The sequence below is a fragment of the Anabaena sp. CCY 0017 genome (genome assembly GCF_963920885.1).
Classification (GTDB): Bacteria; Cyanobacteriota; Cyanobacteriia; order Cyanobacteriales; family Nostocaceae; genus Nodularia.
Window position 1 is genome coordinate 1 of sequence record NZ_CAWUDG010000002.1, and the last position, 115,343, is coordinate 115,343.

Consider the following 115,343-nt stretch of genomic DNA (forward strand, 5'->3'; position numbering starts at 1 on the left):
GATGCCTTCGGCGAGCGCAGCTATCGCACCAACCTCACAAAATCGCGTTGCTCCCTTCGCCATCTACCAGTGGTAGATCACAAAAATCATGTAATAGGATATATCACACCTGAAGCAATTCGTCAAGTAATCCAACCAGCAAATTTATTGAGGCTACGCACCGTATCAGAAGTAACTGTCAATCAAGATATTTATGCCCCGTTGACTGCCAAATTACTTGATATTGCCGAGCTGATGAATGATCAAAACATCAGTTGTGTCGTCATAGCAGAACCTGATGCGACAGGACGCATTATCCCCCAGGGAATCATCACTGAACGGGATATTGTGCAGTTTCAAGTCTTAGGGCTGGATTTTACCCAAATTCAAGCTCAAACTGTGATGAGTACACCTTTATTTTGTGTCTGTTCTCAAGATTCCTTGTGGTTTGCTAATCAAGAAATGCAACGGCGACAATTGCGGCGATTAGTTGTCACCAGTGAAACTGGGGAATTTCTAGGAATTGTCACTCAAACCAGCTTTTTGCAATTGTTTGACCCCTTAGAAATGGCTAGCGTAATTGCGGCTTTACAGCAACAGGTTACAGCGCAGGGACAAGAACTCAAACAGACTAACCAGCAATTGCAACAGGAAATCATACAACGCCGGCAGACAGAAGACAAACTGCATCAAGCTTATACAACTTTAGAACAACAAGTTGCACAACGAACCGCCGAACTATCCCAAGCCAATGCACTGTTACAGCAAGAAATCGAGGAACGCCAGCAAACAGAAGTAGCACTCAGGAACAGCGAAGCCCAGGCTTGGCAACAATTGGCAGAAATTGAAAGCATCTATGCTTCTGTACCCATTGGACTGAGCTTTATGGACACCAACTTGAGATTTGTCCGCATCAATGAACATTTAGCCCAGATTAATAACGTGCCAGTGGCGGAGCATATTGGGCGAACCCTGCGGGAAGTATTACCAAATCTCAGTGACAAATTAGAGCCGCTTTATCAACAAGTCATTCAGTCCGGCTTACCCATCATTAACCGCAAAGTTCGTGGTACTACCCCTGCCCAACCAGGTATTGAACGTCACTGGCTAATTAACTACTACCCACTTAAAGGGCATGATGGTGAAATGCTTGGTGTTAACTCAGTAGTACAGGATGTTACCGAACGCCAAAGCACAGAAGAAAAGCTACGGTATCAAGCACAAATTATCAACCAAATCCATGATTCGGTAATTGCCACTGATCTTAAAGGTTATATTACCAGTTGGAATCACGGTGCAGAAATCTTAACAGGTTACGCAGCTACCGAAGTGATGGGTCAACATATCTCGCTGCTATATCCAGGTGAACTGGATGATGTACTAGAAAATCAGGTGATTGCTCCTCTCTTAGAAACAGGAGAGCATGAAATTGAAGTGATCATGCAAAATAAGTTTGGCAAAAGATTTGATGCTCTTTTGTCACTGTCGTTATTACGTAGTCCTAATCAGACTCCTATCGGCATGATTGGCTACTCTATAGATATCACAAAGCGCAAACGAGCCGAAGAGAAAATCCGCGAACAAGCAGCCCTGATTGATATTGCCTCAGACGCAATTTTTGTTTGCAATCTGGAAAGGCGGATCTTATTTTGGAATCAAGCTGCTGAGGGTATTTATGAATGGTCAGCAGCCGAAGTCCTGGGCAAGAATGCCAATGAAGTTCTATTTAAAAAAGCTTCACCGCAACTAGAAGCCGCTCGTTTAAGTGTTTTAAAAGATAATTCCTGGCAAGGAGAGTTACATCAAGTCACTAAACATGGCAAAAAAATCATTGTGCAGAGTCGATGGACACTAGTACGTGATGAATTTGGGAAGCCAAAATCAATCTTAATTGTTAATACCGAAATTACCGAGAAGAAACAACTAGAAGCTCAATTTCTGCGGACTCAACGGTTAGAAAATCTTGGTATCCTAGCCAGTGGGATTGCCCATGATTTAAACAACATTCTCACACCGATTCTGACCAGTACTCAACTGCTACCCGTGAGACTAGGCAATGTGGATGAGCAAAGTCGCCAACTCCTAAAAATGCAGCAAGACAGTGCCAAACGTGGTGCAGAGTTAATTAAGCAAATTTTGTCCTTTTCTCAGGGAGTCGAGGGAAAGCACTTTCCGTTACAAGTTAGACATTTATTAAGAGAAATTGAGCAGCTTGTTAAAAGTACATTTCCCAAATCAATTGAAGTTCAAACTTATATACCAAATACAATTACTTCGATCATAGTTGCTGATCCTACTCAAATTCATCAGGTGCTAATGAACCTGTGTGTCAATGCTCGTGATGCCATGCCTAATGGCGGTACTCTACGTTTAGAAGCAGATAATTTCTTCGTTGATGAACATTATGCCCAGATGAATCCAGAAGCCAAGGTTGGCAGCTACATTGTGATTACTGTATCAGATACAGGATGTGGCATACCACGAGAGCTATTAAAACGAATTTTTGAACCCTTTTTCACTACTAAGGAATTCAGTAAAGGCACAGGCTTAGGACTTTCAACAATTATTGGTATTCTCAAAAACCACGGCGGTTTTATTAATGTTGACAGCACGGTAGACTTAGGTAGTAATTTTAAAGTTTATTTGCCAGTCTCTGACCAAATAGTCACAGAGGAAACTTATAAAAGTGAGATACCCCAAGGCAATGGTGAATTAATTTTGATTGTCGATGATGAAGACAGTATTCGAGCGACTAACAAAGCTACTCTAGAAAGTTACAATTACAAAGTTATCACTGCTAATGATGGTATAGAGGCTGTTTCAGTTTACGCCCAACATAAAGATGAAATTAGTTTGGTATTAATGGATATAGAAATGCCATCAATGGATGGTATACGAGCTATTCAAGTTTTATGCAAACTTAATTCAGCTATTAAGATTGTCGCTATGAGTGGGTTAGTATCGAATCGCGAGCGCATCAAAGAAATTGGGGCTTGTGTGCCAGCATTTTTGTCAAAACCATACACTATTAAGGAATTAATAGAAACCGTGCAATTTGTTTTAAATAATCATTCTTAGTCATTTCTCGGTCGCCGCCGTCGGCGAGAAGTAATGGGGATGAGAATTTGGTTCAGACTACGTAATTGTTCAGATGTCCCCATGCAAATCAGGGTATCTCCTGGTAATAAAACAGTATCGCCAGTGGGACCACCAATGAGATGACCATCAGCACGACGAATGGCTATTACTAATGCCCCGGATTGCGATCGCAATCTCGCTTGTCTTAAAGTATGCCCCACAAAAGGATAAACCGCAGGGTCAAGTAAAAATTCTTCCATGTAAAACTGGCGGTCTGTACCGGAGATGAAACCATCGACAAAATCCAAAACCTGCGGTCTGAGAGCAGCAGCAGCCATGCGCTTACCACCAGTAATATAGGGTGAAACTACGGTATCAGCCCCACCACGTTGTAATTTTTTGACAGATTCTTCTGTACTTGCTCGTGCGATCGCGCGAATTTTCGGATTCAGTGTTTTTGCTGTTAAAACTGTATATAAATTTTCAGCATCTGAAGGCAATGCAGCCACTATACAAATCGCTCGTTCTACACCAACTTTCAATAACGTTTCATCCAGAGTCACATCACCTTGGTATGTTATGTAGTTTTGTGCTTGTGCATCTTCCACAGATTCCAGATTTGCATCAACCACCACAAAAGGTACGCCCTCCGCCTGAAATTCCTTGGCAATTTGACGACCCGTGCGACTAAATCCACAGATGATGTAATGTTTTGTCAGCGATTCCATTAGCCTTCTCTGTTGCCGTAGTCTCATTCCTTCTTGAAAGTAGCCTTGAATTACTGCTTCTGTAAATCTGTTGACCATGTAACCGATAGTGACTACACCCAACAAAATCAAGGCAATTGTAAATAATCGTCCTCGGCTACTCAAAGGATTAGTCTCGCCAAAACCCACGGTGGTTAAGGTGATCACTGTCATGTAAGCCGCTTCTTCCCATGACCAACCTTCTACGAACTTGTACCACAAAGTGCCAGTCAGGACAACGCCAGCCAGAGAAATCGCCCCCACTGTTAGCTCTTTTTGCAGTCGTCGGTATTTTTTCTCAAGTACAGAATACAAAGTTTTTTCACCGATACCATTTTTTTGCAGGATATTTAACAGTTAGCCTACAAAAAAGTATCAGATTTGTGAAATAAAATGTAATTTTTAAGATTTTCTAGCAAACTAGTAAGTGAGTATTAAAATTAAAGACTTATCAGGAGGCGCGATCGTGAGCATAGAAACTCTCATTGAGCAAGCTACCATCCCCCCAACATCAGGTTCTATGTCATCTAGCCCTTTTGACGCTAATAGCTTCGATGAAGCAGTCATGTCAACTTATGGCCGGTTTCCCCTAGCTTTAGACCGGGGTTCTGGCTGTCGCGTTTGGGATACCCAGGGACGGGAATATCTGGACTTTGTAGCCGGAATTGCCACTTGCACCCTCGGACACGCCCACCCAGCTATGGTGGAAGCGGTGACACGCCAAATCCAAAAGCTGCATCATGTTTCTAATTTGTACTATATTCCCGAACAAGGTGAATTAGCCAAATGGTTAGTTGAACATTCCTGTGCTGATAGTGTATTTTTCTGCAACTCTGGGGCTGAGGCTAACGAAGCTGCTATTAAACTGGCGCGGAAATATGCCCACACAGTTCAAGAAATTGACAAACCGATTATTTTAACAGCCAATGCTAGTTTCCACGGTCGGACTTTGGCGACTATTACCGCTACCGGACAACCGAAGTATCAAAAACATTTTCAGCCTTTAGTTCCTGGTTTTGAATATGTGCCTTATAACGATATTAACGCTATAGAGGTAGCAATTAGTGAATTAGATGAAGGAGATTATCGTGTAGCGGCCATTTTAATTGAACCGTTGCAAGGAGAAGGCGGTGTGCGTCCTGGTGATGTAACTTACTTCCAAAAGCTGCGGCAAATTTGTGACGAAACTGGCGTTTTGTTGATATTTGATGAAGTGCAAGTTGGCATGGGACGCAGTGGTAAGTTATGGGGTTATGAACATCTGGGAGTAGAACCAGATATCTTCACCAGTGCTAAAGGTTTGGGTGGCGGTATCCCCATCGGGGCGATGATGAGTAAGAAGTTCTGTGATGTTTTCCAACCAGGAGAACACGCCAGCACTTTTGGCGGGAATCCCTTTGTTTGTGGTGTAGCGCTGGCTGTTTGTCAGACTTTGGAAAAAGAGAATATTTTGCAGAATGTGGAAGACCGGGGTATACAGTTGCGAAATGGCTTAAATGCGATCGCGGCTAAATATCCTCACCATATTTCTGAAGTCCGGGGCTGGGGTTTAATTAATGGGATGGAGTTAAAAGCAGATGTGGCGCTAACTGCCGCTGATATTGTCAAGGCTGCTATAAATCAGGGCGTTTTGCTAGTACCAGCCGGTCCGAAAGTTGTCCGGTTTGTCCCGCCGTTGATTGTGACTGAGGCGGAGGTGAATTTGGCTTTACAAGCTGTGGAACAGGCGATCGCCTCTCTGACAGCTTAAGCCATAATCAGCGAGGATGGGTTTTTCTGCCTGTCTCTCGCTTTTTTTAACGAACCACAGAGGCGCAGAGAACACAGAGGGAGGAGGGACGACGAGATAACTGTTAACTGTCTACCGGATGTTGTCCATAATATGGTAATGCATCGAACCAATGAGGATGTTTACCTTGTTGCCATTCTAAATAAGCTAGTTCTAAAATACTGCTGACTGTTGCCGCTAAACCAGATGTGGCTTTAATTAGTTGATATTCACTCTGCCAATTGGTTAAGGTTTCTTGCCATACTTCTGGTGTAAATACTGTATCTGGTAATAAGGCTGTGATACTCAAGTTGTCAGCAGATATTTGGTACATAGCACCGAAGATTTTACCCCGTTGTGCTGCCATTTCTACGGCTATTACTGCTGGTTTTGATTGATTTTGGCCTTTGTTCGCCCAGGCTACTGCTGCTAAGGTGGAAATGGCAAATACGGGTATATTTAACTGTTGTCCCAAGGTGCGGGCAATGACTACGCCAATTCGAGTCCCTGTAAAACCTCCTGGTCCTTTAGCTACGGCAATAAATGCTACGTCTGCCCAGGTTTGGGGTTGGATAAATTCTCTTAAATATTCATGTACGTAACTAGATAAATCACGCCCCAAATCCCAAGTATCAGCGCGAGTTTCACCAGCAAAATTACTGATAGCCAACCCCAGTTCGGGTGTTGTGGTGTGTAGCGAGATGGCGTATTTTTGGGGTGCAAGGTTTTGTGGTTCTGGGGTCAAGGTTAATTTTAAAATTTATGATTTGTGTGTTTTATTTATTCAATCATATAATCGTTGCTTTATTTAGCTGGATTATCGAACCGCCAAGTCGCCAAGAACGCCAAGGGAAGAATTTTATAGTAAAATATACGACTACTACAGGAATAGCAGTAGCCGCTTTGAATATGCAACAATCGTTTTTCATCACGTCGGTACGAGTTCACCGGGACGCAATTTCGACCATTTACCTGTTTCTCGCTTGAAGCTGAGACAACCAACAACGTCCCATTCCATTTCAATCATTTCCCCGCTTGTGCGGATGTTAACGTTAATTGAGGGTTCATTTGGGTCGAAGGTGGGATTTTCGGTTAAATGGGGCTGTTGGTGCTGTGCTTCTACGGCGTGGTAGGTTTCACAAATGTCTACGTAGTGGCAGTTCACGCAAATACACATAATAGAACTGTCTCCAAAAACCTTTCTTTATTGCTAATGTAACTTAAGCCCAAGTTTTATTCACTATTTGTTGGGTTGATTTTTATGACAATGCCCGATTTGATATATCCTACTCTAGTTCCTGAGAATTGGCCTTTTGGCTTGGAATGGTTGCCGCAACCTGCTTATATTGTCGGTGGTGCGGTACGTGATGCTCTTTTGGGTAGAACTCGTGAATACTTGGATCTGGATTTTATTATACCCTCTGGGGCGGTGGCAGTTGCTCAGGCGATCGCACGTTATTATCAAGCTGGTTTTGTGCTATTAGATCCTCAAAGGCAAATCGCCCGTGTGGTTTTTCCCGAAGCTACAGTTGATTTTGCCCAACAAGAAGGCGATAGTTTAGAGACTGATTTGCATAGAAGAGATTTTACAATTAATGCGATCGCTTACAATCCCCATACCGCAGAAATTATCGATCCCTTACAAGGCCGGGCTGATTTAGAACAGGGTATATTAAGAATGGTATCAGCCGCTAACCTCAAAGACGACCCTCTGCGATTAATGCGGGCATATCGTCAAGCTGCTCAACTTGATTTTACCATTGAGCCAGATACAGAGAAAACTATTGAGAGTTTAGCATCACATATCACAGCAGTCGCATCTGAACGAGTGCGGGTAGAAATTAATTATTTATTAGCAAATTCTCAAGGTACATTTTGGCTGACAAAAGCCGCAGAAAATAATTTACTTACGCGTTTCTTTCCCAATGCTACCCCCGAAAGCTGGGAAAAACTAGCAAAAGTGGACATAGTAGCCGCTTTAATTGCTCAAAATTCGCCCCAACTGAGTAGAGAACTGCAAAAATCTGTCCGTGACACAGTAAAAACAACTTGGTTAGGTATTGCTAAACTAGCTTGTCTGGTTCATCCTCATGCAGAACTTGCAGAAATAGAATTGCAAGAACTCACTTATAGCCGTGCGGAAATTAAAGCTGTTACCACTGCGCTTAAACTGGTTCCGCAGCTAAAATCAGCTAATCTATCTGTGCGAGAACAGTATTTTTTCTTTCAAGAAGCAGGAAATGTATTTGCGGCTACAATAGTTGTAGCCTTAGTAGATGATAATTTGGTATCGGCGATCCCTGGCGACCAGTCGCTACGCGTCTACGCACCATTAATCAGCCGCTACCTGAACCCTGATGATCTGGTTGCTCATCCCACTAAAATAGTCAGTGGGGACGAATTAATCATAGCATTAAATATTTCACCTTCGCCAAAGTTGGGCGAATTATTAACAGAAATTGCTGTAGCCCAAGCTGAGGGTAAAATCTCGACTCCAGAAGAAGCGATCGCCTGGGCGCGGAGTTTACTATTAGACTAGAGACATCACATTTTTACAATTATTGTCATAAATTTTATTGTGGCGTGGGCAAAGATGCCCGCGCAAGTTTGACGGATTTTTATTCGTAATTGACTGAAAACAAGTAATTTTACTCATCATTGCTACTTGTTGTTTATGCTTCTTTGAGATTTGTAACTCTGCTAACTGTGAGCCTAAACTATCTTCACAAAATTTGTATTCTGCGATATCTCGAATATTCTAACAGCTTAAACTCTTGAATCCTCATTTGGTAGAAAAAAATCCTTGTAAATCCCATCAAAATGTCAATAATAAACCTAAAATGTGAAGTATAGAGTTTACACAAAGAAAGAAAGTTTCTAAACATTTAGGCTTGAGTATGGGTTAAAATATGAGTATAAGCGATGCCATTATTCTATAAATTCATTGTATAGTAATCACAGGATAAATAAATTTATATTAAGTTAGATTGTATTACTGCAAAAAATATTTTACCTAAATCAATCCTAGATTTTCCAAAAATTACGTTTAAATCCTGGAATTTGATATAATGCCAAATCAAGAAAATTCCCAGCAGCCAAATATTTCCGAGCTATCATTTCCACAACAAAATACAGAGTTAGCGCAATTAAATGTAGCCACCAATCCTTTAAGGTCAAAAGAAATAAAATTACTAGGAGAAGGTCAAAAACAAGAGTTAGTGATTAACTCTACTCAAGAAGAGGGGATGATCTTTCAGTTAGCTGATACAACTATACAAGCCTGTAATTCTGCTGCCGAGAAAATTTTAGGTTATCCGATGCAGCAAATATTGGGAAAAACGTTTTTTGAACCTCCCTGGCAAATGATTCAGGAAGATGGGTCAGTTGTGACATCAGCAACTCATCCGGCTATAGTTGCACTCCAAACAAGGCAGCTATGTCAAAATATTGTGATTGGTTTTTATAAACCCACTGGTGAATTAGGTTGGTTGTTACTCAATTGCCAACCTTTATTTCCAGCTAATCAAGCTGCTCCCTATGCTGTTGTAACTACATTTATTGATATTACTGAAATTAAAAACCAACAATTTAGTAGTGATGCTGCTATTGAAATAAATCAGGAATTACTTATTAGTGTCTATAAGCCAGAAATCAAACAACAGCTACCACCAGCCTGTATTTTAGCTGAACTAGAAATACTTTACCGTACCCTCATGCGGCATATTCCCAATGGTGCTGTTTACTTATTTGACCACAATTTATGTTACTTGGTGTGTGAAGGTGCTGAGTTAGCAGTGATGGGATTAGCAGCTAATTCTATGATTGGCAAAACCCTTGGGGAAGTTTTTCCTGAAGAAACCTGCCAAGTTATAGAACCTTTATATCATGATGCTTTAGCGGGTAAAACCACCGTGGGCGAAATCACTTATCAAAATCAAATATACGAAACTTATACTGTTCCTGTTCGCAACCAGCAAGGAACAATTTTTGCAGGCATGATGTTACAGCAGAATGTGACTAGTTGTAAGCAAAATGAAGCCCTGTTATCGTTGCAAAATGAAATTTTAGAATTGATTGCGACTGGTGTGCCTCTCCAGGAAGTATTGATAAATTTAGCCCAGTCTATTGAAGCAAAGTTAAATCAAGTTTTTTGCTCGATTATGTTACTAGACGAATCGCAAACGAAATTACATCTGGCTGTCGGTTCCAGCCTACCAGAGAAATATATTCAAGCATTAGCAGATGGTGTGCCTGTGGGTGCAGATATCGGCAGTTGTGGTACAGCTGCTTATACCAAAAAGACTGTGATTGTTTCAGATATTGCTAACGATGTCAAATGGGAAAAATACCGCGATTACGCACTGCTTCATAATCTCAAAGCTTGTTGGTCTGCGCCGATTTTAGATAGCCAAGGCAATGTTTTAGGAACCTTTGCTTTATACTATTCTACACCACGCACTCCGCAACCATCAGAGCAAAAACTGATCGAAAGTGCGTCTCATCTCGCAGGTGTGGCTATAGAGAAACATCGCTCAGAACAGGCGTTGCAACAAAGTGAATATCTCTTGCGGTTGATGACCGAAACTATTCCGCAACAGGTATGGACAGCATTACCTAGTGGTGAATTGGATTACTATAACCAGAGGTGGCGTGATTTTACAGGTAAAACACTGGAACAACTGCAAACTGATGGATGGTGTGATATTGTGCATCCAGAAGATTTAGCACGAGTGGAAAAAGTGTGGAATCACGCTGTGCAAACTGGTAGCGAATACGAGGTAGAGTCTCGCTTGCTTTCTAAGAATGGGGAATATCGTTGGATTTTAGGACAGGCGCTGCCTTTACGTGACCAAGAAGGAAATATAATTAAATGGTACGGTACTAATACTGACATTACAGATCATATCCGAGCTAGGGAAGCTTTCAAAGCCAGCGAATTAAATTTCCGGACTTTGGCAGACACGATGCCGCAAATTGTCTGGACTGCTCGGCCGGATGGCTGGTTAGACTATTATAACCAACGCTGGTTTGATTATACGGGCATGACTTGGGAGGAAGCTCAAGGTTGGGGTTGGGAAGCTGTACTGCACCCCGACGATGTGAAAATAACCGTAGATGCTTGGAATGAATCCATTCGGACAGGTAAGAATTATGATATAGAATACCGCTTCCGTCGTGCTAGTGATGGGCAGTATCGCTGGCATCTTGGTCGAGCTTTTCCTTTACGTAATCACAAAGGGGAGATTATCAAGTGGTTTGGTTCTTCTACTGATGTTGATGATTATAAACGGGTAGAAACATCTCTATGGAGTGCTTTGCAACAACAACAAGCAGCACGTGCAGAAGCAGAAAAAGCCAATCGCATTAAAGATGAGTTTCTTGCAGTCCTTTCTCATGAACTGCGAACGCCACTTAATCCGATAATGGGTTGGGTGCAGCTGTTGAAAACTGGCAGGCTGGATAAGGCTAAGACGGCTCAAGCTATAGAGACTATTGAACGCAATGCTAAATTACAAGTTGACTTGATTGAAGATTTGCTGGATGTTTCTCGCATCCTCCAGGGCAAATTAACTTTAAATGTATCTAGCGTGAATCTAGCCAAGATTATTTCCGCAGCGTTAGATACTGTGAGTTTAGCAACTTCTGCAAAAGAAATTACCATTCACACTATTTTGGAGGAAAATGTCGGAGAAGTTACAGGTGATTCGGCTCGCTTACAACAAATTGTCTGGAATCTTCTATCTAATGCGGTTAAGTTTACCTCTCCTGGCGGAAAAGTAGAAGTACGGTTAGAGGAATGTGGTTCTATGGCTCAAATCCAAGTCAGTGATACAGGCAAAGGTATTAACCCGGAATTTTTGCCATACATATTTGATTGCTTTCGTCAAGAAGATAGTTCAATTACGAGAAAGTTTGGCGGATTAGGTTTAGGACTAGCAATTGTTAGGCAGTTAGTGGAGTTACATGGCGGTACTGTTGAGGCTAGGAGTTTAGGTGAAGGACAGGGAGCAATTTTTACTGTGAAACTACCATTGCGTAAAAGCGTAGAGAATCTTCGCCAGAATTCCCTTGAACCAGATATATCAACAAATAATCCACCGCCAGAAGCAACTTTAGATTTAAATAGGATGAAAATCTTAGTTGTGGATGATGATACTGATTCGCGGGATTTTATCGCCTTTGTGCTGAAGATGTATGGTGCAGAAGTGACGAAAGCCGCATCAGCATGGGAAGCATTTAGAATTATAGTCCAGTCTCAGCCAGATGTTTTAGTCAGCGATATTGGGATGCCCCAGATGGATGGGTATGAATTGTTACGTAAGCTGAGGGTTTTACCGCCGGAAACAGGTGGACAAGTGCCGGCGATCGCTCTCACAGCATTTGCGGGAGAGTTTGATCAACAACAGGCGATCGCCGCAGGTTTTCAAATGCACATTCCTAAGCCAGTTGAACCAGATACTTTAGCCGCCGCCGTTGTGCAATTAGTTAATAATTCGTAATTCGTAATTCGTAATTAGGAGATACAGAACAAAGTTTGCCTTTTCCAGTTAAACTAATTTTAGGGGAAGCATATAACTTCACCAAACAGGTATATAAATTATGGTAAATAGATTCATACTGCCACAAGAAACAATTTCTATCTTTCAAGAACAATTAGCAATACTTGAGAGATGTCTGAATGATGCAAACCCGCAAGATGAAGTCACAGCAGAAATACTTGAATTGGCAAACAGCAGGCAAATCTCTGTGATTCAACTCAGAGAAGAATTTAGACAGTTTCAGGACAAAGTGAATAAGTTGACCAAACTGCACCAAGGGCTAAAGGATAAAACTAAACAAGGTGAATTAGCAAATTTATTTAGTGTTAAACGCTATTTCTTATTCAAGGAAATTGTAGATAAATATTGGTATTTTTTATCGAATCCAGACAAAAAAGAAGCATTTAAAACAATGACTTTGGATTCGATCAATGTCTATAAAGAATCAATAATTGAAGTTGGCTATGAGCTTTATCGACATGAGGATTTATATATTAGATTAGAATCTCTAAAACACATAATACAATCACTAATAAAAGCTAGTGTTAGAGTTAACGCATTATCTGAAGCAGAAATTAATGCACTAGACTTAGGAGACATCACACCCCAAGAATCAGAAACTATGTTGATTTCTTTGGCATCTACTAAAAAATGGGATCAGGTGTATAAGAATCTTGCATAGTCCTAAATTTATTGAAAAACCAGATGTTTTAAGTATACATACTAAGCAGATTAAGCGATATGGTGGCTCATCTGGTATCCGCGATGAAGGCTTACTAGATTCTGCTATTTACCAACCTCAAGCAAGTTTTGGGGGTGAACTTTTACATCCGACAATTGTTGAACAATCCGCAGCATATTTATTTCACATCACTAATAATCATGCTTTTGTAGATGGTAACAAACGAACTGCTTTTGATGTGATGGTGACATTCTTAAATTTAAATGATTACGAACTGGATATGACACCAAAAGAAGCTGAAGAATTAACAATACAGGTTGCCGATAACAAAGTGGATAAAGAAAAGTTAATTGAAATCCTGAAAAACTGCATCATAGAACTCTTCTAAAAACATACCTCATTTCCTCCTCCTCTCTGCGCCTCTGCGCCTCTGCGTGACACCCATCCATATTTAAACCGTCACACCTTCCAACTGTTCATCAGTCAAATCATACAACCGACGCAACTTATCCAGCTTATCTGTATCAGCTTGCCAAATACCCCGCCCATGCGCCTCAATCATTCGGCTTAAAATATTCCGAAAAGCTTCAGGATTTGCCTTGCGTAACTTATCCGCCATCTCTGCATCTAAAGCATAAGTATCAGCCGCTTGGTCATAAACCCAATCATCGTGAAAATCAGCAGTCCCACCCCAACCAATTAACGCCGTCATCCGTTGGGAAATCTCAAACGCGCCACCAGAACCTTGATTCGCCATTGCTTGCGCCCATTTGGGATTGACTAACTTACTGCGGTACTCCATTCTGAGTAAATCATCTAAATTCCGGGGTGTAGTATCCTTCGAGAAACTTTCCACAAAACTGGTAGTCACCTTCTTCCCCCGTTGCATTTCCGCCGCCTTTTTCAAACCGCCAGTATTAGCGTAATATTCTTGAATATCAGTTAAACCATATTCTACAGAATCGATTTCTTGAACAATGCGATCGCTTGTTTTTAATAAAGTATTTAAAATCTCTGGTCTAGCTTCACCCTTATCTCGTCTACCATAGCTAAACACATTGCGACCTTGCCAAGTATTACCTAATTCCTCCCCAGATTCCCAATTACCATCAACCACCTGATCATTTACCAGAGAACCGAAATCACCAGCCGGATTAGAAAACAATCTTGCAGAACTATTCTCTACACCTTGCGACTGCAAAGCCAAAGCGTGCTTTCTAATAAAATTCTGGTCTTCCGGTTCATCAGCATCAGCCGCCCGTTGAAACAAATCATCCAATAACTCAATAATATTCACAAAGCTATCGCGGAAAATCCCCGACAAATTCCCCAAAATATCAATTCTGGGATGTCCTACCTCAGACAACGGCTGCAACTCATAACGAACAATGCGCCCAGTCCCCTCCTTCACAGGTTCAGCCCCCACCAACTCCAAAAGAATCCCCAGAGACTCACCCTTAGTCTTAATAGCATCCAAACCCCATAACATCACCGCCACCGTTTCCGGATAACTCCCATGTTCAGCCAAATGCTGGGCGATAACTTTCCGACCAACCTCCCGCCCCCGTGCAAAAGCCGCCGGAGAAGGCATTCTATAAGGATCTAAAGCGTGAATATTCCTCCCCGTAGGTAACACCCCAGCCCCATCCCGCAACAAATCACCACCAGGCGCAGGCAAAATATACTCCCCATTCAACCCCCGCAACAAACTCCCCAACTCATCAGTACACTGCATCAACAAATCCCTAACTAACCCCTCCTCCTCTTGGCGACCTTGGCGACTTGGCGGTTGGTTCTCTTCTCCAAAATAAGCCTCCAGATAAGAAGCCAACCCCTCCTCATTCGGTGCTTCCCCCAAAATATGCAAACCCGAAGAAAACAAACGATTCTCCAAAACTTGCAGATATTCGTACAACTTCACCAAATAACCATCAAAAGCGCGATCGCTAAACATTCTTACATTCTCAGGACTAAAAGCAATCCCCAAACGTTTAGCATCATCAAAAGGACAATCAGCATCCAAACCAGAATCAACAATCTGCTTACAAATCACCTCCTTCAACAGATAATTCTTTTGCGGGTCCTCACGATACTCCGAAATCAAATCCCGCAAAGACAGCAACTCCTTATATAAACCAGCCCGACCATAAGGCGGGACATTGTGAGAAATCAACACCCCATAACCGCGACGCTTCGCCAACATCGACTCAGAAGGATTATTCGCCGCATATATATAGAGATTAGGCAAATCTCCCAGGAGAATATCCGACCAAGAATAACCAGTATTACCCAACGGTGAACCCGGCAACCATTCTACAGTTCCGTGCATCCCGAAGTGAACCACAGCATCAGCCGCAAAATCATTTTGCAACCATTTATAGAAAGCCGCATATTGAGGATGAGGAGTTAAATCCCGTTCAAACATTAACCGCATCGGGTCGCCTTGTATACCCAAAGGTGGTTGGACACCAATCCAGATATTACCTAACTGCACACCACCAATATGCAATTCCTCCCCATAGGTTTTAATTCCAGTTCCCGTTAAAGACTTCCATTGTTTTTCAATGCGGGAAGTTAGCAGATATCCCAACCATTTTTCTAACTTACGGAAATTCACAGTATTTGCAGATGAGGGAAAAGGTTTATTTTTTTCCCATGTTTCCATTTCTTCATCTGCTGCTTTCACCTGACGAATTAATTCTTCCCCATCTTCAGGAATATCACCAACGTGATAACCTTGGTCTTTGAGGGCGTGGAGAAACTTAACCAAACTCCGGGGAACATTCAATAAAGCCGCAGTCCCTACAGCCCCATATCCAGGGGGAAATCCATATAAAATAATTGCTATTTTGCGTTCTGATGCCGACTTTTGCCGTAAACCAATCCAATTTTTGACTCTACCAATTAAGCGCTGGACTCGTTCGGGAACTAGATAAATCTGTTCCCCTACTAAACCGCCGAGGGGAATGGTATCAATAGCGCCATCCAGTTCAGGTAAAGCATACAATACGACACTTTGCAGTCCGCCCACACCTTGACGCGTCCATGAGTGAATATCTTGAATTAGCAGGGGTGCGGCTACTATATAGGGTACATTCTTGGCAGCAAGGATGCGTTTAGCTACTTCCACCTGTCGCCCTGCTTCCATTGAACCAGCCGGACCACCCACGAGAGGAAAGCCAATGGTAGAAACAATTGCATCTACCTGGACGGCTTGGTCAGAAAGTGAGAGAGTTTCAATATTACCTTTTTGTCTTTGCTGGGTTTCGTAGTCGGTGGTCATCCAATCTCTTACCGCTACGTGTCCTTCTACACCATTAATAAAAATGGGTAAGGGAATTAACCCGGCTGATTCAAAACGGCGAATCAGTTGGGGAATATATGGTTGTTTGGTAATTACGTGCTTACGGTATAGGAGAATCCCGATGACTGGGGAGTGGGAAATTTTGCTGATTCTCTGATTTTTATACCAGGCTAAATATTCACGGGGTGATGTGAAAAATCCTTGATAGTCGGGATGCAGTAACCCCATGTTGGGGGTTTCAATGGGTGGGGGAATATCGCCGACTGTTAAATCTAAGTATTTTTCGGCTAATATCCAAAATAATGCGGCTACGTTTTCTGCACCGCCTGCGTTCCAGTATCCATAGATAATTAACCAGTTGCGTAAGTCTTGGACTTTTTGGACTGGGACGAATTTTAAAAGCTTAGGGCCAATTTTTAAGAAACTAATATAACCAGCGAGTTTGTCTTCTTCGCGTCCGTTGCTGAATTTGTCTAGGATGAATTTAACAGGTTTCGGCATTCCTTTGGGTTGGTCGCCAATGGCAAAAATACCCAACTTGGTTAAACTCATCAGTTCTAAGGCTGACTCGAACACTAGACGGATGGGAATTTGGGCAATGCGATCGCGTAGCCACAAAACCTGGTCATAATCAAATAGCAGACTCCCGAAAAATACATCAGCGCCATCTAGTGCTGTTTCTACTTCGCTGCGCTGAGTGGTAATATTGCGATCGCTTCGCTCGCCAAAGGCATCGCTAAACACCCGAATATCCAAATCCGGACAGCGGGATTTCGCCAACTCAGCCGCTTTCCTGTACAAGTCAGCGTTAAACGATTCAAATCCAGCAATCAAGACAATGCGTTTCATGCCCAAGCTACGACGAAAGATCCCTCTACGATCTTAAAGGTAGTTTCGGTTTCATGACCCATTCCCTAAAATGAATTCGGTAATCTACCAAAAGACTGAAGATTATCGGTTACAAAAACAATTTGGCAATTTGGCATATTCTCTGATGGCTGTGTTGTTATTCTGAAGTTCACGAATATCTTTATGCGACATACCGACTTGCAGAATCCCTCAGTTAGCTGGCTAGCGACTGGGGGGCTTTTTTTTTGAATCAATTCAATGAATCGAAAGTATTAAAATTTAATATTCTGTTCAAATTTGAAATTAATCAATAAATAATATTTTGTTTTGATAACTTTCATCCTAAAAGTAGAGGTAAATATCTCTAGATGAATATACAAAGATTGCCTTAATGAAGGATTTTTGAATAGCAATGTACAATAAAACTAACTGCCAAAGGTTCACCCTTACTTCTACACCACAGCGAAACGGCTTTCACCCAAGTTATTGCGTCTTGTGGTCAACCTATATGCATTAGAAGTAGGTACTGAATAGCATACCTGTAGGCAAAGGAAAGATTGCGTAAAACCTGCCTGGACAAGAGTTTATCAACTCCTTGGGGCGTTATATTTGGGAATCTCTACAATCACTACAATTTGAGTTTGTTTGCGGCTAGTACCACTGTGCGGAAGTCAAAAGTCAGAACTAAAAAGTAAAAAAGCTTAACTCTATAGGCTTTGCATTGATTACTTATGGTTTTGCGATTTACGCCGTGCTGTACTAGGAGAACCAATCCGCCAAAACGACCTATTGACAATTTACCCAAAAGCGTTTCCAGATTTAAAATCTAGAGGAGTCCATGAGTACAACTAATTTTACCAAAGCAGAAAATGTCTATAAACGCCCAGAGGAAGAACCTCATTTACCAAGAAAAAACTTCATAAAAAATGTGACAAAACATGAAAATCCCCAAAAACGGGAGCCTGTATCTAATAGTTCCTCGTTAAAACTAGAAAATCGGGGTCGGGTAGCTATTTTCATTGATGGTGTAAGTCTATTTCATACAGCTTTACAACTCGGTATTGAAATCGACTATCTTAAACTACTTTGCCATTTAACTGGGGGTTCGCGGTTGTTGCGGGCTTTCTTTTATACTGCTGTTGATACTTCACGCCCAAGTTCTGCACGTCCAAGACCGAATGAAAAACAACAAGGTTTTCTTTTTTGGATGCGTCGTAATGGTTATCGTGTAGTTACCAAAGAAGTGCAACTGGCAGACCATACCAAAAAACACAATTTAAATGTAGAAATTGCTGTGGATATGATTACCTTAGCTCCTTACTATGATACAGCAATTTTAGTGAGTGGAGACAGAGATTTAGCTTATGCTGTTAATGCTGTCAGTGCCACAGGTTCTCGCGTTGAAGTTGTGAGTTTGCGGGCGTTGACTAGTGACAGCTTGATTGATGTTGCTGATGAGTTTATTGACCTGGACAGGATTAAACAATACATTCAGAAAGATTCTCATCTCGGCTATAGTTATCGTGTGCTTTCCAATTCCAAGCTGTAAATCTTCATCGTCAATTGGGCGTATTTAACATTGATTGCTGCCTATAGCAAAGTGCTGAATATACAGCCAGTTGCTTTCAGGATTTGAGCTATCAACCCTGTTCTCACTCTGATGAAAACCGCTATATCTACTTGTATGAGATTAATAGAGTAGAATAGCAAATTAGGGAATTACTCTGCGTATTTTTTTATTAAATCCTAATGAGATGGATATTTTAATTGTTGAGGATGAACTGGAAATTTCTCAGTTAATCCAACATTCTTTAAATAAAGAGGGTTTTAACTGTCGTATTAGTCGTGATGGGATTAACGCTTTACAAATGTTTCAAGAACAACCACCAGATTTAATTATCCTCGACTTAATGATTCCGGGGTTGGATGGACTGGAAGTGTGTGCGCGGATTCGCCAAAAACCTGGGGCAAAAGATCCTTATATTTTGATGCTGACAGCTAGGGGTGAGGAAATTGATCGGGTGATTGGCTTATCGACTGGTGCTGATGACTACATGGTTAAACCATTCAGTCCTAGAGAGTTAGTTGCTAGAGTCCGGGCTTTATTGCGGCGTAGTCTCCGCCAAGGGGGGCAAAATCAGGTGAATCGGACTCAACACTTTGTGATTGATTTAGATCAGCACACGGCGATTCGGCAGATAAATTCCCAACCGGCTGAAACCTTGGACTTAACTACTTTAGAATTTAATTTATTAAACACCTTTGTCAGTAATCCTGGTCGAGTTTGGAACCGGACTCAACTAATTGATAAACTTTGGGGCAATGATTTTTTTGGTGATGAACGGGTTGTAGATACTCATGTAGCCCGATTGCGAAAAAAGGTTGAACCAGATCCCGCTAGTCCCACTTTTATTAAAACTGTGGTTGGGGTAGGCTATAAGTTTGAAGATCCCCTGTAGCGTGAGGATAATTGCATGGGCTGGCGTTGGGCAAGGTCTTTGCCTCTGGCATCGCGTCTGTTTTTATCCCACCTCGTAGTGATGATTGTGGGGTTAGCTAGTCTCGTAATCATTAGTGGAATCTCTTCTCCTCGCTTTTTTTTCCTGCATTTGCAAAGGTTAGAAAGTCGAGGGCTGAGATTAATTAATATTCGGACTGAATTGGTGCAAGGATTTGAAACGGCTTGGCGGCGTAGCACGATTTGGTCTGTGATTGTCGGTAGCACTGCGGCGGGAGGATTGAGTTATTGGGTATCCAGACGAATTATGCTGCGGTTGACAGAAATGGAACAAATTACGCAAAAGTTTGCATCTGGTCAGCTAGAGGCGCGATTACCTTTATCTGACATTCCCGAACTGCAACGCTTGGGGAGGAGTTTTAATCAGATGGCGGCTAGTTTAGAAGGGGTGGAAGCACGGCGGCGAGTATTGATTGGGGATATGACTCATGAATTGCGGACACCATTAACGGTTGTGCGGGGTTATTTAGAGGAACTCGCTGATGGAGAAATAGAACCATCTCCTGAGATTTATCGGCGGTTGGCTAAGGAAACTAAGCGTTTAGAGAGATTAGTTAACGATTTACAAGAATTATCCAAGGCAGAAGCTGGTTATCTGCCCATTAATATTCAGCCTGTGAATTTATGGCCTTTATTAGAGTCATTGGTGGAAAAATTTAGTGACCAACTGCTAGAAGATGGCCCGGTTTTAGGTTGGGAATGTCCCCAACCCTTACCTCTGGTATTGGCAGATATTGACCGCACAGAACAGGTGTTAGTCAATTTACTGGGTAATGCTATCTGTCATACTGCCAAAGGTGCAATTACTATTCGTGTTTCCGTTGCAGCGTCTCAACTTTGGATTGCTGTGATGGATACAGGTGTTGGCATTTCCTCCGAGGATTTACCCCATGTATTTGAACGGTTTTGGCGGGCTGACCAATCACGCGATCGCAATTCTGGTGGTACTGGTATCGGTTTAACAATCACCCGCAGGCTAGTAGAACTGCAAAATGGTAAAATTTACGTAGAAAGCGAACTGGGAATTGGCAGTACGTTTCGTTTTTGCTTACCTTTGGCTTGAGTTGTGAATACAAATAATTTACCAAGCTGGTTGCATTTGCTTTAATCAATCCGGCATCATCAATTTTGTATAAATTTTATCAAGGGTTACACCCCTATGACAATCATCATAAATTAATGTAAATTAATTGACTAGAAATGTGTAATCATCGCCACATAACTAATTTTTAGTTTAAATTAAGCATAAACACTGTTTTATGTATTTGCTAGCTGTGTATCATATTTATATAGTTAAAGGATCTGAGGGTTATATCAGAAAAAATAAAATCTACGTTACATACATCTAGATTTTTGGAAATCGAATCATATAATAACAGTATTTAGTTTTGTGGGATTAATTTAGAAGGAGTGTTAAGAATGAATCAGTTACAATTAAGTTTACTGATTAGTTATTTACTGATGAGCTGCTATTTTTTGATCAATTGGCTCAAGTTTTCCTCACATCATCCTATTTCTACTCCAGAAGAGAAATTTTTATCTTTGGTGATGCTTGTGATCACAACTATCTTCTGGCCTATCACTATTATTATGTCTTTATGGAAAATATTCAATAAACGCAAGCTGGAACTTAGCACAATGATCCCAGTCATTTTTGCGATGTTTGCCTTTACTTTTTCGTACTATTTGACTTATCTATATGAACGCGGTTTTTGCTATAACGATTTATTTTGCTCATTTCCATCTTGAACCTTCAAAAAATTGAGCATATACCCTTGCATATTTTTTGGTTTATTACCGTAAAATAACTGTTGCTAGTATATAAATTTCTATCATATCTGGGTACAACCAAATAATCTATATTTAATATTGCATAAACCAAAATTTAAACCTAAAGTGACCTCCATCTTCATCAATTGGAATTTGATGTTCCGGTTGTTGTACTAGCTGTTCACACACCGGAAGTATATTAAAGGCAATTATCTACTTTTGGGCAGTCACTCACACCATTTCAAATTCTAATTGATGACTCTGGAGAAAATCATGAGTAAAATGGTCTACTACATTAGTATCAGCAAGTTCTAAATTATAAAAATCCACAACTTCATGATCAAAATAAGGGCCAGCGTGCCAAGTACCTTCATTTAACTTGATAAAGCAATTTCCTGGTATGCGAAAAGCCGCAATTTCTGCTAATACTGGTTCACTTAAATCATTATGAGGAGGACAAACGGCAATTAACCAATCCTTTCCTGCTAAAGAACCTAAACATTGGGTACATTGCAAATGACGCGTAATTTTATCAAACTTCCGCCCCCGTTTTTCTAACCTCATAATATAAAATCGCGGTGTGCCATTTTTGAGGTTTAATTGGGCATCTTCGACATCAAAGGTTTTACCATCTTCACTAGCAGAAATTACCTGTCCATAACGCTGAAAATTTTCTAGTGTTATCCATTCGGCGTGTAGTTGTTGTACTGTTTGTGATGTACTCATAAATCTGACTGTTAATATTAATGTCGGTGTAATTCTAGGATAATATCTTTTGGAAGTCCACTTGCACCCGCATCTGCTATGAGGTTCATCTATGCCAATCTATGTTTACTGGGGTGAGGATGATTTTGCCATTGAAAAAGCAGTTACAGCATTACGCGATCGCATCCTCGATCCTCTCTGGATAAGTTTTAACTATACATCTTTATCCCCAGACCAAGCCGATGCCGCAATTACGGGTTTAAATGAAGTTATGACACCACCCTTTGGTGCTGGTGGACGATTAGTGTGGCTAATGAATACTACTCTTTGTCAGCAATGCCCAGAGAATATTTTAGCCGAACTCACCCGCACCCTGTCAGTGATTCCTGAAAACTCTTGGTTATTACTTACCAGCCGTAACAAACCAGATGAACGCCTGAAATCTACCAAATTGCTGAAAAAATCCGCCAATGAATTTCGAGAATTTCCTCTCATCCCACCTTGGAAAACAGAATTACTGGTACAGTCTGTGAATCAAGTTGCTCAAACTGTGGGAGTGAAACTGACAAACCGGACTGCGGAAATTTTAGCAGAGGCTGTAGGTAATGATACACGCCTACTGTACAATGAAATGGAAAAGCTACGTCTTTATACCTCTGATAGCGGTAAACCTTTAGACGTAGATACCATTACACAATTAGTTAGAAACACTACGCAAAATAGTTTACAATTAGCAGCAGCTATTAGAATGGGAGAAACAGCTAAAGCTTTAACTATTTTGGCTGACTTGATTAATGCTGCCGAACCAGGACTGAAGGTAGTTGCTACTCTCATAGGTCAATTTCGTACCTGGTTATTGGTCAAGATTGCTATGGAAAGTGGGGAACGCAATCCCCAAGCGATCGCCAAATTAGCCGAGATTAGCAACCCCAAACGAATTTACTTTTTACAGCAAGAAGTTAATGTACTTTCTGTACAGCAACTAGTATCCTGCTTACCACTACTATTAGAGTTAGAAGTGAGTCTCAAGCAAGGATATACTGAAGTTTCTGCGCTTCAGACCAAAGTAATAGAACTTTGTCAAGTCTGCCAACGGGGCAGACTTTAAATATAAAAATTTAACTGGCAAACAGTTCTGTGGAACTTCTCACTCATAAAATAATTCAAAGCCATTAACGCATCCCTACTATACTTCTGTGTCATACTCTTTATGAAAAAAATTACTAATTTATTTTTTCAACCTAGCCTGCAACATCTATTTCCCCGGAATCTATTTTTCGGTATTCTTGCGACTGCTAGTTTAGTTACCGGCAGTATGACCTTCAGTTTGCGCGCCGATGCTCAAACACCTGCGGTTAACAATACTGACGATATTACCAACTACGCCCAAGCTGTGTTAGCAATGGAAACACCACGTCAACAGGCTTTTGATGAAATTAAAAAATTAATTGGGGGCGGAGAAATACCCAAAATTATTTGTAATGATCCTAAAAGCATGAACAGCCTACCACGGCAGGCTCAAGATATCGCGGTGACTTACTGTAATCGCTCCCAAAAAATAGTTGAAGATAGTGGACTGAGTATTGATCGGTTTAACAAAATTACTCTAGAGCTACAAAGTAACAATAACTTAAAACGACAGGTATACAATACATTAATTCGCCTGCAAAAAAAACCATAATCTTGGTTGAATAAATTACTAGGAATACCCCCGGATTAAGCCGAGGGTAAGGATTAGTTATTGACGATGAGCAAGTAATAACTATTCGTTTTCACTCATTAAGTGCTTCACCTCGTCACGAGAAATTTTCACTTTCGTACCATCGAACTTAGTCAAAGTGAAGAAGTTATCTTCATTGTAGGTAAGTGACTGCTCTTGCAGAATTCCAATCGCTATTTGTTCACCTAGTCTAACAGACTCAGTATAGTCAGTGCGCCAGTGAACACCAGCACCATCACGACCAAGTGAAATGTTAGCAGCAACCTTGTTCAATTCACCACCGACAGTTAGCTGTCCGGCATCAGCACCAGTGTATGCAATTAGCTCAGTACCGTCATCATTAGGAACCACTGGATTCGCAATCTGCCAAGATTCATCGAACCAAGCTTTGAGAATTGTCACACAAGCACCAGCTACAGTAGCGTGTCCAGCACCATAGGCGGGATGAGTGGGAGAACCTTCAGGGAATGCCATTGGGATCAAATAATTACCATAGCGGCTGTAGACTTTTTCCAATGCCCCCGAAGCCAAAATCTCCTGATCAATAGGATACTCTGTCTTTCCGATGAGATGGTTGTGAACTAATCCACCAAAGGCTTCTGGACGCAGGCGGCGATGCACAGACCACTTTTGGAACCACACAGCTTTTAGCGCTCTGGTTGCGACTTCAGTCACCAAACTCAGGATATGTGGGCCACCGAAGGTTCCAAACCCGATTTGAGTCTTTGAGTTATTGTAGGGGTTCCCTTCATCCATCGGAGCCTTAATGTCTAACAGAATCAAACAAGCATTCAGGTAAGCTTCGTAGAGAGCATCAACGTGGACGTACTGACCAATATCTCTAATGTTACGAATATAGCGGGGTGTAGAATCGAATTGGTCTGCACTTGTCGCACCACCATTCTGCACATTTAGCCACTCGTCATAATCAGTCAAATAATTGATATTTGGTTGTACAGTTTTTTGTCTTTGGGAAATTGTCAGAGAACCGTAGGGAATATCCTTGAGCAAGAACTGGGAAATGTAAGGGCCTACTAAATCACCAGCATAATTGCCTCGGAAAAGGGTTTCTGGGGTAACGCTTCCGCCAGCTTTCGGCCCATCAAAATCGGAGAACTTTGATAAGTCTGCTGCTGCTTCTTGCACCAAAGACTTTTGGCTAAAATCAGTGAAATTAATATCCCGCAACAACGCCATCCAGTAAACTTCAGCCGCTTCCCCTGAATTTAGTGGCGAGTCAATGCGGGGTGCTGGAGGTATGGCGAGGGCGCGACCGTCGGGGCCTTGGAGGTCAAAACATAGTCCGGCTTGGGGATTAACTAATTTGCGACCTTTGCCCAGGGTGATAGCCTCAAAGTCTTGTGGTTTGCCACTTTTGAGCGCTTTGAGCAAGGTGTTGTAAGCTTTGGGATCTACTTCGCCCAGTTGATTGTGTGGCAAACCTTTAGAGAAGTTAGCAATGTAATTAGGAGACCCATCAGCACCTAAATAATCCTCTTCTTCACCATTATTAACATGATCTTCAATACCTCTGTTAAAGGCAATTTGTGTTGCCTCACGGCGGATTTTGCGAGATGATCTTTGCCGTTGTTTATTGTTTTCGGGGCCAAGTTCTTGAAAATCTGAACGGTCTGGACGGTTTGGACGGTTTGGACGGTCTGGACGTGCTGGACGTTCTGGGCGTTGCTTCTGCATGATGTAAAGTTCCTTGATAAATTTAATACAAAGTAGATATTATTGAGCATCCCGATATGCTCTTATCTGAAAGATAAAAGTACCACCTGGTAGCTAGAGGCTATTTGACAATATCGAGAAAATTGAATGTTCCAATCGGCTGATAACAATTACCAGTTATTCAATCTGGGAAAGCACACACTTTTTCAAGCTTGATTAACTAGCGTTGTTTGAACATACCTATATATACTGATTGCGATCGCAGCATTTCGGAAAACCTGGGAATTTGTTCCTAACAACCGCCCTAAAAGGGACGGATACCACAACTATGACCAAGATTAAAATTTTTTAACATTACGTTACAATAAATTCATAGAGAACAGCGCAAGCAAATCTCTTACAGATGTATTTAAAGGTGTACGGCATGAATGGCACAATTCGCGTTGGTAATCTCTTCGGGATTCCCTTCTATATCCATCCGTCGTGGTTCCTAGTTCTGGGCTTAGTAGCTTGGAGTTATAGCAGTGGACTGACGGCACAATTTCCCTGGTTGTCTGGGGGACTAGCTTTAACACTGGGATTGATGACAGCGTTGTTATTGTTTGCCTCTGTCGTCGCCCATGAATTAGGACATAGTTTTGTCGCAATTCGTCAAGGCATTGATGTTAAATCCATCACATTATTTATATTTGGTGGCTTGGCGAGTTTAGAAAAAGAATCGGAAACCCCAGGTGAAGCATTTTGGGTGGCGATCGCAGGGCCTTTAGTTAGCCTATTGCTCTGTGGTGTATTTACAGCAATCGGTGTCACTACCGCCGCCACAGGTGCAACAGCAGCTATCCTTGGTGTTCTGGCTTCTGTTAACTTGGCATTAGCATTATTTAACCTGATTCCTGGCTTGCCTTTAGACGGTGGTAATATCCTCAAGGCTGCTGTGTGGAAGATTACAGGCAACCCCTACAAAGGTGTAACTTTTGCTAGTCGAGTTGGACAAGTATTTGGTTGGGTAGCGATCGCATCTGGTTTAATTCCCCTATTATTCTTTGGTAGCTTCGCTAACTTTTGGAACTTATTAATCGGTTTCTTCTTGTTGCAAAATGCTGGTAAAACAGCCCAATTTGCGAGAGTACAAGAAAAATTCACAGGTTTGACAGCAGCAGATGCTGTTACCTTTAATAGCCCAATTGTATCTGCCAATACTAGCCTCAGAGAGTTTGCAGACCAACGAATTTTCAACAATCAAGACTGGAAAACATTCTTAGTCACTGATGAAGACGGAAAACTAATCGGTGCAATTAACCTCAACGATTTACGGACTATTCCGACAATACAATGGGCTGAAACTCCAGTCAGCGCAGTGATGAAGTCCATTGAGGAAACTACTACAGTTAAATCAGACCAACCTCTGTTGGAAGTAGTACAGTTACTTGAACAAAAGAAGTTATCTACACTTTCTGTAATTCGTGACAATGGTGTACTGGTAGGGATTTTAGAAAAAACAGCGATTATTCAGCTACTGCAAAATAGAACTCAACCTAATCCTGTATAATTTTCTAGAAAAATTGCATAAGGTCAAAAATCCCTCAGAATTTCTGGGGGTTTTTTGGATCTCACGCAGAGGCGCAACAGAGTTAAAGATGTTTGAGAAACAGCCGGAAGGTCTACAGCAACGGGTGAAACAGTTAGCGACTCAAGCTATAGAAGAGTCTAATCCTACTGCATGGTTTGATATTTTGTATAGTCAGTCTCAGGGTGATGTGACACAAATTCCTTGGGCTAAGTTAACTTGTCATCCTTATTTACAAGATTGGTTGAAGACTCATAACCTTGAAGGTGAGGGATGTTCAGCGTTAGTGATTGGGTGCGGTTTGGGAGATGATGCAGAGGCTTTAGCCGCAAGGGGATTTCAAGTTACGGCTTTTGATATTTCGCCCACGGCTATTGATTGGTGTCAGCAACGATTTCCTGATTCTTCTGTCAACTATGTAGTTGCAGATTTATTGGCGCTTCCTTCACAATGGCATCAGGCTTTTGATTTAGTGGTAGAAATTAGGAATATCCAAGCTTTACCTTTGAGTCTCCGTTCTACTGTCATTGCATCGGTGGCTTCTGTCATCGCAGTTGCAGGAACTTTATTAGTGATTAATCGGTTGCGGGAGACAGAGGTGGAACCTGATGGACCTCCTTGGCCTTTGTCTAATTCTGAATTAGCCCAGTTTACAGAATTGGGTTTGCAAGAAGTTAGCCGGATTCTATTTTATGAGGGTGAACGGGTGGATATTCCACAAGTACGGCTGGAATATCAGAAAATCAGCACTAATTCATGATGTTTGTTCTTTTAGGGACTTCTAAGACATCAATAAACCACAGAGACACAGAGGACACAGAGTCAAGAGGCTTTGAGAGGTTTTTTCGTTAGGTGATTGAGTATTTTTTTTATTTGTTAGTCCCTTACTTCACGTGATTCTAATCTGTCACAATATGAAGAAAGATTAAGACAAGTGGTGTGCAGGAAAATATGACAATGTTCGGTCAGATTAATGGGGTGTTGGTCAATACTGCTTTGCCGTTTGCTGGTTGGGGAATCTTTTCGCTGTTGCTGGCTGAGGTATTAAGAGACAGTTACCATGTTTTGTGTCACGAGGTTAAATGGCTGGCTAAATGGCACAATAAACATCATCAGGTATATCGCCGGGATTTATCTATAGTCTCTGTGCAAGCTTACCAAGATTCCCAGCTTTATCACGATATTGTGGAATCGGTTTTACTGGTTGCGGCTTTAAGCATAATTGCCTTATTAGTACACCAAATAGGGTTATGGCTGGGAGTAATCTATGGCTGTACTTTCTTGTATGGTGCTTCTGTGCGATATTTTCTTGGTAAAATCGATACAGACTACAATCACTTACCCGGCCCTTTACAGATTATTCCCTCTGTTTGGTGGGTAAATCGAACTTACCATTGGCGACATCATTTTGATAATGTCGATGCTTACTATAGTGGTGTCTTTCCTCTAGTGGATAAAATACTGGGTACGGGATTATCTCTGAAAGGTAAAACAGTCGCTTTAACTGGAGCGTCCGGTTCTCTCGGTCAAGCATTGGCGGCTGAACTGCTCAAGCATAATGCTAAGGTGGTAGCCTTAACAACTAATCCTGAAAAGTTAGCACCGCAGACTAATTTTAAGGTGCTTTCCTGGGAGTTAGGTAACGAAGCTGAACTCAAGGACAGTTTAGAGAAAATCGATATTTTGATTATCAATCATGGTGTCAATGTTTACAATAGTCGCACACCGCAGGCGATCGCATCTTCTTATGAGGTGAATACTTTCTCCGCCTTGCGATTGATGGATATATTTTTAACTACTGTTACAGGACCACAAGCTAAGGCGACAAAGGAAATTTGGGTGAATACTTCTGAGGCTGAGGTTTCACCGGCTTTGAGTCCCCTTTATGAACTGAGTAAACGGACATTAGGAAATATTGTGACCCTGAAACGTTTGGATGGGGATTGTGTCATTCGTAAGTTAATTTTGGGGCCTTTTAAGAGTCAACTTAATCCTTATGGAGTCATGTCAGCCCAGCAAGTAGCCCGTGGTATCCTGTTTTTAGCCCGACGCGATTACCGAAATATTATTGTCACCATCAATCCTCTGACATACTTATTTTTTCCGGTGAAGGAAGCTAGTACATGGTTGTACTATCGGATTTTTAGCAAAGCTGCTAAAGAGTAGATAAGACCCCACCCCTAGCCCCTCCCCGCAAGCGAGGCTACGGTGTACACACAAGTGATCTGATCCCCCTAAATCCCCCTAAACCCCTTCGGGGATGCGCCTTCGGCGTAGAAAAAGGGGGACTTTGATTCTAGTTCCCCCCTTATCAAGGGGGGTTAGGGGGGATCGAAACGCTCTTAGGCAACTTGATAAGACTTGTGTGTACACGGTAGGCAAGCGAGGAGGGGAACTGGATTTCCGGTTAAATTCTGTTTTTAGGGCTGGAAACTCGGATGTGGGGTTCTTTGTATGCATCTTTATCTGTGTTAATCTGCGTCCATCTGCGTTCAATTATTCTTGATATTTTATTCCATTTAGTATTACCAAGTAATGCGATCGCTCCATTTTTCTGTCATCTTGGTACTAATACCTGAAACTCTGGTTATATCTTGGAGAGATGTGAATTTTTGCTGCTGACGAGCAATTATAATCTTTTGTGCTAATTTTTTACCTACTCCCGGAAGCGTTATTAATTCTTCTAAATTCGCCGTATTTATATTGACTGGTTGATTTTTTAGATGATCGCTAGATGTTGGACTGATTATTTGAGGACATTGTTTTTTCTCCTCGGCAATTTTTTGTTGCACTGATGGCGGTACACCCAGTTTAGCGTCACCATAAAGACGGTTAAATTCTCTCACATAATGGGCAGCAATGGTTGGATTTTCCACTATTAGCAGTGTTTCATCATTACCATTATTGGCAACTTTCGACCAATTATGAGAACCTGTAATAACTGTTTGTTGATCAATTACACCAAATTTATGATGCAATAAATCACCCTTAGCTAAGATAGGTATACCCACAGTAGTTAAAGGATTTTGCCAAGGATTATTATCTACTTCATATTTACAATCATTACTCAGCAATACTCCCATCATATCTAAACCTTCGCTATAGTAACGATAGGCAAATTGTGAATCAATTAAAGCCCGAATGAAAACATTATTCTGATGACGGGTTTTAAGAATATTAGAAAGACTCTGTTCGGAAAAAACAAATAATGCCATATCAATAGATTTAGTGGCAGAATCTAAAGTTTTTCCAATTAAACCATTACTAGATTTATTCCAAGGTTGGGTGGCAGAAGTAGGCGAAAAATGTATGGTGATTTTGGTTTCACCTAATGTTATAGTTTGAGGCGATCGCATTGGTTTTTGGATGCCAAATTTACTATCTGGCTGACCTCCTGGACCATCACCCCACATAATATTAAATTCTTTGGTAAATAAAATAGCTAATTCTGGGCTATCAATCTGTAAAAAATTATTCGCATTTCCTAAACTGCTAAAATTTGTATAATCACCATGAACATCACTCAGCGTAAAATTAGCCGACGTTGTAATTACCCAACGATTATCAACAATCACAAATTTGTGATGCATCAAATTACTACCGGCTGAACCATCAGCCCGATCATCTATCCAGGGAATTTTGGCATTTTCTAAAATTATTAATGCGTCTCGTTGATTGATTTCTTCAGGACTGAGTTGATTGTCTTGGTTCAAGTCTACAAAATTACGAAATTCTTGATAACGGTCTTGTTCTCTAGGCGTTAACTTCTGCACCTGGGCAGGTGTTAAACTACTCCAAGGAAGACTATAGTTATTTTCCAAAATCACCCTCACCTTCACACCCGCTTTTTGTCTTTCTGCTAGTGCTTGGGAAATTTTAGGTAAACGCAATTCTTGAATAGCTACATCCACGGTGGTTTTAGCTTGAGAAATAGCATCAATAATCTGTTGTTCTAAGTTATCCCCAGGGCGTGTTTGCTGGCGGTAAGGTTCTTTGTATTCTGAAGCTTGGGAATGGTTAAAGTAAACTTGAACTAATGGATCTTGTGGTAAGGCTACTAGAAGCTGATTTTTGGGTTGGGCTTTTTGACAAGCAACTATGGACAAAACCAGAAAAAAAATCAGGAAATATTTTCGTTGCGGAAACATCTGCACGGTAATTTGCTAAAAGTGGATTGGGTATGAACACATTTATATTTCCCAAACTATATCCGCAGATAATCAAATCCACCTCTTAATACAGAAGTCTTTAGCTTTTTTCACACAATTATTGATAATATGCAAATATATTTAGATTACAGCGCCACTACTCCCACTCGCCCAGAAGCGATCGCAGCTATGCAGACAGCCCTGAATCAACAATGGGGCAATCCTTCTAGTTTACATGAGTGGGGACAACGAGCCGCCACAATGGTAGAACAAGCCAGAATCCAAGTTGCAGGTTTAATTAATGCGGCTAATCCAGAATCTCTGATTTTTACGGCTGGTGGTACAGAAGCCAATAATTTAGCCATTATGGGCATTGCCAGATTATACACTGCGCCACAACACATAATTATTTCCCAGGTGGAACATTCGGCTATTTCGGAACCAGCGCGGTTGTTGGAAATGTGGGGTTGGGAAGTGACGCGCTTGGGTGTAGATGCTAAAGGTAGAATTAACCCCCAGGATTTAAAAGCAGCGTTGCAAGATAATACTGTTTTAGTTTCGGTGATTTATGGACAAAGCGAAATTGGTACTATCCAACCAATTACGGAATTAGGAAATATTGCTCAAAAGCATGGTGTTTTATTTCACACAGATGCAGTCCAAGCTGCGGGACGTGTACCCCTAGATGTACATAAATTGCCAGTAGATTTACTCAGTCTTTCCAGTCATAAGATATATGGACCCCAAGGGGCTGGGGCGTTGTATGTGCGTCCTAATATCGAATTAGTACCTCTGCTGGGTGGTGGTGGACAAGAAATGGGATTGCGTTCGGGGACTCAAGCCGTACCTGCGATCGCTGGTTTTGGAATTGCAGCCGAATTAGCTACAGTAGAATTACTGAGTGAAATACCGCGTTTAATCAAGTTGCGCGATCGCTTGTTTGCTAAGTTAGCAGATATTCCGGGTTTAATTCCCACAGGCGATTTTAATCATCGCTTACCTCATCATGTGAGTTTCTGTTTAGAACACGCCGATGGGAAAAAGCTTAGTGGTAAAGCTTTGGTTAGACAAATGAATCTGGCTGGTATTGGTATTAGTGCCGGTTCTGCCTGTCACAGTGGTAAACTTAGCCCTAGTCCTATACTCTTGGCAATGGGTTATCCGGAATCAGCTGCTTTGGGAGGGGTGCGCTTGACTTTGGGGCGTGATACTACGGAGGCTGATGTTGATTGGGTGGCGATGGTGTTTAAGCAAGTTTTGCAGAGGCTGATCTGCTGAGGAAAATATGGATGAGTGTCACGCAGAGGCGCAGAGGCGCACCAGAGGAAGAGTTTGAGAGATGTTATTTCTGGAAAATTTTTAAATGGCTCGCACCCCTACGTTAAAATTTGATCGCGGTACATTAATTTTACATCCACCACCACGGGGTAAGGGTTGGATGGATTATGCTACTTGGGATGATCGGGTGGAAAAGTTTCGCATTCCTGCGATGAGATATCGGGCTTTGGTGGAAGCGTTACAAGCTGAAGATGTTTATTTTGTGGATGAGGCTAAGGAATTTTATCCGGTGGATTTAATTCCGAGTCTGGAAATGGAGCCTTACCCCCATCAAACTGAGGCTTTAGCAGCTTGGAAGTTGGAGGGTAGGCAGGGGGTTGTGGTGCTACCTACGGCGGCGGGAAAGACGTATTTGGCGCAAATGGCGATGCAATCTACACCCCGCACGACTTTAATTGTGGTTCCAACTTTGGATTTAATGCACCAATGGTATGCTCATTTGGTGGCGGCTTTTCCTGATGCTGAGGTGGGTTTGTTGGGTGGTGGTTCACGCGATCGCACTGCAATATTAGTAGCGACTTATGATAGTGCTGCTATTCATGCGGAAACTTTGGGAAATAAGTATGCTTTGCTGGTGTTTGATGAATGTCATCATTTACCTACGGATTTTGGACGGGTAATTGCAGAGTATGCGATCGCGCCTTATCGTTTAGGATTGTCAGCAACACCAGAACGCACTGATGGGAAACACGCAGATTTAAATATTCTCATTGGACCGGAAGTCTATCGCAAACGGGCTGAGGATTTGGCGGGTAGTGCGTTGGCTAACCACGAAATTGTGCAAATTAAGGTGAAGTTATCACAGCATGAGCGAGAAAGATACAATCAATTAATTCAAACTCGCAATGATTTTTTGCGCCAATCAAAGATTTCTTTGGGGAGTATTCAAGGTTGGCAAATGTTTGTGAAAATGAGTGCGCGATCGCCTGCTGGACGTAGGGCTATGTTAGCACACCGGGAAGCGAAAAACATTGCTTTGGGTACTGATGGGAAGTTAAGAATTTTGGCTAATTTGTTGGCTGAACATTTCCCGGAAAGGATTCTGATTTTTACGGCTGATAATGCGACGGTTTATAGTATTTCTGAAAAGTTATTAATTCCGGCGATTACTCATCAAACTCCTGTGAAGGAACGCCATGAAATTTTAACTAAGTTTCGGGAGGGGGAATACAATACTTTGGTGGCTTCTCATGTGTTGAATGAGGGGGTTGATGTTCCTGCTGCTTCTGTGGCGATTATTTTGTCGGGGACTGGTTCGACTAGGGAGTATGTTCAGCGTTTGGGTCGGGTTTTGCGAAGGGGGAATGTGGCTAATAAGCGGGCGATTTTGTATGAGGTGGTGGCTGAGGATACTAGTGAGGAGGGGACTTCGGCGCGACGGAGGGGGGTGGAGAACGAACCGCCAAGCCGCCAAGGTCGCCAAGGGAAGAGGGGGAGTTTACAGGTTGTTTATGGGGGTGGGAAGGGTAGTACTCCTAAGGCTGCGGAACAGTTAGAGATTAAGTATTCAACGGATAAGAAGAATGTTACCGACGGATTTACTGAGTCATCGCCAAAACGGAGAGGAAATAATTCCGAAGAGGTTGAAGATTGATCACAAGAGTATGGAGTTGGGGAATGAGTTGATTGGTTGTTTTGAGGAGGCGAAAGGGAAGTCTCAGGGGGTGTTGGAACGTCAGCTTTTGGATTTGGAGGGTGATGCTACGGATTATCGGGTGAAGCGGGGTTTGGCTTATATTCTCAAGAGTAGTTTTTGTACTTTTGAGGTGGTGAGTCCTTTGGAACCGCCTATGTTACGGGAACGGGTATTTGCTTTGGCGGCGAAGTCGGTTCCTAGTGGGGAATCTACTCAGGTGACTTTGACTAAGATTGCTGATGAGTTGAGTCAGGAGTTGGAACGTGAGGTGTTGTTGGAACAGGTGCGTGATGGTTTATATGCTGATTTGGCTGAAAATAAGATTTTAACTAATTTTGATGCGCCGAGTCCGGTGGATTTATTAAATAGATATAATTTGTCTCAGGTACAGGGAATTTTTTATAAAGCCAGTAAGTTAATTTTAAATGCTCATCGCAATGTTCCTGGGGAATATAAGCTGTTGTTTCGTTATTTGAAGTTGTTTCAATTAATGGCTTATATTGAAGGTGATGCTGACCACGGGTTTACAATTACGGTGGATGGTCCCACGAGTTTATTTAATCCTAGTACAAGATATGGGCTGGCGATCGCCAAATTAATTCCGGCTTTACTTCATGTCACTAAATGGAGTTTAGCAGCGACTTTACAAACTCGTGATCCTTACACCAAAGCATGGAACACGGGCAGATTTACCCTCAATTCTGAATGTGGTTTGGTGTCTCACTATTCCAAGGGTAAGCCTTACGATAGTATGCTAGAGTCATCCTTTGCTGATAAGTGGGATGCACTTAAAACCGACTGGGTATTAGAGCGAGAAGTGGATTTATTACCAGTTCCTGGTAGTGTAATGATTCCCGATTTTCGGTTAGTACATCCTGATGGTCGTGATTATTTATTAGAAATAGTTGGTTATTGGCGACCAGAATATTTACAAAAGAAATTTTATCAAGTGCGGAGTTCTGGATGTGACAATTTAATTTTAGCAATTTCGGAGAGATTAAATTTAGAAAAAGCCGGAGTAAAATTAGATAATGTCCCCGCCAAAATTGTCTGGTTTAAAGATAAATTATTACCAAAAGCCGTATTAGCAGTAATCGAGGAGGATGAATGAAAAGTATAGAAACAATTGCCACAGTCACAAAAGACGGTAAAATTACAGTGCAATTACCACTGGATATCCCAGCAGGTGAGCATCATGTAGTGATAGTAATTGAAGAAAAATATACAGATGAGAAAGTAGAGAGAAAGGAAAAGCGTCCTCCTTTAAACTTTCCTGTTCATAATTGTGGACTTTGGCCTGAAAATCTTTCTTTAAGACGTGAGGATATGTATGGTGATTGGGGACGGTAATCCTGTTTTTTTAGATACAAATATCCTAGTATATGCTAGTCAAATTCAGTCTCCATTTCACATAGCCGCGATATCAGCTATGCAAAGTTTATATGATGTGGGTGTGGACTTGTGGATTAGCCGACAAATATTGCGGGAATATTTAGCTACTCTTACCCGTACTCAACAATTTACCAACCCATTACCCATTGCAACAGTAATAGAGGATGTTCTCTATTTTCAAACCCATTTTCGGGTAGCTGAAGATAGTTCTCTGGTAACAGATAGGTTACTAAATCTCATTGAGCAAATTCCTAGTGGTGGTAAACAAATTCATGATGCCAATATTGTTGCCACCATGCTAGTTTACAATATCCCTCAATTACTGACTCACAACACAAGTGACTTTGCCAGATTTGCTAACTTAATTACTGTCTTGCCTTTGCAGGAGTAACTTTTTAAACTTTTATCATATTGAGTATATCATCTCGTGTTTCTTCAGGCAATTTACCATTTGTATAAACAACGAACTTGGCTAAATCATGATTTGAATGATGCTTCACAAAATGTTCGTTAAAATCAACGCCATTACTCACAATTCCACCATTACGTTCATTGAGAATTTGGATAGACTCTTCTAAATTTGGAGAAGGAAGAATCAACACGACATTTTCATAAGGCGCTAAAACTTTTTGTACTCGTTGGAAAAGTTCATTATCTTCAAAAACAGAATGTCCTGCACCAAAATCAATCACACAATTTTTATGTTCAGAAAGTAATCTTTCCACTGCGTAGGCTTCAAAGGGTTTCCAATAACGATAAATCCCTTCAAATCCTGCTTTTTGTCTTATTTGCTGTGCGAGTTCTGCATCATAATTTATTTCCTGATAATAATCCAATCGGACATCATCCATAGAACACTGTGAAATTCCTAACTTCTGAGCGAGGAGTTTTCCCAGAGTGCTTTTCCCTGTACCAACTGGGCCAATGAGAATAATATCTGAAATCAGATGGCTCATTTTGAATAGAAATAGCAGCTAAACAAATAAATTTAAAGGCTTAATTACTTACAAGTCGAACTGTCCACTCATTCTCTGTTCCAACAACTCCAACAACTCATTGACATCCTTCCCCACCTCCTCAAAACAAACAGGCGCAGGAGGTTCAGGTGCAAACTGAATCAACTTCAGTTCACCCTTACCAATTCCAATCATCACCACCTCCATTTCAGGTTTATGATGATCAACAATACCCAAAATTTCCTGAAGCCGATTATCAACCTTATTATTTAAATCTTCTATCGCTGCTTGGGGACAATAAATAAAATGAGGAGTTGGCTGCAAATCAATCCCAACAGTACCCTGACTATTCCCATTTTCCAACCACAACCCCCAAAAAAGCGCCGCCAAATCGCGCTGATTTTCCTTCACAAACCTATCCAACTGTCCACGCCACTTGCTATTCCCTGATTCCGGCTGAGTACTTCCAAACATGATAAATAATTCGTAATTCGTAGTTCGTAATTCGTAATTGAATGGGTGAGATTTATCTTAAGCCACTTTGGACACGCCAGAGGCTGGCATATACACCGTTTTTATCCAGTAATTGCTCATGGGTTCCTGATTCTATCAATTTCCCATGTTCCATGACATAAATGCAATCAGCATTGCGGATAGTAGAAAGACGATGAGCGATCGCAATTGTAGTCCTATCTACTGTAATCCGTTCGAGCGATCGCTGAATAGCTGCCTCCGTTTCATTATCCACCGCCGAGGTAGCTTCATCTAAAATCAAAATCGGCGGATTCTTGAGTATTGCACGGGCGATCGCAATTCTTTGTCGTTGTCCACCAGATAACTTTTGACCACGCTCCCCCACGATTGTCTCATAACCTTGGGGCAGTTCCATAATAAATTCATGCGCTTCAGCCACCTTCGCCGCCTTCATGATCTCTGAATCTGTAGCCTCAAAGCTGCCATAAGCAATATTCTCAGCTACCGTACCATGAAACAAAAAGACATCCTGACTCACCAAACCAATACAGCGCCGCAAATCCCGTAAGTTTAAATCCTGTAATTCAATCCCATCTACAGTAATTTTCCCAGATTTCACCTCATACAACCGCAATAAAAGTTTAACTAAAGTGCTTTTCCCAGAACCAGTAGAACCCACAATTGCAATTGTATTTCCGGCGGTCACTCGCAAAGACAGATTTTCCATCACTGGTAATCTATCTTGGTAAGCAAAACTAACATTGTGAAACTCTACCTCCCCCCGCACAGCATCCACAGGTAAAGCAATATTTCCGGGATGAATTGCAAAGGGAGTATCCAACAAATTCATCACTCGATTAGTAGAAGCCATCGCCCGTTGATATAAATCAAAGGTATCGCCTAACCGAGTTAAAGGCCAAAGTAAACGCTGAATCAAAAATATTAATACACTGTAAGCACCTACAGACATTCTTCCAGCCACTGCTTCCATCCCCCCAAACAGGAGTAAGGCTGTAAAACTGATTAAAATCAACATCCGAATCAACGGAATAAAAGCCGCAGACAGTGCGATCGCTTTCGAGTTACTTTGTTTATAAGCTATACTTTCTATCTCTAAACGTCCGGCTTCATACTCCTCAGCCGTGAAACTCTTAATCGTAGTAATACCGCTCAGATTATTAGACAAACGGCCATTGAGTAAACCTACCTTTTCGCGGACATCAGCATAACGCGGTGCTAGCAACTTCTGGAAAGCCACCGAACCCCAGAGAATAAACGGCATCGGCAAAATGGCCATCCAAGCTATACTAGGAGCCAAAACAAAAAATGCCCCGCCAATAATTACGACAGTGGTGATTACTTGAATGATGTCATTTGCGCCCACATCTAGAAAACGCTCTAATTGGTTAACATCATCACTGAGGATAGACATTAAACCCCCTGTGCTGCGTTCTTCAAAATAAGCCAATTCCAACTCTTGCAGGTGTTTATATGCATCCAAACGCAAATTATGCTGAACCTTCTGCCCTAAGTTGCGCCATAATAGCTTGTAGCGATATTCAAAAAATGATTCTAAAATCCAAGTAATCACGGTGAGTAGAGACAGAATCAGAAATTGCCCAAAGACATCTTGAACACCAAACTGAGCAATGATCGAATCCTGCTGCTGAACTACTACATCCACTGCAATCCCAATTAGTGCTGGTGGTGCTAAATCAAAAAGTTTATTCAGGATAGAACAAACAATAGCCAGCCAAATTTGTTGCCGATACTCGTGTCCGTAGTCAAGCAAGCGCTGAAGAGGGTGTACTGAATGCCTACGTCTTTTTGATGCCTGAACAGATTTAAATGCTATAGCCACAGTCATTTACGGTTGCGTGACACCGATATTACCACAATAAGAGGCAGGAGACGTGTCACCATAGTATAGGAGTTGCCTAAAGATGCAAAAGGAGATAGAACCTTGAAAAGTCAGCAATTTGGGAATTGGCAAACCACAGTTTTTGGAATTGTGTTAGCACTTATTGTCCTCGTCGGACTAAATTCCTTTGTTATTCTCAACCCAGGACAAGCAGGAGTCATCAGCATCTTAGGTAAAGCTAGAGATGGTGCGCTACTAGAAGGCATTCACATTAAACCACCCCTTGTGTCGGTAGTTGATGTGTATGATTTGACGGTACAAAAATTTGAAGTTCCCGCCGAAAGTTCTACTAAGGACTTGCAAAATTTATCAGCAAGATTTGCCATTAACTTTCGCCTTGACCCCACACAGGTAGTTGAGGTCAGAAGAAAACAAGGAACTTTAGCAAATATTGTTTCAAAAATCATTGCTCCTCAGACACAGGAAGCATTTAAAATTGCGGCTGCTAGAAGAACAGTAGAAGAAGCAATTACCAAAAGGAGTGAATTAAAAGAAGACTTTGATTTAGCTTTGGGCAATCGCTTGGCTAAATATGGGATAATTGTGCTAGATACTAGCGTAGTGGACTTGAATTTCTCGCCAGAATTTGCCAAAGCTGTAGAAGAAAAACAAATAGCTGAACAGCGAGCGCAAAGAGCCGTTTATATAGCCAGGGAAGCGGAACAACAAGCGCAGGCGGATGTGAATCGCGCCAAGGGTAGGGCAGAAGCTCAAAGACTCTTAGCAGAGACTCTCAAAGCCCAAGGTGGGCAGTTAGTTCTGCAAAAAGAAGCAATTGAAGCTTGGAGAAATGGCGGCTCTCAGATGCCTAGAGTCCTCGTTATGGGTGGTGAATCTAAAGGCAGCAGTGTGCCATTCATTTTCAACCTCGGAAATGACCAGAATAAACCGTAATTTGAGTAAATAATGCAAATGGGGTGGGACTAACCCACCTCAGACACCACAGCCAAACCCAGAAAATCATAAATTGATTTATGACGACACCAAATCACCAAAACCTCACCATCTCAGAAGCTACAAAAATCCTGCATAAATTCAACTGCTTAGACATCGCACCCATTCTCAAACCCTCAGAAAAAGCCTTAGTGCGTCGGGCTTTAACTTTGGTAGCGAGTATTTCTGATTACCAGATATTAGGGATTTGTGCTGATACAGCAGAAGATGGGATACTAGCTATGAGGACTTATTCTCATGCTTTTGGCTATGAAGTCCCCACTGATTTAGCCACACCCGAAGGGCCTGTTTATATCAAATTAAATGGCAAGAATGGGTTATGTTATCTCGATGCTTATCCAGGACATCATCGGGGTGTATTAATTTCTTGCCAATCTTATAATGAGGGGGGAATCAACGAAATGTATGGACATTTACCCCTGGATTTATTTGTGTAGAATTTGCCACTGTTGCTGGAAGCATTCCAAATGTGTAAGTTAAATTTACTCACGAGATTGCAACTTACACAGGAGGATAAACCCCTGGAAATGTTCCCATCTTGGTAAAACTAGATGTTCTACAGATACTCACTAATGACCAATGATTTACCCTGAGCGTAGCCGAAGGGCTAACGACTAATTTTTATGAGTATTATTACATTACAATCAGTTAAAAAAGATTTTGGCATCAAAGAACTTTTAAGAGATGCCAGTTTTAGCTTAGATGCTACCGATAAAGTTGGCTTAATTGGGACTAACGGTTCTGGTAAGTCAACTTTATTAAAAATGATTGCCGGACTAGAATCAATTGATAGTGGACAAATTACCTTTAGTTCTGGTGCAAAAGTAATTTATTTACCACAGCAGCCAGATTTAGATGAAAATCACACTGTTTTAGAGCAAATTTTCGCTGACAGTGGCGAACATTTGGCTTTGGTGCGTGAATATGAAGAACTATCTCATAAACTTGTTCATCATCCAGAAGATAGCCAGTTAATGTCCCGCTTGTCAGGGGTAATGCAACGCATGGAAACTGCTGGCGCTTGGGAATTGGAAACCAACGCCAAAATTATCTTGACTAAGTTAGGAATTTGTGATTTTGATGCGGTTATTGGTACTTTGTCAGGAGGCTATCGTAAGCGCATAGCTTTAGCAACAGCTTTACTATCAGAACCAGATGTTTTACTGATGGATGAACCTACAAACCATCTGGATGCGCTGTCTGTGGAATGGCTGCAAAGTTATTTAAATCGCTTTCGGGGCGCACTTTTGCTCATAACTCACGACCGCTATTTTCTCGACCAAGTTACAAACCGAATTATTGAAATCGACCGAGGCGATATTTACACTTATTCTGGTAATTATTCATATTACCTGGAAAAGAAAGCTTTAGCTGAAGAATCGGCAATTAGTAGCCAACGCAAACACAAAGGTATATTACGCCGAGAATTAGAATGGTTAAGCAGAGGACCAAAAGCCAGAAGCACTAAACAAAAAGCCAGAATTCAACGCGTTGAAAGTTTGCGGGAAACTGAGTTTAAACAAGTCCAGGGAAAAGTTGATATTTCCACAGTTAGCCGTCGCATTGGTAAAAAAGTTATTGAATTAAATAACGTCTCTAAAGGCTACGATGGACGGACTTTAATTAAGGATTTTACCTACGAATTTAGTCCTGAAGACCGCATTGGAATTATTGGCGGGAATGGAACTGGTAAATCTACTTTAATGGATATGATTACCAGACGTATTCAACCAGATTCCGGTATTGTGGATATTGGGACGACAATTCACATCGGCTATTTTGACCAGCATTCGGAAGAGTTACTTTCAGCCGTAGACGAAAATCAGCGCGTGATTGACTACATTAAAGAAGAGGGCGAATTTGTCAAAGTCTCTGATGGAACTCAAATTTCTGCTTCTCAAATGTTAGAACGGTTTCTGTTTCCCGGAAACCAGCAATACGCGCCAATTAATAAGTTATCTGGTGGGGAAAAACGTCGTTTGTTTTTACTGCGAATTCTCATTGGTGCGCCCAATGTGTTGATTTTAGATGAACCTACCAATGATTTAGATGTGCAGACATTGGCGGTACTAGAGGATTATTTAGAAGATTTTCCTGGTTGTGTAATTGCAGTTTCTCACGATCGCTACTTTTTAGATCGGACTGTAGATACTATTTTTTCCTTGGAAGAGGGCGGTAATCTCCGAAAATATCCAGGTAATTACTCCATTTATCTAGATTACAAGAAGGCTGAGGAAGAAGAAGCAAAACAGCAACAAGCCGCTAATACGAAGGAAAAACCGCAGGAAGATGTAAAAGTTGCAGCTTCGTCTTCAGACAGCGACAATAAAAAGCGCCGCAGACTATCAAATTGGGAAAAGCGGGAATTTGAGGAGTTAGAAGGAAAAATTGCCAAGTTGGAAACTGAGAAAGCCACAGCTGAAAAAGCTTTGTTAAATGTCTCTGCTGGGAATTACACTCAAGTCCAGAAACTCTATGAACAAGTGGAAACTCTCAAGCACTCGATTGATACGGCGACAGAACGGTGGTTAGAATTAGCAGAGATGGATTCTTAATAAAATCGGTAAGAAAATATATGTCTGTTAAAGTTGGTGATACTGCGCCTGATTTCTCTCTCAGCGCTCAAAATGGTTCCACAGTTAGCCTCAGCGCTTTTCGTGGTCAAAAAGCTGTTGTTTTATACTTTTATCCCAAGGATGATACACCAGGATGTACAGCCGAATCCTGTGCTTTCCGGGATCAATATGAGGTGTTTAAAACTGCTGGTGCTGAGGTGATTGGCGTTAGTGGTGATTCTAATGAATCTCACCAGAAGTTTGCAGAGAAGTACAATTTACCTTTTACTCTTTTGAGTGATAAAGGTAACGAAGTGCGGAAGCAATACGGCGCAACTGCAATGTTTGGTTTTGTACCTGGTCGTGTGACTTATGTGATTGACAAGGAGGGCGTTGTGCAGTATGTGTTTGATTCAATGTTGAATTTTAAGGGTCACGTTGAGGAAGCGCTGAAGACTTTGCAACAGTTGGCTGTGTAAAAGAACCTCACCCCCAGCCCCTCTCCTTGTTAAGGAGAGGGGAGTTAGAGAGGGGAGTTAGAGCTTGGTTTGGGCTTACTTATGGGAGTGGGCTTTTTCGGGGACAGCTTGGGCTGAATTGCCGTTTTTGCCGTTGGTGTGTCCGTTATTATTACGGGGTTGGATTACACCGTAACCTCCGTGGTTACGTTCGTAAACCACATTGATTTCTCCAGTTTCAGAGTTGTGGAACATATAAAAGTCGTGTCCCACCAGTTGCAGCTGTTGTGTGGCTTCTGCAACGGTCATCGGGGGCATGGAAAAATACTTTGTACGGACGACCTCGTTTGGTAGTTCGGGGGTGCGATCGCCTATTAAATCTGCCGCTACTGGTTCAGGAACTAATACTTGATTTGTGGGTAGGGCATTAGTTTTCTGGTCTTGAAGTCTTTCCTTATATTTACGTAGTTGACGGGCAATTTTATCTGCTACTAAATCAATGCTGGCGTATAAATTTTCGCTGCTTTCCTCTGCACGGATAACACTACCATTTGCAAAAATAGTGACTTCCGCCGCTTGTTTGGTGGTGATTCGAGGATTGCGGGCGACACTCAGATGCACATCCACTTCATTGGTGATGTTCTGAAAGTGACTAACGGCTTTTTCAATTTTTTGATGTACATACTCCCGAATGGCATCGGTGATTTCAATATTTTTGCCGTGGATGACAAGCTTCATGTAAACTCTCCCACTGATATATTTGATGTGAATTTGTTTTGTATGAAAAGAGGTCGCGGTAAGGTCTTTCACTACCGCCAAAACAAATTTTGAACAATTTTAATGTACTGCTTATGCTTTGGCTCTCTGTTGGATGGGTAATCCAGTTCGAGTGACAAAGAATTTATGAGATTCACCAGCCAGTGCATTCGTTCTGATTCTGTTTGGCGTGATGCTTGTTGCAGAGATTTCCTCCTAACACCTTTGAGGTTATATATTCAACTTAGCATTTTGTATTCTAGAATGCAGCTGACTTTGGCGTTCCTTTAAAATCCTTTGCATTGCTTGACATTTCTTGACCCAAAAGCTGTAAATTGAAATATATTTGGTCAATAAACCCGTTGTTTTTTGGCATGACCCGTAGTACCGAAACAGATTACAGACGTTGTTTGTTATTTAACGCCGGATTGATGCCTTATGTAGATGCGCTTTTATGGCAGCGATCGCTTCTCCAGGAGCGCATTCATCAAGCTAGTCTGGATGATGTGTTAATATTGCTGGAGCATCCGCCTGTCTATACTTGGGGACAAGGCAGCAACCCTGAATTTCTCAAAGACCTAGATCAAAGTAAGTTCGATGTTCACAGAGTTGAACGTGGTGGCGAAGTTACTTACCATTGCCCTGGTCAAGTTGTGGGGTATCCTATTTTAAATCTGCAATATTATCGTAAAGACCTGCATTGGTATTTACGGCAACTAGAAGAGGTATTAATTCGAGTATTGGCAGTTTATGGGTTGACAGGCGATCGCCTCCCCGGTTTTACTGGTGTTTGGCTAGAAGGGCGAAAAGTTGCCGCTATCGGGATTAAAGTCAGCCGTTGGATTACTATGCACGGGTTTGCATTCAATGTTTGTCCAGATATGTCAGGCTTTAAACAGATTATTCCCTGTGGTATTGCTGATAAACCTGTAGCCAGTTTAGCCGAATGGATTCCCGGTATTACCTGCGAAGAGGTACGTGTTAATATAGCCCAGTCTTTTTCTGAAGTGTTCGGGGTGGAATTAATTGAGTCAATCTGAAAGCTCTGATTTAAGTAGGCCGGTGTGAAAATCTGAATGTATGTCATTGCGAATGGAACGTTCGCGTAGCGTGGCTTTAGCCATAGTGAAATGAAGCAATCGCAACGGTTTTGTCGATTTTACATTCTGTTACATAGTAAAACTAGCCCTGGCGACTAGAAGTCGCGGCTATACAGACAAAACCCGCCTGCGCGGGTTAAAAACCTTAATAATTTTCACTCAAAAACTTCCTTAACCACCTGATAGCCTCACTTGTGGTTTGCTCATTTGCAATTGGGAGGCATTGCTGTACAATTTCTCTAACTTGAGGAAAATAGCTGCTTTCTGTAATTACGTAATTTTCACCCTGCAATCTATAAACTAATAACTGCTTATTCTTTAATAGCCAAACCTCTGGCACTTTATAAGGAAGATAGTCATCAATATTGGTATAGCTAGTAACATCTACTTCAATTACTAAATCTGGTGGCGGGTCATTCTGCCATTCGATGCGGTTTTTACCTACTACGGATCTCCAATTTTCAATATAAAAGCAATAGTCCGGCTCAATGCCACTAACTTGAGGCTTGCTCATGGTGATGGGTGTAAATGAGTCGTATCTTTGCTCCAAATGATCAAGTAAAACCTTAGCAATATCTGCCAGCAAGCTTGCATCTCTTCCATGCTCTGGTAGCGGTGCCATTAACAAAATCTCTCCGGGTCGATACTTGAGCCGAGGAAAGGTGCGATTTCCTAGTTGCTGACTCAGTAGTTGATAATCCTGCCAAGATCCCAACATCCTGACAACTGTTCCAGGTGGTAACTCGATTCTTTCAGGTGTAATTACAGTGTGCATATTTGTCTACTTTGAGGAACTCATGATTCTCAAGGAGTTGGTTGGAAACCTACCGACGATAGTAGAACGACCTGTATTAAGTTGTAAGTTAGACGATTCTTAATAAAGCTTATTTAGCCCTGGTTAGAGCCGGGGCTTTTTTCTTTGTCTATTTTAGCATAGTCAAGCTTCAGAGGAATAATCACAGTTTTGAAAAGTATCAATAAGCTGTAACTCTTCCTAATATCGAACAGCCGCATAAAATAATCCCCTGAGAAAGTTTAATACAGGGGTTTACAGGTAAAGATATGTGAAGTTATAGTTACTACATACAACTTAAAACCTGGAAAATGTCGAATAATGACGTTCTTGCGTTGATTGCAGCCCATTTTGGTAAGTCTTCTTATCAACTGAAAGAGGAAATCCAAACAATAGTAAACCTCAAGCGTCAAGAAGATATGCGGAAAAATCCAGTCAAATGTTTTGCCTGTGGGAGTTTAGAGCTTACCAAATCAGGTACAGTTGTAACTTGTAAAACGTGTGGTCACGCATGGACAGATTATTTAAACTGATGCAAGTTGACCTAATGACGCTGTTAGCTGCTTATAGTGGATACTTACCCCCCGATGTGGCAGAAAAGGTAGTTCAGAAGTATCAGCAAGAGATTCAGAAAGGGGGGAGTTGTGTTTGTTGTGGTACTAACAACAACTTTCAAGTTAGTACAAAAGTTTACTGTAGAACGTGTGGATACACTTGGGAAAATGATTCTAATCATGAATCCTGAAATACCCATATAACCTCAAGAATCCAAGGCAGCAAGTAACATCACTGGTTAGTCCTTAGCTGTACTAAATCCTTTGGCTTTTTAAAGTTATCGCATAGCATCAGTAGCCCGGATAGTTGGTACTGATGCTTAATCATATCCATGTCTGACAATACACCTATGTACATAGGCGGTTAGGTTGTGGTAATCCTGTCTTCTGATCAACACATAACTACCTGATTATCACCAACAGTCCCCATGCAGCAGATAACAGACTGGATGGAATAGCTACAGCTACCAACTGAAGACAGTCGGGAAACCTGGATGATTAAGTAATCGAATCAGATGTACCAAGTCAGATGAACTGGACAGGATAAAGCATATCCATACAGCAGATAACATCACTGACTATCTTTTTGGCTACTCGTTTGGCTACTGGATTGTTGGTTTCGAGGGAATCTAGGGGACTAGAATCGCTGAAACCCTGAAGGCGACACCCGGATTTGAACCGGGGGATGGAGGTTTTGCAGACCTCTGCCTTACCACTTGGCTATGTCGCCGCGATCGCTCTCACGATTCCTAATCATAGCACAACTCATCGAAATTCACACCCTGGGTCTGAGGAAATTTTGCCTCATCTCAGCGAATTTAGTGGTTAATAGCATTTTCATATTCCCGACGATGGCAAGGTTGAATGAAGATTTTGGGGGATAGTGTGAGGAATTGATGAATTTTTGCCCAGGATGGGTGACGTAAAATACAAAAAAAAATACAATTTCACTCTTAAGATAGATGAAAATTCGCCTGTTTTAAGAGATTGAGTGTTTTTTTATGCTTTTTAGCTCTATGATGACATCAAATTTAGTATGAACTTGGTCAGCTACCTTCCCGGATAAGAATCAGATGTTAAGTTGCACATATCGCCATCAGTGAAATGAAACAAGTCTCTCCTATCTCAATTGCTCAGGTAACAGATACACATCTGTTTGCTTCGGAAAATCACGAAATGCTGGGAATGCCTACTATACAGTCTTTTCAAGCAGTTGTGGAAAGGTTGAAGCAGCTAAGAACTGAAGTTGATTTACTTCTGCTAACGGGAGATTTGTCTGGTGATGGTAAGCCTGATTCCTATGATAATCTCCAAAATCTGGTAAATCCACTCCAAATACCTGCTTACTGGATTCCGGGGAATCATGACTGTGCGATCGCAATGGATGACATATTAAATATGGGGATGGTTTCCCGGCGCAAGTCTTTTCATCGTGGTGGTTGGAATTTTATCTTACTCGATTCTTCGGTTCCTGGTTGTCTACATGGTTATCTCTCAGGTAAAACTCTCGATTGGCTGGACTCTGAATTAAAAATCCTGGGTGATTATCCCACTTTAGTAGCTTTACATCACCCACCTTTTCCCGTAAATTCGGCGTGGTTAGATAGCAGCACTCTGAAAAATCCTCAAGAATTTTTTGCTGTTCTCGACCGTCATCCCCAAGTCAAGTTAGTTTTGTTTGGTCACATCCATCAAGAATTTCAACGCCAGCGTCACCAAGTCCACTACCTCAGCACCCCGTCAACTGGGCTTCAGTTTCGCTCAAAAAGTCCCACGTTGATGATTGACCCCAAATACCCAGGTTTTCGCTTGTTGAAGCTATACCCCAATGGAATGTGGGAAACTTCCGTGGAACGAGTTCCTTATTGTCATCCATTGGAGTTAGCCGCTAAAGCATCCTAAATTATCTTACTTTTGACAGCGAAATTACTTCATCAGCAAAACTTTGGCGACGCAAAAACTGAAATGCTCCAGCAACAGACCCCCAAATATGTTCATTTGTCTCTAAATCACGTCCTCGGTCAAGACTGATAAATCTCTCCTCACTAATCTCAAATTCACTATCTAAATAGGTTTTTTGCCCTTTCCGAAAGACAATACAGCCTTTTCCGGGTTCTACCTTACCTTTGAAGCTGTTACCAGCCCACTCTACAGTCATGTTACATCCTGGTAACTTTTCTAAGCGATCGCTCGTTAAAGTTTTCAGGAGTTGGAGGTTACGGGATGCGCCATAGAAGTTTTCTTCTTGCTTCACAGTATAGTTTTCGATTTCAATCCTATCCCCTGCATTAACCAACTTCAAAACCCGCACGCGATAAGGGTCATTCAGCATATAATCATAAGCCTGTTCCACAAACAAACTGATTCCTGACAGCACCTCTAGGGGTAGAGGACGCATACACACGCGAATATGAGCAAAAAAAGGTGGGTTTTCAAAAGCTTGTGCTTGATTGCTAAAATCAGCCGCCATCCAGCGAGCTAAGGTTGTAATATCCATAGAATTAGTCATGACATTTAAATTCTCTGGATTTATTGTAAAGCTTGGCCGTGGGGAGAATTATCGATTTTTGATGCGTCACACAAATTGGCAGTTAAAATCTTTGGGTATGCTAGTCATCACCTATGCCCTATTTCCATATCAGGTAAAGTAACCATGCTCAGGCGCTTATGTATTATTATTAGTATCGCTGTTTTTTGTCAGGTTAACAGTTCGTTAACCCTAGCACAGACTAAGAAGCCGCAACAGCCGACTAAATTTGCTCCTAATCCCCTAGAAATTACCAGACCCGATCCCCTGTTACCGCCTTTGATTGATAAACAGCAGTTAACCCTCCCAGAACTGCAAAGCTTGGAGAGGGCGTTGGATGAGTTGAATCAGGAAGCTGCGGCTAAATTGCAAGCAGGTGATCAGGAAGCAGCGTTTGAGATTTGGAACCGGGAAGCCCGTTTGCGGCGGTATTTGGGTTCATTGGCTCAAGTGCAAACATTATCACGCTTTGGGGCGATCGCTTGGAGTCGAAATGCTAGTGAACAGGTAAGATTTATTACACAGCGATTGCAAACTATTCAAAAGCAAGCACAAAAACAAAAAACTCTTGACTTAGATTTAATGCGATCGCTTGGTGAAGCATATCAAAGTGTGCGATCGCCTCAACTAGCTTTAGCAGTTTATGACCAAATTTTAACAGCAGTCCAACAAAAACAGGATGCAGTGGCAGTAGTGCAAACTCTGACAACAATGGGCGAACTGCATTTAAGTTGGTTTGATTATCCTCAAGCAGCAGCCAGCTATGAGAGATTATTGAATTTAACTGCTACCCAGAGCGATAGAACTAGTCAATTAGCATACCTGCAACAGCTACGTTATATATACCAGCAGACAAAACAAGTCCAACCAGCCGTAGATGTTCTCAAGAGAATAGCAGAAATTTATGAACAGGAAGATAATCTGATTAAAATTCCCGAATTAAAATTAGCCATTGGCTCAAATTATGAAATCTTAGCCCAGGAAAATCCTAGTTTACTCAAAGAAGCATTTAACAACTATCAAGAAGCTTATCTTATGGGGATGCGATCGCGCCAATATGCCCGTGCTGCGGAAGCATTGCAAAAGTTAATTGCCTTATATCGTACCCAAGAACAAATAGACGAAGCTTTGCAAACTAGCCAAATTTTAATAGAGACACAAAAGCAAGCCGTCAACTATTATGGCATGATGCAAGCTTATGATCAAATTGGGCAACTGTATCTAGAACGTCAAGAATATCCCCAAGCACTCGTAGCATTTCAACAAGGATTAGAACTTGCTCAACAACTCAAACATGAGGAAACATATTTTACTCAGCAAATTGAGAAAGTTTCAAAGTAATTCGTAATTGAATCCTGCCGATGTCTACCACTTGTGTTTGCTTTCTTTGACAAAATCAATCCTCTAGAGGGTGAGTGTGGGATTAGAAAAGATAAAACCCCCCAGAATTTAGCCTTCTGGGATTAAATTGCTGTTAACTCTATCTAAACTTAATTTTTCTTTATAACCAAAGAAAGAGGTAGACAAAGCTACAAATGTGGAATTTTAGATATTAGAGATGAAACTAGTTTGACCTTTAGGCAAAGTCATCTAATATTCCATACAAAGCAATTTAATTATGTTCCCTAAAGCTGGGGTTGTAGAAAAGAGTACGCAAACACAAGAAAGGATAATTACCATATATAACCGCGCTGAACAGCAATTTATCGCACTGCTGGCTACAGACGATTTGGACAATATCCTGGATATAGAAGCGGCGAAAGTTACTGAGTTTGAGCGAATAATCTCGATAGCAATTTCTGCTGCTTATGAAAACGGCTGTGGTGATTGGGAAGCTCATCGTTTTCTCCAGCGAATACTTTATCAAATTAATCGGCTAAAGCTATTTTGGTATGATAATCTGCGGAATTACAGCAATGAGCGATCGCTTTACTTATGCTCATGTCGTCACCAAATTGAAGCTGCTTGGCAAAACTGGGAACTGGCGCAAATCGATGTGGCAGCACTACAAGAATTGGATGTTAAACAAGCTTTAATTAAGCGTACATCTGCTGATTTAGAGCCACCACTGTCAGAAGATAGTCGCTATATCCGAGAACAGATGACTGAATTTGGTTATCGTCACTTGTTAGCGATCGCTTCTTTTGATGGTTTGGTGGAAGGTAGTCGTCTGTCCAGAATTTTAGGTGGTGTCGCTAATGAAATCCAGTGTACGCTTGTGCGGGTATTACTAGAAGAATATGGCAATGGTCGCCTATCCCGTAAACACTCTACATTTTTTGCCCAAATGCTGGATGAGTTGGGGATGAATAGCAAACCAGAGGGGTATTTTGATTTAGTACCGTGGGAAGTCTTAGCTTGTGCTAATCATAACTTTTTGCTGACTGAGCGCAAACGCGATTTTTTGCGTTATTGCGGTGGGTTAACTTATTTTGAGGTAGCCGGGCCTGGGGCTTATAAAAATTATCTCGCAGCAGCCCAACGACTGAGATTGTCAGAAGCAGCTATGGGTTATTGGGAACTGCACATCAGAGAAGATGAACGCCACGGACAATGGATGTTGGATGATGTGGCTTTGCCTTTAGCCGAACTATATCCTCATAATGCCTGGGAACTGATACTTGGGTATGATCAGGAAAAATTAATGAGCGATCGCGCAGCTAAAGCTATTGTGCAATCAATACACCAAGCCGAATCAATAGCTATACCCAAAGGATAAATTTCCCCAAATTGCACATTATTTTCTAGAATTTTTCATTTAGCATATCTACCTTATCTAGATTTTAATTCGCATCTAGATGAGTTTTATTAATGCCAAATTGCTCTGATCAAAGTAGAAAATAATTGATTTATATGCAGATTATACAATACTTTTGCAATGAATTCACATGAAAGATATATTTTTTTGTCCTGAAGAATCTAATTTTTACTCAAACTGTTTAGAAACCTTTGTTTTGAAAAACTGTAGTCATTCTGACTCTATTGTAGAATTCGGATCAGGAGATGGCAGCCCCATGATTAATTCATTACTTAAGACTAAATTTGATGCTGTCATACATGGATTTGAATTAAATACCTCTGCATGGAAATTGGCAAATTCTAAAATTGATGAATATAACCTCGCTCATAAATATAAAATTTATAATTCATGTTTATTTAATTCTTCTAAACCCCAAGCTGAATATCTGGTAGCAAATCCACCTTATCTTCCTGCGTCAGATCCAGATATTTATATGCCGCTATTATTTGGAGGCGTAGATGGAGCAACAGTTACAAATAATCTGTTGTCATTAGGATATAAAAATGTACTACTTTTAGTATCTAGCTTTTCTAATCCCATAAGTACAATCAAAAGAGCCGAAGAAAAGAACTATTTCGTGCAAAAATTCATGGTTTTACCTTTGAGATTTGGCTATTATAGTTCAGAGCCAAAAGTAAAAAAACATATAGAAAGCTTACGTAAAAAGAAAATGGCATTTTGTTCTACAAATTATTACTTTTTAGCTGGCGTTCTCTTTAAAAAATGCCAAGAATCTGCAATTAACTTATCTAATGAATTGGTCAAAGTAATGACGAGTTTGTAAAACTACGATTACATTTATACAACCTCTGGCTTGCATTCCACTCAATTTTGCTTGCTTAAGTCCTGTATGGGTCGATTTAAAAGCCGTTCGTCGGTTTCGTTGACGAACGGCTGCTAAGTCACATGACACCTATAGCATCTTGCCCAATCCATCAGGAATTTTGGGATATTTTTTTATTTAGAAATCCCTAAATAAAATTTTTTGAACTCAATCATCAGGAATTGGGCGAATTTTGTTTTGGACTTAAGTAGGTAGGCACAAATAAACCTAACTATGTAACAAAATGTAAAAACCTCAAAACCCTTGCGTTCGCGGAGCGTGACCGCTTCGGTCTTATGCTTCACTCCGCTACGCTCCGTTCGCAATGACATACCTTGAAATTTTTCCGCCTACCTACTTAGTAAAACTGATGCAATTGTAATAGAAAAATCAAGCAGTTGTTGGCTCTAATTTCTTAACATCTTTAACTAGCTCATAAAGCTTTTCTTCAAATTTCTCTGAACACGCCGACCAATCATATTTAAGTATAGAAGGACGAGCCTGTTCAGCCATTTCTGCTTTAAGTTGAGAATTTGCCAAAATTGCCACCACCTTGTCGGCAAAATCTTGGGGATTATTCGCTTCAGCTAAAAAGCCATTATGCCCAGAAATAACTTGTTCAGCAGTTGAAGGTGCAACCACAGCTACCAAAGGAGTACCGGAAGCCAATGCTTCGTTATTTGTTGTACAGAAGTTTTCAGTTGCAGAAGGATTTACAAATACATCTGCACGAGCGAACCAACCCAAAAGTTCTGTACCGTGAGACTCACCCCACATAGTAATACCTGCAAATTTTTGAGAACGCTGACGCAGTTCTTCATCCAGGGGACCACTACCAATAATCACCAAATGGACATCAGGAATTTTGGCAGCAATTAGCGGGAACATATCTATCAGTTGAGTGACATTTTTTTCCGCCGTAATGCGTCCCACAAATAAGATAGTTGGTCTGTTATCGTCGGGAATGGGGTTGTGGATAATATTTCTAGGGTGAAACTTTTCACAATCAATTCCTTGATAAGGAACATATTCACCCCGTTGACAATTCAGTTCATTGTACTTCAAAAGTTGTGCTTGAGAAGGAAATAAGTTGCGGTCATAAACCTCAGTAGATTGTTTAACTAAAAAGGGAATAATCGGACGCATCAAATTAAAAACATGATTGCCCAAATAGTATTGGATATAGGCAACAATATCAGTGTGGAAAATTGAAATAATTGGAGTCCCAGTTTTTTTCGCGTATTCAACACCAATAGGGCGACCATAACCTTGCAAGAACATTGAATAGAAACCTCGCATTTGCGGTGCTTCTTCTACTACCACAATATCAGGTTGAAATTTTTCTAATAATTTGGTATCACTCCAATGGCGATAATGCAAGGGTTGAGGTAAAGACTTATAAAAAACTAGTGGCTTTGTGGGGAAAGCATAAGCAGAAAAGTTAGGAAAACATTGTAACTCTTCTAGTCCTGGCATCGGACGACTACCAACTTTTTTTGGATACTGGTCGTTAATTTCTGGGTGGACTAAAAAGACTTCATGCCCTTGTTCTAGCAGCCAACGTACCCGTTGGTGAACTGCAACTGAAACCCCCGTTAAAAAAGGAGCATATAATCCTGTAAACAGAGCAATGCGAAGAGGTTGCTTGTTCATATTTTTAGTAATTTTGTGTATTTTGGAGCAAACAAATGGGAGTTTTTATGCTTTTGGCAAAACAACAAACTGCATGATCAATTCAAAGAAATATTAGGCGAAATAGGTTGGTCTAGCGGCTGATAAGGACGATATTCAACTAACCGAATCTTCCAGGGACTTTTGAATTTATAGGTGATACCGCGCCACTTAACTTTTGACATCCAGAGGGAAGAGAGGAACACGAACCCATAAACCCATTGTGTTAAGGGAATTCCAATTAACATTTTGAAAATTGCAGCCAGGGATAATTGTGGACTGGGTTGATGATGAGCGCGAATAACTAGCTGTACTCCTTGCTCTAAGAAAAGTACAATCAACAGTAATGCCACCACATAGCTGCTATAGTAGCTAAGAGATAATGATGCAGCATACCATTGTCCAGTGAGCAAAGCTGCTACAAACAATACAGTCAAAAGCGTAGGACAGAGTATGGTTAAAATGGCATTACCAACCACTGCTAACCAATGGGGGTGATAAAGTCGGCAAAACAAAAGTTGACGCTGCATCCAAGATTTTAATCCAGTTAAATTACACTCTTCTTGATTTAGCATCATCAAAGAAGGTACAAATTTAATCTGTATTTTATGTTTACCTAAAATTTGACGCATCATTGTATCTTCACAGAAAGCTTTTCCCCACTTATCAAGCAATCTTGTTTGATGAATGACTTCTGTTTTAACTGCTAAAGTCCCACCCCAAGGAATACCATATAAATACATCTGCACTACCGCAGATACGTTCCACATATACCGAACTATAGAACCCCAATGGCTAGCTGTCGGGACATACCAACGGTTTCCCGTTGTCGCGCCAATGTGGGGATTAGCTAAAGGAGTGACTAATTCACGCAGCCAATTATCATGAACAATTGTATCAGCATCTACTAATGCGATCGCCTGATAAGAATCATCCAACTCTGTCACAGCTTGGATTAAAGCACTACATTTGAGACTGCAATTTTTACGGATAATTCGCAAAGGGCTAATTTGCACATTAGTCGCGCCATGTTCCTGGATAGTATCAGTAGCAATTGTCCATGCTGGATCTTCCATGCGATCAACGACTAACTTTAAATCATACTGCGCGTAATTCTGATTTAACAGAGCTTTCAAACAATCACTCAAAAACGGATCAGCACCACGGAGGCAAAGAATCACTGCCGTTTTGGGTAACTCTTCATCTGCTAAGAGATATTTTTGGGATGAGGATAGATGCCACAAAAACACTAACATAAAACATACTTGAACAACCAAGGCAACCGTTAAACACCTACATAGGAATATTACCAAGTCGTTCATCTTTTATTCCTACTGTATGGTTGACTGTGAGAGATGAACTAAAGTAAATGGCGAATATTCTTGTCCAGAAGCGATTCATCGCGTCTGATTAATTTACCTCAAAGAGAAATTTTGCTATCGATAGGTTGATCCAACAAATCATAAGGATGGTATTCAACTAATCGGATATTCCAGGCATTTTGTACACGATAAACAATACCGCGCCATTTAACTGTTGACATCCATAATGAAGAGAGTAAAGCCAAGCCATATACCCACTGTGTCAGGGGAATAGCAACGAAGATTTTGGCTATTGTCACTGCTGTTAACTTTGTATTTGGCTGACCATGAGAGCGAATCACTTGACTTACGCCTAACTCTAAAATTAGAGTTACCAAAAGTAATCCCACAGTATAAATGCAATAAGTGGAAAATAATACAACAGCTAAATCCCATTGTGCATCTAACAAAGATAAGATAAACAAAATTATCGCCACAAAAGGAAACAAAATACTAGAAACAGCGTCACCAACTATAGCTAACCAACTGGGATGGTAAAGTCGAGAATACAAGATGAGGCGTTTAAGAGAATCTATTAAGCCCAGCAAATCGCACTCTTCCCGATTGAGCATAATTAAGGAAGGTACAAGCTTAACCCGCATCCCATTTTGCTTCAGGATCTTGTGCATCATAAAATCTTCGCCGAAAGCCTGTTTCCACTTATCTAACAGACCTGTTTGGCGCAGCACGTCTGTTTTGATCGCTAAAGTTCCGCCCCAAGGAACTTGGAAAAGGTACATTTGCACCACAGTAGATATGTTACCGATGTAGCGCACCAATGAACCCCAATAGTTACCTGTAGGGACAAACCAACGGTTCCCCGTCGTCGCGCCCACTTTGGGATCAGCTAAAGGACTAATTAATTCACGTAACCAATTAGCATGAACAATAGTATCACCATCCACTAAAGCGATCGCCTGATAAGAATCATCCAATTCTGAAACAGCTTGCAACAGCGAACTACATTTGAGACTACAATTATGTCTGATAGTCCTCAGAGGGCTGATTTGGACGTTGTTAGCTCCTTTTTCGTTGATAATATCATTGACAATTTGCCAAGCCGGGTCTTCTTGACTATCAACAATCAGCTTTAAATCGTACTCTGGATAATTCTGATTTAATAGCGCCTCCACACAGTTAGGCAAAAACGGATCGGCTCCGCGTAAGCAAAGAATCACAGCCGTTTTGGGTAACTGCTCATCGGCTACTACATTTTCTTGGTTTAACCGCAGGTATAACAGAAAAACCAGCGCTAAACACATTTGAATAGCCAGCCAACTCAGCAGAGACTGATTAATGAATATCGTCAACTCTTTCATATATATTCTTGGGCAAATGTTGCCTTGTGTAATGGCGAGTCGCGATTAAAGATGAGGGAGTCTATGTAGGGGCAGGTTCACTAATATACGCGTTAATGATGAATCATATCTGTAAACCCGCCCCTACTCAATAGACATCTGGTGAAAATAAAATATGCGTGATCACAGAACCCTTGTAGAGAGGTTAAATTTCCCACCAAATGTCTATTGAATCAAGAATCAAGAGAGTATTTCATCAAAATGTTGATTTTGGTATTTTGATTTTTCATCAGCATAAAACTGGCATCATAAAAACTTGGTGTCCCAGTTGCTATTGAGACGGTGGGATTTCTGGAAAGACCAAAACCTTCTTTAGGAATGCCGAGAAAGTCTTTATTGAGTTTGCGATCGCCATTCTGATCATCTACTACCGCAACTGCATAATTTCCCGGTTTTAAACCAGAGAATTTATGAGTCACAGTATTTCCTTGAGGCTGCACACAAGCGCTTTTTAATACATCCTCTGTGTTCATAGGGAATCCCTTCGCACGGGAATAAACTCCCAGACAAATCTGCCCATTTTGGTTGTTGATTCCCTTGACTACAACATTAAGCGTTGCAGTTGGCTCGGCGTTTACAGATTTCACAAAGCTAATGCTCAACAAAGCGGCTAGTAGTACACGGCTAAAATGAGTGAATTTCAACATAGTTTTGTCACTTAAAAACGTGATTGTACTGGCAAATAATTTCCCACGACAATCCCTTTAAGGGATGATTTTCTGTTTATTTAGAAGTGGAGAATGCCAACAACGTTGCCATAGTATTTGAGCCACTTTCAGTAAGTCCTTAATCAACAAATATTCTGTACCATGCAACTGCTGATAAATACTGATATGGCAACGTATGCGCTGGTCAAATCTCAGTTGAAACAGCCAGATAGAAACCATATATTCCCAAACTATTCTCCAATGAGGGAATAATATCTTACCCTTTTTAGCTGAGTCAAACCAAACTGTATAAGCATAGAAATCAGGTAAAATGCTAGAAGTAGATTTCGAGTTATCGTTCGTTAACAGATGATAATTGGGAAAGAACATACTCAATGATTGTTGCGAATGGCTTCTCGCAAAAAACAGGTATTCGGGAATTTCATAAAATTGCCCTAGCAAACCAATTCTTAACAATAAAATTCCATCCGCCGTCCCATAACTACCCATAGGTGGCACTTGTCTGAGAGTGCTAGCACGAATTACTCCGTAAGTTTGATAGCAAAGGTGCTTAGTAAGTAACTGCTGAAAACGCTTGTGAGGGTTTTCTGAATCGGTGTTGAGTTTTATATTGTAGTTTTGCAGAAAATCACCATTTTCATCTATGAAATATACATGAGAATGGCACAAGACAACCTTGGGGTTATTGTCAAGTACATCCACACATTTCATTAGAAAATCTGGAGCGTGTAAATCATCATAAGCTGCCCATTTAAAGTATTTGCCTACAGACAATTCAAAAACACGATTGAAGTTACATGAACAACCGAGATTACTCTGATTGCGGTAGTAACGGATACGTTTGTCTTGAGCAGCATAAGCTCGACAAATTTCTTCAGTCTTATCTGTTGAAGCGTTATCTGAGATGATTAACTCGAAATCGCCAAAAGTCTGACTTAAAAGTGAATCGAGAGCTGCTTTGATAAACTTTTCGCCATTATATACAGGCAAACCGATACTTACTTGCGGCAGATTAGCGCTCATAAAAAAATGCTCAGTAAAATCTCAAGCCGTTTAACTAGCTTTTAAATATCCGTTTTTTTAATCCATTCTTGTGTTAGTCGTAAACCATCTTCTAAGTCAATTTTTGGGTTATAATCTAACAAATTTTGTGCTTTAGCAATGGAATAAGCATAAGGACGACTCATAAAATCTACAGACTCTGGTAGAATGTCTGCTTTTTTACGAAACAGTTTTTGTCCTTGGGCGCGAAGCTTGAGAAATAACTTCATTTCATCTTTAGGTAAAGACATCGGCGCAGCTAAACCTTCCATTGCAGCTAAACGCAGAAAATATTCTTTCCAGGAAGTTTCTTGACCGTCGGTAATGTTAAAAACTTCACCGTAGGTTTCTTTTTCAATTGCTAGAAAAACAGCATCAATCAAGTTATCTACATAAACATGATTCATAACTCCTTTTCCATCATTCGCATAGGCAAATAATTTTTGACGCATCATCAAAATTGGTCGGACAACCCAAGAATTACTACCTGGGCCATAAACATCTCCAGCCCGAAGAATAATCACCCCAAAATCAGAGGGAGAATTCAGGGGTAAAAGTTCTGTTTCGGCTTCTATTTTTGTCTGACAATAGGGATTATTATCACCGGAAAGAGTCCCAGATTCTGTAATACCATCTGCATAATTAAAGCCGTAAACCATCACACTAGAAAGATGGACAAAAGTTTTCACACCCGCATTTTTAGCAGCTTTAGCCATATTGATCGTACCGCCAACATTTACCTCACGAAATTCTTTAATTGCGCCAGCTTCCTGAGCAATTTGAGCCGTATGTAAAACAATATCTACACCCTGACAAGCTTTTTGGGCAATAGTCGCATCAGTAATGTTGCCCACAATTACCTCAATACCCAAATTTTGCGCTGTTTTATTCACATCAGCAGAACTTTGTAGTCCCCGAACTTTCATTCCTTGTGCTATAGCTAATTCGGCGGCACGCAAACCGACAAATTCATCAATACCAGTGATTAAGAGAGTTTTGTTTTGGAGGTTCATAGTCGTATAGTTTATGGGTAAATTAGGTGATTTGAGTTGAATAACAAGTATTAGCTCTGATTTTTTAACTAATACTCATTATCTGTAAGTTTAGTTATCCTTGGCATTTTTGGCTTTTAAATTCATAGCCTACGGGAACGCCAAGGGCGAACTGGCATACTTTTCTAGCAGGTATTTTATGCTTTTAGACCAGTACATATTTATGGGAAATTGGTATATCTAAAAAATATCAGCCGGGTCTGCGGAACGAAGTTTATTGATAGCGAGAGACCCTGATGTTATGCACATTAATACTGCTGATACTAAAACAATAATGGCATTATTAGCAGTCATCATAATTGGTAATTTTGTTACTTCCATCGCAAAACTATATAAGCCTATCGAAAAGATAAAGCCGGGAATATAACCTAATAAAGCCAGGATTAATGCTTGTTGAAAAACTATATTTAATAGGTATCCATTAGCGTATCCAATAGCTTTTAAAGTTGCGTAGGCAATTAATTGATTAGCAATATTGCTGTAAAGAATTTGATAAACAATTACCACACCAACCACAGAGGCCATAGTCAGCATGAGGTTAAGTATAAAACCTATGGGTGTTCTCACAGACCAATACTCTTTCTCGAAATCAATAAAGCCTTGACGAGTAAAAATCTGGATATCATTAGGTAAACTTGCAGCTAATTGTTGCAAAACTTTGTCTGGATTTGCGCCAGCATTCAGGGTAATGACACCAATATCAATCATGTCTGCTGGACGAGTATTAGGATTTATTCTGAGAAAAGTTGAATCACTGACAATTAAATTACCATCTACACCAAAGGAAGGACCTAAGCTGAATAAGCCTCCGACTCTAATCCTGTAACCAATGGGAGCATCAAAGGGAAAGATTTCAATTGTCTGCTCAGTATCCCCATCTGTAAAATTGGCAGCGATAGGGCCAAACTCTGGGCGCGAAATTCGATCAAACAGGACAATATCAGGAATTTTCAATTTGTCTAAATTTTCCGCAACTTCTGGTATATTAAATACGGATTTTCCAGGGTCAAAGCCAATCACATATATTGAATATTTCTCTCCAGTTGCTGGGTTTTTTAATTTGGCAAATTGCAAATATATGGAGCTAACTGACTCTACACCATCAAAACCCAATGTTTGGTATAAACGACTGCGGGAAAAACTTTGAGTTGCGGTCAAAGATTTATATTGGGAACTGACTAAAAATAAGTCACCTCGGAGATTTTGATGCAGTGCAGTAGCACTAGAATAAAGTGCATCTTGAAAGCCAAGTTGGATGAAGGTGAGCAACACAATAAAAGCAATCCCAGCTACAGCCACTAGAAACCTAACTTTTTGTTGGGCTAGCTGTAGCCATGCTAAAGGAATTTTAAAATTCATGGTTTAGTACCATTTGGGATTTTGTTTTGTAGAGACGCGATTTATCGCGTCTGAATATGAGGAACGTTAGCGTAGCGCGCGCGAAGCACATACCGCAAAGTACACAAAGAAGAAGGAAATAAATTTAGTGCAACTATGGCTACGCAAACTATACAAGAAAATGGGATTAGAGTTGAATGGCTACATCTACTTGTAAGTTTGTTAACCGGGCTACCCGTTGACTATCTGCGGGGTCATCAATGCTGATTTTTACTTCAACTATTCTGCGGTCTGTATCTGCTGCGGGATTTAGACTGAAGATGCTTTGTCTATCAACTTGCCAACCTATTGCGCTGACGGTTCCTTGGATTGTACCAGGAAAGGCGTTACTATTAATGGTAGCTTTTTGACCTAAATTGACTTTTTGAATATCGGTTTGATAAACTTCTGCAATTACATACATTTGAGAGATTTTACCTATCTCCGCAAATCCAGCATTGCTAATTACTTCTCCTGTTTTGGCATGAATTTTTAAAATTTGACCGTTTATGGGAGATTTTAGGTAAGTTAATGCTTGGTCTGCTTGTGCTTGTTTGATGGCAGTTACAGCACTATTAACTTCAGTTTGTGCCAATTCCACATCAACAGGACGTACCTCGCTAATACTGTTAAGCCTGGCTTTGGCTTCTTTGAGTTGGTCTTGAAGTGTGTTTTGAGTTCGGTTGAGGTTGGCTTTGGCTTCTGTGAGTTGCTGTTGTGCAGTCTTGAGCTGCAAAGCTTTACTATCCGCTACGGAGGCGGAAACAGCACCGTCTTTGTATAACTGCTGATATCGATTGTTTTCGCTTTGGGCGTTATCTACTTCGGCCTGAATACGGTTGATTGTCGCCTGTTGAGCTGCAACGTCTCCTTTTAATTGTGATTCTAAACGGGCGATCGCAGCTCTTTGGGCGGCAATATCTCCAGATTTAGCTCCAGACTTGACTTGTGCTAGTCTAGCTTTAGCAATTTCCAGTTTATCTAAAGCCTGTTGCAAGGCGGCTGTGGAGCGAGCATAATTTTCTAGATATGCCAATACTTGCCCAGCTTTAACTTCTTCTCCTTCCTTCACCAAGGTTTTTTCTACCCGCACACCGTTAACTGAATTGGGTGCAGACAAATTAGTAACTTCACCGTTAGGTTGCAAACGTCCCAAAGCTGTCACTGCAAGTTTAGCCGGAGTAGCTGTAGCCTTTGGCAAATTCTGTGCGGGTGTTTGAACTGGAGTGCTAAATCGATTTTGTGAAAGGCTGTAAAAAGTTACTAATCCAGTCGCTAAAGTGATAGAAGCTGCCAAAATTATTCGCCACCGACCGAGGGGTTTTGTGAGTAACTGGCGTTCTTTGTTTGCTGCCATATTTTTATTCCAATTGTGCTATGCCAGGAGACAGCCTAAGATGGCTATATTATTTGAATGCAATAGACTCATCTGCAAATTAACCCAGAGGAATTTTTCTCTCTGGTTGTACTTTCAGTAAATTGAGAGGTCTAATTAGTTCTATATAAATTGTTGTACGCTTGTACAGTTATCAGCTACCAGTTACCAGTTAAGAGACATAATTGGGTTTAGTTCTTCCAGCATAAGTCTTGTTCGCTGTTCACTGATTGAATGGTGATGGTACTGCAAATCTTCCTTAGTTTTATCCTAATTTGACACTGAATCAAGTAGTGTAAAATACAATCTGGCTAGGATGAAAAGCTAAATCTTAAAATGGTCGAAGCGCTGAGAAAATTAATTATGGAAAAGTTGAATTAGCTTGTTTCTCAGTATTGCAAATATTGCTGATCTTGTCAATCTGGTGTTGCTTGGTGTCAGAAGAGGCAGGGGAGTGAAGAAGCCGGGGAGCAAGGAGCAAGAGGGAGTTAGAAATTACTTTCAACTTCCTTACTTACATCAGTTTTCATGTATTTGAACGACATTTGTCTTACGGGGGCAAGGCCTTGCGCCCGTACCGCGTGGTCTATTTACCTGAAAATACCTGTAATAACCTTTCCTCTTCTCCCCTGCACCCTGCCCCCCTGCCTCATTGACTCGCCAATGAGTATACTGATGCAATATATTGAGATATACCTTGGACTCACTGCACTGAAAAATAGTAATTATGCCTATAGTGTCCATAAATCAAATTCGGATTGGTCTGAATCGCCGTCCGGTTAAGGGCGAAAAGGTGAATGAGTTGAAGGAGTCGATTCGGGCTAATGGTTTATTGAACCCGATTACAGTGGATCAAAAGCTGAATTTGATTGCTGGGCTACATCGTTTGACGGCTTGCAAACTTTTGGGGCTAGAGGCTGTTGAGTGTCATATTGTTAACTACGAAAATTCTGATCAATCTCGTTTGGCGGAAATTGACGAAAATTTGATTCGCAATGAGTTAGAGCCACTGGAACGTTCAGAATTGTGGTTTGAACGCGACCAGATTTTAGGGCGGATGGGTTTAAGGGCAAAGGTTGGCGATAATCAATATACAGCCAAAGGTGGTGCAACGGTTTCACCACCTTTAAAACGGACTGTGGAGTTAGCGAAAGAGGTTGGGTACTCTGAACGCACCTTTCAGCACGGTAAGCAGATTGCTAAAAGTATTCACTCAGAGGTGAAACAGATCATTAAGGGTTCGCCCATTGCTGAGAGTCCTACTGCTCTGCTAAAGATTGCTAGGGCTGGGAGTAAGGAACGTATTTTGGCGGAAGAGTCTCACAAGGCTTGGGAGTTAGCCGAGGCTAGGGGAGATGCCGCAGAATCGGCAAAGCAAGCGCAATTGATGGTTGAAGCTAGGGCGAAGCAAAAAGATTTACAGATTTTGGCATATAAAAGTGCTATGGCGCAACGGGAAGCTAAGTTGGCGCAGAAAAAAGGTCAACGTCAGCCAGAAGCGATCGCTAGTCATGAACCTAGTGTTAAAGTTGGTGAAGAATGGATGCTGGGACGGCATTTAGTGTATTGTGATCGTACTGCTAGTTCAGAGTTTAGAAACCTGTTACCATCAGATGCGGCTTTAGCGATCGCCACCCTGTCTCAAACTTGGGAGCATAATTACTTAATAGATGAGGCGCGGGTTGTGGCGGTGTTGCGTTCTGAAGGTCATATTTATGATTTTTATCGCCATAGCCAAATGCCTTTTCAATATGAATTAGTTCTCGGTAATCTTTATGTAGGAATTTTTTCTCACCAATCAATACCTCAGCCACAGACACCAATTAATATTGATGGAGTGGAAGGTATTGTCAACTACTTAATTAATTTGTATACCAATCAAAATAATTTTGTGATTGCTCCCTTTATGGGAAACGGCGAAATTCTCATTGCTTGCGAAAGAATGGGGCGAATCTGTTTTATTGGCGATGAAAATCCCCAATTGGTGAATCGGGGCATCATCCGGTGGCAGAAATGGACTGGTAAACTACCGCAGAAAATCGGCTTGGTGTCTTAGTATCTATGGCTGCGTAAAAAAGAGGCAGGGGTGCAGGGTGCAAGGGGGAGTTAGAAATTACTTTAAACTTCCGGTTACTTAACAATCATTTCTCTTCTTTGACTCATAAAGTTATTTCTAAATCTGTAACTGCTTTGTCAGATATTACTAGATGCTGTCAAAGTTTAGGCAATTCATAACATATAGGTTTTGTTTATTATGCACTATCTTCTAAATTAATATTTGCTTTATAAATTACCATTGGTTTATATAGGTAGTTTTATCTTTAAAGAGAATCTATTTTTTGGCTTTAATTATGATGTTCTTCTGAGAAATAAATCTAAATAATTTGGTATTTTGTAGAAGTGCTGATTAAACTCTATATGGATTTGTAAAATATGCGTGCTGAGACCAAAATCGAGACTAGCAGAGGAATTAAAAGAAATCATCAACATGATAGCTTAGTTTTTTATGCTACTTGTATGTTGTGACTTTTACTAAATTGCTACCAGCAAGAATCTAGTTTATTTATAAAATTACTTTAAACAAATGATTTAGTTTCTGTGAATCATGCTATTGTTTTTATTAATTCAACCCTTTCAAAGCGGCAAGGAAAATTAGTTATTTTGTTGAAATTTGAAAAAGCAAAACTAAACCTGACCGCATTGGCATCACCTGATAAGTGTGTGAGTATTTCTTCAGAAAAGTGCATGAATTCAAGATTTAAGGGAATGTTTTTTCTGTAACGAAGTTGTCAACTTTTATGGGTCAAATTGCTTAAACTAAATTATCCTGGACGCTGAAACTGGCTATGGCATTTATCAAGATTCAGAACGTTGTCATTAACACCAGCTACGTTGCTGCGGTTAGGCTAGATACTCAAACTAGTTTGGGAGAAAAAAGCGTTTCTGTCCTAGTAGCTACTCCTCAGTTTCCCTTGCTCCAGTGGGATACAATCGCTGAAAATCTCTACCATTACGAATGGATGGAATTCACTGGTCAAGCAGCTAACGTACTCCAAGACTATTTTACCAGTTTCAACAACGTGATTGACCTATTACCTCAATATCAAGAGTCGAGTCCTGTATAAAATTATTTCACGAATGCTGAATTCCGAAAGTGCCTGGAAACGCTCAAAGCTTCCATTAATTATGGCGGAAAAACAGTATGTATCGTGTGCGTTTACTTTAGTAACAAGCAGTTACAGTATTTTTCATCTGAGTGAGGTACACACAGGCGGGATGCCCACCCTACAAGATTAATAAAATTAAAATGTGTACTCATTTAGTTGCAAGGTGCTATAGATTATACCAGTTCTCCCCAATCAGATAAAATCTGAGTTCTTAATTACGTAAAGCCTACGGCATAGCTGTGCTTAGAGCGTAGCTCTCCCGTTCGCGTAGCGTTCCGCAGGAAAGGGAGCATGACGAATTAGGAATGACTGTAGCGATCGCCACGTAAGCTATCACAATCCACAGAACTTAAGAACAGTATATGCACTATGTCTGCTTATTCAATTGATACGGCTATGGCAGAGTTAGAGAGCCTTATCAAAAGTGTTGAGAAAACTTTGATTAGGTCAATAGAGGACAAGAAGTTGAGCAAGGAAACACCAATGTCAGTTAACAAAATTAATAGAAAATTAGCACAAAATCCCATAGCTATTGTCGGGATGGCTTCTCTATTACCTCAAGCGAGAAATTTACGGGAATATTGGCAAAATATCGTTAACAAAATTGATTGTATTACTGATGTCCCGGCTACACATTGGAGTATTGAAGATTATTACGACCCCAACCCCAGAACCCCAGAAGATAAAACCTACTGTAAAAGAGGTGGGTTTATTCCAGAGGTTGATTTTAACCCAATGGAATTTGGCATTCCTCCCAGCATCTTGGAAGTTACAGATATTTCCCAGCTATTAAGTTTGGTGATTGCTAAAGAAGCAATGGAAGATGCTGGTTATGGTGATTCCCGTGAATTTAGTCGCGAAAAGATTGGGGTCATATTAGGGGTGGCCATGGCCAAGCAATTGGGAATGCCACTTTCGGCTCGATTAGAGTATCCCGTTTGGGAAAAAGCACTCAAAAGCAGTGGTATTTCTGATGAAGATACTCAAAAGATTATCGAAAAAATTAAAAGCGCCTATATCAAATGGGATGAAAATGCTTTCCCTGGGATGTTGGCGAATGTGGTCGCGGGAAGAATTGCCAACCGCTTGAACTTTGGCGGGACGAATTGTGTAGTTGACGCGGCTTGTGCTAGTTCCTTTGGTGCTTTGAAAATGGCTATCAGCGAACTGGTGGAACATCGGGCTGATATGATGCTAACTGGTGGGGTTGACACCGATAACACCATCATGGCTTATATCTCCTTCAGCAAAACACCAGCCGTTTCTCCCAGCGAAAATACCAAACCTTTTGATGCTAAATCTGATGGGATGCTGCTGGGTGAAGGTGTTTGTATGTATGTCCTCAAACGCCTGGAAGATGCAGAACGGGACAACGATAAAATTTATGCGGTGATTAAAGGCATTGGGACTTCTAGCGATGGTCGCTACAAGAGTATTTATGCTCCCCGCAAGGAAGGCCAAGTTAGAGCCTTGGAACGTGCTTATGATGATGCTGGCTTTTCTCCCGCCACTGTGGGGTTAATGGAAGCCCACGGGACTGGAACAATGGCTGGCGACCCCACCGAGTTCGGTTCTTTAAGAGACTACTTTAGTCAGCATGATTCCCAAAAACAGCATATTGCTTTGGGGAGTGTAAAATCTCAAATTGGACACACTAAAGCGGCGGCTGGGGCTGCAAGTTTGATTAAAACAGCTTTGGCTTTGCATCACAAAGTTTTACCCGCAACCATCAATATTACTGAACCAAATCCTAAACTGGATATCAAAAATTCATCATTTTATTTGAATACCCAAACTAGACCTTGGATTCGGGCGGAAGGTGAAGCACCAAGACGGGCGGGTGTGAGTTCTTTCGGTTTTGGTGGCACAAATTATCACGTGGTTTTGGAAGAATACGAAACTGAAGAAAATCTTCCTTACCGTTTACACAGTATTGCGCGTGAGGTGCTGCTGTTTGCGAATAATCCTGCTCAACTTTTGAGTAAATGTGCAGAAACTCTGAATAAGTTACAGTCAGCCGATGGCGAAAGACATTTTGCTGCATTAGTTAAAGAATGCCAATCTGTGGAGATTCCCCAGGTTGCAGCTAGAGTTGGGTTTGTGGCGGAGAATCTGCAAGAAGCTTGTAAGTTGATGCAGGTTAGTATTGACTGGCTGAAAAACAAAGCTGACGCAGCATCTTGGGAACATCCCCAAGGTATTTATTACCGTTCCTCTGGGATGGAGTTGGGCGGAAAGGTTGTTTCTCTATTTTCTGGACAGGGTTCGCAATACCTGGAAATGGGGCGAGAATTGGTAATGAACTTCCCGACTATGCGCCGTTTACATGGGTGTATGGATAGTTTGTTACTTAAAGATAATTTGCAGCCAGTTTCGGAAGTTGTCTTTCCCCATCCAGTGTTTGATGAAGCAGAAAAAAATGCCCAAATTGCTACACTGCAACGCACAGAATACGCTCAACCTGCTATTGGGGTATTTAGCGCTGGTCTTTATTCTATATTGCAACAAGCGGGATTTAAATCCGATTTTGTGGCGGGACACAGCTTCGGGGAACTAACAGCTTTATGGGCTGCGGGTGTTTTGAGTGAAGCAGATTACTTGTTTCTCGTGAAGTCTAGAGGTCAAGCGATGGCTGCGCCAGAAGACCCAGACCACGATGCTGGAAGTATGTTGGCGGTGAAGGAAGATATGACTAAGGTTGCAGTGGTACTGCGGAATTTTCCCCAGGTGACTATTGCTAACTTTAATTCTCCGACGCAATTTGTCTTGGCTGGACCGACAGCAGAAATTGCTAAGGTGAGACAAGCTTTACAGGAACAAGGTTGTACGGCTGTGGTGTTACCTGTGTCTGCTGCTTTCCACACGCCACTGATTGCTTTTGCTCAAAAATCCTTTGCGATCGCTACTAAATCTGTTAAATTCAATCAGCCTCAAATTCCTGTCTTCACCAACGTTACAGGCAAAAACTACCCCCAAGAACCCCAAGGTATTCAAAAAATTCTGGAAACTCACCTGTCTAATTCGGTGATGTTTAAACAGGAAATCGAAAATATCTATGCTGCGGGTGGCTATTGCTTTGTGGAATTTGGCCCCCGGCGGATTTTAACCAACTTGGTTAAAGATATTTTAGGCGATCGCCCACATTTTACCATCTCATTGAACCCCAGCACTCAAAAGAACAGCGATCGCTCTCTGAGAGAAGCGGCTGTACAGTTGCGTGTAGTGGGCTTATCTTTGAAAAACCTCGATCCCTATCAAGTTGAACCTGTACTACCTCCAGTAGAGAAGAAGAAGGCGTTAAATGTGCGTTTAAACGGCATGAACTATGTCTCCGAAAAAACCAAGAATGCCTTTCCTGAAGCTTTGCGGAACGGACATCAAGTAAGTTTACCTACCACTTCCACCCCGGAATTTTCCCAAGTTGTGGCTACCACTCCAGCAGTGAAAGAAAATAGCACTAATGGACGTGTTACCCATCCTACAGATAGTCTGCCCGAATTTTCACATAAATCTACTAATTCTGCACCCCAGCCCGAAATGAATCCTGTGATGATTCCAGGAACGACTATAGCCCAGGAGACAAAGATGCAACCAATACCAGAAAAACCTGTAAATTACCAACGGGCGTTAGAAAGTTTAGAATATCTGCTCACACAGTTCCAGCAAAATCAAACCGAAAATCTGCAAGTCCACGGGACTTATCTGCAACATCAGACGGAATACACCAAAGCGTTTTTCCAATTGATGCAGCAACAGAACGCTGTGTTTGCTAACAGCAAATCTAACGATGAAGCTGCACAACTTCAGCTAGTTGTCAAGGAAAGTGTAGAACGGGGAATGATGCAGTTTCACAGTCAACAAGGTGAAACCCTACGCATCCATGAGCAATATCTTGTAGAACAGTTAGAATACGCCAAGAAGTTTTTCCAACTTATCCAACAAGAATATTCTCAAATTATTTCTACTCAGGTAACGAATCAGCCCACAGATGTAGTCGAAACAGCACCCACACCAGCGCCTGTAGCGGTGACACCAGCACCAGAACCTGTGGTCGAAACAGTACCAGCACCAGCGCCTGTAGTTGAAACAGTACCCGCACCTGTAGCAGTGACACCAGCACCAGCGCCTGTAGTTGAAACAGTACCCGCGCCTGTAGCAGTAACACCAGCACCAGCGCCTGTAGTTGAAACAGTACCCGCACCTGTAGCGGTGACACCAGCACCAGCGCCTGTAGTCGAAACAGTACCCGCACCTGTAGCTGCTTCTAATATTGACTTAGCCGAATTGGGTAACAACTTGTTAGCCATCACCAGCGATAAAACTGGCTACCCGGTTGAGATGCTAGAGATGGATATGGATATGGAGGCTGATTTAGGGATAGACTCCATCAAACGGGTAGAAATCTTGGGCGCGTTACAGGATATGTACCCCGACCTACCCAAACCAAACTTAGAAGAATTATCAGAAAAACGCACCATTGGTCAAGTTGTAGAATACCTGCAATCCCAAGTCTCTGGCAGTGCTGCTGTTACTACTTCAGAAGTCGTGCTAGAATCGACTCAATCCCCCTTGTCCCTTATCCCCATAGGGGACAACGAAATCCCCATTCCCGTAGAGATGACCAGCCCGGTTGTCTCTACCCCCCTCCCCACAGAAGAAGCAGAAATAGCAGCTACCGATAATTACGCAGACTTGGGTGAAACCTTGTTAAGCATCACCAGTGATAAGACTGGCTACCCAGTAGAGATGCTAGAAATGGATATGGATATGGAGGCTGATTTAGGAATTGACTCCATCAAACGGGTAGAAATATTGGGAGCGATGCAAGATAAATACCCCAATTTACCCCAACCGAATATAGAAGAATTGGGAGACCTCCGCACCATCGGTCAAATAGTTGATTATCTCCAGAAGCTAGCTGCTGGGGGTGAAAAAAAAAAGCCTCAGCAGGAGTTTAGTTACCAGCCAGTCCAGGTAATAGACGGTGTGACACGGCGACCAGCTAAACTGCAATTCCTCCCACCACCGGATAGTTTAGACTTCGCTTTACCAGAGGGACACGTGAGTGTAATTACTGACGATGGTTCCCTCACCACTTCACAATTAGCTCAAACGTTAAGCGAACGGGGTGGGAAAGTGGTAGTTTTAAGTTTCCCCCCAGCTATCGTTCCCCAACAATCGCCTTTACCAGGCGGAGTGAATCGTGTAGTCCTCGCAGATATGACCGAAGAATTGCTTCAACATAAATTATCTGCGATCGCGACTCACTTCGGCACCATTGGCGCTTTCATTCATATACATCCAGTATTTGAGGCGAATCAGACACCTGCGTACATAGAACAAGAAAAAGCAATTGTCAAGCACGTGTTCTTCATGGCGAAACATCTCAAGCAAACTCTCAATGAAGTGGCGGGTTATGAACGCAGTTGTTTCTTAACTGTCAACCGTTTAGATGGTGCTTTTGGGTTAGAACATAACGTCAATTTCGGAGTGATTGGTGCAGGATTATTTGGATTAACCAAAACTCTGAAATGGGAATGGCCAAAAGTCTTTACTCGCGCCATTGATTTAAGTCCAGCTATAAATCCTCACCAGTCAGCAGAATATATTATCGCTGAAATGCACGATCCGAATATTTATATCAATGAAGTTGCTTACGGTTCCCAAGGACGTGTGACTTTAATTGGTTCTTTCGAGAAGTAAGGGGATGAGGGAGGTATGACTATATCTCCCTCTGCGTTGAAAGATATTTTTTGTTTCGCGCATCAGCGAAGCGTTCGCGTAGCGTGCTGTAAGCTTTAGCACAAAGTGTGTTAGGCGCAAAGACGCAAAGTTTAAGAGAGAAAAAACTCCATCTTGGCGTTCTTGGCGACTTGGCGGTTCGTTCTTCTTTAATCATAAAATAATATGACTACACAAACACAGATTCGCCCTTCATCAGTTTTTGTTGTAAGTGGTGGCGCAAAAGGGATTACAGCCCAATGTGCGATTAAAATAGCCCAGCACCAACCTTGTAAATTTATTCTCCTTGGTCGTTCCGAGCTTTTAGAAATTGAACCAGCATTTGCTCAAGATTGTATCGAAGAACCCGCCTTAAAGAAACGCATTATGGAGAATCTTCTGTCTCAAGGAGAAAAACCAACTCCTATGAGTGTACTGAAGATATATAACAAAATCGTTTCCAGTCGGGAAATTAAGAAAACCTTAGCCAGTATCCAAGAAACAGGCGCTCAAGCAGAATATATTAGTGTAGATGTCACAAATGTTGCAGATTTACAGCAAAAATTAGCGGCTGTAGGTGCAATTACTGGAATTATCCACGGGGCGGGAAATTTAGCTGATAAGCTGATTGAAAAGAAAACAGAACAGGATTTTGAAAAGGTTTACACTGCTAAAGTGCAGGGATTAGAAAATCTCTTGACTTGCGTGAACCTTGAGCAACTTCAGCATTTAGTATTATTCTCCTCCGTAACTGGATTTTACGGCAATCTTGGACAATCTGATTATGCGATCGCTAACGAAATTCTCAACAAATCAGCCCATTTAATCAAGCAAAATCATCCTCAGTGTCACGTAGTCGCCATTAACTGGGGCGCTTGGGATAGTGGTATGGTGTCCCCAGAACTAAAAAAAGCGCTTGCAGAAAGGGGATTTGATATTATTCCTGTGGATGCTGGTACACAGATGCTCGTCAACGAATTGCACCCGTCCCATAATGATACTGCACAAGTTGTCATTGGTAGTCCACTTCTTCCTCCAGCTATAGAGTTAGACTCCCAACTACGGACTCATCGCATCCGTCGCCAGATGAAACTGGAAGCCAATCCCTTTTTATATGACCATGCGATCGCTGGTTCTCCCGTATTACCTGCTACCTGTGCAATGACATGGATAATTAATTGCTGTGAGGAAATGTATCCCGGTTATCGATTATTCAATTACACAGATTTCAAAGTTTTGAAGGGAATCACCTTCAATCATAACTTAGCCAAAGAACACATTTTAGACATAGAAGAAGTTGAGAAAATCAACGCCGAAAAAATTGTAGTTAAAGCTAAAATTTGGAGTAAAAATCCAGCCGGAAAAACCCATTATCATTTTAGCGCTCAACTCAACCTGCATAGAATAATTCCTCCTGTTCCTACTTATGAAGCTATCAATCTAAATCCAGATCACATCATTACCACCACAGGCAAAGATTTCTATCAAAATGGTGGAGCTACCTTATTTCATGGACCTTCATTTCAGGAAGTCCAAAGAGTTTTAAATATTACACCTGAGAAAATCACCACAGAATGTTTGTGGACAGAACTCAGCCCTCAAAAACAAGGACAATTCCCCGTCCGATGGGTGAATCCTTATACAACAGACTTGAGTATGCACGCCTTATGGATTTGGACACAGCACTTTCATCAAGAAGGTTGCTTACCGGGAAAAGTAGAGAAATTTGAACAATTTGCTCCCACCCCACACAACGAACTATTTTATGTTTCTTGTGAAATAAAAGCGAAAACTCCGAGTAGTGCGATCGCCGACTTTATCATACACGATAATCAGGGAAAAATATACTCTCAAATGCTAGGCGCTCATGCCATTATTTGGTCAATGAAACAACTCAGAAGTTAATTATTTAGCCTTGATTTTCACGCAGAGACGCTCCTTATTCCTTTCTTCCTTTGCGCCTTTGCGCCTTTGCGTGAAACAAAAAAATTCTCAAATTTGGGGAACAGCGTAAATCCTACCTTCTTTTAATACCCCAAAACTGTCGAGGATATAACAATGCAAAAAATAGCCATCATCGGATTATCCAGCTTATTTCCCGATGCTAAAAACCCTGACGAATTTTGGCAAAATCTTGTTTCCCAAAAAGATGCCACATCATCAGCAACCATCGCCGAAATTGGGGTAGATCCCACTATTTTTTACAACCCAGTTAAAGGCACAGCAGATAAAACCTATTCCCTCAAAGGTGGCTACATTCGAGACTTTCAATTTGATGCGTCTGAATACAATCTCCCCTCAGAATTACTTGCAGGCTTAGACGACAGCTTTAAATGGTCATTGTATGCAGCCAAACAAGCCATTAAAAACAGTGGCTACTGGGGTAAGCAAAACCTCCTCGCTAAATGTGGCGTAATTTTAGGGAATTTATCCTTCCCAACCAGACTTTCCCATCAATTATTCTCCCCTATTTATCAGCAAGCGATCGCACCTGCTGTTAAAGAACTTTTGCAGCATGAAAACTTCAATTTAGCTACATTACCCACAGCAACCAAAGCATCTGTTTACAATGCGATGATTTCCGGCTTACCAGCATCAATAGTTGCTCAAGCCTTATCACTATCTAGAATTAACTTATGTCTAGATGCTGCTTGTTCATCCTCATTTTATGCTATTAAGTTAGCCTCTCATTATCTATCATCCCATAAAGCTGACATGATGTTAGCCGGAGCCATCAGTTGTGCAGACTCGCTATTTGTACGGATGCTCTTTTCAGGTGTTCAAGGCTTTGCCGAAGATGGTACGAGTCGCCCCCTAGATAAGACATCCAGAGGTTTGATTCCCGGTGACGGTGTAGGGATAGTAGTCCTAAAAAGATACACCGATGCTGTCAGAGATGGAGATAATATTCTCGCCACAATTTGCGGTAATGGACTCTCCAACGATGGGAAAGGTAAGCACTTACTCAGCCCCAATACCAAAGGACAAGTCCTCGCCTTTGAACGAGCCTATAAAGAAGCTCAAATCAGTCCTCAAAGTATCGACTATTTAGAATGTCATGCTACCGGGACATTGCTAGGGGATACCACAGAACTCAACTCCATAGCAACCTTTTTCGGACAACATCAAGCCTCACCATTAGTAGGTTCTGCTAAAGCCAACGTCGGGCATTTATTAACTGCTGCTGGGATGGTAGGCTTGACAAAAGTAATTCTGAGTATGTCTCAGGGAGTAATTCCACCTACTATTAATGTTGATGTCCCTTTAGCCTCTGACAATAATGTTATTTCCAGTGATAATATTGTCAGAAAAGCCACAGCCTGGCCTAATAACAATACAGCAATTAAACGAGCAGCCATCAGCGCCTTTGGTTTTGGCGGTACTAATTCCCATTTAATTATTGAACAAGGAAATACAGCCCCAGATATTACCGCAAATGCACCTGTAGAACAGGCTAAAATAGCTATTGTCGGCATGGATGCCTTTTTCGGTGGCTGTAACGGATTAGATGCCTTTGAACGCAGTATTTACGAAGGAAAACAGCATTTTATTCCTCTACCCCCCTCTAGATGGCAAGGTATAGACGAGCAAACAGACTTACTGCAAGAGTATGGTTTAGAGGATGGTAAACCACCAATTGGAGCATATATTCAAGACTTTGACATTGATACTTTAGCTTGTAAGGTTCCTCCCAACGAAGTTGAAAAACTCAATCCCCAACAACTGTTACTGTTAAAAGTTGCTAACCGTGCTGTTGAAGATGCAGGACTCAAAGAAGGCGGAAATGTCGCCGTAATTGTGGCTGCGGAAACTGAGCTTTCTGTACATCAGTTACAACAAAGATGGGATTTATCTTGGCAGGTAAAAGAGGGCTTATTAGAGGATAATATCTCTTTACCAGATGCAGAAATTTCACAGTTAGAAAGCATAGTTAAAGATAGTATTCATCATCCCGTTGAAACCAGCGAGTATGTCAGTTACATCGCCAATATTATGGCAGGTCGAATTTCCGCTTTATGGAATTTCACAGGCCCCGCTTTCACAATGACGGCTGGTGAAAATTCTGCGCTCAAAGCCTTAGAAGTAGCACAAATGTTACTAGCATCTGGAGAAGTGGAGGCTGTAGTTTTAGGTGCAATTGATTTAGCTGGCGGTGTGGAAAATGTCTTATTACGTAGTCAATTAGCCAAAATAAATCAAGGCATCAATACCTTAAGTTTTGACGAAAACGCCGATGGTTGGATGGTCGGAGAAGGTGCTGGTGCAATTGTCCTCAAGCGTCATGATACGGCTAAACAAGATAACCAAAAGATATATGCTGTACTTGATGCCGTCAGTTTTTCCGAAGCCACAAACGATGCTTGTCAGCAAGCTTTTGACATAGCCAAGATTCAACCTCAAGAGATTAACTATGTAGAAGTCTTTGGGAGTGGTATTCCCCAACAAGACGAAGCCGAAATTACCGGGTTATTACAGGCTTATCCCCAAACTGGAAACGGTCTGCAATGTGCCATTGGTAGCGTCAAAGCTAATATCGGTCATACATACACAGCATCGGGAATTGCCAGTTTAATCAAAACCGCCCTCTGTCTGTATTACAGATACATTCCCGCCACTCCTAAATGGTCTGGTGCTAAGACTCCAGAAAAGTGGTCAGGTAGCCCCTTCTATGTCGCTACAGAGTCTAGACCTTGGTTTGTCGATAAAGGTAGTACGCGTCGAATAGCTGCTATCAATGGCATAGGTATAGACGATACTTATGCTCACGTCATCTTATCCGAAGACCCAGACCAAGAAGAGCGTGATAGTAGGTATTTACAGCAAATGCCTTTTCATCTGTTCCCCGTAGCAGCTGAAAATCAAAACAACTTACAAGAGGTTTTAAATAGTCTCGAAAAAACTATTGCAGACAGTTCTTGTTTATCAAACACAGCCAGTCAAACCTTCATAACTTTTCAAGAGCATTCTGAAAGTAAATATGCTCTAACAATTACCGGACGTAACAAAAAAGAAATCCTCAAACAAATTGATGCTGCACGTAAAGGTGTAAATACTGCTTTTGAAAAAGGTACAGACTGGCTAACACCACTAGGTAGTTACTTCACAGCCAAACCGCTGGGTAAAACCGCCAGTGTCGCTTATGTTTATCCAGCCGCTGTTAATTCCTACATCGGTATTGGTCGGACAGTTTTCCGCTTATTTCCCAAAGTCTTCGAGGATTTAAAGAGTAATAACCTCTATAACCGTGCTGCTGATGTAGAGAAATTGGTTTATCCTCGCAGCTTCCCCAAACTCGCCACTAGACAACTAGAAACCCTCGAAAAAGAATTGTTGGATGATTCCCTGGGGATGTTTGAAAGTGAAATCGCCTTCGCCAGATACATGACAGCGATTTTCCGAGACGACTTTCAAGTGAAACCAAAATGCGTCTTTGGCTATAGCTTAGGTGAAACCAGCATGATGGTAGCCCAAGGAGTTTGGAGTGATTTTGAAGGCGGAAGTAATACCTTAAATTCATCACCTTTATTTGGCGATAAATTATCAGGCGCAAAAAATGCCGTGCGTCAATATTGGGGCTTAACAAATAGCACAGAATTACAAAAAGATAACTTCTGGGCAACTTATGTCCTCATGGCTACACCTTCCCAGGTGGAAGAATGTTTAAAACATGAGTCACGAGTTTATTTAACTCAAATCAACACACCAGAAGAAGTTTTAATTGCTGGAGAAAAAACAGCTTGTCAGAGAGTAATTAAAACCCTGGGTTGTAACTCCTTCCCCGCACCCTTCGACCATGTAATTCATTGCGAAGCCATGCGGTCAGAATACGCAGAAATCGCCAAAGTTAATAGCTTACCCACCCAAAACCTACCAGACACAACATTTTACTCAGCCGCCGAGTACCAACCCATCAAACTTGATAGAGATGTCATAGCTAACAGCATAGCCACCGGACTTTGCCAACAACTTGACTTTCCCCAATTAGTCAACCGTGTCTATGACGATGGCGTGAAAATATTTGTTGAAGCTGGCGCGGGTGGAGTTTGTTCTCGATGGATTAGCAAAATCCTAGAAAACAAAGAACACATCACCGTATCTCTCAATCGTAGAGGTATGGATGACCACACATCAATGGTCAAAGCCTTAGCAAAACTTGTTAGTCATAGGGTGAATTTAGATTTATCACCCCTGTATAATCTCACCACAGCCACAACCAAACAGAATAAATTGACCCTGAGAACAATTACCTTGGGCGGTAAATCAATAGCCGATGCAATTTTAAGTGAAGAAAACCGTAAATACTTCCAAAATATTGCCAGGAATCTCAACAGTTATCGGGTAGAAAAACTGCATCAAAACATACAATTCTCTAGCGAATTAGACATAATTAATTCCCCAACCCAGCCAGCCGAAGACCCAACAAAAAATATCATGGAACACGGTTTTGAGATTCCAGAAGAATTACAATCTTCTGAGTCAACAGTTCTGGCACAGAAAACCCAGCAACCAATTGTGTCATCTCCAGCTACAAACCATCAACTTGATAACACAATTAGAATGTCCGAATTAAACAAAACTCAGTATCAAAAACTGAGCGATAACAATTACAGAATAACTCAAAATCACGCAGCATTCCTCCAAGCCAGAAAAGATTTTAGTAAACAGATGAGCGAAATCATTCAACTACAGCTAGTTTGTGCCGAAAACTTATTGAAATCATGAATTAGTCTCACGCAGAGGCGCAGAGGCGCAGAGAGTAAGAGATAAGAAATCCTGGTTAGGACTTACGCACAAAACCTCACTTCGACAAGTTCAGTAACCACTCAAACTCTCATTCCTCTGTGTACTCTGCGGTATGCGCTGCGCGCACGCTACGCGAACGTTATTCCATAACTCCCGAATCCAATTCAGCCATGCTAACCATCAAATAAAAATCTCTCCTTCTCTTCTTGGCGTACTTGGCGACTTGGCGGTTAGTTAAAAAACCCCCAATTAAAAAACTGAGGTATAACCACCGTGATTCCCGTAGACACACTACCAGACCAACACAATAATAGCCTAAAATTTCCCACCAATCCCCACAGCCAAAACCTCACTTGGAAAGGTTCATTAGATAGTATATCCTTCCAAGAATCAGCCATCAAAAATAAACTAATCACATTAGATAAACTCTGCTACATCCTCAAAATTGGCGACAAAATCGGTGTTACAAACGAAGGCTACTTATGTCCTCCAGAAAATAACACCACAGTACAAACCGAACTTCTTACCTTTATTCCCCCAATCAATTTACAACAACTAGGAGACTCAAACTTCCTAGCTGCACATGGCGTAAAATACGCTTATGTAACTGGCGCAATGGCTGGCGGAATAGCCTCTGAAGAAATGGTAATTGCCCTAGGAAAAGCCAAAATTTTGAGTTCATTTGGTGCAGGTGGCTTACCCCCAGAACGTTTAGAAACAGCCATTAAACGCATTCAATCAGCCTTACCTCATGGACCCTACGCCTTCAATTTAATTCACAGCCCTAACGACATGGCTATTGAACGCCGGGCTGTGAACTTATACCTCAAATATCAAGTAAGAACCGTAGAAGCTTCAGCATTTTTAGACTTAACCCTCAACATAGTTTATTACCGTGTTGCCGGATTAAGTTTAAATGATGCCAATCAAATTGAAATTAAAAACAAAGTCATTGCCAAAGTTTCCCGGCGAGAAGTAGCTAGTAAATTTCTCCAACCAGCACCAGCCAGAATACTTAAAGAACTTCTGGAACAAGGATTAATTACTGATTTACAAGCCAAACTTGCTACTAAAGTGCCGATGGCTGATGATATCACCGTCGAAGCTGATTCTGGCGGACATACAGACAATCGTCCTTTAGTTTGTTTATTGCCTTCTATTATTAGTTTGCGGAATGAAATCCAAGAACAATTTCAATATCAACAACCCATTAGAATTGGAGTAGCTGGCGGAATTGCCACACCACAATCAGCTTTAGCGGCTTTTATGATGGGTGCGGCTTACATCATGACTGGCTCAATTAATCAATCCTGCATTGAATCTGGAGCTTGTGACCATACTAAAAAACTACTAGCTCAAGCGGAAATGGCAGATATGATTATGGCTCCAGCCGCCGATATGTTTGAAATGGGTGTGAAACTGCAAGTCCTCAAACGTGGCACAATGTTTCCCATGCGGGCGCAAAAGTTGTATGAATTATATCGCAACTATAACTCAATTGAAGAGATTCCCCAGGCAGAAAGAGAGAAATTAGAAAAGCAAATTTTTCGCAAAACTCTAGCTGAAGTTTGGGAAGGAACAGCCAGTTATTTATCCCAAAAAAATCCTGAAAAACTAGGCAAAGCAGTTAATAATCCTAAGCTGAAAATGGCGTTAATCTTTCGCTGGTATTTAGGATTATCTTCTCGTTGGTCTAGTTCTGGCGAAAAAGGTAGAGAAGTAGATTATCAAATTTGGTGTGGCCCAGCAATGGGTAGTTTTAATGATTGGGTGCGCGGTTCTTATTTAGCTGAACCACATAATCGTCGGGTAGTTGATGTTGCTCATCACATCATGACTGGAGCAGCATTTTTATATCGCATTCAAAGCTTGAAAATTCAAGGAATGCAAATACCTGATAATTACAGTCAATATTGCCCAGATTATTCTCAATTATTGGAGATGTAAAAATGACTTTTAAACAAGCTTATAGTGCGGCAGATATTCAAGCATGGCTAGTAACTAATCTGGCTGAGTTAATCGGTGTAGAAACTGATGAGATAGATATCAATGAGAATTTAGAAACCTATGGTTTAGATTCCGCTCAGGCGATGACTTTGGTGAGTAAATTAGAAAAATTGCTGGGATTTCAACCATCTCCAGTTTTACTATGGCACTACCCTAATATTGCGTCTCTTTCCCAGCGTTTAGCTGAAGAATTACAAGAAGGTCTACAGGTCCAAGACGGTCAAGTTAAAACTTCAGTCCTAAATTTGGCAGATGAAGTTGTGCTTGACTCTAGCATTAATCCTGCTAATGCAATAAGTGTATTTGAGGGTGAAGCTAAAAATATCTTTTTAACTGGGGGTACTGGTTTTTTAGGTGCTTTTATTATCCGGGAATTACTACAAGAAACCGATGCGGATATATATTGTTTAGTCCGGGCAAATAATGCAGCAGAAGGTAAAAGCAAACTACAAAATAATTTAAAACAGTATGCAATTTGGGATGAGAAATTTAATTCTCGCCTTATCGCTATTGTTGGTGATTTAGCCCAACCACTTTTAGGTATTGACTCTGAACAGTTCCAAATTTTAGCTAGCAATATTGATGTCATTTATCATAGTGCGGCTTTGCTGAATTATGTTTATCCCTATTCAGCACTGAAAACAGCCAATGTTTTAGGAACTCAAGAAGTTTTAAGATTAGCTTGTCAGACCAAAGTTAAGCCTTTGCATTACGTTTCCAGTGTAGCTGTTTTTGAATCAAGTGCTTATGCTGGTCATCTGGTAGAAGAACAGGATGAATTTGACCATTGGGAAGGTATTTATTTAGGCTATTCTCAAACTAAATGGGTGGCAGAAAAGTTAGTTAAGGTTGCTCGTGATCGAGGTTTACCCGTCACTATTCACAGACCACCATTAATTTCAGGAGATAGCACAACAGGTATTTGTAATACCCATGATTTCATCAATTTGATGACTAAAGGCTGTTTACAAATGGGCAGCTTTCCTGATGTAGATTATATGTTGGATATGTCCCCTGTGGATTATGTCAGCAAAGCTGTTGTTTACCTATCAAGACAGAAAGAATCTATTGGTAAGGCATTCCATTTACAACATCCTCAACCGATTTCGTTAAAAGATTTAGTTGAATGGGTGCGGTCTTTTGGTTATCCTGTAGAGATGATTCCCTACGAACAATGGCAATCAGAGTTAATCAATAATGTCTCTTCTGTAGAGAATCCTTTGTACACTCTGCGTCCTTTTTTACTAGAACGCTGGTCTGATGAACAAGTAACTATTCCTGATTTGTATTTGCAAGCGAGAAGACCAACAATTAGCTGTCAGGCAACTTTGAAAGCTCTCACCGGTAGCTCTATTGTTTGTCCACCAATTGATTCTCAATTACTGATGACTTACACTTCTTACTTGGTTAAAACTGGCTTCTTGACTCTTGCCTAGCTTATTGTCTGGATAAAAGAATCCCATCGACCTTATACGATTTATTTCCTTCTTTCCTTGCGGTTAGTTCCTCCCATATTTATGTGAATTTGCACAGACAACTGGTATAGCCACCACTAATGAACTAAAAATGGGAGGAGAATCTGTAGAGACGTTTCATGAAACGTCTCTATTTTATTTTTAGAAGAATATTTTATAAATATAATCCAATACGGTTCAGTTAAGCCTAACAGTCCGCGTTGAGGAGCAATGGAACGTTAACGTAGATTGCCGTAGGCGTAACCTAATAAAGTCTCGCAAATGTTGGGTTTCACTTCGTACCCCTACGAAGAAGCAAGCTACAACCCAACCTACAATTTTCTTAAGTGAATCGGCTCGAAATCTAATCAAATTATTTATTTATAAAATCAATACTGTTTGTTGTTCATAAATTTTGATGTTAGCAAATACATCAAAATAAGCTACCTGTTGGAACTTTAACATAAGCTTTTGTTGATGTATAATATTAATTATTATGCATGAATATTTATTTTCACAACTACAGCAACATAAAGTAGTTATTAAAAGTTAAAGATTAAGGAATCTCGTTGGTTGTCAATTTGTACAATGCGTAAGACCTGGCTAAACTTTTCAATTTCTTGAAAAAATCATCACACAAGAATTTGAAATGGTAATAAACTACAAGAATTTTAGTAGTTTAAACCAAAATTATCAATCGGTACATCACGGAAAGCCACAGTCAATGTCAGGCTGACCGAGCAAATTGAATTCACCAATCTTCTAAAATGAACACAACAAAACAAGTCCAGGACAAACAAACAGCTCTTATTACTGGGGCGGCGGGTGGTATTGGCTACGAACTAGCATCTATTTTCGCTTCTCATGACTACAATTTGGTGTTGGTAGACCGAATTGAAGCAAAGCTCAAAGAAATTGCCATTAAATTTCAGGAAGAATTTGGCAGTTCGGTGACAACTATTGTCAAGGATTTATCTATATACTCATCTCCTCAAGAAATTTTTGCAGAGTTGCAAGCAGCAAACATTCATGTTGATGTGCTGGTGAATAATGCCGGATTTGGGATTTATGGATTATTTAACGAAACAGACCTAATATCTGAATTGGAAATGCTGCAACTAAATGTGGTGTGTCTTACCCATTTAACTAAGCTATTCCTGAAGGATATGGTCAAGCAAGGTCATGGCAAAATATTAAACGTTTCTTCGGCGGCGGCTTTTCAACCGGGCCCGTTGATGGCGGTTTATTTTGCTACTAAGGCTTATATCTTATCATTTTCTGAGGCGATCGCTAATGAATTAGAAGGCACAGGTGTGACGGTGACGGTGCTTTGTCCAGGTTCAACTGCATCTGCCTTTCATCAACGCACGGGGATGGCAGACTCTAAACTGTTGAAAGGTAAAAGGATGATGGATGCTGCAACAGTCGCTAAAATCGGTTATGCGGGCTTAATGAAAGGTCAAACCATTGTCATTCCTGGTCTCATAAATCAAATCCTGGCAAAAAGCGTCAGCTTTACACCTAGAAAGCTAGTAACAAAAATTGTTAGAAATATGCAAGAAGATAATTGACCTCTCTCCGCCATAAATGGAGGGGGATTCTCTACTGTTGCTACAAGGTAGGCTAAAGACACACTGAGGAAATAGGCACTCACCACATATTACCCGTTCCTCAAGGCGACTTAGACGACATAAGCAATCTTCAGCATTTGCACATAGCGTGTCATAAATAGGTACATTCTAAACCTGACCCGTTATGGTTCTTAGGGTAGTGCGGAGGGGCGACCCTCCAATCTAACCCGATATCACGATTCAAGTCCTCCATTGTTTAAGATTTGCTAATTACGTAGAATGAACCTCAGCGATAGCAAAAGTCAAAATTGAAATACTTGCTGTAAATGGGTTTTAGACTTTTGCCATGTCCTAAGCACCTTGGTGGTTGCTATATTAGATAATTAAACAAACCAACAGTAAATGACAATGGATGATTTTTTGTTTTTAACCCGTGTATTCCCATCAGTTGATATTTTTGTAGGATTGAAACCAGCCTTAAAAAGAAGTACAAAAGGTAAAACAATTTTTAGTTGTTTTGATATTGATGACAATTTAGTAGGCAGTCGAGTATTAAAAGAGGCGAGAGGTCTAAAAAAACTAGCGGTTCCTTCAATAACTCATAAGATACATATTAAATCATTCAATGAGGATTACTATCTTGCTGATGTCAAATTAATGATTGAAGACTGCATTAAAGATAAAATTGCCTACGTTAAAAGAGATTATGGGTTAACACCTGAAGAATATTATCAAGAAATACTAGAAAATCGTGCAAAAGCCAGTTCAATTAAAAATATGGCTTTAAAAAATGATCAGTTGGATTTTCCAGCTATTAAGGACTTTGAAGCTAAGAATGAGTAAATAAAACCAACTTTTACAACGGGAAACAAGGGTTTCTGAGGGCAGAGTATGGCACCAAAGCCGAATGGCACTAAGATAAGCCGAAATCTCGTTAGGGCAGGGTGTTGGGGATAGGGTGTTGGGTGTAGTGTTTAATAAAATTGAATTTTAGTACGTTCATGTGTTCAACAACTTCTTAATTCCCCACACCCGACACCCGACACCCGACACCCAAAAGCCTTATAAATAATGGATTTGCCGTTATCTTAGTGCCATTCCACCAAAGCCTTAATGATGGTGCGTTACGGATTTTATCCTAACGCACCCTACTGGACTGACAAGGCTAAAATGTGGCAATAGATTTTTGAGGCCATTGAGATAAATCAATGTTTTCTGCTTTTCCCTAATGCACTATTTTAAGCTGGTCACGCCACTACTGGACTGACAAGGCTAAAATGTTGCAATAGGTTTTTGAGACAATTGAGATGTGCTTTGCATTACTACTTAACAGGACACTGATTCAGTATTGCCAACACTGCAAATCATAACCAGAACCCGCCACAACCACAGCAGCAAGAGAATCTTGAGCAGGCCTTAGCTCGAAGAGACTCCAATTCTCAGATGTCTTTAACTGGGCGGGTTCTGTGGGATTGAGTAATATTTCAATTTGTTCTAACTGAGCTAGTCCTTCTCCAGTGGCTTTTAAATAAGCTTCTTTGCAAGTCCAATAACGGAAAAATATTTCTTGCTGTTTGTGATCAGATAGCGATCGCACTATCTCATATTCTCTCGGTAAAAAGAACCTCTTGGCTAGGGCTTCTACATCCGACATGGGGCGAATATATTCTAAATCTACCCCTATTTGACTGTGATAACTAACTGCACACAGCGCTAAACCTTGGGAATGAGACAAGTTAAAGCATAAGTTACTCTGAGCTAAAGCATCTGCTAATACTGGTTTGCCACGCTCTTGATAATCAAATAGGACTTGTTGCGGCGAAATCCCCAAATAGTTACTCAGTATACACCGTAGAATACCACGACCAGTGATAAAACGCTGCCGATGTTCCTGAAAATGGAATCTGTTAGCACGAGAAACTTCGTCACCCGAAAGGGTTGCTAGTAAATTTTCGCGCTGTGCTTCTGGGATATCCAGGTTAATCCGCCAGATATGAGCATTATTTGGCAATAAACTCAAGTTTGTTGGTACAGGTAGCCATAAATGATTAAGAGCCGTCATGGATTGAATGAGTTACATTAATTTGGCATTTTGGCACACCTAATTTTAAAAGGATAGATACACTAACTAAGTGGGATACATTTCATGTGCAAAGTACTAAAAATCAAAATCCCTCGACTAGTTACCGAGGGATTTTTTATTTTTGCAGAGTAATAAAAAAGCTTTAGATTATATTGAATAATACAAGGGAAAAGACCTAGCATCTCTTGGCTTGACATATACCCGGTCTTGTGGTTCTAATTGTAATTCGTTAAAGCGATCGCGTGTTAAATGTGCGGCTACCACTTGCCCATCATCTAAAGTTAATTCTATCTGAATTTCCCAACCCAAATGTATCAACCGAGTCACTGTAGCTGGTGCAGTAGTCCCATTCGCCTGTCTTTCAATCTGTACATCTTGGGGACGTAAAAATACTTGGCTATTTGGGGAATCAAACCCACTACTTTGGAAAATTTTGGAAGTGTTGGATAAGACATTTACAGGGCCAATGAAGCTCATCACAAATGCTGTAGCTGGATTGTCGTAAATTTGGGCTGGTGTTCCCACCTGTTCTACCTGCCCTTTATTCATCACCACCACTTCATCGGAAACTTCCATTGCTTCCTCTTGGTCGTGGGTGACGAAAACAGTGGTAACATGAACCTCATCATGGAGGCGGCGTAACCATGCCCGCAAATCCTTACGAACTTTGGCATCCAGTGCGCCAAATGGTTCATCTAGCAATAATACGTTAGGTTCTACAGCCAGCGCCCTAGCTAATGCTACCCTTTGTCTTTGACCACCAGACAGTTGGGATGGATAGCGATCGCCTAATCCACTCAATTGCACTAATTCTAGCAACTGATCTACCCGTGCTTTAATTTTCTTCGCTGGTGTTTTGCGAATTTCTAACCCAAAGGCGATATTTTGTCGCACATTTAAATGCTTAAACAGGGCATAGTGCTGAAACACAAATCCAATATTTCGCTCTTGGACACTTTGATGTGTAGCATCCTTACCAGTCAGCAATATTTTGCCGCTATCTGGCATTTCCAAGCCCGCAATTAACCGCAGCAAAGTGGATTTACCAGAGCCTGATGGTCCTAATAAGGCCACCAGTGAACCACTTTTGATTTCGAGATTAACCTGATCAACGGCTTGAAAATTCCCGAAATTTTTAGATACATTCTCAACTACTATGCCCACTGCTGCTGTACCTCTACAACTTAATCTACGGCTTATTGCTAGGATTACCGTGCTTTACATATACCACAGATTAGATCCTTTCGGTTAATTTGAATCAGACATTTTAGCCGCAACTGCCACATTCGAGAAAGCTACAGTCAGCCCCACTGCAATCAAGCGCACTACAATCAGGACTAGCACAGTCAGCCCCACTGCAATCAACGGCACTACAATCAGGGCTAGTAGTCATAATTTCCACACAATTGCCACCACATTCAATCCCAGTCAAATAGTCATTACAGTCAAGATTATTACTACCAGGGTTTTTCTGCGGTTCTGGTTCTGGTTTCTCAGCTTGCGCGCGCAAAATGTAATTAGCTTGCTTACAGGCTTGAAATCGTTCACGAGACTGAGTTAGTGCAGCGCGGAAACCGTCCTGAATAATCACCTGCTTGAAATACTGGGAGCAAGATTCACCCCCATACAAGACTCGATGAGCGCAAGCAAAACCTTTATGGGGGGAAATGTGTTTTTGATATCCAGTAATTGCGGACACACCAACTTGTCTGGTCAGCGAGTTGAATGCGGAAATTTGCATAGATAGGGAGTAGATGCAAGGTAATATTTTATGATTCCCATTGATAAGTCCCGATTTCCGATTCCTCATCCCCTCTTTTTGTATCGAAATATTAAGGAATATTGCAATTCAGGCAAAATCTGAAACAAGACCACGAAATCAAGCAAAACTCCGTGATAGGATGCTTGGGTTAAACGTTTTTATCAACTTTGGGAGAAGACCTTTGACACTACGGGTTGCTGTTGTTGGGTCGGGTCCTGCTGGTTCATCTGCCGCTGAAACGCTGGCGAAAGCAGGAATTGAAACTTACTTGTTTGAGCGAAAATTAGATAACGCCAAGCCCTGCGGGGGTGCTATTCCCCTGTGTATGGTGGATGAATTTGACCTACCACCAGAGATTATTGACCGCCGTGTGCGGAAGATGAAAATGATTTCACCTTCCAATCGTGAGGTTAATATCAATATAGTAAAAGAAGACGAATATATAGGAATGTGTCGCCGGGAAGTGCTGGATGGATTCCTGCGTGACCGAGCGGCAAAACTAGGGGCAAATTTAATTAACGCCACTGTTCATAAACTTGATATACCCACAAATAACACTAGCCCTTATACAATTCACTACGTTGACCATACAGAAGGTGGTTCACAGGGGATTACTAAAACCCTAAAAGTAGATTTAGTAATTGGGGCAGATGGGGCTAATTCTCGCATTGCCAAAGAAATGGATGCTGGGGATTATAACTATGCGATCGCTTTCCAAGAGCGAATCCGCTTACCCCAGGATAAAATGGACTACTATAACGACTTAGCCGAAATGTATGTCGGTAATGACGTTTCTACAGACTTCTACGCCTGGGTTTTCCCCAAATACGACCATGTAGCCGTCGGTACTGGCACAATGCAAGTCAATAAAGCCAGCATCAAACAGTTGCAAGCAGGTATCCGCGCCCGTGCTTCCGAAAAGTTAGCCGGCGGTAAAATCATTAAAGTCGAAGCTCATCCTATTCCTGAACATCCCCGTCCCCGTCGTGTAGTCGGTCGGATTGCGTTGGTAGGAGATGCGGCTGGTTATGTAACCAAGTCCTCTGGTGAAGGTATTTACTTTGCAGCTAAGTCTGGGCGGATGTGTGCCGAAACCATTGTGGAAATGTCTAACAGTGGCGCAAGTATTCCCACAGAAAAAGACCTCAAGGTTTACTTGAAGCGCTGGGATAAGAAATACGGACTCACCTACAAAGTGTTAGACATTCTGCAAACAGTTTTCTACCGTTCCGACGCTACCCGCGAAGCCTTTGTAGAAATGTGCGATGATCTGGATGTGCAGAAGCTCACATTTGATAGCTATTTGTATAAAACAGTTGTCCCTGCTAATCCCTTCACCCAACTCAAAATTACTGCCAAAACTCTTGGTAGTCTGATTCGCGGTAACGCTTTAGCTCCTTAATCACAGCACAAGCAAAAATTATATTTGTTATACGTAACCTTTGTTGTAGAGACGTTTCATGAAACGTCTCTACATTTTTTTTGTAGGAAATAACCAATGACCAATGACTAACCCTCTTTAATCACTATCGCTAGAGAAAAATCTAAAACCCTTCTCTTCAAAGCTTTTATCAATTTAGGCGTAGGTTGGGTTAAGTACAGCGCAACCCAACACCCAAAGACCTTGGCATTGTTGGGTTATGCCTACGGCAAGCTACGCTAACACTACGTTCTATCCAACCTACATTTATTTTTCTCTCTCTAGAGTAATAGAAAAGGGCTAATGACTAATGACCAATAACCTATCTTCGCAAACTGCGGGGGTCGAGAGCATCTCTAAGACCATCACCCAGTAAGTTAAAAGACAGCACTGTGAGAATAATTAACGCAGCTGGCGGCCAAATTAACCAAGGTTGCAGCACCACAATGGAAGCATTGGTGGCTAAGGAGAGCATATTACCCCAGGAAGGATCAGGTTGTTGGATTCCCAAACCAATGAGACTTAAAACAGCTTCTGCACCAATAAAGCCAGGAACAGCCAATGTTGCCGAAATAATCACATAGGTGGCAGTTTGAGGCAAAATATGACGAATTATAATATAAATTGGTTTACCACCCATTGCTCTGGCGGCTTGGACAAATTCTCGCTCTTTTATCGATAGTACCTGTCCCCGAATTACCCGCGCTAATCCCGCCCAACTAATTACCGAAGTAATTACGACAATTAGTAAAAAACGCTGGGTACTGGTTAAACCTGGTGGTAAAACTGCACCCAAGGTCACTAACAGATAAATTCCAGGGAAAGTCATTAGCACTTCGGCAAGCCGCATAATCACGCTGTCAGTCCAACCGCCGAAATAGCCAGAAATTCCACCAATGATTAAACCCAGGGGAAAGGTAATCAGCACCCCGATAATGCCAATAAACATACTAATGCGACCACCATGCAACAAACGGCTGAATTGGTCGCGTCCTTGGTCGTCAGTACCCAAGATATTAATGTAAGCTTCACCAGATGTGCCAAATAAGTGCCAATTTAGAGGAAAACCAGGGGAAATAGTTACTTCATCCCATTTAGGCGGTAGTGGTAATCTTAACTGTAATAGCCGATACTCATTTCCAGAGACAAATAAACGTAGAGGTGTAGGCTTTTCTAAGTCTACAATTAATAGGCGATCGCCTGTTTCTAAGTCAGTATCTCCCTGAGTCGTAGGATATACATGAGGCCCAATAAATTGCCCTGGTTCTGATTGAGAAAACCAATAAATTCGAGTTGGTGGTAACAGTGAACCATTTGGCTGTGAGGCGAGAGGGTCATAAGGCGCAACGAAATCAGCTGCAATTACCGCCACATAGAAAATTAACAGCACAATTGCCCCAAATCGCGCCAAAGGATTTTTCTGAAGTCTTTGCCACCAATTCATTTTATTTGTCCTTTGTCAAGAGTAACCATTGTAGAGAGGTGAAATATCACGTCCCTACGTTTTTTCCCACCAGATGTTTAATGATTTATACAGCACTTTGCCAATAAATGAAATACACATATTAATAAGACAAGTATTGTGGGGGAGGGCAAATATACCCGCCCTTGTATACTAATGTAAAGCAAATATGCCGTATCTAACTATTTTCTGGTTCTTGCATTTTTTCATGTTCTACCACAAAAACATTTGAGTAGAGATTAGCGATAATTTGTTTGCCCTGCTGAGTCAGAGACAAATAATGCAGTCCATCTTTAATATAAGGATAAACACCATGCCAGTAGAACTTAGCGTAATTCTTGCGTAAATCGGCAGGTGTTTTGTAACCGAGAATGTCATTCATCCCAGTTTCTTGGAACTCGTAGAATAAAGAAGTAATTTTCCTTAAATAACGTGGGTCACTTAATTGTCCAATCAAATCAGCCGCACGTACTAAACCAGCATAGCTAGTTGTATCTTGATGGTCTTCTGCTACAGGCACTGGAAACCGAGTTAACTCAATATTACTTTTAATGGCCTCAGCATCAATTAATTTATGACCGCCAAAACGCTCATCAATGAAGAGTTTGGCTCTATCAACATGATAGGGCGTGAGCGTAGCATCAGAAGTCCCAGGTTGCAGCTTAATCATTTTGCCATCTTGACCTGTGGCATATAAATCTATTGTTTCTTGGTCTTGTCGGCAAACTCCTTTAACATAGCCAATATCATGACACAGCAAGGAAATGATGAAATGTAGCCAGTCTTCACTAGAAACACCACCCTCCCGAATGTGTTTACCGCGTAAAACTTCTTGTCCTACAAGAGTCACTAAAACAGAGTGTTCAACGTTGTGATACAGGGCATCGCTATTAGCAATATTTTCCAATGCCATATTACCAGCCCAAGCGATAATATCTTGATAATCATGTTTCAAGCAGCCGTATGTGCGACGGTAGCCTTCTCGAATTTCGAGAACAAAGGCATCAATCAAAATTTCAGTGGCATTGAACATATTTGTTGCTTAGAGAGATAAAATTTTTTATGTTAATATCGTCAGAATTGCACCGTCAGTTTTGCTATTGCTCAAATAGAAGGTGCAGATTTATCCTTGTAGCTGAGGCATCCGTGTGGTTGTGAAGCACCTTCGTGCCTTGCTCACAATCATAAGCCATAATTTCTCAATTTATAGAGTTAGCAGGTTACAGGCGGGCATAGTAACACTGAACAGGCATATATTGAGGGATTTATACCTATCCTCAAGGGCTAACTCGTTGCGGAGGTTATGATAATTAGCTACCAGATATTACCAATATAGTGCTATTATAGTAGATGGCTTGGTTAAGTTAACCATTCTCTGCGGGTGTAATTCAGTGGTAGAATGTCATCTTCCCATGGTGAACGTCGTGGGTTCGAGTCCCATCACCCGCTTTTTGTGTTGTACATTAACTAATTATTTGTCACTGTTAACAGATTAATGTCACAATTAACTAATTAGTGTCACTGTTAACAGATTGATGTCATTTTCAGGAACAAACCTTGTTTTATTCTATGCTGAAGCTAAGTATGTTAGCCAACCCAAATTTTGATTACGTCTCTACAAGTATATAAATTGGGAAGATGACATTCCTTTCAACCCACCTTTAAAATTTGAAATCTTGTTTAAAAACTTCGTCTCTATTACCTGTTTTTGGCAAGAAAATTTTGAAATAAAATCGTAATTACTACAAAAGATACTAATTATCTTCCAAACTGCTTCTAGATTGAAGGAGTGTTGAAACAAATAATAGGGCGGTGGCAAAGTTTGATTATAGAGTAGACTGCCTTCAAGCACACCTCTAGCTGGGAGGGGCGTTCAAACTCAGGATGCTCTAGGAGGAGATAGGAAGACCCTTAGTACAGTTTCAACCCGCCTCACTCCGGGAGGGGTGTTGAAACCATCATTGAAGGGCGGATATCAACAATTATGGGACTTTCAACCCGCCTCACTCCGGGAGGGGTGTTGAAACTCCGCCCGACCAAACCCTTATCTAGAGACACTTCCAAAGGCAATTTTGAAACCGTGTCTAATTCTGATCTAAACTTCCCTCTTAAGGGAACATTACAGAAGCATCTAAATAAGTACAACTATTACTAGGTAAGGGATTTGGACTTTTGGCAGACCCCCCAGGGAAATTGACCTCGCTTGTGGTTTGCCAAAAATAAATAATTAAGGTGGGTTCCTCCTTGGTCGGAGGTGATTCGGTAGCCACCACTGCGGTAAACCCGCACCTCTATTACTGGGGGCGCACCTTATTCCTGTTCACTAGGAACAGCAGCATCAAGGTGGGCAGCTACCAGGGTCAGAAAGCAAGACTGTCTCACAACAGTCAAACTAACCCGCATTTATCGCAGTACAGAGGTTCATAACAAACATGAACTGCGGCGCTATTGGATATCCTTATTCTATTATCAAGGTTCGGTTTTTTGTCAATCAGGCTTTTCGGGATTGATAGGCATTTGTCGCTAATTCTTTCGCTTTCTCTTGTGGACTACCTCGAATTGGCTGTTTTGACTCCTCTATAACAATTTCAGCTTTAGCAGCCTGACTTTGAATATTTGCAATCAATCTGCCATAGCTCCACTGATGTACACTAACTCGGTATTGTTTAGCATACTTTTTTTGAACTTCGATAATGTCTGATTTTTGTTCGGCTTTGGCTTGAATCTCGCTTTGAACTTGTTCTCGCATATCGCCTAATTTGGGTAAGACAATACTGCCAGCTTTATATGTTTGCGCGATCGCTATAATTTCTTTTGCCAGTAATCTATCTATATACTGCCCTAACTCTGATTCCCCAAATTGATTTGGTGCAGCAAGCCTTTGAGCTATTTGGCGTTGATGAGATAAAGCGTGTTTTTGTTGTCGCTGTCGATTTAGCAGTTTGTAATTATCGCCCAATAGTTGTTGAATGCTACGGTAGGTAATGACTTTATTTGTCGAACCGTCCACAACTGCTACTGTTACAGGCTTTTCTAGACCAAGGCTAACTCCGACAAGAATATGAGATTGACCTCTATATAAAGGTTTGCTGGGGCGAGGAAAGGGGTTATTAATTCTGGCTAGAGATGAGTTCTTCCGAATTATGTGAGCTTGTTGTTTCTCGTTGAGTTCGCCTTTGGCTCTTGTCTGGGTGATAGTTTTAGCAATTTCTTCTGCTTTCTCTACTTTGACTTGGTTTGTTCCTTCAGCAGTCCATAGGCGAGTCTCTACACAACAGGAAAGGATTAAGCGGTTAAGTTTCCACTCTTCGCCTTTACCTTCTCCTTCTTGCCAAGCAATACGCCCACTGCGGAGAGTAAATAAGCTGCTAGAGTGTTGATTTTTACTGTTGCGTTTAACTTGCTGGTCTTCAAAAAAGCGTTGAAACCAGTGGAGTTGTCGAGAATCACAATAAATTTGAAAAGTATGCTCACTTAAGCCACTGAATTTTACACAGATACGCCCAAATTGATTTTTAAACCAAACTAAATCTTCGTTGGTTTCATAAGCGACTGGGAAAGGTACTTTGCTAGATTTCTTGAGAAGGCTGTTTTGCCAAGATTTCGCCTCTATTTCAGTTTCAGGAACGGTCTGAGTAGCTGTAAAAAGAGTTTCTGACCATTTGGTATCGGTTAAATCTCGTCCTTTGGGGATTCGTGCGGTTAGCTGTTCTGTGAGGCGTTGAATTTGTATTTCTACTTTACGCCGACGCTGGGCAAATTTCTGGGGGTCTTCTTCTTTTTCGCTAACTTTGCAGCCATTTTTGAGTAAATAGCTGATGGCACAACGAGTCAGTAAGTCTTCTGTATTGCCGTAAGCGTCAAATAAGTTTTTTGACAAATTGCGTTCGCTATCTAAATTTTTAGTTTTTTTAGGTTTCTTTCTTTTCGCTGTTTGTGGTTCAACTGTATCAGTCTGTGGGGTGAATTGAATTAAAATTTCGGTGGCTGTGGTGCGAATAACGTCCAATGGGACTCCACTGTGTTCTACCAATTCAGCATCACTATTGAGCATTTCTAACCAGCGCATTTTGCCGTCCAATTGGGACTGAATACGCTTCATCAGGGCAAACCATGATTTATATATATAGTTCACCACTGCGATCGCACTCGTGTAAAATCTTCCTGGTTGACCAATGAAGCGAGGGTCAGTTTTTAATGGTTGGCAGAGTTCTTTCACAACAATAGTAGGGTGTTTGCCCTTTTGTCGCCAAGTCTCAAAGTCTGGGTGTTGATTGACTTGAAGCAATAGTTCATTAATTAATGGCGTATTTTTCTCTGCCATCAACTGCCATAGTTGTTGACGGGTAGATTCACTTGCTACTAAACGACACTGAACAGTAATTTGGCTCATCGCCTTTATACATATTTGTCTAATACTAACATAATTGTATAATACCAGTCTTCTGTAAAATAGTTTTTTATGCAGGAGACATTTTTTACAAGCAAGGAAGCCTCTCAAATTACAGGTTGTACCCTTCGCCAGATCCAGTATTGGCGAGAGAAGGGGATTGTTGTACCTGTAATTAGTGAGACGGGAACGGGACGCAGTATTTATTACTCAAAGTCTAATTTGGTGGAACTGGCAGCAATGGTATATTGGCTGTCTGTGGGGATAAGTTTTGATATTGCCTGTGAAACCCTGAAAAGGCTGAAGTCACAAGAGCCGGAGTTGTTTATTTCAGGTAAGGGTAAGCGGTTTATGCTGTTGTTATCAGCGCAGGATAAGTCGCTTTCTCTAGTAGAATTTGATAGGGATAGAGCGATCGCATCCCTAGATGAAGGTAAATCAGTGATTCCTGTGTGGTTAGATGTGATTTATCAGCAGTTAAAAGAAAAAACTTCATATTAACTTTTTTTTCGTTAGAACGCTTTAGTTATAGAGAATTTGCAGGTGAAAATATTGTATTCTTGATTTAATTATCAAAATTTAGTTTTGCAAAACTAAAACGGTTCTTGCGTCTCTTTTATGGTGATTGAGGATTGATTATCACAAAACCCTTACGGAGCAAGGGTTTTAAACTATTATGCCCATATTTTAAATGAAATGCCGACACAATAAGGCTTTCAATGATTTTGACCTAGGTTCTCCATAAAAAGTACCGAAGAAGCACTAAAACTTAGTAAACGGAGTTTAGAACTTTGATTGCTGACGAAGACATGAAACTAATATCCGTATCTCCGGGGATACCCAAAGTGTATCCATCATCGGATCATGTCTTCAATGGTATTCCTATTCCCAAGCCAAATCGTGTCGCTGGCTTTTCCCCCGAAGAATGGGAGTCGTTTACAGAGGAATGGGCAAGCTCTTTGACAGACTCCTATGCCCGTGTTAGAAGGTTCGGAGGATCTGGCGACCAAGGCATCGATATAATTGGATTTCTCACTGATGCAATGTGGGATGGAGGTTGGGATAATTACCAATGCAAGCGGTACAATAGTTCTCTATGTCCAAGTGACATCTGGGTCGAAATTGGAAAGATCATCTATTACTCTTACAAAGAGGAATATTCACCACCACGCAAATACTACTTTGTTGCATCTAAAGGGGTAGGCACAAGGTTACAAAAGTTACTTGGGAATCCAGAAGACCTGAAACAGCAGGCTCAAGATAATTGGAAAGCTCATTGTCAAGATAAAATAACGAAAACTGTTAGCGTTCCGTTAGAGGGCGAGTTACTCGATTGGTTTAACGAGTTCGACTTCTCAATCTTTTCAGAAAAATCCGTCTTGGAACTCATAGATGGCCACGCTAAAACACGCTATCATTCAGTGAGATTTGGCGGTGGTTTACCTCCTAGACCTGAAGTTACACCGCCACCACAAGAGCATCATGCCGAAGAGAGCGGCTATATTCAGCAATTATTCGCCGCTTACAGTGATCACAAGGGAATAACTGTAAATGAGATTTCAGATATCCCTTTATCTCTGAATGAAGATTTTTTACGACAAAGGGAACGTTTTTATCACGCGGAATCTCTACGCACTTTTGCCCGTGACAATGTTCCTGATGGTACATTCAACAGTTTACAGAAAGAGGTCTTTCACGGAGTAATTGATATTTGCAATAATGCTCATACAGATGGATTAGCTCGTATGCGAGCAACCGTTACCCAATCAGCAAATATTTCGATTTCATCAAACCCACTTGCCAGCGTAGTTCAGGTGCAAGACAAACAAGGTATTTGTCATCAACTTGCCAATGAATACAGGTTAGTTTGGGTGAATAAGAATGGGGAGGTGCAAGATGACATCACCGTTCAATAGTCCACTTGAAACCGGCATCAGAACACTTGCAATTTTGACAGCAGTATTTCCTCGGTCGCTTGATCTCCAACACCTTGTTTATTTTGACTATCTGGTTTTACATTCGGGCGATGTTAAAGGTCCAGACAGTCTGCATACCCCAGTCCCACTACGTTTTGGGGAACTGACTGTACGGCGTGGGCTGATAGAACGTGGGATTTTTCTGATGATGAGCCGTCAACTTGTAGAGCGGTTGGTTTCGTCGGAGGGCTTTCATTACATCGCGACGGATACTGCTGGCGCGTTTCTTTCGATGATGAGTTCTCGATATATCTTGAAGCTTAAAGACCGTGCAGAGTGGGTAGCTGGAACTTTCGGTGAATCAACTCTTGAAGAACTGCAAGCGTTAGAGCGCAGTTTTTTTCGGGAATGGTCTACACAGTTTCATTCAATTGATCGCGCAGGAGGACAAGGACTATGACCTGGAATCCTCTTCAATTGCGCGGAATTTCGTTCAGCGGCCCGTATAAAGATCCTGCTTCCTTAAAATTTCAAAGTGGCTTGAATGTTATATGCGGTGCATCGGACACTGGAAAATCGTTTATTGTAGAGGCGATTGACTTTCTTCTCGGAGCTAAAGATCCTCCAAGGCATATTCCTGAGCGTGATGGATATGATCGGGCAAGGCTAGTTTTAGAATCAACTGATGGCAAAGTTTTCACGCTTGAAAGAAGTACGGACGGGGGCGAATTTCGTCTATTTGAGGGAAATTGGCTGTTGGGTCAACCTAATGTAAAAGCAAGTATTCTTCGGCAAAAACACGCAGAGGGAAGTAAAGATACGCTTTCAACTTATCTCTTGTCGGCTATAGGGATTGAGGATCAGCGTGTACGGAAAAATAAAAACGGAGAAACACAAAGCCTTAGCTTTCGTAACCTTGTTAAGTTAGTAGTAGTTCAGGAAAGTGACATAACAAAACGATCCTCGCCGTTTTTATCTGGACAGAGAACCAGCGCAACAGTAGATTACTCAGTCTTCAAGTTGCTGCTTACTGGTGTAGACGACAGTGCGTTAGTAGGACAGGCTGAAATGCAGGCTGCCCTAGCATCTACTCAGCAGAATAATCTTGCTAAAGTTGAATTCATAGATGAGCTTATTCAAGAGTTACAAACTCAGATAAACCAGTTCGGTGTTAATCGTACTGAAGCGGAAGTTCAGCTATCGCAACTGAAAGCGCGTTACGAGGCGCAACAAGATATAGTAAATAGAGCGGAACACGAATTGAATGATCGAATAAATCGCCGTCGTGCGATCATGGATCAGCTAGAACGCTTGTCTAATAGGATAAACGAAATCAATAGTCTTCTATTACGTTTTGAACTTCTGAAAGAGCATTACCAGGTAGATATTGAGCGCCTTGCCGCAATTGAAGAGTCTGGGTCTCTTTTTGTCCACTTAGAGAGAACGCCATGTCCTCTCTGTGGTTCTCTCCCAAATGAGCAGCATCAAGATGAAGTCTGTGACGGTGACGTTGCGAGTGTAGTTCATGCTGCCACTGCTGAAATTGCTAAAGTAGAAAAACTTTCAAGGGAACTCGACCAAACCGCATTTGATCTCAGCGATGAGGTTGAGGAACTGACCACACAACGGGAGCGGCTCAACCCTGAATTCCAGATACTCAATCAGGAAATACAAGAAATTAGCTCTCCTATCAGGGATGCTCAAAATATTTTCAGTGAGATTGTAAAACAATCTGGTGATATACAACGTGCTATTGATACATTCAATAGGGTTGAGCAACTACAAGATAAGAGAATTGAGTTGCTGGCGGAGACTGAAAAACCAATCAAGGTTGTCATTCCGCTGGTTGGTCTTTCAACCTCATTACTTGATTTATTTGCCCAAAAAGTTCAAAATCTGCTCCAATCCTGGGATTTTCCTGACTCCAATCGAGTACATTTTTCCGAGGATATTAAAGATATTGTCATAGGTGGGCAACCCCGTACTAGCAGAGGGAAGGGGCTGAGAGCTATTACCCATGCGGCAATGACCATCGGTCTTATGGAATTTTGTAAGGAGAGGAATCTATCACATCCAGGTTTTGTTGTGTTAGATTCACCTCTTTTGGCATACTACAAGCCAGAAAGTGAGGAAGACAGCCTACAGGGTTCGGATCTCAAGGTTCGGTTTTATAATTATTTGGCTGACAACCATAGTGACAGCCAAATAACCATCATTGAAAATGAGCATCCCCCAGATGATCTTAAAGACAGGATTACCTTCACAAACTTCACAAGAAATCCTAATTTGGGACGTTATGGATTATTTCCTCATGTTTAGTAGCCTTGTTGGATAATTCAGGCAAAAAGCCTTACAGTAAGGCTGTATCTGGTATGGATAAATTTTAAAGTCCCAGTCCCATCGCTACTCGAAAAATGTCGCATAGTGGACTACCTCAATTAACTCCAAGCTAAAGTAGACACCGTAAAACGACTGAAAGAACAGGCGCTGAAAGAATTTGATATACTGCTACCCTCGATACTTGACAAAACCTATAAAGGGGAGTTTTGATTATCTACAGTAGATAAAAGGCTCACCAGCCGTTAACTGATGAGCCTTTAGGATTGAATCAGGACAGCCCGTAAAGCTTGTAAAGCTTACTGATTCTTGTGTTTGGTTGGATCAACCAATTTGTACCGCTGGTTAGGTTCTGGAGTAGGGGGCAGTGGATTACCTTTCGTCGAGGTAATCTCATGCCCCTTGCTACCACCACGCGAACCAGTAACTTCGTATTGTCCACTGATAGGCGTAGTCTCACCAGGTTTATGCAGTTTATCTGCCATTTGAAAATCCTCCATAATATGGTTATGCCTCAATACTAACACTAAGTTCTACAAAACGGTCATTTTGTAGAACTTAGTGTTAGTACAATTCGTTAAAAATTATTAAGTATTAGAATATTGAAATAATTTGATATAATGTAAGACTGACAATAACCCTCGGAGGTTAACAACTAAACTCTAGAAAGTAAAGGGAAGGAAAGTCGCCATGAGCCAGATGATAGGTTTTACAAGAAAAGAAACAATGCAGTTGACAGGCTGCACATCTAGCCGACTTGCTTATCTAGAAAAGGTGGGTTTGATTATTCCCTACAGATATGGAACGAGTAGTGGAAGACCTACTGTAGTTTTTAGTTGGGAACAACTTTTAGAAATCAGAGCCATCCGCAACTTAAGGCACGAAGATGTCTCTTTACAAACAGTCAGAAAAATAATTGAATTTTTAGACCAAAGCGGATACGACAACAGCTTGAGAAATAAACAGCTAGTTATCGTGGGAGATGAGGTCTTTTGGATAGAGCTAGACTGGTCTGACTTTGGTACTAATATGCCTACAGCTTTAAAAGTTGCTAGCAAAAAAAATAGAGGAATAGGTCAGTATGTGTTGCTTGTAATACCACCACTGTTAGATATCGTTAAAGATATCTGGGAAGCCGCGCAGAATTCAAAAATAATAGACTTTCCAAGCTTTCAAGAAAGGGCAAAAGCTGTCCCAGCGTAGAACGGATTTTTAAACAGGCTTTTGCCTTGTCACCATCTCCCCAAAACTCATAAAACACCGTTGACACCAACCATCAACCCACAAAGCTGGAACTTTAAACCTAGCCCCACAATTAGGACATTCAGACAACAAACTTAAATTATGATGCTGACACCCCTGCGTTACCTTCAACTGCCACTCAATCCTATGACAAGGGGACTCAACATAACAAGCAGCACAAAGCCGAATTGGTTCAAGATTCATTCCCACCCCAGCAGGTGGTAACATCTGATCTAACCTATCAGCATCAACCCCCACAACCTTAGCCAACGCCTCCAACTGCTGCCGAGAAGGAGGGGGATTAAAACGAAACTTTTCCCAACGGGCGATCGCACCCCCAACCCCAGTAGCTTTACCTAAACCAGTAGTTGTTAAATCATTCGCCCGTCGAAAGCGGCCCAAAAAATGACTCAGACTTTCTCCCTGATATGGTTCCACCTGAAACAACCAAGGGTTAATTTCTCCACCTTCCATCACTTATACTCCGCCGTTACTTCCTTCAGGGTTTCCAAATCAATCTTTGCTAATCCTTTCTTTAAAGCCCGGATAGCCGACTCCCTGAGAATCATATCCAGCAAACCAATATAACCCCCTGTAGCCTCACCCAAAGTCTTCAGCATTGTCTTACTAGAAAGATTAGAAGCAACTGGCAGTCTTAAAACTTGTTTTTCCCAAATCTCCACAGTTCGCTTAAAGTCTTCCCCAGAAAACTTACCAAAACGATGACAGGCACGAAAACGGTTATAAACTTGCTCATCTCGCTTGATTACAGCGTCTAATCTGTCAGTACCCACCAAAATCACCGCAATTTCCAACTTGTCAAAAATATCCCGCACCTCAGCAAAAGTCTTGGGTTTAAAGCGATCAGCCTCATCAATAATCAGCATTTCCACTCCACACCCTTTGAGAACCCGCAGTGTTCTATCTCTAATCTCTGCTACCGTTCCCTTAGTCATTTGATACTTCAAATGCTCAATAATTGCGGCAAATAACTCCTTAGCACTACACTCTTGAGGTATTTGGATATAAGCAACAGGCACAGTTGGGGGTTTTCCCGGTTCTTGTTTGGGTTTATGCCGCAGTCTATAGGCATCACAACCCATAGTTTTACCTGTTCTTGACTCTCCCAAAACCCTACCAGACTGCCGTGATTGCCGCTTTCCATCTAGCCAGTCATGGAGCATTTTTACTTGTTCCAGAGGAATAAAACTCTTGCGATTCAAGCGTTGGATTTCTGCTTGTAATTTTTCATCATTTTGAGGAATATCACCTAATTGTTGAGCAACTGCCTTGGCTTGTTGTGAAGTCATTGTTTACCATCCATAATCTTCGCGCATTTGTTCATAATCAAATACCTCTGGCATATCTGCTTCTTGGGAGCTTTCCACAGATACCTCTTCTATTTCTTCTACTGGTTCAACAGGCACAGGTTTTTTAGCTTTTTGAACTACAACCTGTTCTGCTTTTTGGCGTTCCTTTTTGGTTTTCTTTTGGGGAACGAAGGTTTCGCGATCGCGTACCTCAGCCAACATTGAACGATTGCTGATAGCCTTACCTGCCTGTCTAATCCTGCGACTCATAGCTTTTGCTTCATCTAGAGACAATTCCTCAGTTTCCAAATCTTGAGCATAGGCACGAGCTAGAAATTCTTCTTTTTGACCCTTATGGCTATAAACTAAAACAGTAGTGATGTCTCTGGGGTCATATCGCAAGACAACGCTTTCTCCTGCATAACCTGCTAAATATTCGCCTCTGTACATCAAGTTTTCAAATTGTAAGTAGCCTCCCCTTTGAATTATTCTGCGTGTTTGCTTCATTAAGCAGATATCCAAATCTCTTTCTGCAATGACATCAGGCGCTGCTATCAAGCCAGATTCCCAACGCTGAAATCTAGTTTGATCACCCATACGAGCATCGATTCGTTGGTTATAGTTATTCACAAGGTAAGCTACCAAAAGCTGCTCAAGCTGACGTAACGTTAAACAAGCTTCTTTCTCTGCATCTTCTGGTCGTTCTTGTACATTTGACCCTGTGTATCCTTGCAAAGTTGAGAATAATTCAGTGTTCAGTGTCTTGAAAGGACGCTCAACAATACCTCCTTCACTGGGGCGATCGCGCAAATGACAAGCAAATCCCAACTGCACACCAATTTGCTGCAAATGGTTAGAGCGAAAATCTTTACCACCATCAGTGTAAAAGTGTTGTGGCTTATCGTAGGTTCCCCACTCTTCATGAAGCCCATATTCTTGTCCATATTGCTTTGGCAAAATTGCATGACGTAGTGCTAAAGCTACTACCTGGGAACTGGGAGCGTCATAACCGAGATTAATACCCACAATGCAGCGAGAATAACTATCTATGACTGTTGTTAACCAAGGACGACCTAAAAGTTCCCCATGTTGGTCTACTAACAACACATCCACACGAGTATGGTCGCACTGCCAAACTTGATTACTGTACTCTACTGCTAAATCCTTTCCATCACGGGTTTTAACTGATAAACGGGAACCTCGCCAACCAGGACTCCTAATGCTTTTCGCCTTTTCCTGCTTTTCAATCACAGGTTGGAGAATACGGTAAACAGTCATGTGAGAAGGAGGTTTAACACCTAGCTCATCAGCTTTTGCCTTTACTCTGACTGCTACCTGTTGGCGAGTCATGCGTTTACTGCCCTTATTACCTTCTTTATAAGTTTTTAAAATAAATTCTTGCCAGTTTTCATCGACTCGGTGCTTTCCTTTATCAGCACGTTCTGTTTGTGCTAGCCCAACTAGCCCCTCCTGTTCCCATTTATCAATCAGTCGCCGCACAGTTCGCACTGATTTACCCAGTTTATCTGCGGCTTCTTTCAGCCTTTGAGCATAGGTAGTGCGATCGCTTGCTTCTAACAAACTTTGAATTATCTCCATTTTCAACTTTGCCTCGTCGGAAAGTTCCGACACAAGAACTGGAGGTTCTTCCGCCATAAACATTAATGTTTAATTGAAACATATTTGTAATTGTATAGCATAAGTGACATTTAATGTGTGAAATTGTCAAAACTCAGTCTTTGTTGAATTGTGGCTAATAACTGGGCTGTGAGTATTCAAACAACCACTGTCAAATATCTATTTGCTGAGAGCGATCGCTCTCAGGAGTTGGGAAGATGCTTGTCAAAAATAAAACTATGTATTTTTTAGTATATGAACTACCTCAACAAACGGACGCTTGGTGCAAGCACGGACAATATCCCACGTCTGTGTAACTATAATAAAACCCTTGACTTCGTATTTTGCGTAACAGGTTAGTGCGATCGCTTGTCAAAATACCCTATTTTGCACCCTCAAGTTTCTCTACTCGTAAGATCACCGTGAAATTTAGTCATAAATAAATTATGTATTTTACCTAGATATAATTCAAACTTTCAATGGTTAAGTGGTGTTAAATAATTCTAAATATAGTGGCTAAGGCTTTAAACTAATTAAGTAGCATTTAAGCGCAAGTAGTTTTTCAGGCATAAAGCTTTACTGCCTAACTTTTGCTACCTATTTGTTTTAAATAAAAAAATAATGCCGGAAACTTTGAACCCCAAACCTGGTTCTATAGTCAGCTGTCGCAGTCGGCAGTGGGTTGTGATACCAGCCGAAAATCAAGATATGATTTGCTTGCGACCACTATCAGGGAACGAAGAAGAAATAGCTGGTATTTATCGGCAACTTGACAACCTAGAAGATATTCAACCAGATAAATTTCCCCTGCCTAATGCTGCTAGCGTTCAAGACCACACAGCCGCATTATTACTGATGGATGCGGCACGTCTGTTACTCCGCAATGGTGCAGGGCCATTTCGCAGCTTGGGGCGGTTATCGCTGCGTCCCCGTCCCTATCAGTTGGTTCCCCTGTTGATGGCGCTGAAGTTGGAAGTAGTGCGCCTATTGATTGCTGATGATGTGGGAATTGGTAAAACCATTGAAGCTGGATTAATTGCTCGTGAACTTTTAGACCGGGGTGAAGTCAAGCGAATAGCTGTGCTGTGTCCACCTCATTTATGTGACCAATGGCAGCAGGAATTACGCGAGAAGTTTCATATTGATGCTGTAGTAGTACGTTCGGGTACTGCTTCTAAGTTAGAACGAGATATACCCAATTCTTCTCATATTTTTAGTTACTATCGTCACCTGATTGTTAGCCTGGACTATGCCAAGGCAGAACGTCGCCGGGCAAGTTTTATTACTCATTGTCCTGACTTGGTAATTGTGGATGAGGCTCACACCTGTACTCGTTCCGGTAGCAAAACTACATCCCAGCAGCAGCGCCACCAGTTAATTCAGGAAATTGCCCAAAAACAAGACCAGCATTTACTATTGCTGACAGCAACTCCTCATAGTGGCATTGAAGAATCTTTCTTGTCATTACTGGGATTACTTCAGCCGGAATTTGAGGATTTTAGTTTAGACCGCTTAACAGAGAAGCAACGGGATCAACTGGCTAACCATTTTGTGCAGCGCCGACGGATAGATGTCAGGCTGTGGCTGGGGAATGAAACGCCTTTCCCAGAAAGAGATTCCATAGAACAACCTTATAAGTTATCCAAAGAATACAAAGAGTTATTTGAGGATGTCTACACTTTTGCTCGTGGACTAGTTAACGATACAACAGCAGAAATGAGCCATGCTCAACGTCGGGGTAGGTATTGGTCGGCGTTGGCGTTAATTCGTTGCGTGATGTCTTCTCCTGCTGCGGCGATCGCTACTTTAAATCGTCAGGTTGCTAAATCAAAGGAGAGCGATTCCTTAGTTACCGATTTAGACGAAGAATTGATGAGTTCTTACGTCCATGACCCCACAGAACAGGAACAAGCCGTGGATGCAGCGCCGACTGTAGTTATGGAACAGGGGCAAGAAAGTTACAAAGATGCAGACAGACGCAAGTTAAAAGCTTTTGTCCAACTTGCGGAGAAATTACAGGGTAATAAAGACCAGAAACTGCAAACTTGCATTGCCACAGTAACATCTCTGCTGCAAGAGGAAATGAACCCAATTATCTGGTGTCGCTACATTGCTACAGCCAATTATGTTGCTGAAACGTTGAAACAAAAATTAGAGAAAAAGGGCAGTCAAATTCGGGTAATTGCTATCACTGGAGAACTATCGGAGGATGAACGAGAAGTTCGCCTAGAAGAGTTGAAATCCTATCCTCAACGAGTTTTAGTAGCTACAGACTGCTTGAGTGAAGGGGTAAACCTGCAAACCCACTTCAACGCTGTAATTCACTACGATTTGCCTTGGAATCCCAACCGCTTGGAACAACGGGAAGGACGTGTAGACCGTTATGGTCAAACTGCTCCCCAGGTAAAATGCTGTCTGCTTTACGGTCAAGATAACCCTGTGGATGGTGCAGTGCTGGAAGTGCTAATTCGCAAAGCTGTACAAATTCACAAGTCTTTGGGGGTGACTGTTCCTGTACCAATGGAAAGTACCACCGTTGCAGAAGCAGTGTTTAAGTCCTTATTTGACCATGCTACCAATGTGGTGCAGTTGGAGTTATTTGAGTTTCAGTCAGAATCGGCGGTTGATAAAGTTCATAAGCATTGGGACAACGCCGTAGAACGGGAAAAAATCAATCGGACTCGTTTTGCTCAACGTAGCATCAAACCTGAGCAAGTAGAACAGGAATTGATTGATTCTGACCAGATTTTAGGTAATGAGGCAGATGTAGAGCGCTTTGTGAAATCGGCGTGCGATCGCATATCCCCTTCTTTAATTCAGAAAAAACAAGGTTGGTTACTTACCCAACCGCCAGATTTTCTCAAGTCAACGTTAGGGGATAAATCCCGTTTACTCACATTTACCACCCCAGCCCCAGAAGGCGTGGAATATGTGGGACGGAATCATCCTTTAGTGGAAGGTTTAGCTAGTTACATCCTAGAAGAAGCACTTTCACATACGCCAAATCCAAAAGCAGCACGATGTGGCTTGACCATAACCGATGCTGTACAACAGCGCACAACTTTGTTGTTAGTCAGATTACGGCATTTATTAAACAGTGCCAAACAGCAAAGCTTACTGGCGGAAGAATGCGCGGTGATTGGCTTTACTGGTTCTGCATCTAGCCCCTCTTGGTTGTCACCACTAGAAGCAACATCATTGCTACAACAAGCCAAGCCAGTCAGCGATGTTGAAGCAGCTATCAAGCAGATGGAAATTTCAAATTTATTGGGAAGATTAGAAGAACTACAGCCAGATTTAGAAAATTTTGCCCAGCAAAGAACCCAGGAACTTTTACAAAGCCATCTTCGGGTGAGAGCAATTACCAAAGAAGGTCGAATTAAAGTTACGCCACAATTACCGATGGATATTCTGGGCGTTTACATTCTTAAACCAAAAGTAAATTTTAATTCGTAATTAATCTATGAGAACTACATTAACAGGGCTGCAAATAGAAGGCAATTTACTGGCTCCAGATATCACTTCTCAGTTACTGGAAGGTGGTTTCAAAGGACAAGCAGCAGAAGATTTTGGTTTAAGTAAAACTGATAAATTAGCTGATGAAATTGCTAATGCTTGGGGAGATGCTAAGGTTTATTGGGCAGCATTTCAACGGGCTTTTAATAGGGTAGATGAAAATGACTCAGCAACCAGTATTACCCGTGAAATGTGGGCAGTACCCCTGCTAAAAAGTCTTGGTTATACCCCTGTATATACAGCCAAAGCGGAAGTAGTTGATGGACAAACCTATGCAATTTCCCATCGTGCAGATGTGGGAGAAAATAAGCCCCCTATTCACATTGTGGGTTGTCGGCTAAAAATTGATCAACGTCCCCCCAGTGGAACACCCAGATTATCCCCCCACGCACTGGTGCAGGAATATCTCAATAAAACAGAGCATTTGTGGGCGATCGCCACTAATGGTTTTCGCTGGCGGTTACTGCGTGATTCTTCCTTGATGACTCGGCTTACTTATATCGAATTTGACTTAGAGCAGATTCTCAAAGGTGAAAATTTTGCTGAGTTTGGCTTATTTTATCGGCTGTTTCACCGTTCCCGCTTACCTGAAGCTGTGGATGATGCGGATAAGTGCCTGTTGGAATATTACCACCAAGAAGCACTGCAACAAGGGGGACGGGTACGGGATAAGCTGCGGGATGGAGTAGAAAAAGCCTTAATTCAGCTAGGTAACGGCTTTATCCAGCATCCCCAAAACGAACACCTGCGCCAAACGCTGTTTAATTCTGACTTAAGTATAAAGCCGGAGAATAGCTTCCCGAAGGGTATTACAAGTTACGAATTATATCGTCAATTATTGCGGCTAATTTACCGTCTATTATTTTTGATGGTCGCGGAATCTCGCAAATTACTATTTGTCACAGATGATTTAGAGAAAGTGCGAATCTACCGTGAATATTATAGCATTGAGCGATTGCGGGAATTAGCTGAACGTCCCCGATATCGGCGGGAAGGATTTCAAGATTTATGGCAAAGTTTGCGGGTGACATTCCGTTTATTTGATGAAAACTGGCGCGGAAAAGCATTAGGTTTATCACCGTTAAACGGAGATTTATTTGGTTCCACAACTCTGCCAGAATTAGATAATTGTGCCATAGATAATTATGATTTACTGGTAGCACTGCGCCATCTTTCCCTATACCAAGATAAAGCCCAACTGCGGCGAGTTAATTATGAATATTTGGATGTAGAAGAATTGGGTAGTGTTTATGAGAGTTTATTAGACTTTCATCCCCAAACAATTCAGCGTCAGGGGATATATGAATTTGCGTTGGTATTTGGTAGTGAGAGAAAAACCACAGGTTCATACTACACACCCCCGCAACTGGTACAACAGTTAATTAAAACAGCGCTAGAACCCGTAATTGCGGAAAAGGCTCGTAGTTGCGCTTTAGCGCCTCTTGATCCAGATACGTTAAAGCGCAACTACGAACAAGCATTATTATCTCTAAAAGTAGTCGATCCGGCTTGTGGTTCAGGACATTTTCTTTTAGCAGCAGCGCGTCGCATTGGTAAAGAATTAGCTAAAATCCGCACGGGAGAAGCAGAACCGGGAAGTGAACCTTTAAAATTAGCGGTTCGAGATGTAATTCAAAATTGCATTTATGGGGTGGATTTAAACCCCTTAGCGGTGGATTTGTGCAAAGTGGCGTTATGGATAGAAGGTTTTCCCGGTAAGTTACCACTGACATTTTTAGACCACAGGATTAAATGTGGTAATTCTTTGGTGGGTGTGTTGGATATTAATTGTCTGGATGAAGGAATACCCGATGAAGCGTTTAAGGCTGTGACTGGGGATGATAAGAAGTTAGCCACACAGTTTAAAAAGCGGAATAAGCAAGAACGGGAAAACAAAGGACAATTATCATTATTTGACGGTTTAGAAACAAAACGGACACACTATGCAGAAAGTGTGCGGGAGTTGGGAAATATTTCTGAAGCAACACCGCAAGAAGTGAGAGAAAAGCAAGCAAAATATCAGCAAACTCGTAGAGATTCGGGATGGTGGCGGGATTATTCGGCGTGTAATTTGTGGACTGCGGCGTTTTTTATGTCGTTGACACCAGAGAATTTGCAGTTATTACCGACGACTGCGGCTTTATTTCAGCTTTTACGAAGTAATTTATCAACGCAAAATATTTTAGATGCAGCGAATAAGTTAGCTGAAGAAAAGCACTTTTTTCACTGGTGTTTAGAGTTTCCTGAAGTGTTTGAACAAGGTGGTTTTGATTGCGTTTTAGGAAATCCGCCTTGGGAAAGGATTAAGTTACAAGAAAAGGAGTTTTTTGGTTCTCGGAGTGCGGAAATAGTTAATGCTGCAAATAAAGCAGCACGGGATATATTGATTAAGGAATTACCAAATAAAAATCCTCAGTTAGCCCAAGCTTTTGATGAGGCGAAACATGATGCTGAGGCGCAGAGTAAGTTTATTCGGGAATCAGCGAGATTTCCTTTAACTGCGGTGGGTGATATCAATACTTATGCTGTGTTTGCTGAGACTACGAGAAAGTTGATTTCTTCTCAGGGTAGAGTTGGGGTAATTGTTCCTACAGGTATCGCCACTGATGACACTTGTAAAAGGTTTTTTGGTGATTTGACGCAAAAGCAAGCCTTAGCAAGTCTGTATGATTTTGAAAATCGAGAAGCAATATTTATTGCTGTACATCGCAGTTATAAATTTTCACTACTTGGTATCAGTGGTAAACCAATCAAACGGGGTAATTTTGCATTTTTCTTGACTCAACCTAAACATTTAGACAATGAAAAGCGTTTATTTCAGCTTACACCTGAAGATATTGCCTTAATTAATCCTAATACTTTAACTTGTCCAGTTTTTAGAACTAGCACTGATGCAGAAATAACTAAGAAAATTTATCAGCGTGTTCCTGTTTTGGAGAATCAGACAACCGGGAATAATCCTTGGGGTATTTCGTTTATGGCTATGTTTCACATGGCGAATGATAGCGGTTTATTTAAAAATGAAGCGGGTAATGATTTAGTTACCCTTTATGAAGCGAAAATGTTTCACCAGTTTACTCACCGTTGGGCGACTTATACAGATAGTGGCGCTACTCGTGATTTAACCGATGAAGAAAAGGGTGATGTTTCTTTTGCTATTCAACCGCGTTACTGGGTGAGTCGGGTTGATGTGGAAAATAAATTGGCTGGAAAATGGGATAAAGATTGGCTTTTGGGTTGGCGAGATATTTGTAGATCAACTGATGAACGTACTGCAATTTTTAGTTTATTACCTAAATCAGCTTGCGGCGATACAGTACTTTTAATGCTTCCTCAAGTAGATAATGGAAAATTAATTTCATGTTTATTTACTTGTTTAAATAGTTTAGTTTTTGATTTTGTCGCACGTCAAAAAGTAGCAGGAACACATCTTAAATTTTTCACCATGCGACAACTCCCGGTTATTCCTCCAGAAAAATACACCCAAGAAGACATCGAATATATCAGCCCTCGCGTACTGGAATTAGTATACACCGCCTGGGATATGCAACCCTTCGCCCAAGACATGGGATATGAAGGCGAACCATTTAAATGGAACCACAACAAACGCGCATTACTAAGAGCAGAATTAGACGCATATTACGCCAAACTCTACGGACTCACCCGTGATGAACTGCGATATATACTCGACCCCGCCGATATTTACGGCGAAGACTTCCCCAGCGAAACATTCCGCGTTTTAAAGAACAAAGAAATTAAAGAATTTGGGGAATACCGCACCCAAAGATTAGTTTTAGAAGCTTGGGATAACTTACATTAGTACATAATTATAAACAAATGGAATACCAAAATTCTTTTTGCCTAGAAATAGTCTTTGACAAAAAACAAATTACTTCAGAGAACCTCAAGCAAAAGCTTGAAGTATTACTAAAAGAATACTTACAAAAAAACCTTTCATTTGATATCAATGACTCATCGAAGAAAAGCATCACTTTATTACTGATAGGGTCACTGAAAACAATTGATTCTTGCCATAATATAATTAACAAGTTTGTCATTGATTCTCAACTTAGCTGTATACGTATTACTGATGAGGCAGGAGATAATATTAGAGAGCAAGTGTATCCAATTTTGTCGCAAATTGAACAACGCTTTAGAAAATTTATAAACCAAGCAATTTTAGATGTAGAAGATTTAGACTTTGAATGGTGGGAGACTGTGGCTAATCCAACTTTACAGCAAAAAGCTGAAAATATTCGTTCAAAATCTCATGAATATGGTGTGCCACTACATCCATTAGAATGTACTTTTTTTGAAGATTTAGTAGAAATAATTGAATCTAAAATATCGAAAATATCTGAGACTAAGCCACTTTATATTATTGATTTAATAGAATTATTATCTCGTTGTAGCTCTATCAAAAAATTTAAAAGTGAACTCAAACTAAGCATTGAAAAAGTTTCTTATTGGGATCGAATATTTTCTCGCTATTTTCAAGATGAAAAACAATGGAAGTCTATAAAAAGCTCATTGAGATTCATCATAAATGAACGGAATAAAGTAATGCACCACAGACCAATTAGTTTAAATGCTATAGAAACTTTATCAAAAAAACAACAAGAAATATTTTCTATATTAGATACAGTCAAAACCGAATTAACTGAAGAAGAAATAAACAAAACCAAACAAGATATTACAGATTTACAAGAAGCAGTAGATAATTTAAATTATCATTCATTGGGCGAAAATTTAATTTTAACAGATGATTTTATAACAGAGTTAGAAGAACTCTCTACATCTGAGCAAGAAAGAGTACATGAACGTCTCAACTATTTGAACTATTTGGCTAGTAATAATTTATTATTCAGTAGCAATGCTTTTCATAAAGTTGCCCATGCAAATAATATCTATTTATTTAGAGTTGGAAGTCGTATTAGAATAGTTTGCCAATTAAGATGCAATAATCCATTAACTATCAATTTGATCGGAGTTTTTGAACACAATTCAAAATCAAGTGAAAAAAATTTATTCAAAAAAATACAAAATTCAAATCAATACTAATTTTGAAATACAAATAATTTAAATTAGGAACTAGCAATTATGAAGATATCTGTTAATCTCAAAGAATTATTTCAATATCAAGAAGCTGCTATTCTGTCTATAAGCTCTCTCATAGGACAAGGTTTAGCATTAGTCGATTGTACAGATGTTGATTCAGTCACCCCAGAACAATTAAACCTCATTTTTACCAGCATTCCCCAAGAATGGGATGATGTAAAAATCACACAAATCTTCGACCCTTCCACCCTGACAGAAACCTTCGCTATCCAACTTTCAAATTACATCAATGAACGCTTAGGGCGCACCCCACCCCAACCAGCAATTACAAATTACGAATTACCAATTACGAATTATTTAGATATATTCAACTTCCGCAATCAAGTAATTGGCGACTACCGCCGCTATATAGAAAGCTTCCTCAAAATCCGTGACCCCAAAGTTAAAGAATTTGTAGACAAAGAACTAGATAAAGGACAACTTTGGACTGACCCCCTATTACAATTAAATCCCACCTACAAAAAAGGTGCAACCGTCAACCAATTAATCCAACAAAAAATCCTCCATCCCGACTGTGAAAATTACTTTTCTCAAAACAGTAAACCCTTCACATTCCATTACCACCAAAAACAAGCCTTTGAAACCGCCCAACGCCAAGAACCCTACGTAGTCACCACAGGTACAGGTTCCGGTAAAAGCATGACTTACGTCGTGCCGATTTTTGACGACTTACTCCGCCATCCTGAAATTACAGGAGTCAGGGCGATATTGGTTTATCCCATGAACGCCTTAATTAACTCTCAAAAAGAAGAACTCGACAAATTTTTACGCCAAGTTCCGCAAACTCACATTCGCGTCGAACAATACACCGGACAAGAAAGTTTAAGCAAGAAAACCGCAATTCAAAATAACCCACCCCATATTTTACTCACCAATTACGTGATGTTAGAGTTAATGCTCTCACGCACCCACGAAAATCAACTGGTAGAGTCTCCCAATTTAAAATTCCTGATACTGGATGAATTACACACCTATCGGGGACGACAAGGTGCAGACGTGGCGATTTTAATCCGTAAACTCCGCCAACGCAGCCAAAGTAATCACGAATTACTCTGCATTGGTACAAGCGCCACGATGTCCACCGAAGGTTCCCGCGCCCAACGTCGTCAAGTCGTCGCAGATGTGGCCAGTAAATTATTTGGTGTAGAAATCAAAGCCACCAACGTTATCGATGAAACTTTAGAACGTTCTATCCAACTTGATGAACCAACCATTGAACAAGTCAGCCAAAGTATTCAAGCAGGTTTACCACCAGAATCAGAACAGACATTCAAAAAGTTCCAACAGCATCCCCTCGCCGCTTGGATAGAAATGAACTTTGGTTTAGAGAATAAAGAAGGGTATCTTGTCCGCCGTCAACCCATTACCCTAGAACAAGGTGCAGAAAAACTAGCTAGTAGTTGCGCCTCAGAGTCTCTTAACTACGAACACATCCTCAAACAAATGTTTCTCTGGGGAAGCAAAACCAAAGGACTCGCCTTTCGCCTACATCAATTCATTTCCCAAGGTGGTAGCGTTTACGCCACCATTGAAAACCGAGAGAAACGCCTTCTCACCCTAGAAGGCCAATATAAAACCACCGAAGACCGCCTACTATACCCCCTAGTTTTTTGCCGGGAATGCGGACAGGATTACTACGTCGTCCGCTACGATAACGACAAAGGCATTGTATTACCGCAATTACCCACAGCCTTAGACACTCCTGAAGATGAAGATATTCAAGAAGGTTATCTCACTTTAGATGAACCAGAATTTTGGGATGAACGCGATGAAGAAAGACTTCCTGATAACTGGTTTACAGAAACTAAAAAGAAAGGACGGGTTGCAAAAAAAGACTATAGGCGGTTTATTCCCCAAAAAATCAGAGTTCTAGCCAATGGCAAAATTACTAACTCCGCATTAAAAGGAACAGCGTGTTGGTTTATTCCTAAACCCTTTCTCACCTGTCTCAACTGTGGAGTAGTACATGACAGAAAACGCAAAGAATTTGCGAAACTCTCTCGCCTCAGTAGTGAAGGACGCAGTACAGCCACCACCCTGCTTTGTCTTTCTACCGTTAGCCGTCTCAAGCCAATTTTCACCGGAGAAAAAGCCAAAGCTACCAAAATTCTCAGCTTTACCGATAACCGTCAGGATGCGTCACTACAAGCCGGACATTTTAACGACTTTGTACAAACCAGTTTCTTACGCGCTGCACTTTTAGGCGCACTCCAAGCCAAAAAAGAACTCACCCACAGCGAATTAGCCAGTGTGGTTGTCCAACACATGGGACTGTCTCAAAGTGACTACGCCCAACAACCTGCTGAATATGGTAGAGGAAAACAGCGCAACGAAGAAATATTTCGCAAATTGATTGAATATCGCCTGTATGAAGACTTACGCCGGGGATGGCGCATTGTCCAACCCAACTTGGAACAGTGTGGACTCCTGATAATTGAATATGATGGTTTGCAAGCAGCTTGTGCTGATAATCAGCTTTGGCAAAAATACCGCCATCCAGTATTACTGCAAGCCACCCCAGAAGAACGTTTTATAGTTGTGCAAACTCTCCTCAATTTGCTGCGGCGTTCATTAGCCATCAATGCACCACTGTTGCAACTAGAAACCCTACCACAACTGAAAAATGATGTAATTCCGGTGATTGAAGAACCCTGGAATTTTGATGAAAATGAACAATTACATCAAGCAAGTTGGGCAACTACAGCCAGTGGTAGTAATGAAAAAGCCAAACTCAAGCTGACATCTAGAAGCCAAATTGGGAGATTTTTGCGTTCTCCCAATACTTGGTCATTACGCAGTCAACCTTTAACAGAAGAAGAATACACCAATTTAATCAGCAGCTTAATTAATACCTTATGTGATGCTGGTTTTTTAGTGCAAGACAAATCAGAAGTCCAGCTACGCATCGATTCTCTATTATGGAAAATCAGCAACCTCAGCGAAATTCCCCCCGACCTGCTGACATCCAAACGTTTACAAGGTCACGAAAAACTGAAAATTTCAGTTAACAGTTTCTTCCAGAAATTTTACCAAACAAATGCCCGTGACATCCGCACAATGGAAGGGCGAGAACATACGGGACAGGTGAAGAACCAAGACCGCCAAGAACGGGAAGAAAAATTCCGCCAAGGACAATTAGCGGCTTTGTTCTGTTCTCCCACAATGGAATTAGGCATAGACATTTCTGACTTGAGTGTAGTCCACCTGCGGAACGTTCCCCCCAGTCCCGCAAATTATGCCCAACGCAGTGGTCGCGCTGGTAGAAGCGGACAGGAAGCTTTAGTAATTACCTACGCCTCAGTTGGTAGCGGTCATGACCAATATTTCTTTAAACGCCAAAATCAAATGGTGGCTGGTGTTGTGACTCCGCCTAAATTGGAACTAGCAAACCAGGATTTAATCAAATCCCATGTGTATTCGATTTGGCTGGCGCACACTGGGTTTTATCTCAACGACTCCATAAATAAAATTCTGGATTTGGAACTAGAAGGATATCCCCTGAAAGTTGATGTTCGCCAGACACTCAATCTCAGTTCTGCCAAATTAGCCCAATGTCTCCAAGCTACCCAGTCGATTCTCTCTGACACTTTCTGCCAACACGACCTGCAAAAAGCTTCCTGGTATTCTGTCCATTGGTTACAGCATACCCTAGAAAATGCACTGAATGCTTTTGATCAAGCTTGCGATCGCTGGCGGAGACTTTACGATGATGCAGTCAAACAATTAGAGGAAGCAACTCTCACCATTCGTCGTTCTGCTGCTGGCTATGTCACCCAAGAAGAACGCAAAAATGCCGATAACCTTTTAAAAGAAGCACAACGGCAAATCGACCTGTTAGTGGGTCAAAACCAAGGTAAGAGTAATTCTCAATTTGAGTTTTATCCCTATCGCTACTTTGCTGCGGAGGGATTTTTACCAGGGTTTAACTTCCCCCGTTTACCAGTGAGGGCATTTATTCCGGCTGGTGAAGGTGGGGATTACATATCTCGACCCCGAAATGTAGCTTTACGGGAATTTGCCCCCAGTAATATTGTTTACTACGAGGGTAGTAAATTCATGGTGACAAAAACCAAAGTTCCTGTAGGCGGAATTGAAGGCGAATATCAACGAGTCAGCGTCTGCTTTAGCTGCGGTTATTTCCATGAAGGAGATTTTCGTGATACTTGCCAAAACTGCGGTGCAGAGATTAAACCTGATACTTATCACAATCTTGCCAAACTGAGTCGTGTCTTACCAATGGATACTGCGATCGCGCGTCGTCGAGAACGCATCACCTGCGATGAAGAAGAACGCCTCAAATATGGCTACAATATCACCACCCATTTCCGCTACGATAGCCAAAAACGAGAATCAGCCACAGTTGAAGCTGCTGATGGTACACCACTATTAAAGTTAACTTACGGCGCAACAGCTAAAATCTGGCGGATAAATCGGGGACTGAAAAAGAACATAGAACGGGGATTTAAACTTGATATCAAAACAGGTTTATGGGGTGATAATAAATATCAGCAATCTACCG

Annotated in this window: 81 protein-coding genes and 2 tRNA genes (1 of these 83 running past the window's edge); 51 read left to right on the plus strand and 32 right to left on the minus strand. The window is 41.2% G+C overall.

Going from position 1 to position 115,343, the window contains the following annotated elements:
• The coding region (locus tag ACM0OW_RS02380; protein ID WP_414548444.1) for a PAS domain S-box protein at positions 1–3,057 on the plus strand (3,057 nt) is incomplete at its 5' end.
• Here ACM0OW_RS02380 and ACM0OW_RS02385 read toward each other — a convergent pair.
• Complete coding sequence (locus ACM0OW_RS02385; RefSeq protein WP_414548445.1) at positions 3,054–4,118, minus strand: potassium channel family protein; 1,065 nt, start codon at positions 4,116–4,118, stop codon at positions 3,054–3,056. The two genes, ACM0OW_RS02380 and ACM0OW_RS02385, sit on opposite strands and share 4 nt — an antisense overlap.
• 151 nt (positions 4,119–4,269) lie before the next feature.
• Between ACM0OW_RS02385 and ACM0OW_RS02390 the strand changes: the two genes are divergently transcribed.
• A complete protein-coding gene (locus tag ACM0OW_RS02390; RefSeq protein ID WP_414548824.1) occupies positions 4,270–5,553 on the plus strand; it encodes an aspartate aminotransferase family protein in 1,284 nt (427 codons plus the stop codon).
• Positions 5,554–5,656: 103 nt separating this feature from the next.
• On the opposite strand, the gene tsaB is transcribed toward ACM0OW_RS02390, so the two are convergent.
• Complete coding sequence (gene tsaB / locus ACM0OW_RS02395; protein ID WP_414548446.1) at positions 5,657–6,316, minus strand: tRNA (adenosine(37)-N6)-threonylcarbamoyltransferase complex dimerization subunit type 1 TsaB; 660 nt, start codon at positions 6,314–6,316, stop codon at positions 5,657–5,659.
• A 183-nt stretch (positions 6,317–6,499) separates the two neighbouring features.
• The gene (locus ACM0OW_RS02400) at positions 6,500–6,748 is read right to left on the minus strand and encodes a Ycf34 family protein (protein ID WP_414548447.1); all 249 of its coding nucleotides are present in this window, start codon (positions 6,746–6,748) and stop codon (positions 6,500–6,502) included.
• 84 nt (positions 6,749–6,832) lie between these two features.
• Here ACM0OW_RS02400 and ACM0OW_RS02405 point away from each other — a divergent pair, with 84 nt between their 5' ends.
• From ACM0OW_RS02405 to ACM0OW_RS02420, 4 genes are all read left to right on the plus strand, one after another.
• Positions 6,833–8,110 carry a CCA tRNA nucleotidyltransferase gene (locus tag ACM0OW_RS02405; RefSeq protein WP_414548448.1) on the plus strand — a complete coding sequence of 426 codons (1,278 nt, stop codon included), beginning with the start codon at positions 6,833–6,835 and terminating at the stop codon, positions 8,108–8,110.
• Positions 8,111–8,639: 529 nt separating this feature from the next.
• Positions 8,640–12,071: a PAS domain-containing protein gene (locus ACM0OW_RS02410; RefSeq protein ID WP_414548449.1), complete on the plus strand. Its 3,432-nt coding sequence runs from the start codon at positions 8,640–8,642 to the stop codon at positions 12,069–12,071.
• A 100-nt stretch (positions 12,072–12,171) separates the two neighbouring features.
• On the plus strand, positions 12,172–12,792 hold the full coding sequence (locus ACM0OW_RS02415) for a hypothetical protein (RefSeq protein WP_414548450.1): 621 nt from the start codon (positions 12,172–12,174) through the stop codon (positions 12,790–12,792).
• Positions 12,785–13,180: a type II toxin-antitoxin system death-on-curing family toxin gene (locus ACM0OW_RS02420; protein WP_414548451.1), complete on the plus strand. Its 396-nt coding sequence runs from the start codon at positions 12,785–12,787 to the stop codon at positions 13,178–13,180. The genes ACM0OW_RS02415 and ACM0OW_RS02420 overlap by 8 nt, the downstream gene beginning before the upstream one ends.
• A 63-nt stretch (positions 13,181–13,243) precedes the next feature.
• Here the strand turns inward: ACM0OW_RS02420 and bchH are convergent, their stop codons facing one another.
• Entirely contained in the window at positions 13,244–16,945 is a 3,702-nt protein-coding gene (gene bchH / locus ACM0OW_RS02425) for a magnesium chelatase subunit H (protein ID WP_414548452.1), read from the minus strand.
• Between the two features lie 838 nt (positions 16,946–17,783).
• On the opposite strand from bchH, the gene ACM0OW_RS02430 reads away from it, so the two are divergent.
• The 3 genes from ACM0OW_RS02430 (at position 17,784) to ACM0OW_RS02440 (ending at position 20,526) form a co-directional block, all read left to right on the plus strand.
• Complete coding sequence (locus tag ACM0OW_RS02430; RefSeq protein WP_414548453.1) at positions 17,784–18,494, plus strand: NYN domain-containing protein; 711 nt, start codon at positions 17,784–17,786, stop codon at positions 18,492–18,494.
• A gap of 205 nt (positions 18,495–18,699) precedes the next feature.
• Positions 18,700–19,404 (plus strand): response regulator, encoded by a 705-nt coding sequence (locus ACM0OW_RS02435; RefSeq protein WP_414548454.1) that lies wholly within the window; start codon positions 18,700–18,702, stop codon positions 19,402–19,404.
• A gap of 15 nt (positions 19,405–19,419) precedes the next feature.
• On the plus strand, positions 19,420–20,526 hold the full coding sequence (locus tag ACM0OW_RS02440) for a sensor histidine kinase (protein WP_414548455.1): 1,107 nt from the start codon (positions 19,420–19,422) through the stop codon (positions 20,524–20,526).
• Between the two features lie 938 nt (positions 20,527–21,464).
• On the opposite strand, the gene ACM0OW_RS02445 is transcribed toward ACM0OW_RS02440, so the two are convergent.
• Positions 21,465–21,959, minus strand: a complete 495-nt coding sequence (locus ACM0OW_RS02445; protein WP_414548456.1) for an ureidoglycolate lyase — start codon at positions 21,957–21,959, stop codon at positions 21,465–21,467.
• 91 nt (positions 21,960–22,050) lie between these two features.
• Here ACM0OW_RS02445 and holA point away from each other — a divergent pair, with 91 nt between their 5' ends.
• Both holA and ACM0OW_RS02455 read left to right on the plus strand, forming a co-directional pair.
• Positions 22,051–23,046 (plus strand): DNA polymerase III subunit delta, encoded by a 996-nt coding sequence (gene holA, locus ACM0OW_RS02450; RefSeq protein WP_414548457.1) that lies wholly within the window; start codon positions 22,051–22,053, stop codon positions 23,044–23,046.
• Positions 23,047–23,148: 102 nt separating this feature from the next.
• Positions 23,149–23,619 (plus strand): DUF4168 domain-containing protein, encoded by a 471-nt coding sequence (locus ACM0OW_RS02455; RefSeq protein ID WP_414548458.1) that lies wholly within the window; start codon positions 23,149–23,151, stop codon positions 23,617–23,619.
• Positions 23,620–23,700: 81 nt separating this feature from the next.
• On the opposite strand, the gene ACM0OW_RS02460 is transcribed toward ACM0OW_RS02455, so the two are convergent.
• On the minus strand, positions 23,701–25,353 hold the full coding sequence (locus ACM0OW_RS02460; protein WP_414548459.1) for a vanadium-dependent haloperoxidase: 1,653 nt from the start codon (positions 25,351–25,353) through the stop codon (positions 23,701–23,703).
• Between the two features lie 403 nt (positions 25,354–25,756).
• Between ACM0OW_RS02460 and ACM0OW_RS02465 the strand changes: the two genes are divergently transcribed.
• The 3 genes from ACM0OW_RS02465 (at position 25,757) to ACM0OW_RS02475 (ending at position 29,065) form a co-directional block, all read left to right on the plus strand.
• Positions 25,757–26,881, plus strand: coding sequence for a site-2 protease family protein (locus ACM0OW_RS02465; RefSeq protein WP_414548825.1), 1,125 nt, complete (start codon positions 25,757–25,759; stop codon positions 26,879–26,881).
• An 88-nt stretch (positions 26,882–26,969) separates the two neighbouring features.
• Positions 26,970–27,659 (plus strand): class I SAM-dependent methyltransferase, encoded by a 690-nt coding sequence (locus ACM0OW_RS02470; protein ID WP_414548460.1) that lies wholly within the window; start codon positions 26,970–26,972, stop codon positions 27,657–27,659.
• Positions 27,660–27,856: 197 nt separating this feature from the next.
• Positions 27,857–29,065, plus strand: a complete 1,209-nt coding sequence (locus ACM0OW_RS02475) for a bifunctional sterol desaturase/short chain dehydrogenase (RefSeq protein ID WP_414548461.1) — start codon at positions 27,857–27,859, stop codon at positions 29,063–29,065.
• Positions 29,066–29,424: 359 nt separating this feature from the next.
• Here ACM0OW_RS02475 and ACM0OW_RS02480 read toward each other — a convergent pair whose 3' ends face one another.
• Positions 29,425–31,053 (minus strand): DUF655 domain-containing protein, encoded by a 1,629-nt coding sequence (locus tag ACM0OW_RS02480; protein WP_414548462.1) that lies wholly within the window; start codon positions 31,051–31,053, stop codon positions 29,425–29,427.
• A 123-nt stretch (positions 31,054–31,176) separates the two neighbouring features.
• Between ACM0OW_RS02480 and ACM0OW_RS02485 the strand changes: the two genes are divergently transcribed.
• The 5 genes from ACM0OW_RS02485 (at position 31,177) to ACM0OW_RS02505 (ending at position 35,804) form a co-directional block, all read left to right on the plus strand.
• A complete protein-coding gene (locus tag ACM0OW_RS02485) occupies positions 31,177–32,325 on the plus strand; it encodes a cysteine desulfurase family protein (protein ID WP_414548463.1) in 1,149 nt (382 codons plus the stop codon).
• 85 nt (positions 32,326–32,410) lie between these two features.
• The gene (locus tag ACM0OW_RS02490; RefSeq protein ID WP_414548464.1) at positions 32,411–33,979 is read left to right on the plus strand and encodes a DEAD/DEAH box helicase family protein; all 1,569 of its coding nucleotides are present in this window, start codon (positions 32,411–32,413) and stop codon (positions 33,977–33,979) included.
• Positions 33,909–35,132 (plus strand): DUF790 family protein, encoded by a 1,224-nt coding sequence (locus ACM0OW_RS02495; RefSeq protein ID WP_414548465.1) that lies wholly within the window; start codon positions 33,909–33,911, stop codon positions 35,130–35,132. The genes ACM0OW_RS02490 and ACM0OW_RS02495 overlap by 71 nt, the downstream gene beginning before the upstream one ends.
• Positions 35,129–35,371, plus strand: a complete 243-nt coding sequence (locus ACM0OW_RS02500; RefSeq protein WP_414548466.1) for a hypothetical protein — start codon at positions 35,129–35,131, stop codon at positions 35,369–35,371. Before ACM0OW_RS02495 ends, ACM0OW_RS02500 begins: the two co-directional genes overlap by 4 nt.
• Entirely contained in the window at positions 35,352–35,804 is a 453-nt protein-coding gene (locus ACM0OW_RS02505) for a type II toxin-antitoxin system VapC family toxin (protein ID WP_414548467.1), read from the plus strand. The genes ACM0OW_RS02500 and ACM0OW_RS02505 overlap by 20 nt, the downstream gene beginning before the upstream one ends.
• A 4-nt stretch (positions 35,805–35,808) precedes the next feature.
• Here ACM0OW_RS02505 and ACM0OW_RS02510 read toward each other — a convergent pair whose 3' ends face one another.
• The 3 genes from ACM0OW_RS02510 to ACM0OW_RS02520 are packed head-to-tail and all read right to left on the minus strand — an operon-like array spanning position 35,809 to position 38,710.
• Entirely contained in the window at positions 35,809–36,369 is a 561-nt protein-coding gene (locus ACM0OW_RS02510; protein WP_414548468.1) for a shikimate kinase, read from the minus strand.
• A gap of 48 nt (positions 36,370–36,417) precedes the next feature.
• A complete protein-coding gene (locus ACM0OW_RS02515; RefSeq protein WP_414548826.1) occupies positions 36,418–36,846 on the minus strand; it encodes a hypothetical protein in 429 nt (142 codons plus the stop codon).
• A gap of 49 nt (positions 36,847–36,895) precedes the next feature.
• Complete coding sequence (locus ACM0OW_RS02520) at positions 36,896–38,710, minus strand: ABC transporter ATP-binding protein (protein WP_414548469.1); 1,815 nt, start codon at positions 38,708–38,710, stop codon at positions 36,896–36,898.
• A gap of 96 nt (positions 38,711–38,806) precedes the next feature.
• Here ACM0OW_RS02520 and ACM0OW_RS02525 point away from each other — a divergent pair, with 96 nt between their 5' ends.
• The 4 genes from ACM0OW_RS02525 to ACM0OW_RS02540 all read left to right on the plus strand — a co-directional run bounded on the left by ACM0OW_RS02525 (position 38,807) and on the right by ACM0OW_RS02540 (position 42,752).
• Positions 38,807–39,658: a prohibitin family protein gene (locus ACM0OW_RS02525; RefSeq protein WP_323215254.1), complete on the plus strand. Its 852-nt coding sequence runs from the start codon at positions 38,807–38,809 to the stop codon at positions 39,656–39,658.
• Positions 39,659–39,738: 80 nt separating this feature from the next.
• The gene (locus ACM0OW_RS02530; RefSeq protein ID WP_414548470.1) at positions 39,739–40,155 is read left to right on the plus strand and encodes a DUF1824 family protein; all 417 of its coding nucleotides are present in this window, start codon (positions 39,739–39,741) and stop codon (positions 40,153–40,155) included.
• A 186-nt stretch (positions 40,156–40,341) separates the two neighbouring features.
• The gene (locus ACM0OW_RS02535; RefSeq protein ID WP_414548471.1) at positions 40,342–42,273 is read left to right on the plus strand and encodes an ATP-binding cassette domain-containing protein; all 1,932 of its coding nucleotides are present in this window, start codon (positions 40,342–40,344) and stop codon (positions 42,271–42,273) included.
• Between the two features lie 20 nt (positions 42,274–42,293).
• Positions 42,294–42,752 carry a peroxiredoxin gene (locus tag ACM0OW_RS02540; RefSeq protein WP_414548472.1) on the plus strand — a complete coding sequence of 153 codons (459 nt, stop codon included), beginning with the start codon at positions 42,294–42,296 and terminating at the stop codon, positions 42,750–42,752.
• Positions 42,753–42,827: 75 nt separating this feature from the next.
• Here the strand turns inward: ACM0OW_RS02540 and hpf are convergent, their stop codons facing one another.
• On the minus strand, positions 42,828–43,469 hold the full coding sequence (gene hpf, locus ACM0OW_RS02545) for a ribosome hibernation-promoting factor, HPF/YfiA family (protein WP_414548473.1): 642 nt from the start codon (positions 43,467–43,469) through the stop codon (positions 42,828–42,830).
• 392 nt (positions 43,470–43,861) lie between these two features.
• Between hpf and lipB the strand changes: the two genes are divergently transcribed.
• On the plus strand, positions 43,862–44,527 hold the full coding sequence (gene lipB, locus ACM0OW_RS02550) for a lipoyl(octanoyl) transferase LipB (protein WP_414548474.1): 666 nt from the start codon (positions 43,862–43,864) through the stop codon (positions 44,525–44,527).
• Positions 44,528–44,732: 205 nt separating this feature from the next.
• On the opposite strand, the gene ACM0OW_RS02555 is transcribed toward lipB, so the two are convergent.
• Entirely contained in the window at positions 44,733–45,362 is a 630-nt protein-coding gene (locus ACM0OW_RS02555; RefSeq protein WP_414548475.1) for a Uma2 family endonuclease, read from the minus strand.
• A gap of 329 nt (positions 45,363–45,691) precedes the next feature.
• Between ACM0OW_RS02555 and ACM0OW_RS02560 the strand changes: the two genes are divergently transcribed.
• Positions 45,692–45,913, plus strand: coding sequence for a hypothetical protein (locus ACM0OW_RS02560; RefSeq protein ID WP_414548476.1), 222 nt, complete (start codon positions 45,692–45,694; stop codon positions 45,911–45,913).
• Entirely contained in the window at positions 45,913–46,125 is a 213-nt protein-coding gene (locus ACM0OW_RS02565; protein ID WP_414548477.1) for a hypothetical protein, read from the plus strand. The genes ACM0OW_RS02560 and ACM0OW_RS02565 overlap by 1 nt, the downstream gene beginning before the upstream one ends.
• Positions 46,126–46,592: 467 nt before the next feature.
• On the opposite strand, the gene ACM0OW_RS02570 is transcribed toward ACM0OW_RS02565, so the two are convergent.
• A tRNA-Cys gene (locus tag ACM0OW_RS02570) sits at positions 46,593–46,664 on the minus strand.
• Between the two features lie 374 nt (positions 46,665–47,038).
• On the opposite strand from ACM0OW_RS02570, the gene cpdA reads away from it, so the two are divergent.
• Positions 47,039–47,836 (plus strand): 3',5'-cyclic-AMP phosphodiesterase, encoded by a 798-nt coding sequence (gene cpdA / locus ACM0OW_RS02575; protein WP_414548478.1) that lies wholly within the window; start codon positions 47,039–47,041, stop codon positions 47,834–47,836.
• Between the two features lies 1 nt (position 47,837).
• Here cpdA and ACM0OW_RS02580 read toward each other — a convergent pair whose 3' ends face one another.
• Positions 47,838–48,443, minus strand: coding sequence for a chromophore lyase CpcT/CpeT (locus ACM0OW_RS02580; RefSeq protein ID WP_414548479.1), 606 nt, complete (start codon positions 48,441–48,443; stop codon positions 47,838–47,840).
• A gap of 144 nt (positions 48,444–48,587) precedes the next feature.
• Between ACM0OW_RS02580 and ACM0OW_RS02585 the strand changes: the two genes are divergently transcribed.
• From ACM0OW_RS02585 to ACM0OW_RS02595, 3 genes are all read left to right on the plus strand, one after another.
• Positions 48,588–49,802 carry a tetratricopeptide repeat protein gene (locus ACM0OW_RS02585; RefSeq protein WP_414548480.1) on the plus strand — a complete coding sequence of 405 codons (1,215 nt, stop codon included), beginning with the start codon at positions 48,588–48,590 and terminating at the stop codon, positions 49,800–49,802.
• A gap of 259 nt (positions 49,803–50,061) precedes the next feature.
• Positions 50,062–51,180 (plus strand): iron-containing redox enzyme family protein, encoded by a 1,119-nt coding sequence (locus ACM0OW_RS02590; protein WP_414548827.1) that lies wholly within the window; start codon positions 50,062–50,064, stop codon positions 51,178–51,180.
• Between the two features lie 169 nt (positions 51,181–51,349).
• Positions 51,350–52,045: an SAM-dependent methyltransferase gene (locus ACM0OW_RS02595; protein WP_414548481.1), complete on the plus strand. Its 696-nt coding sequence runs from the start codon at positions 51,350–51,352 to the stop codon at positions 52,043–52,045.
• Between the two features lie 429 nt (positions 52,046–52,474).
• On the opposite strand, the gene ACM0OW_RS02600 is transcribed toward ACM0OW_RS02595, so the two are convergent.
• The 8 genes from ACM0OW_RS02600 to ACM0OW_RS02635 all read right to left on the minus strand — a co-directional run bounded on the left by ACM0OW_RS02600 (position 52,475) and on the right by ACM0OW_RS02635 (position 61,969).
• Positions 52,475–53,737 carry a glycosyltransferase gene (locus tag ACM0OW_RS02600; protein WP_414548482.1) on the minus strand — a complete coding sequence of 421 codons (1,263 nt, stop codon included), beginning with the start codon at positions 53,735–53,737 and terminating at the stop codon, positions 52,475–52,477.
• Positions 53,738–53,814: 77 nt separating this feature from the next.
• Entirely contained in the window at positions 53,815–55,077 is a 1,263-nt protein-coding gene (locus tag ACM0OW_RS02605) for a glycosyltransferase (RefSeq protein WP_414548483.1), read from the minus strand.
• Positions 55,078–55,175: 98 nt separating this feature from the next.
• Positions 55,176–56,435 (minus strand): glycosyltransferase, encoded by a 1,260-nt coding sequence (locus ACM0OW_RS02610; protein ID WP_414548484.1) that lies wholly within the window; start codon positions 56,433–56,435, stop codon positions 55,176–55,178.
• A 212-nt stretch (positions 56,436–56,647) separates the two neighbouring features.
• Positions 56,648–57,121: a DUF2141 domain-containing protein gene (locus ACM0OW_RS02615; RefSeq protein ID WP_414548485.1), complete on the minus strand. Its 474-nt coding sequence runs from the start codon at positions 57,119–57,121 to the stop codon at positions 56,648–56,650.
• Positions 57,122–57,178: 57 nt separating this feature from the next.
• Complete coding sequence (locus ACM0OW_RS02620) at positions 57,179–58,165, minus strand: glycosyltransferase family 2 protein (protein ID WP_414548486.1); 987 nt, start codon at positions 58,163–58,165, stop codon at positions 57,179–57,181.
• A gap of 41 nt (positions 58,166–58,206) precedes the next feature.
• On the minus strand, positions 58,207–59,196 hold the full coding sequence (locus tag ACM0OW_RS02625; protein ID WP_414548487.1) for an NAD-dependent epimerase/dehydratase family protein: 990 nt from the start codon (positions 59,194–59,196) through the stop codon (positions 58,207–58,209).
• Between the two features lie 219 nt (positions 59,197–59,415).
• Positions 59,416–60,594, minus strand: a complete 1,179-nt coding sequence (devC, locus tag ACM0OW_RS02630; protein WP_414548488.1) for an ABC transporter permease DevC — start codon at positions 60,592–60,594, stop codon at positions 59,416–59,418.
• A gap of 166 nt (positions 60,595–60,760) precedes the next feature.
• A complete protein-coding gene (locus tag ACM0OW_RS02635; protein WP_414548489.1) occupies positions 60,761–61,969 on the minus strand; it encodes an ABC exporter membrane fusion protein in 1,209 nt (402 codons plus the stop codon).
• 745 nt (positions 61,970–62,714) lie between these two features.
• Here ACM0OW_RS02635 and ACM0OW_RS02640 point away from each other — a divergent pair.
• The 10 genes from ACM0OW_RS02640 to ACM0OW_RS02685 all read left to right on the plus strand — a co-directional run bounded on the left by ACM0OW_RS02640 (position 62,715) and on the right by ACM0OW_RS02685 (position 83,494).
• A complete protein-coding gene (locus ACM0OW_RS02640; RefSeq protein ID WP_414548490.1) occupies positions 62,715–64,043 on the plus strand; it encodes a ParB N-terminal domain-containing protein in 1,329 nt (442 codons plus the stop codon).
• 790 nt (positions 64,044–64,833) lie between these two features.
• Positions 64,834–65,112 carry a hypothetical protein gene (locus ACM0OW_RS02645; protein ID WP_414548491.1) on the plus strand — a complete coding sequence of 93 codons (279 nt, stop codon included), beginning with the start codon at positions 64,834–64,836 and terminating at the stop codon, positions 65,110–65,112.
• 411 nt (positions 65,113–65,523) lie between these two features.
• Positions 65,524–70,857, plus strand: coding sequence for a beta-ketoacyl synthase N-terminal-like domain-containing protein (locus ACM0OW_RS02650; protein ID WP_414548492.1), 5,334 nt, complete (start codon positions 65,524–65,526; stop codon positions 70,855–70,857).
• A gap of 204 nt (positions 70,858–71,061) precedes the next feature.
• Positions 71,062–72,780: an SDR family NAD(P)-dependent oxidoreductase gene (locus tag ACM0OW_RS02655; RefSeq protein WP_414548493.1), complete on the plus strand. Its 1,719-nt coding sequence runs from the start codon at positions 71,062–71,064 to the stop codon at positions 72,778–72,780.
• A 153-nt stretch (positions 72,781–72,933) separates the two neighbouring features.
• Positions 72,934–77,598: a PfaB family protein gene (locus ACM0OW_RS02660; RefSeq protein ID WP_414548494.1), complete on the plus strand. Its 4,665-nt coding sequence runs from the start codon at positions 72,934–72,936 to the stop codon at positions 77,596–77,598.
• 294 nt (positions 77,599–77,892) lie between these two features.
• Positions 77,893–79,566 (plus strand): PfaD family polyunsaturated fatty acid/polyketide biosynthesis protein, encoded by a 1,674-nt coding sequence (locus ACM0OW_RS02665; RefSeq protein WP_414548495.1) that lies wholly within the window; start codon positions 77,893–77,895, stop codon positions 79,564–79,566.
• 2 nt (positions 79,567–79,568) lie between these two features.
• Positions 79,569–81,062, plus strand: a complete 1,494-nt coding sequence (locus ACM0OW_RS02670) for a thioester reductase domain-containing protein (RefSeq protein ID WP_414548496.1) — start codon at positions 79,569–79,571, stop codon at positions 81,060–81,062.
• A gap of 785 nt (positions 81,063–81,847) precedes the next feature.
• Entirely contained in the window at positions 81,848–82,651 is an 804-nt protein-coding gene (locus ACM0OW_RS02675; protein ID WP_414548497.1) for an SDR family NAD(P)-dependent oxidoreductase, read from the plus strand.
• A gap of 71 nt (positions 82,652–82,722) precedes the next feature.
• Positions 82,723–82,812 (plus strand): HNH endonuclease, encoded by a 90-nt coding sequence (locus ACM0OW_RS02680; protein ID WP_414548828.1) that lies wholly within the window; start codon positions 82,723–82,725, stop codon positions 82,810–82,812.
• A 247-nt stretch (positions 82,813–83,059) separates the two neighbouring features.
• Complete coding sequence (locus tag ACM0OW_RS02685; protein ID WP_414548498.1) at positions 83,060–83,494, plus strand: hypothetical protein; 435 nt, start codon at positions 83,060–83,062, stop codon at positions 83,492–83,494.
• 499 nt (positions 83,495–83,993) lie between these two features.
• Here the strand turns inward: ACM0OW_RS02685 and hetI are convergent, their stop codons facing one another.
• The 3 genes from hetI to yidD form a co-directional block, all read right to left on the minus strand.
• On the minus strand, positions 83,994–84,713 hold the full coding sequence (gene hetI, locus ACM0OW_RS02690) for a 4'-phosphopantetheinyl transferase HetI (protein WP_414548499.1): 720 nt from the start codon (positions 84,711–84,713) through the stop codon (positions 83,994–83,996).
• Between the two features lie 168 nt (positions 84,714–84,881).
• Positions 84,882–85,898, minus strand: a complete 1,017-nt coding sequence (locus tag ACM0OW_RS02695; protein ID WP_414548500.1) for a sulfate/molybdate ABC transporter ATP-binding protein — start codon at positions 85,896–85,898, stop codon at positions 84,882–84,884.
• 103 nt (positions 85,899–86,001) lie between these two features.
• Positions 86,002–86,475: a membrane protein insertion efficiency factor YidD gene (gene yidD / locus ACM0OW_RS02700; RefSeq protein WP_414548501.1), complete on the minus strand. Its 474-nt coding sequence runs from the start codon at positions 86,473–86,475 to the stop codon at positions 86,002–86,004.
• A gap of 202 nt (positions 86,476–86,677) precedes the next feature.
• Here yidD and chlP point away from each other — a divergent pair, with 202 nt between their 5' ends.
• Entirely contained in the window at positions 86,678–87,898 is a 1,221-nt protein-coding gene (gene chlP / locus ACM0OW_RS02705; protein ID WP_414548502.1) for a geranylgeranyl reductase, read from the plus strand.
• A 340-nt stretch (positions 87,899–88,238) separates the two neighbouring features.
• On the opposite strand, the gene ACM0OW_RS02710 is transcribed toward chlP, so the two are convergent.
• Positions 88,239–89,360, minus strand: coding sequence for an ABC transporter permease (locus ACM0OW_RS02710; protein WP_414548503.1), 1,122 nt, complete (start codon positions 89,358–89,360; stop codon positions 88,239–88,241).
• A gap of 196 nt (positions 89,361–89,556) precedes the next feature.
• Positions 89,557–90,411, minus strand: a complete 855-nt coding sequence (locus tag ACM0OW_RS02715) for an Npun_R2479 family HD domain-containing metalloprotein (RefSeq protein ID WP_414548504.1) — start codon at positions 90,409–90,411, stop codon at positions 89,557–89,559.
• A gap of 344 nt (positions 90,412–90,755) precedes the next feature.
• Here ACM0OW_RS02715 and ACM0OW_RS02720 point away from each other — a divergent pair.
• Positions 90,756–90,827: transfer RNA gene (locus tag ACM0OW_RS02720), tRNA-Gly, on the plus strand.
• A gap of 1,042 nt (positions 90,828–91,869) precedes the next feature.
• Here ACM0OW_RS02720 and cas12k read toward each other — a convergent pair.
• Positions 91,870–93,771, minus strand: coding sequence for a type V CRISPR-associated protein Cas12k (gene cas12k, locus ACM0OW_RS02725; protein WP_414548505.1), 1,902 nt, complete (start codon positions 93,769–93,771; stop codon positions 91,870–91,872).
• 69 nt (positions 93,772–93,840) lie between these two features.
• Between cas12k and ACM0OW_RS02730 the strand changes: the two genes are divergently transcribed.
• From ACM0OW_RS02730 to ACM0OW_RS02745, 4 genes are all read left to right on the plus strand, one after another.
• Complete coding sequence (locus ACM0OW_RS02730; RefSeq protein ID WP_414548506.1) at positions 93,841–94,269, plus strand: MerR family transcriptional regulator; 429 nt, start codon at positions 93,841–93,843, stop codon at positions 94,267–94,269.
• A gap of 290 nt (positions 94,270–94,559) precedes the next feature.
• Positions 94,560–95,684, plus strand: a complete 1,125-nt coding sequence (locus ACM0OW_RS02735) for an ABC-three component system protein (RefSeq protein ID WP_414548507.1) — start codon at positions 94,560–94,562, stop codon at positions 95,682–95,684.
• Positions 95,650–96,144 carry an ABC-three component system middle component 2 gene (locus ACM0OW_RS02740; RefSeq protein WP_414548508.1) on the plus strand — a complete coding sequence of 165 codons (495 nt, stop codon included), beginning with the start codon at positions 95,650–95,652 and terminating at the stop codon, positions 96,142–96,144. The genes ACM0OW_RS02735 and ACM0OW_RS02740 overlap by 35 nt, the downstream gene beginning before the upstream one ends.
• Positions 96,141–98,003, plus strand: a complete 1,863-nt coding sequence (locus tag ACM0OW_RS02745) for an AAA family ATPase (protein ID WP_414548509.1) — start codon at positions 96,141–96,143, stop codon at positions 98,001–98,003. Before ACM0OW_RS02740 ends, ACM0OW_RS02745 begins: the two co-directional genes overlap by 4 nt.
• A gap of 317 nt (positions 98,004–98,320) precedes the next feature.
• On the opposite strand, the gene ACM0OW_RS02750 is transcribed toward ACM0OW_RS02745, so the two are convergent.
• Positions 98,321–98,506: a hypothetical protein gene (locus ACM0OW_RS02750; RefSeq protein WP_414548510.1), complete on the minus strand. Its 186-nt coding sequence runs from the start codon at positions 98,504–98,506 to the stop codon at positions 98,321–98,323.
• Between the two features lie 205 nt (positions 98,507–98,711).
• Between ACM0OW_RS02750 and ACM0OW_RS02755 the strand changes: the two genes are divergently transcribed.
• On the plus strand, positions 98,712–99,224 hold the full coding sequence (locus tag ACM0OW_RS02755; protein WP_414548511.1) for a MerR family transcriptional regulator: 513 nt from the start codon (positions 98,712–98,714) through the stop codon (positions 99,222–99,224).
• 9 nt (positions 99,225–99,233) lie between these two features.
• Here ACM0OW_RS02755 and ACM0OW_RS02760 read toward each other — a convergent pair whose 3' ends face one another.
• Genes ACM0OW_RS02760 through ACM0OW_RS02770 form a run of 3 tightly spaced genes read right to left on the minus strand, consistent with a single transcriptional unit; the run spans position 99,234 to position 102,229 of the window.
• The gene (locus ACM0OW_RS02760) at positions 99,234–99,737 is read right to left on the minus strand and encodes a TniQ family protein (protein WP_414548512.1); all 504 of its coding nucleotides are present in this window, start codon (positions 99,735–99,737) and stop codon (positions 99,234–99,236) included.
• The gene (locus tag ACM0OW_RS02765; protein WP_414548513.1) at positions 99,737–100,573 is read right to left on the minus strand and encodes a TniB family NTP-binding protein; all 837 of its coding nucleotides are present in this window, start codon (positions 100,571–100,573) and stop codon (positions 99,737–99,739) included. Before ACM0OW_RS02765 ends, ACM0OW_RS02760 begins: the two co-directional genes overlap by 1 nt.
• 3 nt (positions 100,574–100,576) lie before the next feature.
• Positions 100,577–102,229: a Mu transposase C-terminal domain-containing protein gene (locus tag ACM0OW_RS02770; RefSeq protein ID WP_414548514.1), complete on the minus strand. Its 1,653-nt coding sequence runs from the start codon at positions 102,227–102,229 to the stop codon at positions 100,577–100,579.
• A gap of 582 nt (positions 102,230–102,811) precedes the next feature.
• On the opposite strand from ACM0OW_RS02770, the gene ACM0OW_RS02775 reads away from it, so the two are divergent.
• The 4 genes in view from ACM0OW_RS02775 to ACM0OW_RS02790 are tightly spaced (at most 39 nt apart) and all read left to right on the plus strand, a layout consistent with a single transcriptional unit that may run on beyond the window.
• Positions 102,812–105,646, plus strand: a complete 2,835-nt coding sequence (locus ACM0OW_RS02775; RefSeq protein ID WP_414548515.1) for a helicase-related protein — start codon at positions 102,812–102,814, stop codon at positions 105,644–105,646.
• Between the two features lie 7 nt (positions 105,647–105,653).
• Positions 105,654–109,526: an Eco57I restriction-modification methylase domain-containing protein gene (locus tag ACM0OW_RS02780; protein ID WP_414548516.1), complete on the plus strand. Its 3,873-nt coding sequence runs from the start codon at positions 105,654–105,656 to the stop codon at positions 109,524–109,526.
• Between the two features lie 17 nt (positions 109,527–109,543).
• On the plus strand, positions 109,544–110,767 hold the full coding sequence (locus ACM0OW_RS02785; protein ID WP_414548517.1) for a hypothetical protein: 1,224 nt from the start codon (positions 109,544–109,546) through the stop codon (positions 110,765–110,767).
• Between the two features lie 39 nt (positions 110,768–110,806).
• On the plus strand, positions 110,807–115,343 hold the 5' portion of the coding sequence (locus tag ACM0OW_RS02790; protein ID WP_414548518.1) for a DEAD/DEAH box helicase. 791 nt of this gene lie beyond the right edge of the window; 4,537 of the gene's 5,328 nt are visible here — the first part of the coding sequence; it begins with the start codon at positions 110,807–110,809; its stop codon lies beyond the right edge, outside the window.

Bases quoted from the DNA above. Each gene is read 5' to 3' on its own strand.
- ACM0OW_RS02400 (WP_414548447.1), bottom strand. From the start codon at position 6,748: ATGTGTATTTGCGTGAACTGCCACTACGTAGACATTTGTGAAACCTAC.
- ACM0OW_RS02405 (WP_414548448.1), top strand. From the start codon at position 6,833: ATGACAATGCCCGATTTGATATATCCTACTCTAGTTCCTGAGAATTGG.
- ACM0OW_RS02410 (WP_414548449.1), top strand. From the start codon at position 8,640: ATGCCAAATCAAGAAAATTCCCAGCAGCCAAATATTTCCGAGCTATCA.
- ACM0OW_RS02415 (WP_414548450.1), top strand. From the start codon at position 12,172: ATGGTAAATAGATTCATACTGCCACAAGAAACAATTTCTATCTTTCAA.
- bchH (WP_414548452.1), bottom strand. From the start codon at position 16,945: ATGAAACGCATTGTCTTGATTGCTGGATTTGAATCGTTTAACGCTGAC.
- ACM0OW_RS02430 (WP_414548453.1), top strand. From the start codon at position 17,784: ATGAGTACAACTAATTTTACCAAAGCAGAAAATGTCTATAAACGCCCA.
- ACM0OW_RS02435 (WP_414548454.1), top strand. From the start codon at position 18,700: ATGGATATTTTAATTGTTGAGGATGAACTGGAAATTTCTCAGTTAATC.
- ACM0OW_RS02440 (WP_414548455.1), top strand. From the start codon at position 19,420: ATGGGCTGGCGTTGGGCAAGGTCTTTGCCTCTGGCATCGCGTCTGTTT.
- ACM0OW_RS02445 (WP_414548456.1), bottom strand. From the start codon at position 21,959: ATGAGTACATCACAAACAGTACAACAACTACACGCCGAATGGATAACA.
- holA (WP_414548457.1), top strand. From the start codon at position 22,051: ATGCCAATCTATGTTTACTGGGGTGAGGATGATTTTGCCATTGAAAAA.
- ACM0OW_RS02455 (WP_414548458.1), top strand. From the start codon at position 23,149: ATGAAAAAAATTACTAATTTATTTTTTCAACCTAGCCTGCAACATCTA.
- ACM0OW_RS02460 (WP_414548459.1), bottom strand. From the start codon at position 25,353: ATGCAGAAGCAACGCCCAGAACGTCCAGCACGTCCAGACCGTCCAAAC.
- ACM0OW_RS02465 (WP_414548825.1), top strand. From the start codon at position 25,757: ATGAATGGCACAATTCGCGTTGGTAATCTCTTCGGGATTCCCTTCTAT.
- ACM0OW_RS02470 (WP_414548460.1), top strand. From the start codon at position 26,970: ATGTTTGAGAAACAGCCGGAAGGTCTACAGCAACGGGTGAAACAGTTA.
- ACM0OW_RS02475 (WP_414548461.1), top strand. From the start codon at position 27,857: ATGTTCGGTCAGATTAATGGGGTGTTGGTCAATACTGCTTTGCCGTTT.
- ACM0OW_RS02485 (WP_414548463.1), top strand. From the start codon at position 31,177: ATGCAAATATATTTAGATTACAGCGCCACTACTCCCACTCGCCCAGAA.
- ACM0OW_RS02490 (WP_414548464.1), top strand. From the start codon at position 32,411: ATGGCTCGCACCCCTACGTTAAAATTTGATCGCGGTACATTAATTTTA.
- ACM0OW_RS02495 (WP_414548465.1), top strand. From the start codon at position 33,909: ATGTTACCGACGGATTTACTGAGTCATCGCCAAAACGGAGAGGAAATA.
- ACM0OW_RS02500 (WP_414548466.1), top strand. From the start codon at position 35,129: ATGAAAAGTATAGAAACAATTGCCACAGTCACAAAAGACGGTAAAATT.
- ACM0OW_RS02505 (WP_414548467.1), top strand. From the start codon at position 35,352: ATGGTGATTGGGGACGGTAATCCTGTTTTTTTAGATACAAATATCCTA.
- ACM0OW_RS02510 (WP_414548468.1), bottom strand. From the start codon at position 36,369: ATGAGCCATCTGATTTCAGATATTATTCTCATTGGCCCAGTTGGTACA.
- ACM0OW_RS02520 (WP_414548469.1), bottom strand. From the start codon at position 38,710: ATGACTGTGGCTATAGCATTTAAATCTGTTCAGGCATCAAAAAGACGT.
- ACM0OW_RS02530 (WP_414548470.1), top strand. From the start codon at position 39,739: ATGACGACACCAAATCACCAAAACCTCACCATCTCAGAAGCTACAAAA.
- ACM0OW_RS02535 (WP_414548471.1), top strand. From the start codon at position 40,342: ATGAGTATTATTACATTACAATCAGTTAAAAAAGATTTTGGCATCAAA.
- ACM0OW_RS02540 (WP_414548472.1), top strand. From the start codon at position 42,294: ATGTCTGTTAAAGTTGGTGATACTGCGCCTGATTTCTCTCTCAGCGCT.
- hpf (WP_414548473.1), bottom strand. From the start codon at position 43,469: ATGAAGCTTGTCATCCACGGCAAAAATATTGAAATCACCGATGCCATT.
- lipB (WP_414548474.1), top strand. From the start codon at position 43,862: ATGACCCGTAGTACCGAAACAGATTACAGACGTTGTTTGTTATTTAAC.
- ACM0OW_RS02555 (WP_414548475.1), bottom strand. From the start codon at position 45,362: ATGCACACTGTAATTACACCTGAAAGAATCGAGTTACCACCTGGAACA.
- ACM0OW_RS02560 (WP_414548476.1), top strand. From the start codon at position 45,692: ATGTCGAATAATGACGTTCTTGCGTTGATTGCAGCCCATTTTGGTAAG.
- ACM0OW_RS02565 (WP_414548477.1), top strand. From the start codon at position 45,913: ATGCAAGTTGACCTAATGACGCTGTTAGCTGCTTATAGTGGATACTTA.
- cpdA (WP_414548478.1), top strand. From the start codon at position 47,039: ATGAAACAAGTCTCTCCTATCTCAATTGCTCAGGTAACAGATACACAT.
- ACM0OW_RS02580 (WP_414548479.1), bottom strand. From the start codon at position 48,443: ATGACTAATTCTATGGATATTACAACCTTAGCTCGCTGGATGGCGGCT.
- ACM0OW_RS02585 (WP_414548480.1), top strand. From the start codon at position 48,588: ATGCTCAGGCGCTTATGTATTATTATTAGTATCGCTGTTTTTTGTCAG.
- ACM0OW_RS02595 (WP_414548481.1), top strand. From the start codon at position 51,350: ATGAAAGATATATTTTTTTGTCCTGAAGAATCTAATTTTTACTCAAAC.
- ACM0OW_RS02600 (WP_414548482.1), bottom strand. From the start codon at position 53,737: ATGAACAAGCAACCTCTTCGCATTGCTCTGTTTACAGGATTATATGCT.
- ACM0OW_RS02605 (WP_414548483.1), bottom strand. From the start codon at position 55,077: ATGAACGACTTGGTAATATTCCTATGTAGGTGTTTAACGGTTGCCTTG.
- ACM0OW_RS02610 (WP_414548484.1), bottom strand. From the start codon at position 56,435: ATGAAAGAGTTGACGATATTCATTAATCAGTCTCTGCTGAGTTGGCTG.
- ACM0OW_RS02615 (WP_414548485.1), bottom strand. From the start codon at position 57,121: ATGTTGAAATTCACTCATTTTAGCCGTGTACTACTAGCCGCTTTGTTG.
- ACM0OW_RS02620 (WP_414548486.1), bottom strand. From the start codon at position 58,165: ATGAGCGCTAATCTGCCGCAAGTAAGTATCGGTTTGCCTGTATATAAT.
- ACM0OW_RS02625 (WP_414548487.1), bottom strand. From the start codon at position 59,196: ATGAACCTCCAAAACAAAACTCTCTTAATCACTGGTATTGATGAATTT.
- devC (WP_414548488.1), bottom strand. From the start codon at position 60,594: ATGAATTTTAAAATTCCTTTAGCATGGCTACAGCTAGCCCAACAAAAA.
- ACM0OW_RS02635 (WP_414548489.1), bottom strand. From the start codon at position 61,969: ATGGCAGCAAACAAAGAACGCCAGTTACTCACAAAACCCCTCGGTCGG.
- ACM0OW_RS02640 (WP_414548490.1), top strand. From the start codon at position 62,715: ATGCCTATAGTGTCCATAAATCAAATTCGGATTGGTCTGAATCGCCGT.
- ACM0OW_RS02645 (WP_414548491.1), top strand. From the start codon at position 64,834: ATGGCATTTATCAAGATTCAGAACGTTGTCATTAACACCAGCTACGTT.
- ACM0OW_RS02650 (WP_414548492.1), top strand. From the start codon at position 65,524: ATGTCTGCTTATTCAATTGATACGGCTATGGCAGAGTTAGAGAGCCTT.
- ACM0OW_RS02655 (WP_414548493.1), top strand. From the start codon at position 71,062: ATGACTACACAAACACAGATTCGCCCTTCATCAGTTTTTGTTGTAAGT.
- ACM0OW_RS02660 (WP_414548494.1), top strand. From the start codon at position 72,934: ATGCAAAAAATAGCCATCATCGGATTATCCAGCTTATTTCCCGATGCT.
- ACM0OW_RS02670 (WP_414548496.1), top strand. From the start codon at position 79,569: ATGACTTTTAAACAAGCTTATAGTGCGGCAGATATTCAAGCATGGCTA.
- ACM0OW_RS02675 (WP_414548497.1), top strand. From the start codon at position 81,848: ATGAACACAACAAAACAAGTCCAGGACAAACAAACAGCTCTTATTACT.
- ACM0OW_RS02685 (WP_414548498.1), top strand. From the start codon at position 83,060: ATGGATGATTTTTTGTTTTTAACCCGTGTATTCCCATCAGTTGATATT.
- hetI (WP_414548499.1), bottom strand. From the start codon at position 84,713: ATGACGGCTCTTAATCATTTATGGCTACCTGTACCAACAAACTTGAGT.
- yidD (WP_414548501.1), bottom strand. From the start codon at position 86,475: ATGCAAATTTCCGCATTCAACTCGCTGACCAGACAAGTTGGTGTGTCC.
- ACM0OW_RS02710 (WP_414548503.1), bottom strand. From the start codon at position 89,360: ATGAATTGGTGGCAAAGACTTCAGAAAAATCCTTTGGCGCGATTTGGG.
- ACM0OW_RS02715 (WP_414548504.1), bottom strand. From the start codon at position 90,411: ATGTTCAATGCCACTGAAATTTTGATTGATGCCTTTGTTCTCGAAATT.
- cas12k (WP_414548505.1), bottom strand. From the start codon at position 93,771: ATGAGCCAAATTACTGTTCAGTGTCGTTTAGTAGCAAGTGAATCTACC.
- ACM0OW_RS02730 (WP_414548506.1), top strand. From the start codon at position 93,841: ATGCAGGAGACATTTTTTACAAGCAAGGAAGCCTCTCAAATTACAGGT.
- ACM0OW_RS02740 (WP_414548508.1), top strand. From the start codon at position 95,650: ATGGGGAGGTGCAAGATGACATCACCGTTCAATAGTCCACTTGAAACC.
- ACM0OW_RS02745 (WP_414548509.1), top strand. From the start codon at position 96,141: ATGACCTGGAATCCTCTTCAATTGCGCGGAATTTCGTTCAGCGGCCCG.
- ACM0OW_RS02750 (WP_414548510.1), bottom strand. From the start codon at position 98,506: ATGGCAGATAAACTGCATAAACCTGGTGAGACTACGCCTATCAGTGGA.
- ACM0OW_RS02755 (WP_414548511.1), top strand. From the start codon at position 98,712: ATGAGCCAGATGATAGGTTTTACAAGAAAAGAAACAATGCAGTTGACA.
- ACM0OW_RS02760 (WP_414548512.1), bottom strand. From the start codon at position 99,737: ATGGAAGGTGGAGAAATTAACCCTTGGTTGTTTCAGGTGGAACCATAT.
- ACM0OW_RS02765 (WP_414548513.1), bottom strand. From the start codon at position 100,573: ATGACTTCACAACAAGCCAAGGCAGTTGCTCAACAATTAGGTGATATT.
- ACM0OW_RS02770 (WP_414548514.1), bottom strand. From the start codon at position 102,229: ATGGCGGAAGAACCTCCAGTTCTTGTGTCGGAACTTTCCGACGAGGCA.
- ACM0OW_RS02775 (WP_414548515.1), top strand. From the start codon at position 102,812: ATGCCGGAAACTTTGAACCCCAAACCTGGTTCTATAGTCAGCTGTCGC.
- ACM0OW_RS02780 (WP_414548516.1), top strand. From the start codon at position 105,654: ATGAGAACTACATTAACAGGGCTGCAAATAGAAGGCAATTTACTGGCT.
- ACM0OW_RS02785 (WP_414548517.1), top strand. From the start codon at position 109,544: ATGGAATACCAAAATTCTTTTTGCCTAGAAATAGTCTTTGACAAAAAA.